The following is a 91,301-nucleotide window of genomic DNA, read 5'->3' as shown; positions in this document are numbered from 1 at the left end:
TACGACAATGGAAAAGAATTTGTTCAGCATGAAGAGGTTGACAAAGCGTTGAAGTGTGACAGTTACTTTGCTGCTCCGTATCACTCTTGGGAAAGAGGTCAGAATGAGAATGCTAATGGGCTACTCAGGCAGTATTTCCCCAAGTCGATGGAGCTTAATAACGTTACAGAAAAAGAAGTCATCATAGCGGTTGATAAGCTGAATAATAGACCTAGAAAATGCCTTGACTACAAAACACCTTATGAGGCTTTCAAAGAGTTAACTGGGATTGATGTAAGAAAAGTTATGGGTTATGTATTTATTACTTGAATTCAAGAAACTCTGAAAAGCTATGTTCGAGAGTTAATCAAACTTTAGTATTTTCTGACAACATAGAAGAATTCTGCGTCAGCCCTGATGGTGATTTTTATGCAGTTAAACTGCGGAATAATCAAGTACAAATAGTTAGATCACAGTCGCTGCAGCTTGAAATTAATCATACCCATGGCTGCTCAAATGTCGAATTTGGTTTTAGCCCCAATGGTGAATACTTTTTTAGTGCCGGAGGGAGGGCATTGAAGATACTCCAGCAAGTAAATAACAGGTGGACTCATCAAGCCGAGTTTACTATTAAAGTCGTTCCATCGAGCCATTGCGGTTTTAACTCAGAATCAACCCGGCTCGTTATATCACCTCAGTCTGGAGAATCAGGTTCGGCCATCTTTGGGGTTACTGATGGTCACTGGCGACAAGAATACTCGTCGGATAACAGCACTCATGCCCATCTCAACACTCATGGCAGACATCGTTGCCTCACAAAAACTGGTTTCGAGGCGCTTCTACACACGCAGACTCTCCCGCCAGATTCAGCCCCAATGGTCGCTATTTCACCACTGACCCGGATACCGACAAGCCAAATGCTGTCGATATATGGGAACCGTCAGGAGACTCCTGGAAGAAGAAAGGAACCGTCCAACACGAAGGAAAAATATTCCATATCGTCTACAACCCCGACAGCCAATATATTGTTACAACATCCTATGGCGAAAATCCTGATGAGCATGGCCGCTATGTATTAGCACCTTATGATGCCTCTTTGAGAATTAACCGTCTGACAGGTGATCACCTGCAAGAAACCACCTTTTTCGCACTTGAGCACCGGGGCCTGGTAACGCATATAGGGTTTAGCCCGGATAGTTCCTACTTATATCTGTCCTATCAATATAACGGAAGAACTGGAGAAATCGCACAGATATGGGAAATAGCCAATGGAAATATCACCAGAAAAGCTGGCTCTATTCCTGCGCAAACAAACTTCGACCGTCTCGAAACCGCTTCATTTCATCCTGCCGGCTGCCTCTTTCTAGCGCTAAGCAGGAATACAGTTATGCTTCATAAACTGATCAATAATGAACGGTGGCAAGAAGTGGAACGTATTGAATATGAGACCCAACCTGAAGAGGCACGCTTCAGCCCTGACGGTACTCAGCTCATGATAACAGCAGGGCGGAGGCATCGGATGCACTATAGTTTAATTTCTAATCCTACTCATGACATCCAAGCTTTTAGATAGAGTCTTATCAGGTTATTTAATCTGTATTTCTCCCGAGGTTGCCAAAATGAAACCAATATATGGAATTTTCACACACAAGCTGACGGCCTTATACAAAGCTTGGATCTTACAACGCTCCTACAGGTCAGTTTAAATCAAACGATTAGTCAGGACGCAACGTCTCCAGTACCAGCTCAGTTCGATAGTCCGCATCTAATCCTGCCAGCTCAATCCGGCTTGCCATACTTTCTTTCTCAAAGCGACAGCTTTTCTTGTGAGCATTGAAACACCAGCGCCTAACCGTCGCTATGTTTTTTGCCGCTGTTCTCTCATGGATTTTAGAAGCGTCTTCCCTAAAGCTGACATCCAACGACAAATGTTGCCCATTTTCAGTGCTCCAGTGGTTCCGTGCTGCACTCAGAACACTGGCTGCCGTCATCTCCCTGCTTTCAATATAAAAGTGCAACTCTGTTGTTTGCTTTTTGCCGATCAATCGGTCTCTCTGGATAACCGAGAATTGCTGAAGCCCAGGCCACTCTTGCTTTGGGTCAATATCCGCTACATTATTAAACACCCAGCAACGGCGGTGTTCTTGCCGCCCCTTGTTTTTTTCAATAGTTTCTGCAAAGGCGGGATTATTATCTTCAGGCTTTGGATCCTTCTGATGATTTTCCAGATATTGAGTGAAACAGGCTTCGATATTGCTACTCAGTGTGGGCTGATTTTCCTTCGCACAAAGTAAATAATCGGCCTTTTTTTCAATGATTTTTTTTGCAGATAGTCTTCTGGCAGCCCATAGCGTCACTGGTGATCAAAGCGCCTTCCACAAAGAGGGTATCGATAACATCGGGTATGGCAGTGATCTCGTTGGATTTCATATCAACGGGAGTAAAGCCTAATATCAACTTAAGCTCTGAACTGTAGGCGCTAACGATATGAACCAGCTTTTTGCCTTTGGAAGGGCGAGAGCCACGCAGGGCCTTACCGTCTATCGCTATGACGTTGTCGTTTTTTTCAGGATGAGGCCCCATTTTGAGAGCATTCATCTCAGCTACCGTGTCTCTTACCCATTCAACAAACAACTGTGAAAAAGCTTCTGGATCAATCAGTTTGAAGACTGTTGCAATCGTATCATGGGAAGGAAAACCGTATGTATAAGGGAAAAACTGACGAAACCAGGATTGGTTGTATTTAGCGAACCATTCCATGCTTTTCCATTTAGTATGGCCACTCAGGATACTGATGTAAGCGATAAATATGATTTCTGGAAGAGGGTAAGTAATGTGAATCTCGCTACGAGGTTCAATGAGTGACTGGATCCTAACGACCATTGGTGTGTAGTTTGCCATTATCATACTTCTGGTTACACCGGAGGTATATTAATAGTACATTTGTCCTTCTCATGCCGCCGCCCTGATGATAACAGTAGGCGATAAACTGATCATTCGAGACTTAACTGAAATCAGGTAACGCCTCAATGAACCGGTCGGGTCGGGTCGGGTCGGGTAGGCTGCGGGGAATATAAACTTCAAAAGCGGTTATGATGCTTTTCATGAGCTCCCTCATTTCAATGTTTGATAGAAATAGCATTATCGGTGTTCAAAGCAGCCGTTCGGAATAACTTGTCGCAAAGCAACAAACTGATTTCTTTATACCGTCACAGTTCATAAATTTTAGGCAAAAAAGAAACCGGGCTTAATAGCCCGGAAATAACGCACAGAGCAATTGTTACAGGAAGTGGAGAAAATAGGTTCCCATGTCGTTCATGGGAACTTTATTAAACAATTAAAAGACACTGATATTGTAAGTAGCCATCACTTTAATGTCGTTACGATCATCCTTCACATCGGTATCGGTGGTACGAAGGAAGCCCGGGAATACACCCAGCCACAATCCTTCCATTGGGCCAGATTGAACGGCATAGCTGAATTGGAAGTCCAGTGCGTGCATTTCACCATCACGGTTTTCAGTTGCCGTTCCACGATTGTTGTAGTTATCCCAACCGTAGTTGTAGCTGACACCCGTACTGAAACCTTTCAGGTCACCATCAAAGTTATAGGAAGTTGCAAACTTAACGACTTTTTGACCATCCCAAAGGAAGTCATCCAACTGCGCCCACGTCTGCAAGAAATTACGATGATCGCTGTTTGCCCAGGCCGTCAGACGCAGTTGATACTCACCGCTATCTTTTGCAGATGTCTGACCATATCCAGTGAGGAAGTTCCAGTTACCGCGAGAAAGAGCCGCACTGCTACTCCAAGTGTACTCACGCTCTGTTTTTTCAACAGACTGCATATCTACGCCACTGTCTGAAGGATCAGCATCATAAGTATATGCACCGCCTTCTTCATACTTACCAGACTGGTAGTAAGACGTTAAAGTCAACGTCCCAAGCTCTTCCAGATCGAAACTGTAAGAACCCGCTAAGTGATAATTTTTACGGTAGTCCTTGCCTTCACCATAAGCCGCATCAACCCAACCATTTCCATTCAGGTCATAACGGGCACCGATTGAATGAATAAAATCAATCTGCTCACCACCGGTGTTATTTTTGTTTTGATGCCATGAGTTAGTCAGGTCACGGAACCTATCATCCCAATCATTCTGGAACTGATCCGCCCGTCCATAAGCAAGCTGCAGGTTATCCATATTGAGTTTGGCATCAATACCACGATATGAATGGGCGTTAATCCCTGCAGAGGTTCCAATAACACCAGCATTGATATCGGTATAACCCGCTTTGATATCAGCGCCCAGTGCCTCATCACCAAATTTCATCTTGATACGCGCTTTTGTTACGCGTTCAGAGCTTCGCTCATCACCTGGATTTTTATTATCGTAATAAAGCACTTCAGACTGACCATGGCCGCTGCCACCCATCAAGTCAATATTGCTTGCTGCAGAAAAGTCAGCACCCAGCCAACCGTTGTAATAGCCTGACTTCAGGTTGGCATTCAAACCCAGAGCGTGCACTCGAATTTGATTGCCTGCGTTTTCATGATCTCGTTCACGACCATAGTACATAACCCCCAAATCCATGGAGGAGCCATCAATAAAACCTTCTCCACCATCGGCAACAACAGTACCGGAAGAGAGAACTGCCACAGTGGCAATTGCGCTGGCAATCAGTGATTTTTTAAACATTCTAATTAATCCCCATTAACTTCTGGTGTGTTTCTGTTTTTTATAGAAAGACAGAACTTTCTGTTTATGCTGACTGTAGGAACCTTAAAACCGTCCAGATTCCAACTCGCCTCTTGATTTCATTCTTACTGTAAGAAGCAGTCGCCGTATCAAACGATTGTCAGTTTATCTTTACGTCAGAAAAATGTAACCGGTTTCTGCAACCGGTTTCAAGTTTTTGTTTGTAACTTTGTTTTAAGTCAATTTTTCAAAAACAAACAACAATCCGCATAGCTGCTCATTGACCCACATCAAAGAAATACAAGAACAGCTTTTGATAACAGCAACCAGTCTACTTTTAAAATAAAAACATTTTATGTGACTAGGGAGAAGGCTCGATAAAAAAGAGTGTATTTTCAATAAGTTAACACCCAGCCAAATACCGAAATGGGAATGTAGAAACCATTATGAAACCGGTTACAGAAACCGATTGCACAGAACTTCCTTCTGTGATTTCATATTCATCGTAAACCATTATTCAATCACCGTTTTCCCCGGCACTCCTGCTCACCCCCCCATTGAGGGACCGCCAGCACAGAAGCCCTGGAAACCGAACGTCGGAGTCGGAATCATGAAAAAGATTTTCCTATGCTGTAGCGCCGGAATGTCCACCAGCATGCTGGTTAAGAAAATGGAACAGGCAGCCGCTGATCGTGGTCTGGAAGTAGAAATCGCAGCAATAGCAATGTCCGGCTTTGACGAAGCCATTGAAGCTTACGACGTATGCCTTTTAGGCCCACAGGTGAAGTTCAAGCTGGCTGACTTCCAGGCTCAGGCTGCAGAGTTGAACAAAAAGGTTGAAGCCATTGATCCGATGTCCTACGGCATGATGAATGGGGAAAAAGTTCTGGATCAGGCCCTCAGCCTGCTGGAAGCATAAAAAGCAAAGCAGTAATCGCTTAATAACAAAAAACTCTTTTTAGCTGGGGATACGTAATGAAACTGTACGACCAACTCATAAAATTTGTAGAGCAGAAGCTGGGGCCGATCGCCGGTAAGCTCGGTGCTCAACGACACATTACCGCGCTGCGCGATGGCTTTCTGGTGGCGATGCCCTTCATTATTGTGGGCAGTTTCATTCTGATTTTTGCCAACCCTCCTTTTGCGGCGGACACAACAAACGCCTTTGGTCGTGCATGGCTGGACTTTGTTGCCGCTCACCGCCCAACCATCGTGATGCCGTGGACCATGAGTATGGGCATTATGTCCCTGTTCATCACCATGGGTGTCGCTTACTCCCTGGCTAAATCCTACAAGATGGATGGCATTGGTGCTGCGGCGCTGTCTGCAATGTCGTTTCTGCTGATCGCTGCGCCTGAAAAAGGCTGGGCGCTGCCACTGAACCACTTTGCCGGCACCGGTATTTTCACTGCAATTTTGGCGGCATACTTTTCCGTTGAACTAACTCGTATTCTGAAAAAGTACAACATTACGATTCGTATGCCTGAGCAAGTACCACCAGCTATCGCTGCATCTTTTGCCCTGCTGGTTCCAGTTCTGATGATCTTCCTGACGCTGTATCCGCTGAGTCTCTTCGTTCAGACCAACTTTGGCATGCAAATTCCTGAAGCAGTGATGGCCGTGTTTAAACCACTGGTGTCTGCTTCTAACAGCCTGCCTGCGATTCTGGGTGCGATTCTGTTGAGCCAGCTGCTGTGGTTTGCCGGTATTCACGGTGCCAACATTGTTGTTGGTATTTTGTCGCCTATCTTCCTGGCGAACATTGGCGCAAACGCGGCTGCTTACGCTGCCGGTGAAACCGTGCCTAACCTGTTCACTCAGCCTTTCTGGGATTTCTACATCTTTATCGGTGGTGCCGGTGCGACACTGGCTCTGGTATTCCTGATGAGTTTCAGTAAAGCCACTCATCTGCGCAGTGTTGGCCGCATGAGCTTCCTGCCAGGCGTATTCCAGATCAACGAACCGGTTATGTTTGGTGCTCCTGTTGTCATGAACCCAACCCTGTTCGTACCTTTTGTACTGGCTCCGGTCATGAACGCCATCATTGCTTACTTCGCAGTAAACACCGGGATCGTTGATAAGGCCATTGCCGTAACACCATGGACTGCGCCCGCACTGATTGGTGCCGCATGGGGTGCTGGCTGGGCATTTAAAGCCTCTATCCTGACAGCCTTCCTGCTGGTTCTGGACGTTCTGGTTTACCTGCCATTCTTCAAGGCTTACGAAAAACAGCTTCTGGCTCAGGAAAACACCAGTCTGTCGGGCACAACCCAAGCTGAAAAAACTGGCCAACCGGTTACCGCATAATATCTGACCTTTTCTTTCCCGCTTATCTTATGTAAGCGGGAAACCACCACTTGATTATGGAGACGACCATGAACGTAGATAACGTCATCATGGAACTGATTGTTAAATCCGGCGAAGCCAGAAGTCTGGCGATGGAAGCCTTGTCACAGGCGCGTTGCAGCGAATTCGACAAAGCGGAAAAATCCCTTGCTGATTCTCGCGAAGCTGGCAGACTGGCTCATAAAATGCAAACAGCACTGATTGCAGCGGATGGCAATGAAGGCAAAGTACCGGTTTCTCTATTGCTGGTTCATGCACAGGACCATCTGATGACCTCAATGCTGGCACAGGATATGGTTGAAGAGATGGTTCGTCTCTATCAACGACTGGATCAAAACAATTAATCAGACGACTGAACACGGTCATTTTCAGCAGCGCAGTAATACGCAGCACAAGAAAATGATCAGGAGAAAATAATGGCGAGCATAAAGGACGTAGCAGAACTGGCAGGGGTCTCAAGAGCCACGGTATCCCGTGTTCTCAATGAGACCGGCCAGATCAAAGCAGCAACACGTGAACGCGTCCACAATGCGATGAAGAAACTGAATTACCGGCCTAATCCGCTGGCGCGTTCTTTAGCCACCTCGTCATCCAACACGGTTGGTCTGGTTGTCACTTCCTATCGCGGCTCTTTTTTCTCCGAGCTGATGGCGGTTGTTCAGGAAGAGATGGATCAACAGGGCAAATTTCTTCTGATCAGCCGGGGCAAGCGCTCCCGGGAAAGCGAAGTGCACGCCATTCAACGGCTCACCGATATGCGCTGCGACGGTCTTATTCTTCATGCCCGCAACTTATACGACGAAGAGTTAATAGAGCTGGCGCAACAGGAAACCCCTTTTGTCATCCTGGACCGTACGGTTGAAGGGCTTGAGGATCGCTGCATCGACTTTCAACATGAAGCCGCAGGACAGCTGGCCGTCAATCACCTGATCGAGCACGGCCACCGGAAAATCGCCTGCCTTGCGGGCCCCAGAGAACGTTTAACCGCCCGCCTGCGTTTCAAAGGCTATGAGCAGGCGCTGCGGGAACATCACATTGAAGTGGATGAAACTCTGGTCGCCGAAGCAGACTACGACCGCGAAGGTGGCTATCGGGCGATGGCGGATATTCTGGAAAAACATCCGGATATCACTGCCGTCTATTCCTGTAGTGAAGAGATGGCAGTGGGCGCCTTTGATCTGTTTCGTGAACGAAATATGACAGTGCCCGGTGATATCTCTCTGGTGAGTTTTGACAGTGTTAGCGTCTGTACCATTTTGACCCCTTCAGTGACAACAGTGCATTTCCCGATCAAGGAGATGGCCGAGCAGGCATCCGCCGCTTTATCCGGTCTGATGAAAGGCCAGCCATTACCTGTACTGCCCACTTTCAAACCTGAATTAAGAACAAGAGAGTCCGTTCGCCGCCTTAACCAGGGGAAATGAACTCTCGGGAATACAACATGAAAGATCTAAAGCTGACGATTATTGGCGGTGGCAGTAGCTACACACCCGAGCTGGTTGATGGCATTATCCGCCGAATCCGTGAGCTGCCTGTGACAGAAATCTGTCTTGTGGATGTAGAAGACGGTGCTCATAAAGTGAGCATCATTGAAGACTTTACCAAACGGATGCTGGACAAGGCCGGAGTCAATATTAAAGTCTGGTCAACGCTGAACCGCCGTGAAGGCATTCAAGGCGCCCAGTTTGTTATGTCTCAATTCCGTGTTGGTGGTTTAGCGGCCCGTGCCCGGGATGAACGCATTCCTCTGAAATATAACGTGATTGGCCAGGAAACCACCGGCCCCGGCGGTTTCGCCAAAGCCCTGCGTACTATTCCGGTGATTCTCGACATCTGTCGTGATATTGAAGAAGTGGCGCCCGATGCCTGGTTGATTAACTTCACCAATCCAGCGGGTATGGTGACTGAAGCGGTCATTAAACACACCAATGTCAAAGTGATGGGGCTGTGCAACGTGCCCATCAATATGCACTATTCCACCGCCCGTATGCTGGGCGTCACACCAGAAGAAGTGTCTATGGACTTTGCCGGCCTGAATCACATGGTCTGGGTTCATAAAGTGTCTGTAGCCGGTGAAGACAAAACTCAGGAAGTACTGCGCCTATTAGGCGACGGTGCGAGTCTGAATATGAACAACATCAAAGAGGAACCGTGGGACAAAGCGTTCCTGAAAGCCCTCGGTGTGGTGCCCTGCCCTTACCACCGCTACTTCTATCTGAAAGAAGCCATGCTGGCAGATGAACTGGAAGCGGCAAAATCCGGCGGCACCCGTGCTGAGCAGGTAATGAAAACCGAAGAGGAGCTGTTTGCGCTGTATGCAGATCCGAATCTGGATCACAAACCGACACAGTTGGAAAAACGTGGTGGCGCTTATTACTCCGAAGTGTCATTGGATCTGGTCGATGCCATCTGGAATGACAAAAAAACGATTAATGTCGTTAATACCAGAAATAATGGCGCCATTAATGGTTTGCCCGATGACGCTGTCGTTGAGATCAATGCCATGGTTGGTGCTGATGGCGCCCATGCCATCTCTTTTGGCACCATGCCCACACACCTGAACGGTCTTCTGCAGCAAGTGAAAGCTTACGAAACACTGGCGATTGACGCTGCTGTTTACGGGGATTATGACAAGGCTATGATGGCCATGGCTCTTAATCCACTGGTGCCGGATCTGGCAACCGGTAAGAAGATTCTTGACGATATTATCGCGGAGAATCGGGATTACCTGCCACAATTTGCCAATCAGTAAGCATTTTTCATTGCCTATCCACTCGCCTTGCTCCCGAATTATTCGGGAGCAAGGCAGGAAGTCCAAACCATGAAGCTAATCGTCAATGCCGATGATTTCGGCCTCACCCGCGGTGTTAACCTGGGTATTATCGAAGCCTTCCAGCAAGGGATCGTTCGCTCCACAACCTTGATGGCCGGTATGCCTGCTGAACAACACGCAGCCGAACTGTCTCGCCAAAACCCAAATCTTAAAGTCGGTATTCACTTACGCCTGACCGCCGGTTCTGCAATGGCGAACAATGTTGACTCCCTTCTAGACGTCTCTGGTCAGTTGCAAAACCAGAGCTTATTCTGGGATAACCAATCCATGAACCCAGAAGAGATTGAGAAAGAACTCCGCGCACAAATCGAGCACTTCCTGAGCCTTGGCATTGAGTTAAGCCATATGGATGGACATCATCATTGTCACCGCCACCCTCTGGTTGCGCCGATTACCCGTAAACTGTCGGATGAATACCAGGTGCCACTGCGCCCGGATAATGAAATGACTCAATATAAAGGTAAGAGCCTTGGCTTTTCTGACAAGTTTTATGGCGAGAACCTGAGCAGTGAACACCTTCTCGATATCGTTAAACACCACCTGGGCAGAGTGCAGGTTTTGGAACTGATGGCACACCCTGCGCTGATTGATGAACCATTATTGGAAGCCAGCCGCTACGCAACCGCAAGAACCCGTGAGTTGGCCATTCTAACCAGTTCAGAGCTGCCGCAAGCGCTGGAAAGTATCGGTGTAACCCTCTCGGATTACAGCTGTCTGAAGGACTGAGACATCATGACAACTATGGACAACACAAACAATAATGAAGCCCTGCTATTGGGTATAGACGGCGGTGGAACATCCTGTCGGGCACGTATTGCCGATGTTCACGGCACTGTTCTCGGTGAGGGTTTTGCCGGGAGTGCCAACCCAAGAACAGGATTAGATTCCGCCTGCAACGCCATCATGCAGGCGACCCGCGAAGCCATGGATAAAGCCGGCCTGAAAGAAAGCGACTTTAGCCGTATGTATGCAGGGCTTGGGCTGGCGGGTGTTAACCAAAAGAAAGAACACGATATGGTCATGTGCTGGCCATTTCCTTTTGCGGGCATTTTTCTGGAAACCGATGCTTATGCCGCCTGCATGGGCGCCTTTAACGGCGAAGATGGTTCCATATTAATTCTGGGCACCGGCTCATGTGGTGCCAGCTTTCTCAAGGGCGAAATGAAAACTCTGGGTGGCTGGGGCTTTCCAATTTCCGATCATGGCAGTGGTGCAAGTCTTGGCTTGGCAGCCATTCGCTACTCTCTGCTAGCCCATGAAGGTATGAAAGACACCACACCTTTAAGCAAAGCCATTATGGCAACCTTCGATAACAACCCTGAAAATGCCGTTGCCTGGCAGGATAGTGCATTGCCAAGAGACTATGGCTCCTATGGGCCAACGGTGATAGAGCACTTGAGCAAAGGCGATAAGCTGGCAGCGCAGCTTATTCGGGAAGTTGCCAACGATGCAGCCATGATGATTCGAGTATTACATCAGCGTGGAGCCAGCCAATGTGCACTGGTTGGCGGCCTGAGTGAATTTATCCTGCCCTCGCTGCCAAAAGACGTTGTATCCATCGCTACCCTGCCAAAAGGCGATGCAATGCACGGTGCACTGCTAATGGCCAAAAGCGTACTGTAAGTGCAATACCCTGCACTGTAAAACAAGTATCTTTCTCACTTTCTCTAATCCCCCTGTCTCACTGGCAGGGCAATCCTTCCGACGTCCGAACCGTTTTAGTTTAAGTTATGACTGCAATATTTTGAGTGTGTACTACATTGTTATCTCGGAGCACGGAACTATACGTACACACTCTCAGCAGCTTGATTTTTTTAGCCAAGGAAAAACACTGACTAACTCAGGATATTGTAAGAGCCGGTACAACAGAGACAGGAAAGTCGAAGTTCTGAAACTCATACTCCATATATTTTTCAATAAATTTAAAAATGTAAGCGAGGAAATGTAATTATGGCTATGCCCGCCTCAGCAATTTCGAATCCAACTACACCTATTACAGCTTTGCATCAATATGCACAAAAAACGCCACTTGAAGGGCAAGCTTATTTTGGCGTTACCGTTAGAGAAGCGTTGGATTCAGAGCTTATACCGCTGCCAAGTCACACTAAAACAGATATTCCTTCAATATATGGTGACAAAAGCGATGATAAAACAGGTATTCAAGTACGGTTAATCAAATCTGTAGGGGCAGAAGGTGTCTTCAATCTGAAAGACAATAAAACTGAACTCCTGATTAACAACAATCCAGGTCGCTGTATTAAATATGGGGATAATTTGACTCCGGCAACATTTTACCCAATGACGGTTCAAACATTTGAAATGTCAGCCCCTGGTACTTTAAATCAAGAGTCTAAACAAATCACTCTGCTGACAGCATCTGGAGACGGAAATTACGCTGACTTTGGTCATGCAATCAACAAAGAGAAGAGAGATGCCGCAAGAGAGCTATTGCTTGAAAGAGCTGGAAGTGGCGATACTCCACTGCAATATAATGAGCGGAATCGGGCATTTTTTAATAGTGATAAGAAAATAACAGGTCCCTCTTTTAATGAGCTGGCACAAGCGCCTTTATTTACAGACAGCGGTGAGGCCAGCGAAACCAATAAAAAGTTAATGGAAATTCTGAAAAGTTATCAGAATGAAGTTTGTGGTTTCCCAAACTCCTTTGCCCAAAAAAGCGAATTTCTTGTAGGTGATGCCAGGGATGCCCACCAAATAACGGCTAATATGCAACTCGGCTTTATGGACTACATGAAACAAGAGCAGGATACAAAAGTTGACGCCATGATTGTGAGCAGAACGTCTCAAAAGGGATTGCAAGTATTAATCGACACCGCGGAAAAAGAGACTAACCTTGGTGCATTGCAATTTCGGCGCGCTGTTCAAAATGGTAAGCGTTATGAAACTCTAGACGACCTGGATGATAAAAAATTCTTTACCCATACTGCGTTCGTTGATGTTACTGAACATATGAAAGAGCATGGCATCAGTAAACCATCCGATGACATTGAGAATACAATTAAAAGAGTTATTGATAACTGCCTGGAACAGGATGGATTTGAAAACAGAGAGTCCAAAGAAACTCCCAAAGTAAAACCATGCTTAGTAGGTTACTCATTGGGAGGCGTTAATTTTGTCTCTCAGTCTTACCTGTCTCCGCCTCAAAATAACTATGAGGTAAAGCAGCAAATACTCAGCAAGAACAGTGAGGATATTACTCAAGAATTTCAGGATACTGTGGTTGTTACCGGCCCCGTAACTCAGAAAGATAATAAAGACTCACCAACAGTAATAGAGACAGATAAGAAATACCACCATCAGCCGGTCTCTGGTGATGTTCAGGCGTATCCGACTTATTATGTGACCTCTCAGGATAGAGACCCTTTCGCAACTAACGTAGAGAGTGACGTAGAAGCACTGAAACAATTGGTAAAGGATGGGCAGAATAAAAAACCGGGTGAAACTCCACAACCCGGATCCGAAGAATAACCGCAACAGCCAATTATGAATATAGTAAGGAGAGTCATTCAAATGAGTTTTCCTTACTATATCATATGCTCTGCCGCTCTCAGTTACCCTTAATACGGTACTCTGCTGACCGCGCATGAGCCGTCAGTGACTCACCTCTTGCCAGAACAGAAGCCACCTTACCCATCTTGGATGCACCATCAGCAGAAAACTGAATCACTGATGAACGTTTCTGAAAATCATACACACCCAACGGTGAAGAAAATCTTGCTGTACCTGATGTGGGCAAAACGTGGTTAGGGCCTGCACAGTAATCCCCGAGAACTTCAGCGGTATAACGCCCCATAAAGATGGCGCCGGCGTGGCGAATCTTTGGCAGGTAGTTTTCAGGGTTATCTACAGAAAGTTCCAGATGCTCTGGTGCAACCCGGTTCACTAATTCACAGGCAGCTTCCATGTCTGGCACTGAAATCAAAGCTCCACGTTCTCTCAACGAGGTGGCGATGATGTCTTTGCGCTCCATGGTGGGCAGTAATCGATTGATACTTTCCTGAACGGCGTCGAGAAACGCTGTGTCTGGTGAAATCAAAATGGCCTGGGCATCTTCATCGTGTTCGGCCTGAGAAAATAAATCCATGGCAATCCAGTCGGGATTGGTTTTACCGTCGCACACCACCAGAATTTCTGATGGACCCGCAATCATATCGATACCCACTTGGCCAAACACTTCTCGCTTGGCGGTGGCCACGTAGATATTGCCCGGCCCAACGATTTTATCCACACGGGGAATGGTGTCTGTACCATAAGCCAGCGCTGCAATTGCTTGCGCGCCACCAATGGTAAAGACTTTATCCACTCCGGCTACGGCAGCCGCAGCAAGAACCAGTTCGTTCAACTCACCTTCTGGAGCAGGCACGACCATGACCACTTCTGGCACTCCCGCCACCGCGGCCGGAATGGCATTCATTAGAACCGATGAAGGATACGCCGCCCGCCCGCCAGGCACATAGAGTCCAACACGATCCATCGGCGTCACTTGCTGACCCAGCAATGTGCCGTCCGCTTCCTGATAGTTCCAGGATTTTTGTTGCTGGTGCTCGTGGTAATCTCTGATTCGAGCTGCAGCAGTTTCAAGAGCAGACCGTTCTTCAGCCGAAATCGCATCAAGGGCTTTTTTCAGGCGATCAGCGTTCAGAATGAGTTCATCCATAGCACCGACATGACGCCGGTCAAAACGACAGGTGTAGTCAATAACCGCCTGATCGCCGGTTTGTCGAACCTGCTCGATAATGGCTTTTACGCGAACCTGAACATCGTCGTTTGATACCGATTCCCATGCCAGCAGCTGATCAAGCTGAGACGAGAAACCCGGGCTATTGAAGTTCAATCGAACAGGGTTTGCTACATCAGATGTCATTCCTGCCTTTCCTCCACAGCCTTGGTCAGTTGTTCCAGAATTTTCCCGATTAGCTTGTGCTTCACTTTCATGGAAGCACGGTTCACCACCAGCCGGGAACTTATATCAGCAATCAGATCCCGAGGCTCAAGACCGTTGGCACGGAGCGTATTACCAGTGTCCACAACGTCGATAATAATATCCGCCAGCCCCACCAGCGGCGCCAACTCCATGGAACCGTAGAGCTTGATGATATCCGCCTGAGTTCCCTGGGAGGCGTAATATTGTTTGGCAACGTTGACAAACTTGGTGGCAACTTTTAAACGGCCAGTAGACTCGGGAACCCCCACCTTTCCTGCGGTCATCAGTTTGCACTGGGCAATTTTCAGATCGAGAGGTTCGTAGAGTTCAGAAGAGCCGTGTTCCATCAGCACATCTTTACCGGCTACACCCATATCAGCGGCGCCATATTCCACATAGGTAGGCACATCACTGGCACGGACAATCAGCAGGCTCACATCCGGATGGGTTGTGCCTATGATCAGCTTGCGGCTTTTATTTGGATCTTCCGCAGGCTCAATGCCAGCCGCCTGCAACAGAGGCAACGTTTCTTTCAAGATGCGCCCCTTGGAGAGCGCGATGGTGATCTGGTTAGACATACTTCTCTCGGATTCTTTTACGTTTTAATTGAAAAATACGGTTCTGTGCCTCATCTCGCTCTCACGAATTGAGACTGTCGCTAAACCCTGTGTTCTGGTTCCCATGCTCTGCGTGGGAACCAGATGTTTAGAGTTTTGCGACACTCTTACAACATGGGAACAAGATCGGGAGAAAATTCAGTCGCCCAAAAATGCCTTGTAAGCCTCGTTATCGTTTTCGCACCAATACTGGTAGCCAATGGCATCAAGGTATTCCGGAATCTGATGACGTTCGTCCTCAGGCACATCAAGACCAACAGCCACCCGGCCATAGGCTGCGCCATGATTTCGGTAATGAAACAGGGTGATATTCCAGCGTTTGCCAAGTTTGCTCAGGAAGTTCATCAATGCACCCGGGCGCTCCGGAAACTCAAAGCGGTAGAGCTGCTCATTTTCAACGACTTTACTGTGACCACCCACCATATGACGCACATGAAGCTTGGCCATTTCATTATCGGTTAAATCGGTCACCGGGTAGCCATGCTGTCTCAGCTCTTCGATCAACTGGTTGGCCGGCATTTGATCCGGATCCACCTGAACGCCCACAAAAATTTTGGCGTTGGTATGATCGTGGTAACGATAATTGAACTCGGTGATGCTGCGACGGCCTAATAGTTCGCAGAATTTCCGAAAGCTGCCCGGTTCCTCAGGAATGGTCACCGCAATAATCGCTTCCCGCTTTTCACCCAGCTCTGTTCGTTCGGATACATAGCGCAATCGGTCGAAATTGATGTTAGCACCGCTGGCGATCGCCAACAGTGTCTGGTCTTCTGCTTTTTCCCGGGCAACGTACTTTTTCATGCCGGCAATGCCTAGCGCACCAGCCGGTTCGCAGACAGAACGGGTATCATCAAAAATATCCTTGATGGCCGCACAGATTTCGTCCGCATTCACCGTGATCACTTCATCAACACAGCTCTGACAAATACGAAATGTTTCTTCGCCGATCTGTGCAACGGCAACACCATCAGCAAAGATGCCCACGTGTTCCAGAATGACACGTTCTCCTGCTTCCATAGCGGCCTTTAAGCAGGCGGACTCTTCAAACTCGACACCAATGATTTTGATGTCAGGACGCAGGTATTTGATATAAGCACTGACACCTGCCGCCAAACCGCCGCCGCCCACGGGGATAAAAATAGCATCCAGAGGACCGGTGTGCTGACGCAGAATTTCCATCCCGATCGTGCCCTGACCGGCGATGGTATCGATATCATCATAGGGGTGAATAAAGGTGTAGCCGAACTGATCCACCAGCTCAAAGGAGTGCTTTAACGCCTGATCGAAGGCATCGCCAAACAAAATAACATCCGCACCGTAAGCGCGAACGGATTTTACTTTAATTTCCGGTGTTGTTACGGGCATCACGATGGTGGATTTAATACCCATCTCTCTGGCGGCCAGTGCAACGCCCTGGGCATGATTGCCTGCAGACGCGGCAATGATGCCTTTTTGTTTTTCAGCATCCGTCAGTTGAGCCAGCTTGTTATAGGCTCCACGTATTTTAAAAGAGAATACAGGCTGGAGGTCTTCCCGCTTAAGAAGAACCTTATTATTCAAGCGCTGACTCAGGAAGCGAGCCTCATGGACCGGTGTCTCGATGGCAACATCGTACACCCTGGCTTCCAGTATTTTACGAATATAACTGTTTGGCATGCTGTCCTGCTGATGATGTCGGTTAGCTTTATTGGTTTCAGGCAGTCACAGTAGTTTACAGGAAAGCGGCTGAGGATGGCACATCCCATACGCTCTGAAATGATGTAATATAACGCGGTATTTTTACCGCCTGACCAACAGCCCCAGTCAACAGGAATCATCATGAATCAGGATCAGTTGAAAAAAGCCACCGCTGACGCTGCGCTCCAATATATTCTGCCCCATCTTGAGAAGGACATGGTGATCGGCATTGGTACCGGCTCAACCGCCCGCTTTTTTATCGATGCCCTTGCTGAATATAAAGATGAGTTTGATGGTTGCGTATCCAGCTCCGAAGCTTCCACTGAACAGCTGAAATCCCACGGTATTCCGGTTTACGACCTCAACTCCATCGCCGACCTGCGTTTTTATATCGATGGTGCCGACGAAGCCAATGAGCATCTTCACCTGATCAAAGGCGGTGGCGCGGCTCTGACTCGAGAGAAGATTATCGCCGCTGTTGCCCAGGAGTTCATTTGTATCGCGGATGAAAGCAAGGCGGTAGGTGTACTGGGTGAATTTCCGCTGCCTGTGGAGGTGATTCCGATGGCTCGTAGTCACGTTGGTCGTGAAATCGTTAAACTGGGTGGCGATCCGGCCTATCGTGAAGGTGTTATCACCGATAATGGCAACGTGATTCTGGATGTGTGGAATATGAAGATTCTTAACCCGGTAGAGCTGGAACGTCAGTTGAATAGCATTGTCGGTGTCGTCACGAATGGTCTTTTTGCTGGCAGACCTGCTGATGTGCTGCTGATTGGTACTTCTGAGGGAGTTAAAACGATCAGAACAAAATGACAAGATGAGGTCACCTGAGTTAGAACATGGTTTGCTCTGACTCAGGAACCACTGAATATAAAGCTCAGAGCGACCACATCAAGAGTGATGGCTAACGCGAGACAAGCGGCTTTTTGAAATGGTGAATTTTTCTTATCCGTCGGCATATCCATTCCCCTAATTTTGTTAAACGTACTAATAACTATAGAGAACCGAAGACACTTAAACCCAACTCTTTAGCACTTATTTCACGCATTCCAAACAACCTATTGATTTTAATATAACTTTTCATCCTGCTTTTGTTACTTGGCCTTTGCTCGAGCTTGCTCAACTGAACACTGAACAACCAGTCAACATCAATAACCTTATGTTTTCTCTATTTTTCTTCAAAAAACATTTCATATCACTGGAATGCCTGTAAAAAATCTTTAATATGACTAGGGCTTGGATTTGTTGATGTTTTGCTGAGTGACCAAGACTCTCAACGGCACATCAACAGACCCGAATAACAACAATAACGAGTGACTGACATGCTGAAACCATTCAATAAGACCTTTAATAAGAGCGTGGCGGTCTTGACTGCTGCTATTGCCCTGAGCAGTGCGTCAATGGCATCCGCTGCTGACACCATCAAAATTGCCCTGGCAGGCCCGGTTACCGGTCCGGTAGCTCAGTATGGCGATATGCAATTCGTCGGCGCTAAAATGGCTATTGAGCAAATCAACAAGGCCGGTGGTATCAATGGCAAGAGCCTTGAAGCGGTTGTCTATGATGACGCTTGTGACCCAAAGCAGGCCGTTGCCGTGGCCAACAAAATCGTCAATGACGATATCCGTTTTGTGGTAGGCCACCTGTGCTCATCTTCCACTCAGCCAGCGTCCGACATCTACGAAGATGAAGGCGTTCTGATGATCACTGCCGCCTCTACCAGCCCGGATATCACCACCCGCGGTTATCAACTGATATTCAGAACCATCGGTCTGGACAGCATGCAGGGACCAACCGCTGCTGGCTATATCACCAACGCCATCAAACCCACCAAGATGGCCATCATCCATGACAAGCAACAGTATGGTGAAGGTCTGGCTTCCAGTGTTCGTGACGGCGTGACCGCTGCCGGTATCGACGTAGCTCTGTACGAAGGCGTAACCGCTGGCGATAAAGACTTCTCTGCCCTGATTGCCAAGCTGAAAAAAGAAGGTGTGGACTTTGTTTACTACGGGGGTTATCACCCAGAGCTCGGCCTGATTCTGCGTCAAAGTGCTGAAAAAGGTCTTGATGTGAAATTTATGGGACCAGAAGGTGTGGGCAACAAAGACATTTCCGCCATCGCCGGAAAAGCCTCCGAAGGCCTGCTGGTCACTCTGCCAAAGAGTTTCGATCAGGATCCTGCCAACGCTCGTTTGGTTGAAGCATTCAAAGCCAAAGAAGAAGACCCAACCGGTCCTTTCGTATTCCCGGCTTATTCTGCAGTACAGGTTATGGCTGATGGCATGACTCTGGCTTCCAGCGAAGACCCGGAAAAAGTAGCCGCTACCCTGCGCGCCAACAACTTCAAGACACCTACTGGTGAACTTGGCTTTGATGGCAAAGGCGACCTGAAAGACTTCAGTTTTGTGGTTTATGAGTGGCATGCAGATGGCACCAAGACTGCGCTGACTAACTAATAATATCTATCCTCCACCGATGGTGGAGGATTTCACTTAGACTCATCTCTCTTAATACTGCCTTCTCGCCTCTAAGATCTCATTTCTCTTTTTACCAGTTCTTATCGTAACCAATACAGGGTTTGATATAATCCGCGCCAGCGAAGACCTATACCCATTGGATTTCAAGATGCTACTAGCCGGCAAGAGAGCGAAGCCTTTAGGCCCTCGGGTCCCGTGAGCTTACAGATAGTATGTGATCGGGGTGAGCGAACGCTGACAACAACGTAGCAACTTGAAAGGCGATGGGTATATATTCAAATGACTTAGCTTCAGGCAAATACAATGATCGTTCTTGAGCCAGACCTACTGAATTCTTATTACTCCAGGCATCTTGACTGGTATCCAGCGATCAAAAAACCTGCAACACCAGCAAAATTCATTGCCGGTCTGGCAGATATCACAAACTTGTTCGACCTGGTTCTTTTAGACTCTTACGGCGTACTTTGCCGTGGAAATACACCGATTGAAGACGCACCTGAAGCCATTCAATTACTGCGTGCACGTAATATCCCGTTCTGTGTTGTTTCAAACGACACCATGACCAATAAAAGCACTGCTGCAGAAAAATACAAAAGTCGTGGCTTTGACTTTACCAGCCATGAGGTGCTGACCAGTCTGGATATTACTGAAGCGTTTCTGCAAAAGAACCCTGTCTCCAGTAACGTGGGCGTTATAGCGCCGATGGAGCACCCATCTAATGCACTACTAAAAGACAGCGCTCGCTTAAACCATCTGATGGGTCATATCCCAGACAATGTTGATACATTGCTGTTTATAACGGGTACCGGCTGGACCAGTGAGATGCAGGAAGGTCTGGTGAACTCTGCAAAAGGTCGTCAGTTCGAATTACTGGTGGGCAACCCCGATATTGGCGCTCCCTACGGAGACAAAGTTCTGGCCACGCCGGGCTACTTTTTAATGGATTTTGTTGAGCGGACCCATCAAGTTGCCAAGCCAGTACTCTTTGGAAAACCTGATCAGGCTATTTTCTCAGATGTATTCAAAAGCCATGGTATCTCTGCCCCATCAAGAGTATTGATGGTTGGCGATACGCTGTACACAGACATTTTGGGTGGAAATGCAATGGGCTTTAAGACTTTACTGCTTCAATGTGGAGTGTACTCAGGTCAAAATATCGAGCAGTTAATTACTGAAACCGGGATACAACCAGACTTTATTGCGCCGCACTTATAATACCAGTTCCTTCTGAAATCAGGCTCTCAGTTGAGCCTGTTGGGGTAACCCATTTTCAGTACATTATCTGCCGAGAATAAGGACGATGCACCATCAGCAGAAAAGAAGTCACTGGATGGACTTTCAGCCCCTTCATGATCTTTATAAACTTCGTTCAATGCCTGAGGCGGTACACTAACATCTCGCTCATTCATTTTTGTAAACATGACGCCTGTATTATTCTCTGGGGCCAGTAAACGACACCGACTTTCTATATGACCAGCAGACGTCATGTGATAAAGGTTTTGTCTCGTTACACCTTTCACGCCAATGTCGTCAGGCATATTCGAAAAGGCCTGTGTTGGAAACACAGCTTCCGGTGCATAAACCTATTTTGGAGCTGTATGGTCAGCGACTTCAGGCTCTGGAGTAACTCCATGATTGACAGGCATAGCCTTTAAATCACCTTCTTCATCTGATACGCCAGACTCTGATGAGTAACCTCCTTCACTATCATCATCGGAATCTCCTCCGAGATCAGAGAGATTGCCAACATCTGAAACATCGCTTGCAATCGATCCCTCTCCAGAAGCATAGCCATCATCAGCTGAAAGCTGCCTTACAGGAACAGCAACAGAAGATAAAAACTTATCCTTAAATTCAAACGCGGGGTCCATTAGAGCAATCAGATCCGGAGGAAGAACTTCATTAATTAAACCACCATGTTCCTGAAGCTGTTTAGCTGCAATATTGCCGACCTGACTGACGAACTTCTTCTTGATAGCAACCTGCTCAATGCCTTTATAAATACAACCATCAGGACTGTTCTGGCTATTTTCATAGTACTGCAATAACCTCTCTAACTTCTCCTGCTCTTCCGATAAAGGCAGAATCATAGCCTGTTTATAAGGCTCATCCTTCTCAGGCTCCGCGATTCTTGCCTTTATAAAGTCAATAATGCCATTAAAATCCCCGGTATCACGACCAATCTTCTGAAGCACTGACACCGCTTTTTCAGGTTCAGCAGTCGCTAATAAGGCCAATATTTTCAGGGCACTCACTCTTTGAGAGGATATTCCTTCAATACGGGCATTTTGCAGCATGGTATAAATGACTTGCTCAGAGACAAGGCGTAGTGACCGGTTAGCCGATGGTACATGCCCATGCCTCATATCCATAAACACGGTTTGCTTCCAGCTCTCAATACGCTTCAGTCTCTCAGCTTCACTGACATCCTGTTTATCATCAGTCTTACTGATTCCCTGTAACGCGCCCTCGTTACTTTGTTTATGAATCGATACCGGCCATGGGAAAATACTGTCAACGAATGTCAGGAAGTTGAATTTACCCAGCAGTCCCTCTTCCCCAGGCTCCAATCTTGAGAAACCCGTAAACGGTATTTTGATTTTGATGGTAGGAATGAAAAACGAGAAGAAGAAGTTTGCTGCTTTCGCAAAAAAATTTAGCACTTTGTTGCCGCGCTTTTCATTAAACAATTTTGCCTTCAGCTTAAGAACATGCCCTTCTCTTAGTTTGAAAACTCCGGGGATACAGGCCTTAATCGTATTTTTTATCATAGCGTGGCAAAGCGGCTGGAAGAATGGCCGGTCACAGTCAATCTTCAGAGCACCCGTATTATCGAGATATCCCACACCATTCTTCACGGTAAAACCTGCTTCTACCCGGACATCACCCACCAGCCAGTGGATTAATTTACTTTGCCTGGTCGGGTCAAAAATAAAGCAGATGTCTGCATGACCATTTCTTTCATTATCCAGCTTAAGCGTCCCCTGAATCAACTTGACAATACCATCACTGGATACGTCCAGATTTACTTCCCTGGGAGCGTGGATATTCATATCCATATACCCGGTTGGGTAATGCTTTTGAACATTAAAATCTGCTTCAATATCAGAAATGTCAAAATTAATGGCAGCTGTTGATTGATCGTAAGCCCAATAATCCTTAAAGCCTCCTTTAATCTTTCCAGCTGTCATATGAACCTTGTTTGGAAAGAACTCTTTAAACAACGTAGAAGCCAGGTTTTCTGTGGTTAAAGAACCAGCAGCAGCCAGTATAGCGGCCTTTCTGAGTTTACTGTTTTCCGGTAATTGGTAATCCAGTGATACATCACTGGCACTGATCTCCAGACTATCATCCGGAGTAGGCTGGTTTGGCATTTCAAAGCTCAGCTTATCCACCCGGATAGAGCCATCAGCCATAACCTTCAGCTTTGCTTTGATGTCTTTAAAGCAGTCTCCATCAATTATCAGGCGATCAACATACATGCCTTCTTCAACCTTTCCACCCAGTGCCTTATACAGTTCGACTTTCTGAATTAAAAAACACAGAACTTTTGGCAGCTCTTTCGGGATACAGGTCTTTTTACCAATAGAGACGACACCTTCTGTCATCTTTTCAAAATCAAACGTCTCAGGAATGGCTTGAGCAACCTTTTCCGCAAGCTTGCTTACATCCATCTGATCGACTTTTCGAGCAGCATTCGACAGTGCCACTTTTCTGATTTCCTCATGAATGACCGGTGCTGCAGCATCAATCATTTGATCCGCATGAGAAGATAGCTCGGCTACCATTGCTTCACGATTCTGTTTACTCCAGTCAGAGAGCGATTGGACAACCTGATGGCTGACTTCCTTCATCAACGGTTTAACCAGAGGCTTAATCATCAGTTTAATACCAAGACGAACAGACTCAACATCGCCACCAATCTTTTCAGCAATCTCTGCAGCAGCCGCACTGGTCACCAACTTAGTCACCGTTTTCTCAAGGCTGCTCACCAGAGGGTTGATCAGCTGCTTCACATTTTCATCGTTCTTTTGCCAATCCAGTGCAATATCGAGAGCTTCTGTCTGAGCCTGCCTCAGCGTATTTTTCATTTGCTCTTTAATGCCGGGAACCACTTCTTCCCAGATTTCATCCTGATGTTTACCAATCCAACTTCCGCCCTTGGCACACACATGAGCCATGGCATTTTTTGCAAACTGCTGCAACAGAGGGATAGGCAAACTCGGGCTGTCTCCAGCAAGCTCACCAACCTTACTGTCCACGCTGGCGAAGCTTTTCTTTATCGCATTATCAATCGCCGCTGATAGCTTTCTTCCTGATTTTTTAACATTGAAGCCTTTATCTTTTTTGCCATCTTCATTTTCATCGGGGGTGAGGCCATTGACGATGGCTCCTCGAATTTCTGACAGAGCTTCTTTGCTCGATAGGTAGGCAACCAGACTATCCGTATTCTCATTTATTAACGTATCCAGATGCTGGGACACATTATTTTCAACATGTAATCTAATGGCTTCCGTTACTTTTTTACGGTTAGCATCCTCAGGGCCTGCTGTTTTCTCAACACCTTTGAATACAGCAACATTCACCAACCTGTTCGCAATAGTCTGCGCATGCCGTTTAACAGCAGGAACGACTGCAGGCTTATTTTTCGCAATAAGTCTGGCGACCTTACGAGTCAGCTTTGTCACACCGTTGGCAAATTGCTGAATCAGCTCATTCTTATACTTGCTGAAGATCTCATTATTTACGTTCTGAGCTGCTGGCGCTTTTTCTGAAGCCTGTTTCGCCTTCTCGGATTCTGCTTTTGCAAATGCTTCCGAGTGGTTCTTTCTGGCATCAGCTACCAGACGATCTGCTAATCCCTGAACACCCGCCTTCTCTTGAGGGGCTATTCCCGAATCTTTCTGAAAGGCTTTAAATTCTCTCTTTCCGTTTAAATACAATTGCTCTGATAAATCAGCAAGCTGTTTGAGCTCCTGTAACCTTTTGCTTGCCTCAACATCATGCCGGTCACCAGCAACGCTGCAAATAGGGCGAGGCTTTTGTTTTGCTTCCAGATAATTTTTCTTGTGCAGGTCAGCCACACTTTGAAGCTGTCTTAATTCTTCCTGCTTGTGAACATGCCTTTTCTGCAGCTCCGCAGACGATTGCAATGTCTTCAGGCGATCTCTGGTCACAGTCAATAACTCATGCTCAGATGCTACGACCAACCTTTCAATGTATTCCTGTGCCTCACTACTTCTGGAATCAACATCATCTGCCCACTGAACCAGGCTATTCAATTGAATGTCTACAGCCTCACCAAACACCTTATGAACATTATCACTGATGAATGGAGAAATTCTTGCAATATCTACGGCTCGAGGGGTTTGACCGGTCGCATCCGACAACAGTTTATGGGCAATAAAATCAGTCACCATTGGTCGCAGAGCAGGTTCCATTCTGGCAACCAAACGAGCTCTGTTCTCCTGCTGATTAAGCCATTTCACCGATTCTTTTAGTGCCTTTTTGTGAAGTACCATCAATTCCTGAACCACAGCTTTACGCACAGGAACCTGGAAGTCTTTAAACCATTTATCATCAATATCGGGGGCTATTCGATTTAATAATCTTGTCCCCTTCTCACACTCTTTACTCAAGACATCCAAAATGACCGTTTCAATAGCATTGGCTACCAGAGGGTGAGATAAAAATTGATTATCGAGTTTGAGCTTACTTAATTCATTGGCTTTATCTGCAGCAAAGCCCGCTAAGCCTATATCGACGTTCTCATTAAGCACCGGCTTTAATTGCTTTTGAAGATATGCCTCCAGTGTCAAGGGTGGCTGCTGATCTTCCTCTATTGCATCCTTTTTATCACCCAGCCCCTCTATGGTTTTTCTGACAAGACCTTCAGGACTCAGTTGCTCTTCTACAAACCCAGCAGTTTGATCCAGAAGGCTGCCTGCAAATTGATGTACCAGTAGAGGTGAAAGATGACGCTCAAAACTTTTTTCAATACACTTTACATCCTTACCATTCTTGCTCTCCACCTGACTATCAACCCATTGAGCAACCGTGGTCATCGCTTCTGACGTAACCACTTTCAAGGATGATTCCAGTACGTTCTGAATTGTTGCTCTGCTGGCTTTAAAAGCATCCAGTACATCATTTACCGACGCAGCAGCACTTTTGCCTAAAGCAACAAGTTCTGCTTGTCTGTATTGGTAAGACTCATCATGAGTTGCTGTAGCTTCTGTAGCGGCTGTCTCTTGTACCGCTTGCTCAGCTTGCTGACTATTTTCAGCAATTTCTGCTGTCGCATTTTTTATCTGTAATTTGTCTTCTGACTTAGCTGTTTGTGATTGCAACCTGCCTGCAAAGCGATTAAACCCTTGCCCATTTTGTTCACAGTCTGCGGCAGTGGCTTTTAATATTTCCAGACGTTGCTCAACGGCTTCCAACAACGGCTGTTTTGAATGATCAACTAACTTTCCAAGTTCTCCTTTTATCAAGCGCTCGGTGTTATAAGCTTTCTTTTCCTCGACATCAGTCTCATCTTGATCACGAGGGAAGTCTCCCATCCATTGGATCGCACTATTGAGCCCCATTTGCAGCAGTGAGTCCATGCCACTATCCAGAACACCCTCCAGATAGTCATCAACCTTGGACCACTCAGCATCCCCAGGGTTGTACCCATCTATATACTCAGTCAGCATCGAACTAATCTGTGCTTTTGCCAGAGGCCGGAAAGCCTGCCTCAGGTTGCTGATCAGCTGACGTGCATTATTTTCTTGCTGTGCCCACTGAGTAAAACTATTTGCTCCCTTCTGATAGACACTCCACAACTCTGCTTTAATGACATCAGCAAGCGGGTTGATGACTTTCTCTTTCTTGATTCGGTCAAGCTGATCTTCAGCCTTCGATAGCGATGGGCTCACCATTCCCTGAATAATCTGATCAATACCATTGGTGATGGTTTTGTTCGACAACAGGTCACTCGCTTGAAGAGCACTACTCAAACGATCAGCAGCATCTTTTGCGGAATCAGTCGTTATCTCTTTAAGCTTTGCGTAAGCAGCCGGTTTGAGATAATCAGCGGGCACTGTTGAAACACCAAGTCCTTTCTGACTGTCATCAGGGCTTAGTATTCTCTCGTTGTCATCCTTACCAGCTTCTCCTGTTAAGGCCGATCTTATTTTCTCTTTCAGCTCACCGGTTTTAAATCCTTTATCCAGCCACTGAAAACCAGACTCTATTGCCTCGTGAACTTTATGCAGCAATACCTTCTTCCAAATAGGTGCCATAACTCCAGAGAACTGTTTGGCTTCTTTACTTAATTGATTACTTTTTGATAATTTTCCTGTTTGATCAACATATTGAATACCAGTCTTAATCGATTCATCAATAACTGTCTCGACATTCGATGCTACGGTTTGCTCAACTTGCTTTTTATTCTTATGCATCGATTGAAAAACGGGGAAAGCTGCTGAAGTAATACCATCAGCGACAGTACTCTTCATTTCAGCAGTTAGTGCATTTGAATGCTCATGTTTGCCAGGTTGTCTGGAAAATCGCTCTGCATCCCGTTTGAAATTCTCTTTTTTGATTTGCGATGGTTTTTGGTGCTTATGAATATCCGCACTGACAGTCAAGGCTGCAGAGAGTCTTGAAAGGCCATGCTGGTGATTACGGTGCCGTTCGATATTATCACTGATGGCGTCAAGCTTTCTTTTTGCTATCTCTATAACTTTTGGTTGTGCTTTTTCAATCGTTGGACTAATTATTTCCTTATCAACATATAAACCCAGTTCATTTTCGTGCGCAGTCAACCTATCCAATAAGGACTTCGTCAAATACCCGGTCAATAGAGGCATTTTTTCAGTGAGGAGCCCTCTGACATATAACTCAACTGCAGTTTTTTGCTGGCCTTCTGCCCGAACAGCTGCAGGCAATATCTCGTTTTCACAAATCGTTCGTGTCAAAACAGGCGTCAGTGCATCACTGAGCTTTTTTGAAAAGTCAGACAGGTTCTGCTCATGAGAAAACCATTGCCTGATCAAGCCCAATACACCTTTATGGGCATGGCTCATCTCTTCTACCAACGTCTCAAGAACAGGGTGAAGGACTTCCTCAACGATCAGCTCACTCTGATCACTCAGCTTACCTGTCATCTGCTCAAACTGATTTAGTGCCAGTCCATCGATGAGCTCATCTTTAAAGCTGTCTTGATGAAGTTGAGCGCCATTCTTATCTGAGATCCTGATGGCTCCCATAGAAGAGTGTTGCTCTGAACGTTTTGGTACAAGCCTGCTTATTGAAGAGTCAAGTGTCTCACCCTTGTCTCCATGCTTAAGCTCTGGCGCACTTCTTTTATGGAGATCAATATCGTCACTCGTTGATTTAGAACATGCTTTAACACGCCTCAGCTCTTCAGGAACCGTGGGTACTTTTTTTCTTCCCGTGACGGAAGACATTTCAGAACCAGCACTTGCCATCGCTGACAATACGGCTTTCCCTGTCGCCTCTTCTATAAATTCAACCAAGGGCTCTGAGAGATCAGAAATACCCTGGTTAGGGGGTTCAAGAAGCTTCTTGCTTATAGCCTGCCGGGCTCCATCCTCGTGGTCATCAATCCAGCCTTTTATGGATTTAACAGAGCTCAGCAACCATTTAGAAAGCAGTGCTGATATGCGGGTTCGGGATTCGGCTCCCAGTGCGCCTTTTGTAGCAACGAGTATTTGTTGATTTTTATCAACAAATCCACCCGCCTCATCACGCTCAACATTTGTATGCTCAAGAAAAACCGTTTCAAGCGTGTTATCAACCAGCTCTTGAATAACAGCATCAGCTGGCTGGTCAATGCCGCTAAGAATCTTCTGCTGATTTTGTTCCACACCTGTAAATAACAAACCAACTAACTCTTGCAGGGCTTTACTTAATTGAGGTACTTCTTCTGGCAAAATCGCTGGTGAATTTGTTGCTGAAGCGCTATTTGCCGTATCTGAACTAGCTGAGGATGAAGAGGCTTGAAAATCTGCTAACTGTTCTCTAACAGTGGGCAATGCACTGGTTGCAGGCATTTCATTTGAATGAGCTTCATTTGAAGGAGCTTCAGCTTCGCGCCGTAGATGCGCATTTTGTATTTCCTGAGCACCCGTGGTAATGGCACGTTTTGCTACTGCCACTAATGCATCAAGACCTTTAGAAACATTCTCTTGCACCCATTCCTCTTTCTCAGGTAATGAAATAATAGCGGATGCAAGTTTCTGCTTGATGAGGCTAAAGGAAGAAAAATAATCAACAAGACCCGAAACACCCCTTTGAGAGCGAGAGTCACGTTCTTCACTTCTATAATCACTTCTGACATTTTCTAACAATAAATCAATATAATTTCTAACCGCTGCCTCCATTCTCCCACCAGCCAATTCAAAACTAAAAAGAGCATGACGATTTTGATATTTTTTTAGAACCGACGCTTGGAGTTCTTGTCGAAATAAACTGACCAGAGAATCAATAACCAGTTTATCTACAGGTATAAATTTCGCACTATCAATACCAGCTTGGATGCCTGTGTTTTGGTCATTTGTAATACCAGTCACTGCATCTTTAACTGTTTTTTCCAGAATATCCATAATCGCAGTGCTGAAAACTGGCTTATCCAGATACAAAGGTAAACTGTGATAAAGCAACTGCCCAAGGTCTGATATCTTTTCGCTAACGGTATCACTAATCCCTGCTGTTTTTTTCTGTATTAGTTCACTTGCAGCATATTCTAATGGATCGACAGATGAGCCTTCTTTTTTCTGCCATGCAATACCCAGAAATTCCGCAAGACTGGATTCAATAACCTCCTTAAGGGTCTCTTTATTTTCAACATTCTTCAGGCCCGACTCTGCAGCATCCAGAATAACGGGAGTTAATTCCTGATATGCGATGGCAATAGCGGTATCAACAACAATTTGCCTTTGATCTTCCGTCAAATCATGACGACTATTCAGTCGGTCGACAATATAACGAACTGGCTTTTGCAATGACTCGATTAGAATATCATTGAAAACATCTCGAGTTTTTTTGCGTAATAAATTTAATTCATAGTCATCGCCATTCTGATTTTTCGGGTCATTTACAGTAACCTCGGTTAACTTCCGAAGATTCGTAAACTCTTCAAGGATTTGCCCTACAATTTTTTCAGCGACTGATCCTAATAAGCGTTTTGTTTCAGCAGGAGCTAAGTAATCAAATGATTTTGCAACCACCTTTTCTGCTGAAGGTAAATATTTAAGAGGTGTTTTTAGCCAGTTTATAGCCCTTTCTTGAAGGCTCTGGCTTTGATTCGAAGTTTGCTGTTCGGAGGGCTGAGGTTGACTGACCAGGGCAACCTGAGTATCTAGTGCAGGAGAGACAACTTGAACATTGCGTGATAGATGATCAGCGCTTGATGATGTGCCACTAATCTGAGAAGTGTTATTTCCTGCAGGTACAGAGTTATCTGGCTGGTTACTTGAACGCCCATTCCACCAAGATTTTATAGTATTGAATGGCACTTACTCACCTCTGCAAACATCCGATTTTTAAAAGGAAAGTGCCTATGAACTCAGTAACCAGCAGGTTAGAATGGCTAACTTCCAAGCAATAATTAACTCCGCTTCATCCATTGAACCTGAGAGAGGTATTCACCCCAAAACGAGACTGCCGTTTTATTAGAATGGTATTCATCAGAAAAGTTCCCCTATCTGACCAAAAGAACAGACAGGGGCGGTAATGCAGGATAATCAGGCAGGAACGCGACGGATTTTGGCACCCAGCTGTTGCAGCTTTTCTTCGATGCACTCATAACCACGGTCAATATGATAGATTCGCTCTATCACCGTATCGCCCTCAGCAACGAGGCCAGCAATCACGAGGCTTGCAGAGGCACGAAGATCCGTAGCCATGACCGGTGCAGCATTGAGCTTCTCAACACCTTTTACGATCACTGTGTTACCTTCCACGTCCACATCCGCGCCCATACGCGTTAGTTCCTGTACGTGCATAAAGCGATTTTCGAATACGGTTTCGGTAATTCGGCCAGTACCTTCAGCGATGATGTTCAGCGCGGTAAACTGAGCCTGAATATCCGTCGGCATAGCAGGATAAGGTGCTGTTGTCAGGTTAACCGCTTTGGGGCGCTTTCCTTTCATATCCAGCTCAATCCAATCATCACCCCACTCAACGGAAGCACCAGCTTCGCGGAGCTTCAGCAAAATAGCATCCAGAATATCCGGCTGAGCATCTCTCAAACGAACACGACCGCCAGTAGCAGCAGCAGCAATCAGATAAGTACCTGCTTCGATACGATCTGGTACCACAGAGTAAGTACAGCCATTCAGTCGCTCAACGCCCTGTACACGGATAACATCCGTACCATGACCTTCGATCTTGGCACCCATGGTGATCAGGCATTCTGCCAAATCCACCACTTCAGGCTCACGGGCAGCATTTTCGATGATGGTTTCACCATCTGCCAGGGTTGCTGCCATCAGGATGTTTTCTGTCCCTGTCACAGTGACAGTATCCATAAAGATGTGAGCACCTTTCAGACGATTTTTAACTTTTGCCTTGATATAACCATCTTCGACAATAATGTCCGCACCCATGGCTTCCAGACCACGAATGTGCAGATCAACCGGACGACTGCCAATGGCACAACCGCCTGGCAGAGAAACTTCCGCCGCACCAAATTTAGCCAGCAGCGGTCCAAGCACCAGAATAGACGCACGCATGGTTTTCACCAGCTCATAGGGTGCTTTCAGTTGTTTAATGGTGCTGGCATGCACCTCAACGTTCATTTTCTCGTTGACCAGCAGTTCAACACCCATGGTGCCAAACAGCTCACACATGGTGGTGATGTCATGGAGGTGAGGCAGGTTACAAACCGTTACCGGCTCATCAGCCAACAATGTTGCTGCAAGAATAGGGAGTGCAGAGTTTTTAGCACCGGACACGCGAATTTCGCCATCAAGACGCTCGCCTCCGGTGATGATCAGTTTATCCATGGTTTCTCACTTAGTGCTGGCTATCCAGTTGTCTGGCACGCTCTGCAGTGGTTAGAGCTACCATTGACACTGCATGAATGGCACCACTGGTAATGAAAGGATTCAGATGAGAGTAGATCAGCTGCTGCCGCTTTACTGGTCTCATGGCTTCAAACTGGTCGCTGATTACGGTCAGACGAAAATCACAGCCTTCGCCCTCAACCAATACTTCTGCACCCGCAATCTCTTTTTCCAGCAGCGCCTTGACCTCTTCGGCTTGCATCGTCCAACCTCTCAGGGAATTTCATTCAGGTAAAAAAGTTACTATGCAAATGTCATATTCATTTGCATAGTAACTTAGATATAAAGTGGTTTAAGTATCCGATCATATGAAATCGAAGATTTCTGGCTTAGTGGGTAGTTACTATGCAAGGCACATCGCAGTGAGCATAGCCTTAGCTATGTGATCGAAGATGTAACGCGGCAGAGTGGCTAACCAATGAGTCAGAAAATATGATTTCGTATGATTGGGTACTTAATCAAACCGTAGAATGATACTTGACTGAGAGCGTCATGAATAGACTGAGCGCCTATTTTGCAGCGCATGTCACGCTATTAATCACATCGTGGAGACCACACACTATAGAAAGTGCATCGAGCTTGTCGGGAATATTAGCAAAACAAAGGTCTTTCTTATGTTTTTTGGCCAGCCGAGCCCAGGCCAGCATGACTGACAGCGCGGAGCTGTCAGCTTTCACGACACCGGCCAGATCAATTTCCCACCGATTCAGATCGTCTTTTAATAAAACCTTCTCACCGGCCAGAGCGATGTTGGGTGAATTATCAAAGGTGATTGAACCTGACAGTTGGAATTTGCCCGGTTCAACTCGGGTCAGCGTCATGATTTCTTTTCCGAAGCCGCGTTGCCTTCCATGATTTTAGTCCAGTTATCAATCACATACTGAACATCACCATGTTTGTTCATAGCGTCAGCAAACTGGTTACGGAACTGAATACCAATATTGATGCCATCGACAATGATGTTTCTCAGCTTCCAACGGTCATCCATGTAAACCATGGAGTAGGAAAGAGCAACAGAGGTAGTCGACGTTCTTACCGACATATCCACCGGAATCAGACGTGCCTTGCCGGCTTCATAATCTTTAAGCACTGACTCCGGAACCGCTTTTACACTTTCGATGGTTAACTGCGTATCATCGAGTTTTAACAGCGCTTTGCCATAGAAATTAATCAGGCTGGATTTAAAAACTCTGGTGAATTGGTCAAGCTGCTCAGCAGACACTCGTCGTGAATACTTCCCCATAACCCCTTTGGCAATGGAGTTAAAAGCAACCACAGGAGAGAGCTGACGATCAACTTCCGCAATAAACAGATCTACACCAACATCACCCTGCTTTTTGTAATTGCCGATATTTTTCTCAAAGGTTGCCAGCAAATCTGTGGTAATCCGCTCCACTTCCTGCTGAGGAGATTCCAATGATGCTACAGCGCTGGATGACCACAGCACTAACGCGGCATTCATTGCCATAAAGAGCGCCATAAAAGGCTTCATGTTCACCTTCATCCATTTCATACCAGGGAACTCCACTTAGTTATCCTTACCTACTGAGCCTAATAGAAACTTGCCTATCAACTCTTCCAGAATCAGCGCTGACTGAGTATCTTCAAAACGCTCACCATTCTGCAGATAAATATCATCACCGCCGATGCTGATGCTGATAAACTGCTCTCCCAGCAAGCCTGCGGTCACAATGGCTGCAGTACTGTCGATTGGTATATTATCAACTTTACTGTCAATCCCCATTACGACTTTAGCCATATAAGAGTCCTTATCCAGCTCTACTCGCTTGATCTTACCAATGGTGACACCAGCCATGGAGATTTTAGCCCGGGGCTTCAGAGAGCCGGTGTTATCAAAATAAGCAGTGAGCTCATAAGTTTCACCTGAGCCACTTGTCGTCAGACCACTGACTTTTACAGCCATAGCCACTAACGCCAACATCCCTGCCAACATAAAAGCGCCTACACTGATTTCTACTGTGCGCATCCGCATTTCCAGCTCTCCTTAAAGCTCTCCGAACATCACTGCGGTGAGAATAAAATCCAAACCCAGCACCGCAAGGGAGGAATAAACTACCGTCCTTGTTGTTGCACGACTGATACCTTCTGAAGTGGGTGTTGCATCATAACCCTGAAATACAGCGATCCAGGTCACAACAATACCAAACACCAGACTTTTCACCATGCCGTTGCCAACATCATCTATAAAGTCAACGGACTGTTGCATGCCGGTCCAAAAAGAACCTTCATATATACCCAGCCAATCAACACCCACCATGGAGCCACCAAGAATACCCACCAGATTAAAAATGGCAGCCAGCAATGGCATGGAAATAACACCAGCCCAAAATCTCGGTGCGATCACCCGCTTCAGCGGATCAACTCCGATCATCTCCATGCTGGATAACTGCTCAGTGGCTTTCATCAAACCAATTTCAGCGGTCAACGCTGAACCGGCACGGCCGGCAAACAACAGCGCCGTCACTACAGGGCCGAGCTCTCGTACAAGGCTCAGGGCTACCAGCTGCCCCACCGCACCTTCTGATCCGTAACTGACCAGAATGCTATATCCCTGAAGTGCCAGAACCATACCAATAAAAAGCCCGGATACTGTCACGATAATTAACGACAGAACCCCGACATTGTAGAGCTGACGAATCAGCAGCTCACCTTTGTTTTTGAAACTCGCTCTGGAGAAAATAGCAAGAAACAGAAAAATACCGGATCGCCCAATGGACTGAATATGGCCCAGCCCAAACTGACCCAGCTGCGCCAGCCGGTCCAGTACGTCAAACTTCATCAAACACCTCCGGTGTTAACAATTCCTTTTGGTAATCATTGGCCGGGTAATGGAAAGGCACCGGCCCATCCGGCATTCCCTGCATAAATTGGCTTACTCTTGGATCAGTGGAGTTAAGCATCTCTTCCGGGGTTCCGCGACCAATGACTTCACCATCGGCAATCAAATATAAAAGGTCAGCGATGCTGGCCGTTTCATGAAGATCGTGAGACACAATGATACTGGTTATACCCAGCGCCTGATTCAATTTACGAATCAGGCCAACCAGCACACCCATGGCGATAGGATCCTGCCCTACAAAGGGCTCATCATACATCACCATTTCAGGGTCAAGCGCAATAGCCCGCGCCAGTGCGACACGACGATTCATGCCACCGGACAGTTCACTGGGCATCAGCGACCAGGCACCACGTAAGCCAACCGCCTGAAGCTTCATGAATACAATATCGCGAATCATACTTTCAGACAGCTCAGTATGGATACGTAAAGGGAATGCCACGTTTTCGAAAACAGTGAGATCAGTAAACAGCGCACCGCTCTGGAACAACATACCCATCTTACGACGAAGGACGAATAATCGTTCTCGAGACAAACTGGCAATATCATGGCCATCCACCATGATCGAGCCTTGATCAGGCACCAGCTGTCGGCCAATCAACCTCAGCAACGTGGTTTTACCTGTACCCGACGGCCCCATAATACCGACCACTTTCCCACGGGGAATATCCAGATCGATATTATTAAATATCACTCTTGAGCCACGGTAAAAACTCAGCCCGCGGACTTCAATAAAATTATCCGTGGTCAGCGCATCGCTACTGTTATCAGTTGATTGATTAGTTGAGATGGTGTTCATCGGGTAAGCAGATCCCTGCATAAGATAAGTACAAAATCATCCAAGCCGTATATTATGACCTGTTTCACAATTTTATTGCACCCTCACTGGCGATTTGTGCAACAAAAAACGAAGATAGTACATCGACAGTTAAAGTTGCATTAAAGCCCCTGTTTTCCATAAACTCCTCTCTTTACTGTCGACACCTTGAGAAACTCCCCGGAATGAATCCTGCGATCCTCGCCATTATAGCCATCATTATTGGCTTCATACTGCTTACTCTGAGCGCTGACCGCTTTGTAGGCGGTGCCGCTGCTACGGCAAAAAACTGGGGTATTTCCCCAATGCTGATTGGCCTTACCGTGGTCTCCATCGGCACATCGGCTCCCGAAATTCTGGTATCCCTAATGGCCGCCCAGCAGGGGCTTGTGGATATTGCTGTGGGTAATGCCATTGGCTCAAACATTGCCAATATCGGTCTGGTACTAGGGTTAACGGCACTGATAGCGCCACTTCCAGTAAAAACAGCACTGGCCAGACGGGAGATCCCATGGCTGGTGTTCGTGACCCTGATTGCCGGCGCCTGCCTGTGGAACAGCTACCTGGGCTTACTGGAAAGCCTGGTACTGCTTTCGGGGCTTTTTGTGACCCTATACCTGATGGTGTACTGGCAAAAGTCACACCCGGAAGAACCTCTGGTTGAAACGGAAGAACTGGAAGAGATGCCAAAAGGTCGCGCCTACCTTGAACTGATTGGCGGGCTCGTCATGCTTTTGATTAGCGCTCAAATACTGGTTTGGGGCGCAAAAGAAATTGCGACGATTCTGGGCATCAGTGAATTGGTGATTGGCCTGACCATTGTTGCCATCGGTACAAGCCTGCCAGAACTTGCCGCGTCGGTAGCCAGTGCGATTCGCGGGCATCACGACATCGCCATTGGTAATGTTGTAGGATCAAACATATTCAACCTGCTGGCAGTACTGTCCATGCCGGGGATTGTAAGACCCGGTGCATTGAACCCATCAGTAATGGACAGGGATTATCCAGTCATGCTGGCCTTTACTCTGGTTCTGGCAGCGTTAGCCATGATTGGCAAACAACCAAAAACCCTTGGACGCTTTACCGGTGTCGCCCTGATTACTGGCTATTTGGCCTATGCAATCTGGCTTTACCTGCAAACTAATTGAGACTAGTAAGTAATGAGCTCTGACCAAACTTTTATCACTTTCATCAACAGTGGCCGTCGCACCATCGAAATAGAAAAAGACGCCATTGAAGCTATCCTGCCAAGAATTGGTGAAGACTTCAGCCGTGCCTGCAGAATCATGCTGGAATGCAGTGGTCGTGTGGTCGTGGTTGGCATGGGTAAATCCGGCCACATCGGCAACAAAATCTGTGCGACTCTGGCCAGTACCGGCACACCGGCATTTTTTGTGCATCCTGGTGAAGCCAGCCATGGTGATATGGGCATGATCACCGCAAAAGATGTTGTATTGGCCATCTCCAACTCCGGCGAAACCTCTGAAGTCGTTACACTGCTACCGTTGTTTAAACGCATGGGCGCCCCAGTCATTAGCATGACGGGAAAACCAACATCCACTCTGGCGCAAGCCGCTGAGATCAACCTCAATACAGGTGTTGATAAAGAAGCCTGCCCTCTGGATCTTGCTCCGACGTCAAGCACCACCGCCCAACTGGTAATGGGTGACGCTCTGGCCATCGCTTTGCTGGAAGCCCGCGGTTTTACCGCGGAAGACTTTGCTTTTTCCCATCCCGGTGGTGCGTTGGGTCGCAGGCTGCTACTGAAAGTTCAGGACATCATGCACTCCGGAGACCGGATTCCTGCGGTTAACAAAGGCACTGCCCTTGGCGAGGCGCTACTGGAAATGACGAGAAAAGGCCTTGGCATGACCACGGTTGTGGACGACAATCGTCAACTGGTGGGCATTTTTACCGATGGTGACCTTCGTCGTGCATTTGATCAGGGCGTTGATCCTCACAAGACTCTGATTGATGATGTGATGACGGTGCAATGCACCACCATTACTCCAGACATCCTGGCAGCCGAAGCGTTGAAAATCATGGATGACCGAAAAATCAATGCTCTGATCTGTGTTAACGAGAATCGTCAGCCGGTTGGCGCCATCAACATGCACGACATGCTGAAAGCCGGTGTCGTTTAAATAGCTATTTACGGAATCTGAATGACCTATCGTACCACCCTGATTCTCAGTGCTATCCTGCTGGCGATTCTGGCGCTGGTCTATTGGCTCGCCGATAGTCCCGCCTCTATCGTCACAAATAGCCCGACAGAAGTCATTGATCAGGACGCCGACTACTTCCTGACGGATGCCCTGATCAAAGAACATGACATTACTGGCTCATTGAAGTACCAACTGAAATCAGACAGCATTACCCATTATCCCTATAATGATCACACGCTGCTGCAGATGCCAGTGCTGAAAAATCAGGGCAACAACGGTCAGATCACGACTTCCCGCGCGGATAATGGCAAACTATTGCCCGGTGGCGATGATATTGAGCTCTGGGATAATGTGGTCGTTATTCAGGACAATACCGCCGGTCGATTCGCCACCGGAATTGCCAGTGAAAACAACCAGAGCACCGGCAGAGTTCGTATGGATACAGATTTCGTTACCATTTCTCTGAAAGAAGAAGTGGCAGATACCCATCGCCCGGTGCTGATCATTACCGATAATGGTGAAACCCGGGCAACCGGCATGACCGCTTATTTTCAGCAGGGACAAATTCACTTGAAATCGAGAGTGCGGGGGACTTATGAGCCTGAATAAAAGCCTGATCGCTGGATTGCTGTTTATTCCCGCACTGGCACTTGCTTTACCTGAAGATCGTCAACAACCCATCAATATTCGTTCGGATACTGCGGATATTGATAACAAAAAAGGCATCTCCATTTACCGGGGTGATGTGATTGTCACTCAGGGTACCACCCGCATTGTAGGCGACACAGTTACTGTATTAACCAGCGGGCAGGAAGTCACTAAAGTGACGGCTCAGGGTAAAAAGAAACGTGCCTACTACGAAGAGCTTCAAGCCAACGCTCAGGGAACGGTGCAAGCCTGGGGCTACACGATTCATTACAGCATCAAAAAAGATGAAATTGAACTGATACGCGATGCACAGCTGACCCAGCAAGGTGACACCTTTAAGGGTGATAAGATCAACTACGACTTGGCAAAACAAACGGTAAACGCCAAAGGTTCCCAGTCACAGAGTGATGGTGGCCGGGTACAGATGGTTATTCAGCCGAAACAAGCGACAACAACTAAATAATGGTTGCTGTAACCCCCTGGTTCCCATGCTTTGCGTGGGAACCCATACTTCTATACCGTTGAAAATTTAGGGGGATGCATTCCCACGCAAAGCATGGGAACGAGATGCTTGTTTTTTTTTGCGACAACCTCCAATAGTTGTTGCACCCTAATTTAATTACTTGATTTGCAGATGAGCGGATGGCAACCCTAAAGGCAGAACATCTCAGTAAGAGCTACAAGGGCAGAAGCGTTGTCAAAGACGTTTCTCTGGAAGTGAATAACGGGCAAATTGTTGGTCTGCTAGGCCCTAATGGTGCCGGAAAAACCACCTGCTTCTATATGATTGTTGGTCTGGTCAAAGCTGACGGCGGTATCGTAAGCATCGATACTCAAGACCTGACCTTTCAGGCCATGCATCATCGCGCCCGCGCAGGCATTGGTTACCTGCCTCAGGAAGCCTCAATATTTCGGCGTTTAAGCGTCAAAGATAATATTCTTGCGATACTGGAAACCCGGAAAGATCTCAACAAAAAGCAGCGCATTGCCAAAATGGAATCCCTGCTGGAAGAGTTCAATATCGGTCATATAAAAGACAGTGCTGGTATGGCTCTGTCTGGTGGCGAGAGAAGACGAGCAGAGATTGCCCGGGCACTGGCAACCGACCCTACATTCATCCTGCTGGATGAACCCTTTGCCGGTGTTGACCCCATTTCTGTCGGTGATATCAAATCGATTATTCGTCACTTGCAGAACCGGGGAATCGGCGTGCTGATCACTGATCACAACGTCCGGGAAACTCTGGATATCTGCGAAAAGGCTTATATCGTCAGCGAAGGTCACATCATTGCTGAGGGTGATAGTCATACCGTACTGGCCAATCAAAAGGTTCGTGACGTCTATCTTGGGCATCAATTCAGCTTGTAACGGCTTAATAGAAAGGCTGGTTAAACCAGCCTTTCTATTAATGTCACACAAACAAAATCAAGTGCAGAACCATACCAACCACAAATGCACCAACCATCGGCACCGCTGTTCTTTTCACCACTTCAAAGGGTGAGATCTTCGCAATACCCGCACAGGCAATCACGACAGCAGCAATCGGCGACATTGAACGCCCCATGGATGCAGCAAAGTTCATTGGCAGCAACATGGCAACCGCTGGAACCCCAAAGGTCTTCGCCACATCTGGAGCCAGCGTGGCAAACGACAGAAATGCGGCATTACCAGAGCCCATCATAATGGCGGCAACTGCAATCAGCATTGCCATAAAGACGGTCATACCACCAGCACCAATGCCAAGACCCTGAGCAGAGCCCAACAGGGAATCAATAGCGCCAATGTGCTTTAAGCCAGTGGCAAACACTTCAGCACCGATAATCAATCCGACAACAGGACCAAACACTGCACCCATTCCGTTCAGGAAGCTATCAAAACCATCCAAAGATTCTTTGATCTTGCGGGAACGAATCAGCTCACACAGCATGCCGGCAAACACACTGATCAACATGGCCACCACCAAGTTCATTTTAATGGATGTCACCATCATCTTGGAGAACGTAAGCAACAGGAAAAATGGAATCATTGGCAGCAATGCATAAAAAGCAGGCGCTTTTGGCTTGTCGTCATCGGATTTTTCGATGCCTTCACCAACATGCTCTGCTGCAACATAACCGTCTTTCAGATCGCAGCGACGTTGCCATACAAAATGCAGCCCTGCCGCTACCAACGCCATAGGGACGGTAACCCAAGCCTGATAGTTCAGAAAATACTCAGTAATCTCAATGCCAGACTGGCTGGCCGCAAAGTTTGCGTTAACCTGAGTCACACCAATCTCAAATGCTGCTGGAGATGCGATAACAGCAACCGCAGATGCAGGGCTCAAACCAATGTTTCTTAACACCGGATAGAGCGTCACCATCAATAGAAGACCAAGGCCTGTAGCGGAAGTAACAAACATCTGAAGTACGACACTGAGCAGATAACAAAGTGCCAGAACGGTATACGGTGACTTGAATTTACTGATGGGTTTTACAGCAAGACGAACCAGTGATTCAGAAGCGCCAATATGCGACATATAACTGGCAAAGCCACCACAAGCCATAATGGTTAAACCCAGACCCGCCATACGGTTTTTAAACACCGCATTCATCAGTTCAAACAGATCAAACGGCATAAAGCCGGTGGCCTTGGCTTCGGGCAGAATGCTCTGCTCCCCCATCAACGCAGCAGCACTCAGCAATACCAGGCCGGCAATGGCCAGTGATGCTGAAGCACTGTAATTTTTAACAATGCCATAAATAACCAGCGCAACGACTGGGATAACAATTAGAAAATCCACAAAATAACCCAATGCTTTTTACAGCCGCGTAGGATATTTTTTGTACAGCGATTTGTAATTGACCAATGTCAAACAAACCTCAGTTCATTTTTTAATCAGTGCAAATAATCAAACATAAGGTTAATGCCGTTTGTTATGACTGCTGTCAGACAATCTTTCGACCCCATGCTTTTTTCAATAGCTACTCTATGGTTATAATCAGGCTCACATGGAGAGTGCTCGCAATAGCATCCGTGCAAATACCTATTTTGAAATGACGAGCCCCTGTCTGAAACTTCATGGCCGTAGACAGGTAAACTCACCGGCACGGACAACGAAGTAAAGGTATACGGTTACCGATGAAGCCTTCTTTACAGCTCAAGATGGGGCAGCAGCTGGCCATGACGCCACAGCTGCAACAGGCGATACGTCTGCTTCAGCTTTCTACACTTGACCTTCAACAGGAAATTCAGGAAGCCCTTGAGTCAAACCCAATGCTGGAGCCCGATGAAGCTCAGTCCGATGAGCCTGCTACCAGCAATGACGGCGAAAATGATGGCAAAGAAAATCTGGTAGACCTAAGCGAAGACAACGCCGAGGCAGAGCCTCAGGAAATGACTGAATGGTCAGACAGCATTCCCAATGACCTTCCCGTTGATTCAGCCTGGGATGATGTTTACTCCAGCCTACCAGCCAGTAACCGAGATGATGATTATGATCCGCTGGCAAAATCCAGCTCCACCGAATCCCTTCAGGATCATCTCGAATGGCAGCTTGATCTGACGCCCATGGGCGACAGAGACCGTTTAATCGGCCTGGCCATTATTGAAGGCATCAACCCCGACGGTTATTTGACCTGTTCACTGGATGAAATCTATCTTTCCCTGCAAAGCCAACTGGAAGAATTAGAGATTGAAGAGATCAAAGTTCTTCAGCACCGAATTCAACAGTTTGATCCGGTAGGTTGTGGCAGCCTCGATCTACAGGAATGCCTGCTAGTACAACTGCTACAACTGCCGCCCTCAACGCCACACTTTGATAACGCTCGTAAATTATTGTCCGATCATCTTGATGCGCTTGGTACGCGGGACTACGCAAAAATTATGCGTCGATCCAAAATGAAAGAAGATCAACTGCGCAACGCCCTGGCACTGATACAAAGTTTCAACCCAAAGCCCGGTAGCAGTATTGACCAATCGGAAGCGGAATACGTTGTGCCGGATATCTCTGTCCGCAAGATTAAAGATCGTTGGACGATTGAGTTGAATTCCGATGCACTACCCAGAATACGCATCAACAACAGTTATGCGTCCATGGTGCAACGAGCCAACAACAGTCGCGACAATGTTTTTATGAAAAGTCACCTGCAGGAGGCTCGCTGGTTTCTGAAAAACCTGCAGAGCCGTAATGAGACTTTAATGAAAGTCGCCAGCCAGATTGTCGCTTATCAGCAGGCGTTTCTGGAGCAGGGTGATGAAGCCATGAAACCATTGGTACTGGCCGACGTCGCAGAAGCAGTCGGCATGCACGAATCCACCATCTCCCGGGTGACCACTCAGAAATACATGCATACGCCCCGGGGTGTCTATGAGCTGAAGTATTTCTTTTCCAGCCATGTCAGCACAGCTGAAGGCGGCGAGTGTTCTTCAACGGCAATTCGCGCTCATATTCGAAAGCTGATCGCCGAAGAGAACCCCAGAAAACCCCTTAGCGATAATAAGATTGCAGCCATTCTGGGAGCACAAGGCATTAAGGTAGCCCGGCGCACAATCGCCAAATACAGGGAATCCATGAATTTCCCACCATCCAATGAGCGCAAACAGTTGGTATAAGTCAACAAACATTTTTTTGCTCTGAAGCATTCCAAGGTGGGATGACAGTGGTAGAATCGAAGTTAGCCAGTACGAAGCATCCCGCGCACTGGTCAACATGGTTAACATGTTAGCTTTTTTATAACAGGGATCAGGAGAGCGTCACACGGCTACTCCTTCATCCTAACCCCTTGTTTTATAAGTCAATTGATATGCCGAAAGTCATAGATTGAGGCGTAAAAACACAATTCACCACAAGCCTGTGTCATGTGGCGCAAGTGTCATTTCAACTATCCAATACATCAATCGCAGACCTCAAGTTGCTTGGTGCCAGGTGTGCATATCTTAGTGTCGTCTTTAAGTCTCTGTGTCCTGCTAACTTAGCGACAACCTGAAGTTGTATCCCACGTTGTACCAGTCGTGAACAGAAGGTGTGTCTCAAGGCATGGAATACAAATTGTGGATCATCCATCATGCCCATGTGCTTACGTCCTTTGTTCCAATACTTCTGAATGGTACTGTCAGGCCACCCCTTGAACACCACACCTTTTTCCTGCGTGTATCGTTTCAGGATCTCAGTGACTCGCTTGGTCATGGGAACGTCCCTTGGCTTTCGAGTCTTAGTGATATTACCTGGTAGCTGGATCAGGTTTTCCTCAAAGTTGCAGTCCTTATCAGTGATCTTTTTCAGTTCACCTTTTCTCAGACCTGTATCAACTGCAACCGTGACCATATCCGCCAGATCGTGACAACCAATGAACCGGAAGTAAGCAATTAGTTCTTCTTCCTCATCTTGACTGAAGTATCTGACCCGATGTTCACCTTCTGGCTTACGTTCGATCTTGGGTTTTCGGTGAATGAATCCACGATCAAGGGCAAAGCCAAGCATCTTGGAGATCACACTTAAACGTCGATTGATTGTGTTGTCTGATAACCCTTGATCTTCAAAGACCTGGATCATTGCATCTATGGTTGTCTCATCTACGTCTTTAGGTGCTACGGTTTCGCCAATAGTTCTAAGGACAATGCGAGCATGAGATTTCAGTTCTTTTTCACCACCACTGTTTTTCCAGTAGCGGTCATAGGTGAGATTGTAGAGTTGTTCTAAAGTGTATGGAGTCCCTTGCTTCCCTGCTCCTGGCTTTGCACTTGGAATGGTTTCATTGTTTTCCAGTGCTGCTCTCACTTTAAGTTCGTATGCTTTTGCTTCTGCTTCCGTCTTAAAGCTGACTCTCAGTCGTCTGTCTGGTAGTCGCTTATCGTTGACGGTCATTAAGTAACTGTTCCCTCTCTTAGCGATTGGCATAAACTTCTCCCTGTGTTTTGTTATTTAGATTTAACTTAGCGCAACTCCTACAAACAAAATGATTAAGCACAAAATGAATATACTGTAAGGATCGAACATATAGGTTTCCTCCTATCGTTACTGACTGATTATTCGTCGAGTATCTTTTTTGTTTTCTCAAAGAATCGCTTACCTTTAGCGGAGAGGTAGACTAACAACCGTCTACGCTCCATAGGATCTCTTTCAGTTTTCAATAAACCTAAACCTGCTTCATGGTTCCGGTCTATTTCTCCCAGTTTCCCAACATTTCTACTGATCGCAGCCTGACTTATCCCTGACAACTTCTCTAATTCGGTCATGGAGATCCCTTCGTTTTCAGCAACAAGGAAATAAATCATCATTGCCTGGGAAGGAATCCCATCGTAAACCGTCCAGAATAAATCTATTACTTCGATGTATTTATTCTTCTTGGAAAAGTTCATCTCTATGTTTCTCCCTTATTGCGTCCCGTTTTCGTTTCGCTAGTTTTTCATTGCTAACGTACATCTGAATTGAGCCAATACGCACATGCGACGTTATATCGCTGTCTCGATATGCTTCAAAGAACTTTTCTTCAGGCAGCACATCATTACGCTTAACTACGGAAACCTGGTAGCCGCAAAAGTTATCAATATGGCAGAGTTCTGTATCCATGTAAGTCTCACTCTTTATTGTTGTTAATCGCCAAGGCTTTGTATGCCTAATTGAGTGCTTATGACTTATCGGATAGTTAAAATCATAAGCTAAATTTCTTGGATCTACAAGGTCAACCTCCTTATGGGTTAGTTTTGCAATGCTCCCTTGCATATATGTCATTCCGTTGTCCTTACATAGTGTAAGCTCATTTACTGTATAAATAAACAGTACTTTCTTGAGGGTATAGCTACCGCAATGGCTTCCATTTTTCCGGCTCCCCTCTCGGCTCTCAGCCTGTTCATTTTTTAAACAGTTCGTGTGGATAAAGGTTTTTACTTTACTTCCCACGCTGCTTTCCTTAAAGCCTACTACAGTACTTACCCACGGAGCCAGCAGACAAAGCTGGGGAGATACTGTGGATAAATTGTGGGTAATACCTATTGTTGGTAGTCGCTTACCTCCTGTTATTCGTATTGTTCGCTATGCGAGATTTTCAAGTAAATGAGTGACGATCAAAAATAAAAATGTTTTTTTTTAGCGCAACCTTAATTGCACCAAATCTGAGCGAATTTCAGTCAGATCCTGGTTCATTTCTGTCAGTTCTCTCTCAGTGTCGTCTTCAGCTATCACCAGAAGTTGCTGCAATCGACTACTCAGGTCGTCTATCTTATCCAATAATGATTCAGTAGCTTCCTGATTACCCTTTGAGACTTCTTCAATTTTCTGAAGTGCCTGGTAGAGAGCATCTTGTGGTTTTCCTTCCAGACAATACTTAGCAGTTTCTTCTGGTGAGAGATTGTTTCTCAAGGCTTCGTTAAGCATTGTCATAGTCCTCTGGATCTTCGTTGATAATGACTTCCTGTAGCTCACTTGCCAGTTCATACAGACCACTGTCAGTCAGTTCTGTGAGTAGTGAGTAATGGTTCATCTTCTGGTTCCTTCCGTTGGTTGGCTTTTGGTTACTTCACTCATGGACACTCAAACGAATGCCCATTGGTGAAATAACTTCAAACTCTCATACCCATAACGATGAACTTCGCACCGTCGCTATATTCACCGTAAACACCAGTACCGTCGTTTTTCACAGTGAATGTAAAAGGAGTCTTTCGAGATAGTGCCGAGTCCATGTAATTCTTTTGGAGACAGGAGCCAGTACCGTTAGTTAAGAAGTCATACCGCCATATTGATTTTTTACTGCCAGTGTCTTCAGTTGGTTGAACATTAATTTCTTCATGCTCAACACCTTCAGATCCCCAGTTATTGTTGATAATCCGTTCAACCTCTGGAAATTTCGCATCGAGATCCACTGGTTCTAATGTCTTTGGACAGTAAAAGCCATTTTCTTTATCTGTTTTGATCCAGCGCAGTCTATGACCGTCTGAAGCATACATAGCGCCTTCTTTCACATGGACATAATTCAGATAAAATCGAACATCATTTTTAGCGACTGCTTTAGCTACCCACTGTTCACCAGTCATATTAGTTCTAGTCGCAGTTGGAGCGAAAAACAGATAAAGCCGATCCAGTTCTAACTCGGTAGGAGTCTCACCGATTCGCATTGATTTAATTACTTCAAATGCTTCAGTCTTTTTAAATGGAGTTGTAGCGTGCATAGTGCATCCTCTCTTTTGGTTTTCTTCCTGTTGGTTTACTCGTAGGCACTCAAAGGAATACCTACTGATAAACCTTTATTTATTCTTCACAGGCTTCTGCTAGTTCTCTCTCGGTAGCTATTGGACTGCTCCAGGTGAAGCAATCAATATCCTGTAATTCTTCAATGTCCACACCTTCAGTTAATTCGGTGGTCGTACAATTAACTACCCGCCCACCATCTACGCAGTACCAGTAATTCCCAGAATCATCTTCAGCTACAAAAACCTCGCAAGGTGTTTTGCCGCTTCCATAAGTCGCTTCTACTGTGTAAGTGCCGATGATTTCCATTTATTGCTCTCCCTGTTTAGTTAATGGTTAAACTTTCTTTACCCTTGCATCAGTGCAAAAAATCTCTACTGATTCAGTTTTAAAACTCCACCCGCTAGGATGAGTTGAAGTAAGGTGTTTAGTGGTTTCAGTTTTTAAACCTACGTACTTGTAGCGAGTGCCTGAAAGAGAAATAAATTCATCGCCTATTTCTAATTCAGTGATAACCGTGTCCAGGTCATCAGGTGTTAAAGGGTTTGGCTTTCTCATTTTCTTATATCCTCTCTTTTGGTTTATCTTGCTGGTTTACTCGGAGCCACTACGGTTAGTAATGACTCCTGATAAAACAACATCGGTATAGATTGCCTTTTGGCATAGCTGAAGATCTAAAAGATTACTTCAGGGTTTTATAGTCATCTCCCCAGTGGTCCACCAGTGCAATATATTCCTTTTCCGTGGTGGCTCTCCCTGCTACCTTGAAACCACGTTCTATAAGGTAATTGATAGCTTGCTGGAAAACGTCACCTACTGCGTAGTCATAGGAGAGATAAACCGATTGCTTTTTTTCTGTCACATAGTCATCGGTGAGTTTTACTCTGGCGCCTCTATGATTAGTGCAAGATACAAATTTAATCTTGATTGCTCTAAAGTTGGGTAATGTATATAAGTCCATTTTGTGTTCCTCTTAGTTATTATTCACTTTGTAATACTATGACTTATCGTATAGTTAAAGTCAAACTTTAATATGAACTAATAGCCAGCCCATTGTAAAAGATCATTAACAGTAGAAAACCTTTCGACTTTATCCACGGTAATAACTACCAGTGTCTCCCCGTCGAAGTAGCTATAGTTTCCCCAGTCGTGAGACTTGCAAAAAATCAGAACAAGTTTTTTATTAGCGTTCATTAGGTTTAGCTCCCTGTTTAGTTTAAACGTCTTGGTTATCTTCAGTGTTATAGGAAAATATCTGATAGTAATCTTTACAGGCGGACATTTTTATCAGTACACCAGATAGTGCAGAGGCAGGAACATAAAAATCATAGTCTGATAACCATGGTTTATTTAGATAAGCTATTTCTGAAACATTAGCCAACAAATAAACCTTACCATTACGTTTCATAAAGGAGCCTAGCTCGATATCAACGGGATCAATTCCATCTAATTGCTGGAGATCTTCTATAGATAAATCGAGACAAGAAAGAAACTCTTCCCATTCTTTGTTGCCTTTAATGTTTAGACTTCTGCTCGGTTTGTTCTTCATGTGTCTGCGTCCCTGTCTTGTTATTCTTAACTATACCATAAGTCATACTATTACTTACCGAATACCATAAGTCAAACATTAGAAGAAAAAAAATAGCGGTGTTTAATCTTTGGGAGAATCTAGCGGTTTAGGTTGTGGTGGATCTTCAGGTTTATTTCCATGTTTATCGAAATGAATAAAAAATTTAAACACTACAACAAGAACCAAGACAGGAAACTTTAAGCCCATCTATAAGCACAACCACCAGCCAAACCATAACCCAATCAATGCAAACGGATACCACAAGCCATTCACACCATTACAAATCAATCACTTAGAGATAACTTGTGGCGTATCTTGTGGTGAATAGCCAAACCATACCCACGGCACCATCGAAATTCACCAGCAGATAGACCGACCCACCTGGGGGAAAAGCGGAAGGCACTACGCTAGTAGACCTCTCACAATTTTCTGTAATTTTATTTCCGACTCAAATCTTCAAGACAAACCTTAAGACCATCTTCGAGACTATCCAAAACATAACCACAAGATTCACTGCCCATGATTATTATCAACCAAGTTAGAAACACTGTCGGTAATACTTTAAGACTAGCTACCAGATAAACCTAAAGATTCATCCACAAGTTTGACTGGTAGTTACTCTTAAAGTTTATCTATAAGTTTTTATTCTTTTAAGGATAATTATTAATAATCATCAACAGAAGATAAAACCAAAAGAAACTCTTATAGAGATAAACCAATACAGGTTTACCTAGTAGTTTCACTTTAGGTTGGCTTCGCCATTCCGCTTAACACCAGGAGAATCCCCTGTCGCCTGATCCGATAGAGTGCCATCACCTCTCCACCGATCACTGTCAGGTTCCTCAGCAGGGATAATCCCTACCTACCGGCCTGAAGCATAAAGTTAAGCAGCCTGACGATAAAAGCGTTCAGATAGTTTTACCTGAGCAGATCACTTTTAGGAGGCTTCAGAAAGTGTTTCTCTTTCCAATAATGTGTCGTAATTGCAGAGCCACTGATAGCAAGGCTTAAAGAGCATCCAGAAGTACCGGCATCCAATACACCGACCATAGTGCTACAGGAATCAGATAGGCTTCTTTATCACGTGAAGGTTTAAACCGCCACCGCTGACTGTCCTTATCCACAAACGTCAGCACCGTCAGAAGGAGAGCGATCAACACATAAGCTGCCTCTCCCATAACCTTCAACAGCCACATACTCTCAGACCTCCATAGATCATCCCTGAGAGTCTAACCATCCCCAATGACATACTACGCCATATCGAATAGAAAACCCTTCAGAACGATTCTACGGAAGTCTCAGCATCATTACCAATTACACCACCCCCTACTCCTTCTAACACTCCCACCAGCCGCCTTAACAAACTTATCCAACTCCATCTTCATCAACTTCTCCCGATGGTCACTGGCAGCCTTCTCCGTATCCCTGCCCATCTGCTCCACCCAATAAGCCACGGCTCCCGCAAGAGCATCCAGCCTATCATCGTGAGTCAACGCACCTTTATCCTTAGTGATACGAGTCAGTTGATAAAACAGAGAATACTTAGGATCACTGGCAGACTCATGATCTTTACGGATCAACTGCTTATCCACCACCAACCGATGTTGATTCATCACAGGTTCCAGGGTATCAATAATCCGTCGTTCCTTCTGAATATTCACCCGCACTTCTTCAATCCGGCAAGGGTGAATCCTAAACATCACAGGCTTCAGTAACTCAGTAAACATACCGTCACCGAAGTTACTCTCAACGATGCAGTCATTCACCTTATGGGTCGCCGCAATAGAAGCCAATGCTTTCAGATTGGTATCGTTATACCCGCCGTGTAAGCCACCAACGTCCACTAAAAACAGAAACCCGTTAAGCATCTTCACCACAGCAAAGGCTGTCTCATCCTTACCCCGACCGGCAGGGTCAATAAACATCACCGAACCGGTATACTCCGCCATATCCGAAGCAACCCACATGGGCTTATAGAACTTGTCGGTATTCATCCCCACACACGGCACATCATTCACCACATGCTCAAAGCCAGAAGACCACACCAACTTAACGGGAGCCATACGGGTATCCAATGGCATCACCATCAGATCCTCAAGTTTCAACGGATACTTCTCCGCATCACTCAAAGACGTATCCAGCATGAACTGAAGGGCAAACCCTGAGCGTCCGTAAGAGGCTTCCCGTTCCAGTAAGTCTTCATCGGTGAAACGCTGAGGGTCTGTCACCGTCCGAACCGCTGTACCCTTCTCCATCAGGTTCACAATAAACGGAGCAAGCATTCCTTTATAACGATCAACGTCTTTCGGAATACGGGAAGGCCAGATCCTCACCTCATACCCACGGTCGGGCATCTGGTTATAGATGGACATTTCTGTTTGCGGAGTCCCAAGAAAAGTAATCTTACCCCCAGGCTTAATGATCGCATCAAACTCCTTGATCCGTTCCGCCAGTTGATCCCGCATGGTTTGAGTCAGAGAGTTATTCAGAGACTCCACATCATCCGCAATAATCTCATCCGCCCTGCTTCCGGTAAGTTGTCCGGTAATTCCCACCGACTTCACCGAAGGCGAATGAGAGATCCCCGCCGGAGCCACATCAAAAGCAATGTTCGAGTTCCGCTGCCCTTCCTTTGGCCTCAAATGCTGGAACAACGGAATATCATGGATCAGTCGTTTGGTAAAAATAGTGAACTGGTCAGAACGATCCTTCGAGGCAGACACCACCAGAAAGTTCAGGTTCGGGTTAAGCAGCAGCCGCCAGCACACATAGGCGGCAGTAATCCACGACTTACCAATCCCCCGAAAGGCTTCAATAACCTTACGTCTGTCGCCGTGTTGCAGGTAATGGGCAATGTCGTATTGAATCTCAGTAGGGTCAGGCTTGGGAGCCGAGATCGCTCCTGATTTCCAGAGGTAGTCCCAAATGATATAAAGGACATTCCTGAAGTCCCGCAACGGGGACTCCTGTGGTAATGCCTTCACGATTCGTCGCAGTCAGTTCCAGTAAACGGAAGCACTTCCGCCAGCTGGCCACTAAGTTCTCCTAAAGCAGAACCGTCAGTAGCCTCAGCGTCAATCCCGTTATTCTTCAGAAAGTTAATGGCCTGACCAAAATCCGCAGCCTTGGCACCGCCAGACTGGATACGTTTAAGCAACTGCTTCGCCACTTCGCCGTGTAGCTGCTCAAGAATATCTATGGTTTTACTCATGGTTCTTTATTATTTTTTAATTCCAAGGTAATGTTGTAATAAGCGTTCAAGCGCACTGGTTCCCAACGAGGCAATCAAAGCCGATAAGCCGATCAAGGGGATTAACCCAAGGTTCGGTAATTGAATCAGCATCAATCCAGCCACCAGCGATAAACCGGTAGAGGACATTGCCCGTCCAATAATCAAGCGGGGAGTGATCTTCTCGTTGGAGCCTAAGATTTGACCGAGACCGATTAATAAACCGGTTGTGGTCATTCCCACCAGTGCTTCTAAAGGTGAGAGTTTTTCTTGCATGGTATTTTTCTAGTCCACTAAAAACATTTCCAAATTGATCGTTGTATTTACGTTCGCTTTAATAATGTTTGCTAGTTGAACTGATTTCACATTATTAATGTTATGGAGGATAGATTCATAACCAAATTGAATCCTATCTGTATAGAAAGGTTCTTTACCGTTTTCTTTAATTAATAGTCTTTTATTATTAACGCTTGGACTATTTCTTGCTGTATAGAAGCTAATAGCACCAGAAGTGTTATCCAAATTTGTTGTAATAACGTCCACCAATATCCCATTTAAATAACTCGGGTTCATTTGTGAACCATTTATGATATTACCTAATCTGTCATGCCCCACATTATTTTTAAAATATTGACCTGTCCCTCTGGTGAATAAGAATGTATGTGTTGGAGAGAAGGCACTCTTCCCATAAAAATCACTAATCCTCAAAACACCACTCTCTGCCACACCACCTTTCCCGTAATACTCAGACAGTTTATGAGGAGCCTCCCCGCCAAACTCCCCCACAATATCCGAAAACGCTAAACGTCCATTCTCTTGTAAAGCCATATCAATTCCCGATACTCAAATCCGCCGCCTGAATTTCACCAGAGAACAACGTAGTTGAACCCGATATCGATATATTGGCAGTCTTACTTTCAAGGTCAGTCAATCGCTGAACCAGAGAAGCCAGCGTCATACTACTGAATATCCAGTTAGTCCCGTCAGTAATTAACACCTTCCCATCATTCCCAGGAGCCAACGGTAAGTTAATACTGGCAGCATAAGCCTGAGCATTGGCTTCGTGATTCGCAGCAGTGTCCGCCAACTGCCCCGCATTAATCTCAGAAGTTTTCGCATTACTCTCAGAAACCGCCGCATTCGTTTCCGAAGTCTTAGCCCTACTCTCCGAAGTCGCCGCATTACTCTCAGAATCCGCAGCACTACTTTCAGACAGTCCTGCACTACCCGCAGCCTGTTCAGCCAACACCCGTTCTTCATGGGCATCATAGCCAGAGTTAAACTGTCCTTTCACCCACCCCGCAGTCGCCGCATCATCGTCCGAATCCGGTTCACCCAACACCGAGATCCGCCGATTAGAAGCCGAATAAGAACCATCATTCGCCACCGCCATAGTGGAGTTGGTCAGGTCAAACGCTTCCTGCGCCAGATACACCGCCTGACGGGTAGCCAAATCCAACTGAGTCTCGGTAATGGTCGAAGCATCCTGAAAGTCCACCAGCAGTTTTGTCCGTTCCGTTTCCCGCTGCACGTCAATAATCTGCCCCACATCAGGAGCCGCCGTTAGCTGTACCGTCTGAGGGTTCAACCAACTGTACGTCACCGGTTCACCAGCAACGGAAACCTTAATATCGTCTTTAGAAATGTAAGGCATGGTCACAGAAAAGTTTTTATTCCCTGTCACAAGCTGTTCGTATTGGACTCTGGACAGAGCCATAGCAAATCACCTTTATTAGAATTGTTTTAAAAAGAGAAATGAAAAAGAAGGGAGGGAACCCGAACAGATTCCCTGAACATCACTGATCCCAAAAGCCTGATTTAACTTCAGCTTCCCGAATCTTCCCGTCAATAAAGCCTTGCATCACCTGAGCTTCTTCCGCCAGTAACCGGCTAAACGCTGCATCTCTGGATTTACTGAGAATCTGATTCACCAACGTCACCGTCGAAGCATTAATACTTTTGGTTCCCACCGGCATCCCTGCACCAATCACCGCATCCAACTGTTCCGTCACAGGGAACTCACGGTAATACCGCACCCACCGATCATAAAGAGTCTCATCCCCATCACCGGTCATCCGTTCCCGTAAGTCAGCACCAGGCAACAGCCGATGTTTATTCGGCATGGCAAAGGTCATCCCCGTCTGTTTCGATAACCGATCCAGCCCACGGAGAACCCTCAGTTGTGCTTCAGAGCGTCCCTTCCCCCGTTCTTCGGGTGTGGAGTCCGAGAAGATATTCCACAACGCACCGGTATCATTCAACTGCCGTACATTGCCCAACACATCGTAAGACTTGGAGCCTTGCTTCTGAACAGTCCCACCGCTGCCACCAAACAACACCTGGCTCTCCACCATCTGCCAGAAAGTAGCAGGGTCATCCAGCGTCGGGTCATTGGTCTTGGCAATCTTATGGAGGGTATTAGGCACCAGCATCCGTAACTTACTGGCAACAAACTTCAGGCCACCCCGTTCGTTATCTTCAGGGTTCGCCACGTACTCCATCAGCTTCAACCCTTCCGCCACACCCGCCATTAAGTTCGCATCCCGAATAGAGGTAGCAATCGCCATAGTCCCTACGGTCACAGCCGCCAGAGCCTTATCCTTTTCTTTCTTGGCAATAAACTCACCCTGCTTCTCACGGGTCGCTAAATCATCAAACCGTTCAAGGGCATTGACGATAATCTTTGCCGGAGTCGCAAAGGGGTCAAAGTTTCGGTAACTCCAGGTATTCCCGTCCTCATCCTTCAGGGTATAGGGTTCCGGCAGGTCACTATCGGTTCTGGCTCGCTGTTGCTTCCAGTGGTCATAAGCACCATCGCCGGTAATATTTCCCTTGGCGTACTCCTGCATAATCATTCCACTAATGGCAAACGAAGTCAGTGCTTCACCTCTGGCTTTCACCTGCGCCCGTTTACCATTCTTACCCGCAAGATCCGCCATAAAGTTAGGAGCCAGAATCTGTACACCAGGGGTCAAGCGGATACCTTCTTCAAACACCCGCACCGGAGTCCTGAAGAACAACTGTCCGACCACACGCATCCACGGCTGTTCCGCCACGAACTGCTCATAGCGTTTCGCCATAGAAGATGCAGCCCCCTTACCACTGAAGGCTCGCTTATACAGCAAGTCCCGCACATGGTTTAACGCTACTTCATCCTTACCGTGTCGCAGAGCTTCACCGCTTTTACCCACTTCCGTCTTCACGTACTGCGCCAGTCGTTCCCCTTTATAGCCAAGGTTCCGGCCTTTATTAATCACCGTTCGCAGAGCTTCTTCACTGTCCAGTCCGCCGTAGGCATTCTTCAGTTCCGCCTCAATATGCTGGCGAATAAAACTGTCCAGTCGTCTACCTGTCAGGCCCTTCCGTGTCCCTTCCTTAAAGGCATAGGCCGCACTTTCACTGGCAATAAAACCCTGATAACTGATCTGCCCCAAAAACTCATCCGAAGCATTCAGGATACGAGGCAGAAAGCGAATCGAACCGGCAATCTTGCCAGACACTTTGTTGCCCCCAATAGCCAATTCACCTTCCATCAAACGGCCTGATTCACGGGTCAACACCGACTGTTCATACTTAAACGCCGCCACCGCCGCTTTAGCTGCACTGCGAACAGAAGATCCCATGGCAGAATAGGTTGCCACCATCTGTCGTCTTGTGGCTTCCTCTAACGGGTCAGACAAAAACGCATCCATAGCAGGACGCACCACCGTCTTAATCCCCGAAGGCACCAGGTTGATTAATACGGTAGTCGCCGAGAACACATTGGAGATGGCCATTTCATTGAACTTCATCAAGCCCCGTTTGATCTTGCTCTCCGGCAATCCCTTGTTCGGGTCAGTGAGAATCTTGGTCAGTTCATCTTCAGTCTCCAACCCCCGCATCACTTTCAGTCGTGCCGCTTCTGCCCAGTCACCGTCATCTTCTGCGGTTTGAATCTTCTCAGCGTACTCCCGCCGAACGGCATCCACTTCCACCTTCTGTTCCGTCTGCTCCATCAAGCGGATAAAACTCTCAGGGTCATCCAAGTCCACCGATTTCAAATCCAGCCGACCTTTCCGTCTACCTAATACCTGACCAGAGTCTGACGATAACGCTTCGTCCATCTTCATCAGGCTACCCATACGGGCATACACAGTTTCAAACTCGCCAAACAGTTCTGCCTGTTGGTCACGGTTCGGTGCAGCTTTAATCCGTTCCGCCAGTTCATAGGCTTCCCTTGCCACTTCATCCCTTGCCTGTAATGTTGCAGTCTTGAACCGGTTGGCTTCCTTCACGGTAAACTTATGGTTAATCAGGTCATCCATTACCGATTCCACCTGCACCGTATCCAACTCTTTCAGTTCATCAGCAATGTTACGGGCAATAGCGGTTTGATCTTCCAGCGATACCGATTCAAACGGAATGGGAGTCTGTAACTCCGGCACATTCAAATCATCCAGCGAGACATTGCTTAACACTTCGCCGCTTACTTCACTGCCAGCTTCATCCGCCTGAGCAGCACTGGTGCGAGCAGCTACATCACTGCCGGTTTCTGGCTGTGACTCTTTCATCCGTTCCGCAATGGCAGTCAGGGTTTCGCCACCGGCTTCATCTACCGCTTCACTGGCAGCGTTGCTCTTACCACGGAACAGGCTCTGCACTTTATTAGAAGCTGCATCCAATACCGTTCCACCGGCAAAACCTGCAAGCCCACCTACGGTTGTCACTGCTGCCAGTTCAAGGTTATCCACTTCGTCTTTACGACCAGCGTCCACTTCAATGTTCTGGCGGATCAGATTATCCGTACCGGCATAAATCGAACCTTCCACACCGGCAATAATTCCGGTTCTCATGCCCTGCTTTAACAGAGCCTTCAGTCCTTGCTTGGTCGCAGTCTTGGTTCCCTGCGCCGCTGCTGTGCCAATCCCTAACGAAGCCAGTCCCACATAAGTTGTTGGATCACTGGCAACGCCTTTAAAGAATCGTCCAACACCACCCCACGACATATCAAGGTTGTCGTAGGAATCCATCAAATAGAGAAAGGCTTCCTTCTGTTCCTGTGGTGCAGCCCGTAGCTGATTCGCTTCATAAGCCATTTTGGGTAGGTTGTAATTAAACCACCCCATATAATCCAGACCGTACTCCGCCAGCTCCGCATCCGAACCTTGCCAGTCCTGTCCTTCATTCATCTTATGAACAGTACGGGTAGCCATCAGCCAGTCGGTATCAAGGGCAAGGGTGTCAGGATCAATGCTCGCTTTCGGGGAGGGGAATGTTTGAGGGTTTTGTGGAGTTACTGTTTGAGTTGCTGTTTGAGTAGTCTGAGGCTGATCGTCAGTGTTATCTCTCAGATACAACTGCTGTAAAGCGTATCCGGTATCTTCCTGACTCAGCCCATCGGGGAGTTCGTATTCTCTCTCCCCTACCTGATAAACGGGCATCGTTGTTTTATTTCTCCATTACCTTAATCGTCTGACCATTGGGCAGAATCAAATTCCCACTGGCATCAAAAGGTGTTTGAGGTTGCTTGGGTTGTGGTTGATTGGCTTGAGATTGATTAGGCGTAATCTTCCCGAACTCATCCTTAGCCAGTTCCACCGCTGTCTTCTGAATCGTGGTCAGCCGTTGCTTCGCCGCATCCAGAGCTTTATCCATAATCTCAAGACGGTTCCGTGGGATCTCACCCTTATCTTCAATGTACTGCATCACCGATTGACGGATAGACGTGTTATACGCCTTGCGGGTTTCACCCATCACGTTATAACCGGCCTGACTCAGTAAGCCACCCATCGCCGATCCTGCATACACCTTGGCATCACCACCCACATTGTCTTCAAAGTAGGTATTGAAATCAGGATCACGAACAAAGTTCACCCCTTCCATCAACACAGGGATCTCTTTAATCAACTGCACCTTATCCGCCGGATTAATCCCTTCTGCCGAACTCACCAGTTCAATCAATGTGCCTTCCGACATTTCATCGTTAAAAAGCTGAAGGGCAAACTCACCACCCATGGCACCGGCAAAATCCCCGTTAGTCGCTCCCATCATCAAACCGGAACGTAACCGCCGAGCCTTCCCCTGGCTCGCTACCGGATTCACCGTGGGTTGATTCGCCAGTTGCGTAGCGAACTGATACACCTCCGGTTGCCCACGGAAATCCAGAGGATTAACAGGCTGACCCTGAGCCGCCAGATCCAGCACAGACACTTTACCTTCACGCACAGAAGCCTTGTAGCTGTCCGTCTTGAGTCGTTCCTGCTGCACATACTGGGTATAAAGGCCATTGTTAATATCCATCTTAGCCTTGGCGATTTCTGTTTTACTGGTGGCATTCAAAAAGCGGTCAGGAATTTTATCCAGTAAGGTATGATCCAGCGTACTGATCGCTTCACCTACGACTGCATTGATAATAACTTCGTTACGTTCAGCGTGGTTCAGGGATGATGAGTCCTGCCATTCCTGATCCTTCTGTACTAAATCACCATCGTTCCTTAGAGTGTCCAGTACATGACTGGCTAATGATTCTTTCTGCAAATCTTCCTGATACGCCGCAGTCTCCCGCATCCAGGTAGACGAAAACTCATTCAGGGAACGATCCATCTGGTTCAGAAACCCTGCACCGTAAAACTCATTCTCACCAATCTGTTCCAGAGCTTCAGAACGGATTGCCTGAATCTCTGAGTCCCTTGCCTGAGAATCTAAACGTAACTCGTCGTTTTCCAGAATGGCTTGAATACGACCACTGAGCCACGTCTTCGATTCTTTCTCACCAGTAGCCTGAGCCACCCTCGCAGCCACCGCCGGTACTAACTCAGGCAGAAGCTCTTTCACCTGTGCCTGATTCACCGCACCCGACTCCTTATCTTTCATAAAGAGTTCGGTGTAGTACCTCAGCTTCTGCATCTGCTCTTTTTCAAGACTTGCCTGAGCGTCCTGCTGTTCTGCTTTCTGCGCCAGTGCGTACTTGCCCAACATCGGATTCACCGATTTCAGGGCTTCCGAAAGTTGCAACAGGTTAGACGACACATCAGGAGCCTTACCCGATGCAATAAAAGTATCCACCGGCGAAGCAGAAGGCCGCAGCCGTTCATTACTTCCACGGTTCTGTACCACTTTCCGACCTCGCTTTCGGGTCAGCGTATTATCAGGAGAACCCACAGGCCGCAGCCCCGTCACGTTGTCCATGCTCGTTTAACTCTCCAGTTGATTCTTCAGGCCGTAACTGTTCACCGCTGCACCGCCGAGCTGAAACGCTGTCGCCCACGGGCTTGGTTTCACACCTTGCGATACACCGTTAATCCGGCTTTGGGTTTGTGTGGCAATGCCTTTGGCTTCTTCCGTAAGCTGGCTCATCGTCCAGTCACGATTCTGTTCAATGGTGGAAATATCACGGCTGGCACTGGCTCCCATATCTTGCAGCACTCGCTCCACCGAGAAACCGGAAACCCCCGCTTCTCCTGCCGCTACATTGGCAGTGGCCTGATCTTCCATGGCTTGCAGGGTACGCTGTTGCACCTGCTGAGATGCCGCTTCCATTTCCTGAGATTGCCGGTTCTGAATCCCAAGGTACTGATTACGCATAGAGGCATAACTGTTCACCTTGTTCTGTTCATACAAAGCATCCTGCACCTTGGCCTGATTGCTCTGCGCCTGGTGACTGGCAATCGCCGATCCCCCTGCCATTGCCATAGAAGCCACGGCAATACTTACCGGATCACACATTCTTGATTCCTTTTAATCTGTGCATGAGTCATCAGTCGTGCAAATTCATAGAACCGATGCCCGTTAAAATAAACCTCCCTGAGAATCACAAACCCCGCCCACTGAATCCACCGGATATGCACCTTGTTATCGCTGTGAACCATATTGGTCAGCACCGGATACTTTGAGCCGATCTTGTGGAGCAGCCCATGAGTCTCTTTAAAAAGCTGAGTCCGGTACTTCACCAGAGCCTCCGACCCCATCATCCAGATATAACCCACCATCGGATCACCGGAAGGGTAAGTCCCCAGGATAATCTGTGGCACATCGTCTTCATCCACCGCCACATAACACCCACCAGGGGAGTTCACCCCCACCAGCAGAGCTTCCACGGTACAGGCGTCACGGCCTCTCACCGCATAAATCTCCGTCAGATCAGCGTACCGTAACCGTGGCGCAAGGCTGACCGCATCATCTTCTGTTGCTTCTCTTACGGTCAGCACACGCTTCTCCTTAATCACTAGATTCTCTGAGATCGAATGGAATAAAAGGCTTCCCACTCCGCACTCAGAAAGAAGCAGGGCAAGTAGGTATCGTTGACAATCTCCATCGTCACCGTGTCGTTCTTGGAAGCCACCGGAAAGGTAAAGTCCCCTTCTTCAATGGGAACCCGTCCCACCTGATTATGACCGGAACCCACCACCCGACCACTGTAGGTATAGGTGTAGGTATCCCGCCCGAAGGGAGTTACCTCAATCCGAAAGTAACCTGTACGGTTATAAAGCAGAGAGATATTCCGCAGTTGAATCCGCCCTTTACCCACGGTCATTTCACCACCACCCACGGCTTCTTCTTTAATCACCAGTGTGGAAAACCGATAGCGGAACTCATAGGGAATCCCAAGGTAAAGTGGCTGGTTACGCCAATCACCACTCAGGGTAATCTCCGTGGTATCACCGACAATACGGGCAGTGCTATTAAAGGTGTCTTCAATCACACCTTCTGTCCTGTCCCCGCCAGGAGCCGTGATTAACTGCAACGGTTGGCTACTTGTGTCGTGTTTATAAGGCAGGGTAATGGTGGTGGTGTTATCCCCTTCCAGTGTCGGATCACCTTCATTGAACTGAGTCGTCACCTGAGCTTCACTGACCACACCATCCAAGTGAACATGAAGTGACCAGTCTTCTTCAATCGCCCCAGGTTCCAGATTGATCTTCTCAATATGCACCTGACCTTCACGGGCAGTAAGTAACACCAGTTGCGACTCAATAAACTCACAGTCCAGAATCCGGTCACAGGCAGGAAATACCCACTTAGACCACGCCGACTGTAACTTCTCCGCACCACTGTAGTAATACTTGTAGAGATACACGGCATTGGGTTCCCGTTCCGTCAACACTACAATGGCATCTTCATTACTACTGGCAGCGATCTTATGCGCACCCCCAGGAATATACCGTGGCACATGCCCAGTAATCTCCTGAGCATCGGTAGACTCCGTATCACCATCCACGTAATACTCACGGATACCGGTATAAGCCCCACGGTTCACAGCAAAATACACAAACCGCCCTGCACCTACCGGCTTGGCTTTCAGGGAGCATTCATACTCCGTAGTCTGGTTAATACTAATGGTTTCCGGCGTGAGAATATCCGTCACCCCCAGTTGGAACTGTGTCTTATCCGAGAACAGCAACAGGGTTTCATTAAACGGAATGGCATGGCGGAGAATAGATACCTTGGTATGGCTCACCCCCACATCAATAGGATCATCATCGAGCAAGGCAGTAGCAGTTGAGATAAAGAAATTAAAAAACTCACTCGCTTTACTGAACACCACATTTTCATCAGAGATAAAACCCAATCGGTTCCTGTGGAAAAACACATCGTTAATCTTCCGGTCAACAAAAGAAGGTAAAGGGTTCGAGTCCAGATCCCCTACTTTACGGTCAGCCCACTCAGCTACCTTAAAGGTAAAAGTTCCATCTGCATTTCGGATCAACACATGAGGCATAGTGGTGGCATCAAGCCCTACCACTTCGCCACCTTTCAGAGACTCCTTCCAGACTCCTGCACCGTCCGCCGTTCCCTCGGTGTTATAAGTCACATAATAATTATCAAACGAGGAGGATTGATCGCCGGAGATCTCCAGGGTAAAGCCATTGACTGATCGTGCCGGTAAGTCCGAGAAACGCTGAGTCTTCTGCACCAGCACATCAAGCCCGTTATCCCCAACGGAATCATCCGTAGAGATGCTGAACGAAGCCCCGCTGTTCCGTTTGATATGCAGGGTTGAGCCTTGCCTTGAAACGTACCAGCTACCGCCTAACTGACCTTTAATACCGGCACGAAGTTTCTCCGCAATAAAATCCGTGGTCACATCATCCGCATGAGCCGCATCAGAACCATTAGGCACAACGTAGGTGGTACTCTTACCGTCCACCCTGAGAATATACTTGGCTCCATAAGAACCCTGCTTCACCCACACCAACGCTTCATAAGGCCGCACCGGAGACTGACTGGCAGACTCTCTTACGATCACGGTCTTATTCAACACAAAGGTATAGTCAGCCACCGTCATACATTGCAGATCACTCATGGGCGATGCAGCGTTCAGGTAAGCCTTACCGTCAGGGAAGGTCACGGTTTTCTCGTTCCCTTCCAGATCGAATACCTTGAGATCACCGTTCACAATGGCAACCACATACTTCTCCGTGGAGTCACGGTTAATCACATGGAGAAACGGATCACTGGCTAAGTCAGGGAGTGTCCCAAGGTAACGGCTACCCTGTCGTTTCCGTAGTCCTTCCACCACCGAAGGGTAAGCATTCACCAGTTCTTCACATTGGGAAGCCAGGCGTAAAGCGTAAGGCTGCTGGCTGACACCGTTCACCATATTAGGGATCGTGGTTGAAATCAGTCCCATCAGATCCTCCGGTCAAGGGCATTTGCCGTGGTGAAATTATCAGAAAGAATGTTGTAATCGGCGTTCTTCAGATCACTGTTTTGCAGAGTCAGCAAGGCTCGCATTTCATCCTTGGCATTAAACGACGATTGTTCTTCTGCCCCGACAATCCGTTCCTGAAAAGTTCGTGCAGCTTTAATGGTGATATACCCTCTGGCAGACTCCGGCATATCATCAAAGGGCAACAGAATAACCAGCGTCGCCTTAAAGCCATGGTCAAATTGATAGGTATGGTTCCGCCGGTCATAAAGGCGGTTGCCCCGTTGCACCACATCAATACTGCGATGTTCACCTACCGAATCCACCCGCAGTAAATTAGGCGGTAGTTGAATCTCTTTCTCAGGAAACGTAGGTGTTAATGGGTAGCCCAATTCGGTATTGAAATGCCAACCCCGTGTCTGCACTGCAATACTGGTGGAGGTTAAAATCTGCCTTGCCAACACAGCGTCTACCACACCGTTATCTTCCACGGTATTCACAGGAGACTCACCAATGTTGGATAACATGGTATTGATCGCATCCAGTTCTGTAGTCACTGTCAGCATGGTTTTTCCTTTAGATAAAAAGGGAGATAAAAAAGGGAGATAAAAAAGGGAGCCTAGAGATAATCTCTAAGCCCCCTGATTGGAGTGTTGTATCACCGCTGGATTAAGGAGCCGAAGCTGTAGAAAGTTCTACCGCCGCTTCACCACGGAGAATCCCGTGACCCATAGCGTACTTGGCAACCATCAGGGTACCCTGCCGGGACACCTGATACTCATCTTCCAGAGCCAGATCCAACAGCTTCACCGTACCCACAGCCGAAGGGTGCATGATAAGACCACAGGTATTACTGAAGTCACCGGCATACTTGTCACCGGTTCCTGCTTCTTTGGTTCCTGCACCAACCGCACCTTTAGGCAGGTTGTTGGTCTTCACGATAGTGATACCCGCTACACGGATCACATTACCGCCAGCGTAAGAACCTTCACCACCCCAGTCACGATTCAGCACTTTGGTGGAACGAGCCATAGCGTAGAACTGCTCAGGACGAACGAACAGAGTACGCTGATCTTCAGGTACGTCTTTCTCATCCATGACCTGTGCTGCCTTAAACATCGCTTCCGCCAGAGAATCACCATCCGTCGGATCGACGTTATAGATAGTGGTTCCGCCGAACTGGTCAGCGTCATCAATCAGCTTGGCAGAGCGAGCAGCCAGAACACCGGTCTGAAGCACATGCTGGTCAGCCGAGTTCGCCAGTTCATTCCCCTGTTCACTGGTGTAAGTAGAACGGTAATCGTAATGGTTCTTGGCTTCTTCGATGTTAGCGATGAACGTAGGAGAGATCAGCAGATCATCAATGGTCAGAATACGTTCGTTATGCTTGATCTTACCGCCAAGAATTTCTTCACCTGGCGTATGGTAATACGCACTGGCACGACCCATTACAGGGAAGGAAGCACTCTTGCCGTGGGTAATAGTACGGACAAGGTGTTTATCCATAGTGACCTGCTTCTTCTCAAACGAAGTCAGTACTTCACCGGCATACACTTTGAGAAACAGGTTGTCTAAAGCACCCGAAGCATTAGCTTGTCCTGGGTGCGAAACGATAGCGTTAGCCATTGTTGTTATTATTTCCTTGTGAACGAATGTCAGAGATGCCCTAGGCGATAGCCTTGAGCGTTGTGCAACTGACAGCCTTCACGCTTCCCTCTGGTTGTCCTTCAGATTTACCCGCAGGTAACACCGGAAAGGCCGTTGTTCAGACGTTATGACTTTTGTTGCAGAGTCACCGGCGTTGCTGCCTGTGCGACTTGTGACGTGTTCAAAGGAATGATTGAAAGGCCGGTTTAAAGAGTGACCCTCCAGGGTGCGCTTAACCGAAGTCAGAGGCGTGGAGGGTCTTTTGACAGGCTTGAATATTTACCCTTCCCAAGCTAGGAAGCACCCACGATTTAAACGTCGGTGGGTACTGACAATTATCCGAGAAAAAACCTTCCAGCCTTCCCGATGAAAAGAGGGAGAAAACCATCGGAAAGGAGGAAGGGCGTGTTATGGAAAACACACAGGGAGAGATTGAAAAGAAGGTCTTATCGTTTTTCTTGTAGAGATTCTTAAAGAGTCTCTTAAAGAGTCTTCTTTCCAATAATGTGTTGTAATTAAAAACTGCGAAGTTTATTGAGCCAACTTCTTAATAGACAACAAGCGGTTAGCCATAAAACGAAGGCCAAAAGTGGCAATCACCATGCCAATATAAATTACCCACCACCAGTCCGGCGCACTCGCTAACTTCTCCCATACTTTATCCAGAGGCGTTTCCAGTGACGGAAAGGCGTACCCCCAAATCGGAAAGGTATGGAAGACAATCAGATACTCATCTTTCAGAGTATGTCTCATGTTCTGCTGTGCCGTGGTGTCGTAATCCGTAGAGGCATCCAGACTTTTAATATCTCTGTTTACCTTGGCTTCGTTTAAACGTGCTTTGTTATCAAACCACTTACTGAATAAAGAAGTGGCTCCGGTAATCAGAGCCGCCCACATGGTTACAGAATGGAGGAGCGAGCCAACTTCGCTTCCACATTGGCACGATACGCAGAATCACTCTGATACCGTGGATCTTTCATGGCTTCGGTCAACTGCGCCACAGACTCAAAGCCCTGACCTTCAGCACTCTTACCCTGTCCACCAATCAACTGCGGATCTTTGCCATTGGCTCGTTCAAACCGAAAAGCCAGCGACATAACCGCCGAACGAACAGCGTCCAGATCACCAGTTTCCATGGTCTGATTATACGCTGCCAGTTCCGACTCAGAGAGATTCACTGTTGCCCAGGAACTCATAGCCGTAAAGGATTCTTCACCGCCAATTTCCTCAAACAACGCTTCCCGCATCTGCTCCCCTTCTGCCTGGACACCAGAAATATACTGATCTACATAGGCTTTGGGGATACCGGCTTTTTCCAGTTCTTCATAGTGACTATCAGCAAGACCACCATTAGCGTAGAAATGGTCAGCAATTGCATCAACGTCCACGTTAGCTTTGATGATAAGGTCGGAAGCCTTGTCTTCATCCATCTCACCATCTGCTTTATCGTCAGTTTTACCATCGTCGTCTGACTCCTGACGGGAACCCAGTTTCTTCTCAAGTTCCTGATAGGCTTTCTCAAGATCCGCCTGAGACTCAAACTTACCGAGAATCTTTTCCTGCTCTTGAGTCTCTGCCGGAGCGGATTGCTCCTGACCAATCTGAGCCAGTTCCTGCTCCTTCTTATCCACTGCATCCATCATGGCCTGATCGTGGCCTTCAGGAGCCGGAGTGGTATCCGTGGTTTGACTACCTGTATTCAGTGTTTCCATAACGCTCTCTTATTAATGATGATGAACAATCAGTTCAGCTTTTGGTGTAGCTTCTGTCTTGGCTTTTGGTTTCGCCTTTGGCTTGGCTTTTGGTTTGGTTTTTGGTGTGGCGGTGGGAGCCACAGTTTTCTCTACAGTCCCTTCCTGAGTAGGTTCACTCATCGCTATTTGCTCCTGCTTTCACAATTTCCTTGGTCATATCCATACCGCCCTGTGCGGATACCTGTTGCATCATTTGTTGCATCTGATCCTGCTGCGCCTGTTGCTGCTCCTGAGCAATCTGCTCCTCAGACTTAATCAGTCCCGTCATATCAATACCCAGTGCTGTCCCTCTGCGCTTCATGTAATCCCCGATATTCAAACGGGAAGCTACTGCTTCAGCCCCAAGGGTTTGCAGCATCCCACTAAGGAACACATCAAGCCGTTGCAGATCGTGTCCACGACCTAACGCTTCAAGCCCTGTGGTAATGGTCGGAGTCACGCCTTCCGGTAATGCCGGAACCCGATTGGTACGAGTCAACTGATGCATCACACGGTTCACCAGAGGCAACTGAAGTTCTTTGGAGAGAATGGAATAGATACCACCAAGCCCATCTTCAAGCTCACTGGCAACGGTACGAATTTCTTCTGCCGTTACCCGTTCACCTCCACGCTGCACCACCGAGTTCAACAGGAAGGCATAAGACAATCGTGTGGTAATTTCCTGCCAGGTTTCTTTCGCAGTACGGAAATCGGCGTATTTATCCAGTTGCAGTAAGGACACATCACTGGCATTCCCCGTTACCACTGCACCGTTCTCCGCCTTGGCTACATCCTCAGCCTGTGTGTGTCCATTCGGACTGACAAACACCAGCAACCGAGCCGCTGCCAGGGAACCCTGCACAATGGCTTTTTGCAGACAATCAACGGAATGAAGATCCCCGTAGTATTCTTCAATGTAACCCCGCCCATAATCTTCACCATCAATCTTGGTAAAGCGCAGGGCAATCCACGGGGATTTCCCTTTCGGGTATGTCCCTTCACTGCCAGGAACCCTTTCCCCTTTCACTTCCTGATACACCGTCCACTGTCCATCGGCTCCCCTTTTCACATGGGTATACACGTCAACGGACTTGGATTTAAGGTGATCCGGTTTCTCAGCCTGTGACTGAGTATGTTTCTCACGGATAGATTCTGGCAGTAACAACGGGGAGATAGATTCATGGACAATGATTTCCAGCACATTGCCCATCGGATCACGTCGGACAACATAACGATCCAGCCGGTAAGACTTAATGCCCCCTTCTGGTGGCAAGTAGAGCAGAACATTACCGGCAACAATCAGTTGCTTCAGTCCTTCTCCTACCGTTACGTCCATGGCGTGTGCCGTGATTTCACCGTACACCGCCCGTTCAATACTGCCCAACGCTTCTTCAACTTCGGCTCTCATACCCTCCTGCTGCGTCATTTCCTTCAGGGTGTAATCATCCACCTGAAATTGAAAGAACGGACTATTAGGCGGCATCAAGGCAAGGCTGAGTTTGGCGGCAAGGTTATTTAAACCTCTGGCACCGATGCTCTGATTAGGGACTGGCAGGTTGGAGGAACCACTGTGTGCTTCTGGTGGTAACAGGCTTGGGATGGTTAGCTCTGCGGCTTTCCTTGCCCGATCCAGAAAAGGTTTTCTCTCCGTCGCTGCCCTTGCATAAATTTTAGCGGCAGTCCCTTGATTGGTATTCAGTTCCAATCAGTTAGCCGTTGGGTACATTCAGGCCGGTACTGCCCGAACCACCTGTATTCAAATCAATACGCAAGCCACCACGTCCACGTTTTTTCTTACGACTAATGTCTTCATTCTGCACCCCGCCCTGTACTTGTTCTTCTGGCGTTGGAGCTTCTGGTGCAGTGGGTGTGGGTTCAGGAATTTTCACTTCGTCTTTCTTCCCGATACCAAACACCGAACCCACCACGGTTTTCTTTACGGCTTTACCGATTTTCTTAAACGCTTTCTTAACGCTTTTTACAATTCCACCCACGATTAAAACCTCATAATGGTCAGTAATTCTTTACCACCATAACGACTGTAAAGCCGCCTGATAGCTGCTTGATTGTGCGCTGCCCGTGTCCCTACATAACAGTGGTCAACCTTGTGAAGATGCTTCAGTAACGAGAAGATCCACAGTACATCACACAGCGAGGCATCCCCTGGTGCTACCCGAATCAGAAACTCCTCCTGAATCACATGGGCTTTCGAGAAGAACTCACTGCCAATGGAATAACCCAACAGGTACTGACCATTAATCAACACAATATGATGATCCCGAAGGGTAACCTCCGTGGCTTCTTCAGGACTCAACAGGGCATCCCCGTATTCAGACTTCAGTCGTCGCTCATATTCCTCCATCCCCTTAAGGATATAAGGCTCCATCTGCTCGCCTGTCACATAGGTCAACTCCGATTCATCGAACCGGATAAACCGACTCATCAGCGAGCCTTGTTGGAATAAATGGAAAACTTACTACGGTTGGAAGTAACAGAATCTTTCAGATCAATCCGTAATTTACTCTTGGCTGACTTCTTCCGAGGCTTGGTGGCCTCATTCAAAGCTGCACCCTGTTCATTCGCTGCGGATTCTTCAGGAGGCGGCGGAGGCGGAGCCGGAGGCTTTGTCTCTGGCATCTTGGGGGAACTAGCGAAGCACATGGCTATCCTTCATTACATTGTCCTGTTGCTTTTGGAGGTGAAACTCAAGGAACTCAAGTAGATCCTGCTTGCCCACTTCCATCCACAACTCCCGTTCAGAGACAGTCACCTGTGGATTTCGCAAAGGGAACCGTGTACGTAAAGCAGTCAGTAACGCTTTGGGAATGGGCGGGAGGTGTTCAGGCATCGGTATGTCCTTTCATAAATAACCGGTAGATAGACTTAAAGTTCTCTTTCAGTTTCCAATAATGTGTCGTAATTGAAAAACCAGTGGGTATGCCTCAATCTTGTATACACCCCTGTTATTCAGGATAATCCTGGAATCAGTCTTCAATCTCTATACTGGAACTGACGCTATAACAAACATAAGCCTGAATATTATGAGGAAATAATGTTTACGAGATTTGATTACGCCCCATTCAACAACTGTTATCACTTCACTGCTGCAACTAAATATCGAAAATCAGTATTTGAGAAGGATATACGGGAAAGAGCAGAGGAAATTCTGACGGAAAAATCAAAAGAAATTGGTGCTACTGTACTAGCAGTGACCGCTGCTGTTAATCATATACACTTACTCATACAGTCAGACCACTCTCCATCTGACATAGGTCAAAAGATATTCGGAACCACCTCAAGGTTGTTGAGAAAAGAATTTCCTGAGTTGAAAAACCTTCACTCAAAACAGTTATGGGGAGGTAAGGCATGTACTCCTATTAAAGATCAAGCCCATTTGGATAATACTCAAGCATACGTAGACAGGCATGATCCCTTTGACGCTAGCGTAGATTATTAGACACCCTTTGCCGAGGATAAAACCAAACTACATAACAGCCAGCAAGGTAAACCTATCGAGATATAAATCTCTACAGGAGTGGATACTGGTCTGTTAAGTAGTGTGGCTAAAAAAACCACAGGATAGGATAAGAACCAAAGGCTCAATAGCTGATTAGTGAAACTTTCTTTCTTAAAGCCCCTTGCAACCTTATACAAAGATACAGGACTCACCAAGAGACATATCACTAAAAACAGGCCAATCATTATTGGAAACTCCTTTTCACCTCATAAATGGTAGACCCATAAACAGAGATATAGTTCCAATAAATATGGAGATTAAGTTCCAATAACCGAAGATAGCTGACAGTAATCACTCACAGCCTTTTCCAAATCAATCTGCCAATTCAAATACACCTTGGCTTTCTTCAGATCTTCCAGCCCATTCTTATTGCGATACCGCCACTGATATTTAAAAGCATTTCCACGGAGATACCCACGAATTTCATCAACTGAATCCATTTGATTCACCATGGCCTGAATACATTCGATATTCACTGAGTCGCAGTCGGTAACGAATATTCCACGGACTTTGATTAATAGTGGGTCTGCTTGTCCGGCGTAATGATTAGGGTGAGTGACGTTATCCATTAGTCACCGTTCCAATCAGAGATAATGGTATCAAGAAACTTCTTCGCCATTTTGATTTCAACAAGAGCGTAAGCCGTTTCATCTCCCTCTTGCTTCATCACTTCCCCCACTGACATTTCCTTAATGACTTTTAATTGTTCCTGAATTCCTTCCAGATTATTAACAGTCTCAGTCAGAATTTCTTTTGCTGATTTCTTACTCATCACTCTTTCCCTGTTTCGATATGGTGTAAATGATTAAGCTGTGTTTTGATTTTATGGGAAGTAACTTCCAGATCCTCCGCCAGTTTTGAATAACCGGCATCCTTCAGAGAAACACTCGCCTGTTCTAAAGAAAACAAAGCAGACTGAAGTTTCTCTTTAAGGAATCTTTCACGTTGGCTCATCAGACGACTCTGAGTGTTTTTCAATACAAGCCGAACAGACAGGACGTTTAATACGAATCACCATAGAATCACTCGATACCGCTATAATGGCTTCCTGACACTCTCGCTGTTTGTCACAGATAAAGCATTCAACTTCGATCAGTTCATCCATAACTTCACTTCCCCTGTCTTAAAGTCATACTCATCTGCCCGAAGTATCCGAGCCACATTCGCCTGAGCCTTGGCTTCTTCTTCACCAAGTCCCTGCTTCTTATAGCAAGACACAATCACTTCCCAATGACTCTCCATTGGAATCTTGCGCCACCTTGTCTCTGTCTCACCTTTCCGCTTGCCGGACTTAAAAGTATGTTCATAACACTCAAACCCCGTCAGAGAACCCAACAGATCACTGGCAGTATCCATCCCAATCCCAGGACAACCGGCGTAACCATCGGTAATATCTCCCGCCAATGCCTGAGTTAAATGAAAGAGATCCGCTTCTGCTTCGCTAACTTCCATCACGCCCAGTTCCGGCTTATGACTCAGGAAGATCTTCCCAGGAATGGTCTTGAGATCCTTGTCTTTGGTGACAATCACCTTCTCACCTTTGAGTCCATCCCAGGTAGACAGAATCCCCAACACATCGTCAGCTTCAAGATTCTTCTTCACGAAGGTCTTGTAGTGTTTCGCAAGGTGTTCTTTCAGAGTACGCAGGAGCATCGGTTTACGTTGCCCCACACGATTAGACTTATAGGTAGGCAATACGTCATACCGCCAGTTATCCGTACCGGTGAGGGTAACGATTAACTCATCAGCGTTAGTGAGTGATTGAAGTTCCGCCATACGTGCATCCAGTTTGGCAATGGCAGGTTCTTCAAAAGAGTGAAGTGTCCAGAGTCCATCACCCCAATGGATCGGTTCTTCTGCGGAGGCTGCTATTTCATAGGCGAAAATATCACCGTCGATCAGTGCTGTAGTTTTCATTTTAATTAAACACTCAATTCCAATAACGCTTTACCAGCCGCATTAACCCGCCACACCTTTCCATATTCCTCAGTGGAAACCTGTGTGGTAATTAATCCACGGCTGGATAACTCGGCAACTTCCCGACTATTGTCTCTGGCATATTGCGATTGCAATGTGAACGGTTTTAAATAACAGCGTTGCAGGACAATCACCGTCTGTTTAGACAGCATTGCGAATATACAGCGTGGAATCGGTGAAGTTGTGCATCACCCGTAATTGCAGCCAATCCAGTAAACGCTTTAATCCAGACTGTTTCCATCGCTTACGCTTTTCATATTGAGCATTATGAAACTGTGCAGCGATTCTTTTCTTCTGGTGATTTCCCATTGGTATTGTCCTTTTGATTATCCAATAGTGTGTTGTAATTAATTCAATTCAGATTTCCATTGCCTGATCCAATAAGAACCACAACTATGAGTGACTCCAAATAAGCGACCTAATTCAACACCAGTCGGTTTATTATCCTGCCAATATTGTTTAGCCTTCTGAAATCTCTCAAGGTAACGAGTCTGATTGGTAATTACTTTGTGATAGGATCTTTCAAGAACTCTTAAATGCTTAACATTACAACAAGCCCTGTTTTTACAAAGATGATCTATTTCCATCCCTTCTGGTATTTCGCCGTGATGATGTTTCCACATAACTCTATGAAACATTTTTGAAACACCGTTGAAGTTCTTTCTGAAGTAACCATCTGGATTAGTTTTATGGGAGGTACAAACAAAACACCCTTCCTCTGTGGTTTCAAACCTCAGAGCTTTTCTTGGCATTCCTTATGAGTCCTTTAATGTGTTTCACTCCAATTCATTCCAATCTTTGCCTCACCATCCAACGGACAACGCCACTCGAACTGTCTACCTGCTTCCTGAAAAGCCCATACAGATACTTCAGCAACTTCCTGTTCCAGACCTTCCCGAACTTGCAGACCCCATTCATCGTGACAATGAACCATCATTCCCCAGTCAGTACCCCACTCAAACCCACGTCGAGTCAGTTCCTGATAGAGATTAACGGTCGCCTGTTTCACCAGCAGCGCACCGGCAGATTGCAGCAAGACATTCAAAGCAGAGTGTTCAGAACGAACATGGAGGGTTCTCCCGTCGATACCTCTTAGGGATTTCTTCTGTTTCACCGCAGCCAATACGTCTTCACGAAGTCGTTTAAGGGCAGGAGTCTTATTCAGAAAGGAGGCTTTCAGTTTCTTACCGGTGGCTGCACCTTTCCCAACAATGGAACCAATCTTTTCATCACCCGCCCCGTAGAGAAATGCATAGATAAACGTCTTGGCCTGATTCCTTTCAGCGAGTCCCGCCGCTTCCATGTTGACGGTATGAATATCACCCTCAAGAATGATCCTGGCGTAAGCCCCTCCGTCATACCTCGCCATATAATGTGCAAGACAACGGAGTTCCAGACCCGAAGCATCAGCCCCGACTTGTTTGAATCCGTCCGGTACATGGAATAACTCACGGCTTTCTTTTCCATAAGGTGAATAAACACCAGGCACCTGAGCCACATTCGGCTTACTGTGCGTACACCGTCCGGTCACAGCCCCCAGGGTATTCACCCGCCCATGAATACGACCATTCTTTTCCAGCTTCAGCCACGCATTCTGACCTTCCGCCAGTTGTCCGATACGCTTCTCCACCAGAAACCGTTCCGCCAGTAACTTACAGTTCGGGTAAGGGAGTCTGCTGAGAATGGTTTCATCAATCTGTGGCTGACCACCATTGGTCATCACCTTGGGTTTCCAGCCGAACTCCTTAATCAACCTGTCCCCGATCTGTTGGCGACTGCTTGGATTGAACTCTTGCAGCTTCACCTTGCAGAAGGAAACTCCCTCTGTATAACCGTAACGACTGCTGTCCTTCTTGGGCGTGAACAACCCGCCATTCACATAGCGAGGCTTGAACACCTTCACCAGTTCCTTGTCGATTTCTTCCCGACGAAGGTAGAGCGTCTGATACAAGGCCACCGCCTTCTTTCGATGGAAGGCATATCCGAAGCGTTCCTGTCGGGTAATGATATAGGCGAACCAGGTTTCCAACTCCAAGGCTCTTGGTGGAATCTTCAGGCTTTGAAACTTCTTCCAGAGAAGGTCATTCACCTCCACATCATTCTCACAGTAAGACTGCATCTGAGGGTTCCACTGCGCCCACGGATCAATCCCCTGAGCTTCCATCTCTTTCTTGTAGTCACCCTTATGGAGATTGAGGCGATAACCCCACGCCTCCAACCCATGAGATCCCCGAAGTTTGGGTGGGAGTTTTCCAGCCTTGATTAAACCGGAATCCCGATCCGCAAGGTTTGGGTACATCAGTCGGGAGACAACTAATGTGTCAATGATATAGTCAGGGTTAATGGAGAACTGCGGGTAGACTTTCTGAATAGCCGGTACATCAAAGTTGATAATGTTATGCCCAATCAGAACAATCTGTTTTTCCTTTGAACCGTCCAGTATTTGCACACCATCATCAATGGTGCGGTACGCTTCACGGTGACAACTGAACACATCACCTTCATGGTTCTTCATCACCAGACTGTGAACGGTATCCAACTGATCCAACAGACCGTTGGTTTCTATATCAAAGACAAGGTATTGCATTTTTGTTTTCCCTAACGAATAACGATGCAGTGGTTTACTTCAGCCGAGGGAACCCCACTGATCCGCCATAGCGTCAGCGATGCCCTGAAAGGTGATACTGCGGATCTTCCAGCGATCCGGTGAAGGTGGCAGGTAGTGGATCCTCTCTCTCTCTCTCTTGGGCAATGTCATCATGTATTCATAGACGTTATCCGTGGGTTCAAGGGGAGGTAGGTTATGGAGAAACAGTCCGGTCTTTTTCTGTTCAGGATGACCAAACTGATAAGGCTGAACGTAGGAAGGTTTAGGCATGGAGGTTAGTCTTGGAAGTACACCCACCGGATTCTCAAAGCAGACTCTCGGTGATACTTCTTTGCACTTATTCCAGAATTGCTCTGTCCATTCACAAGCTTCCAGCCGTTGCGGGTACTTCGCCTTACCCTCTCCGTAGGTACGATTACCGGCAACGGTTAAAGCAGTGCAGGGAGGGTGGGCAATAATCAGATCCCAGGGTTCGTTCAGTAGATCAAATACGTCACCTGTGTAATGTTTCCCAGGTGAGTCCGTGTCCAGTAAGTCACAGCTAAGAGCGTCATGGCCTCTTTTGGTAAAGGCATCACGTACTCTCCCGCTGTACTCACAGGCTACGAGTACTTTCATTATTGTTGTTGGTGTTTTCCCTAACGGTTAGCTATGCCGAAGTGGATAGTTAAAGACGTGCTAAAAATCCGTATTGGTTTCTTCTTCAGTCCCACCGTTAGCAAACCCAAAGTCCTCCGGCTGATCTTCAGAGATCAAACCTGTCGCTTCGTCATAATGGAGACTGATCGTGTTACCCGTCGCCTGTCCGGTATAACGATCCTTGAGAACCCTGAAGGTCGTGGTGTGTCGGTCACTGGTATCTTCCGCCTGAGTGTTACGCTCAATGCCGAACATATAGTAAGACCAGAAGCCAATACTTCTTGAACCCTTGAAGTGCTTAATCATTACCCGCCCACCTTCCTCATGGCTCTTGCCTTCGGGCGTGGATAAGTGACTGACAAAATGAATGATGATGCCTAGCTCATTAGCCAGCCCCGCCATTTCCTTCATCATCTGTTCAATGGATTCTTTTTCGTTGGAGGTATCTGCCATTGCGGTTAAGTGATCGAGGTAGATCAACTTGATCCCTCTGGATACCGCCATAAAGCGGATCTTCTTTTTCACTACGTCCCACTCGGTATCACCCCAGTTGTCGTAGAACACCACCTTACCCTTCAGGCTTTGCAAGGTAGCTTTAAGCTGCGTCTTATCCCATTGTGCGTCTGGCACGTGGTAGCGTTTACCATCCACTTTACCGGCGATACGCTTCCCGACTTCAACAGGTTTGGACTCAAGGAAGATCACCCCCACCTGCTCACCTAATGTCTTTACGTCATAGGCAATTTGCTGAGTGATAATGTCCGTCTTACCACAGCCCGTCCCTGCACCGAAGGCATAGAGTTCACCGTAGCGTCTACCGTAAGTCAGGTTATGGAGAGTCGGCAGGAACCACTTCAGCCCCCACTCAATTGGCTTTTCGATCTCATCAAGAATCTCATCAATCTCAACGATTCCATCAGGTCGGTACGACTTGGCATCCCATATCGCCGAGATCACTTCCTTACCCCGCCCTGCTGCCAGCATTTCATTCGCATCTTTCAGAGGCAGGGAAGCGATCTTGCATTTACCAGGAGGGAATAACTCAGCAACTTTCTGTGCCGCTTCAATACCAGGATCGTCCATGTCAAACATCAGGATCACTTCTTCAAACCCTAAGACCCACTCAAGGTTCTGTTTGATAGACTGGCTCGCACCTGGAGCTCCACTGGGGATAGACACCACAGGCCACTTGTTACCCTGAATCTGTGACACTGACATGGCATCAATCTCACCTTCAGTAATCACCAGCATCTTCCCTGAGTCTTTCCACAAGTGCTGCCCGAATAACTGAAGCTGCTTGAACTCACCGGCAGTGCAGAACTTCTTATTGGCAGAACGGATCTTCTGAGCGCATACCTGTCCATCGTGATTCCGATAGGGAGCCACCTGAACCATCTGGTTCTTGAAACGCCCAACGAAGTACCCGAACTTACGGCAGGTTTCTTCTGAGAGTTTCCGCTTGGTCAGTCCTGAGTATTCACCGAAAGGAACCAGCCCTTTTGCTTTACTGTCTGTCATCTTCTGCTGACTCCCTTCAGGCTGCTCATAGCCCTCCGCCGGTTGGCTCTTACCACAGGAGAAACACTTCAACCATCCCCTGTCGTTGATCGAAGCGGCATCCGAAGAACCGCACATAGGACAAGCAACATGGGTTTCAACCCACTCGCTCATCAGGCTTCCCCGATCAGATCACGAAGTTTGTCGGAGACACTTCTGGCTTGGTGTGATTGCACAATTAACCGGCTGTTCTCAGACTGACGATCACGGATAACCGCAGAGTTCACATCCACTTTTTCTGAGTTGCGGGTAATCAAGGTATCCAGCTCCGTAATGGTTTTCTCAAAGCTGGAAAGGATTTGCTTCAGGCTTTTGTTAAACATGGTTTATTCTCGCTGTGGTTGTTTGATTAACTAAAAGATCAGGCCACCGTGATATAGGTAGCCCGTCCTTCCGTATTGTTTTTCACTGACCACACCTCACCGGTATGATCCTTCACCCGTCCATCGTCATAGGTTGCTACCACCCGACGAACTTCCGGCTTGGCCGTGGTGAGAAACGTCTGGCCTTTCTTATTGGTCTTGGTCTTATGAACCACGACGACTGTTGTGTGTTTAGCCATGGGACTCCCTGTTACTTGGTCAATGAATAACGTGCGTAACGCTGTCCGGTCAGAGTGTTCTTCTCCATCACGGAATGAACGGTATAACCCGCTTCTTTCAGATCCGAGATACGACGTGGCAATGCCATCACACCGAAGTCCATCAGTGCCGAGCGTTGGGTTAATGTCCGGCCTTTCTTTAGGTGATTCAGAATGACGTAACATTGTGGTGTCAGGTTTTTCATGTATGGTTTCATAACTCTTTATCTCCGCTATCGAGTTCTATTAAAAAGAAACCCATCCATTCAAAACGAAAAGACGGGTTAGAGTTGTGTGCGTGGAATGGCTAACTGCTGCGTTAATTGATTTGCCAGATCAAAAGTAATTACTCGCCTGTCACTGCTGATTGGATTACTCCAATAGTGTGTTGTAATTAATTACAGACCCACTTCTTCCAGCCACTCTTTCACATCAAAGGCAGGACAATCTTTCTTATTAGCTGCATCCGTTAATTCAATCAGATCCCGATGCCCCATAATCAAACAGTTCGGGAAGCAATCGTTAAGATGCTCCAACAGAGACTTCAGGCTTTCCATTTGTTCCGGCGTGAAGTTTCTCTCGGTCTTGCCTTCTGCATCCGTACCGCCCACCAGACAGATCCCGATGGATCGTTTATTCCAGCCTCTGCCGCAATCCCCCACATGTGCGCCAGGCCTGTCCAGTGGTCGGCACTTCTGCCCCGTGGCTTCAGACTCCACCTGTCCGTTGCGTTTGATAACATAGTGGTAGCCGTTACCAAGCCACTTGCGTTCACGATGCCAGCGATCAATGGTCACTGAATCTACGTCCATCGTCGCCGGAGTTGCCGAACAGTGGACAATAATATGGTCAATGTTTCTCATGGTTATTTGTTCTTGTTATCAGGACTCGCTGCTTTCAACGCATCAAAGCGAGTTGGTTGTGGTGCCTCCTTGAGCCATGCTTCAGGAATCCATTTGTCGCTGTATTGGAATCCATGTTTCTCACACCATAAGGCGTAAGTCGTCTTGGAGTTCTTTGAGATTCGTCCTCTGGAATTACTAAAGACAAACCGAATGTCGAGGTCAGGGTGCTGCTGTTTGATAAGGATATGCTTTTGCCGGTCAGCCGTTAGAAAGCGGCCTTTGGTTTCAATCACAATGCCATTGGGAAGCATGAAGTCCGGCGTATACTTTGAGAGTCGGGCAGGTTTTAAATAACCCACCTTCTCCGTTTCATATCCTGCATCAATACCCGCATCCTTGAGTTGCTTCGCTACCTGTTCTTCAAGTCCTGAACGGTAGCCATGAAGCAACCCTGGATTAAACTTAGGCATTACTGGTTAGAAGTCGCCGTTCTCATCAGTGGTTTCAAAAGGCTCGTCTGAGCTTTCACCTTCCTCAGAACCAAAACCTTCTTCCTCTGCCGAAGCACCTGAAGATTCATAACCTTCTTCTTCACCGAAACCGAACGAGTCCGCCTGTTGATTACCGCCCTGATTCAGTTCAAGTACCTGAACAGCCTTCATACGGAGACTGACAGAGGCATCGCCGGACGACATAATGTGGTAAGGGATTACTTCAAAAGAGATACGGAGTTTGGAACCACCCCACAGCTTGTCTCCATCAAACGGCTTACCCTTTGAATCAAAAATTGCAGGAGACTGAGTGAAAGGTTTACCATTTTCCGGCTCAACGTGTGCTGCCAGTTTGAAGGAACAAATCATTGCTCCTGTGTCATCGAAGTAATAAGGATCAGCCCGTTCAACTTTAATCGGTTTCCCTTTCGAGTTGAGCTTTCCCTTAAACTTTTCTTTGAATTTCTCGTAAGAAGCATCCGCCGCCTTATCCAGAAACTCTGCCATTGAACCTAATGACTCACCTTTGGCATTCTTGACCTGAGCATCAGTGTCCAGCTTCAGTTTGGTCTTGTAGTCCAGCTTGCCTTTGTATTCATCTGGTTCAAGCAGATATGGGTAGACAGCAATACCAATATCACTGACATAACGTGGGTTACGCTTTTTCTTCTGTGCCATGTAAGAGTTCTCTCCGTGATTGGCGTTTCATTCAAATAAAAACAAGCCGCCAGTTACGGCCTGTATTTTTCTTCCAGCTTCTCTACGTCATATCCATGAGCTAAAAGTCGGGAAGCAATATCCACTGGCAACGGTTGATCGTTCTGCCAATAGACAATCGCCAGTTCAAGATCATAAGGATCTTCCTGAATAGTCCTGTCGTGAGTATCCATGTGTGTTTTTCTTTTTCTGAATTGCGATTAATGGGAAGGGAGAAAGGAATGGTTATTCCAATAGTGTGTTGTAATCGTTTTATTCACCGACACATCAGGAGAGAAACTAGAAGACTATCCACAAGATCATCCACAAGATCTCTTAAAGAGTTACCTATAGTTATTTCTTTATTAATGATTATTAATAGATAATAAAGATAGAGATAAAACTTAAAGAAACTCTTATAGAAAGACTTATAGAAACTCTTATAGTTTGTCTTTTGGATTGTCTTAGAGTTCTTCCAATAGTGTGTCGTAATTAAACTGACGTGTACCTGTACCAATAATGTGTTGTAATCTCTTTCAATGGAGTCAATAACTAAATCAGGGAAAGCGGGATGAATAACAATAAGTGTGTCCGTGGGTTGATACTGGTTCTTTTTACCCTATGTATTCCGACGCTCACACGTGCTAACGGTAATAACGATGGAAACGAGTTACTGAAGATGTGTACTGAGGCTCAATACGCAATAGAAACCAGAGATTTCAGGAGTCCTGAGCAGGTATTCATGTGTTTAGGTTTTATCCAGGGAGTACAGTCTTCTTTAGAATTAGTGGTCGCCGCTCAAGAAATGGGAGGTGAGATTAAAGACTCCATGTTTAAGCTCTGTTGGCCTGACGGTATTACACTTGGTCAGAATGTACGGGTTGTTACCAAGTATCTGAAAGACAATCCGAAAGACCTTCACAGGTATAAAACATATCTAGCTTTACAGGCGTTTATTGAAGCGTATCAATGCACTGGCTGATAGTAGAAAGGGAGCCACAATGGACTCCCCCTTAAACGTCATTCAATGCCTTTTGGTATAGAATCAGGCAAAAAAATACTCACTCTCCCTAACCTGAGTCAGTTCCAGATTCCCTTTAGCGGGGACTGCCGGTAGCTCTTTCCCTTCTGGCAACTGCCACTCAATCTCCCGCTTGAACTTATCCAGCACATCAACGTCATAGATCTTAATAAACTCCTCCCGCAGCGACTCCGCCATGATCCAGGCATTCCCCGCATGAGTACCATAACTGTCGTGTACCAGAGAGAACGAGCGTAGCCCATGCTGCCAACAGGCCAGTACCGTCAGCCGCATATGAGATGCATCCATGGAGTGAACCCAGTTCGGTGCAATCCCTGAAGCCTGTTTGGATTTATTCAAGTGCGAACTCTTAGGCTTACCCGCCGACAACACCACACGCCGACCACCAAAGGTCAGGTTGAATCGTTTGGTGTCCATCTGTGGGTAACTCTGCACCACGGGTAAACCGTCAGGAGTCTCCCACCGTACCGGCAGTTCCTCTTTCGATGCAGAACGGGCAGCCCCCTGAAGCCACTCCATCGCACCACGGGCAGCAATCACCACCTTACCTGTGCACTCCCATATCAAGGCACCCATATACGCTGAAGCCTTCCAGCCAGAACCGTCCCACGGAAAATCTTCCCGCTTCACCTTGGCCTTATAAGGTTTCACCGTGTCATCAAAGATCTGTTGCTTAAAGCCAAACTCCGTGGCTCCATAAGAGAGTGTCATTACCGGACGCTTGGCAACCTTGCGGGTAATCCCATGCTGTAACCAGCCCTTTGCATAACCGGCAATCTCCTGGTCATCAGACAGTGCGTCCTGCCGTACCCGTTCCAATACCTTCTCAGCGACAATGCCGTACACATCAGAAGGTTTCTCGCCAGGTAACAGGTTCACTGCCTGTCCACCAATCTCATCCCTGAGCATTGCTGAGAAGTGCTGCAAGCCATTACAGGAACCGTCCATCTGCACAGGCAAAGAAGATTCATAACCGAATCCTTGAAACATAAAGGCAGCGTAATCAAAACAGAAAGCCAGAAACTGCCATGGCTTGTCCGCATCACACCAGAAGCGATGGTTAAATGGATCTTCAGCCACCGCAAGGATTGTCATCTCGTTACCCTTCACCCACTGCACACGCTCCGCCAGTGAACACTTATCCTCACCATACACATTGGCTCCATGGATACGCAGCCAGTCAGCATCCTCCTCATCCTTAATGGCAACTTTATCCGCAAAGGTCAGTAACCCTTTGGAGAAATCAGAACCCTGTGGATTCAGAAACAACGGCACTGCATACACCCGACCACGGAAATCCATCTGGTGCGGGAAGAAAATCTCCGACTCCTGCTCAAACAGTTCTGCTGTGTGGAGTACCTTCACAAACTGCAACCGCAACGACTTGTTCTTCAGATTCATGGAGTGCATATCCGAAGCATCCCGCTTCCATTCCTTAAACTCCTTCATCTCTGCGTCCGTCCAGAGTTCTTTCGGATAATCATCCTGATCCAGAAAGGAAGGCTTGGTCGGTGCTGGTCGATCATCCGCTTCAGGAATCCCACTGAGGGTACTGCCGGATTGCCATAACTCTCTCGCTACGTTCAACACCCGACCATTGATTGCCCACGGTGTGCTCTGCATTGCATTCAGGGCGTCATAGATCGGATCAATATCATGCTCCGCCAGTTCCTCCAGGTACTCTTTAGTCACCGAGAAACCTTTCATCAACTTCAACCGGCGTACCCTTGCAGTCCAGTAACCTCCATCATAAGGAGTCGTCCAGGGTTTCGGTGGGATCACACAAGGCAAAAAGGTAGGAGACATTAACGAACAACGGGCATCCTCCTGCTTCAGCCACTCCATCACTTCCGCGGTGGGCAGTAACACCTTCTCCCGTTTCTTCTCCCCGTACTGCACCGTTCCTAATCGAATAGTCCCGCTGCTTTGAATCAACAGATCAATCAGCTTGGAACCCACCTTCAGTTCATCGCCCACCGACCAATGCTCAATCTCAATCTGCCGCCCCTTCATGTTGTGCTTCATAATGGAGCGTTGCTTATGCTTGGTATCTCCCTTGATCCGCTTCACCAAATGACTGTGGTTCACCTGGTCAACCTCAGCAAACGTCCGATAGGAAATCTCATCCTGAATCAACAGGGCAATCTCACGGGCAACCGCCACCAGTTTCTTCTGGCTACTCAACCCATCCAACACCGTCCGAACCGTCAGCAATGCCAGAGCCTCAGCATCCAGCTTCTCCATAAACCGGACAGCCGTATGTTTCTTACCGGCCTTCCCGCTACGAGCCTCCGCCATAAAAGCATCAATCGCCTCCACCATCGGAAGCAAATGAGCATTCAACAGTCGCTTCACCGAACGAGTCCCCGACTCCTGCTGAAACGTCCTGTTCTTCTCATGGATCATCCAGAACCGATCCACCCCGTCAGTCCTCATCTTCTCCTCAAGCTGAACCTGCCGCTGATACCTCTCCTGCCAATCCTCAGAGTTCTCAATCGCCTCTACCAGTTGCTCAGTAATAGCCATGCTTCCGTATCCCTCGCTCGTTATTATTCTTTACGCCATAGAATGACTTTTGGTATAGCTACAGGCGCAGCAGTCCCGTGAGATTAGGTATACAACGCATCCCAATTCCTCTAAAATCAAACTGTATACGCCACAAATCAATTCCAAATACACAATAGATGACTTTTGGTATAGTTGCAAGTAGTTATTTTGTATGGGATTTCCAAGAGTGCTATACACTTCCGAATTGTTATAATTTAGGGATCAGGAGAGCGTCACATGCAAGTCAACATCAGTGGACATCATGTCGAGGTAACAGAAGCTCTGCACGATTACGTGATCAAAAAACTGGAACGCCTTGCGTCGCATTTTGATCAGATCACCAATGTACAGGTGACTCTCAGCGTCGAAAAGCTGGTACAGAAGGCAGAAGCTACCCTCCATGTCCCGGGTGCTGAAGTCAATGCCACCGCAGACCACGAAGACATGTACGCAGCCATTGACCTACTCTCGGACAAGCTGGATCGACAGCTGGTTAAACACAAAGAAAAATCCTTAGGTCGATAGCCCGGCGTCAGTCAATTCAGTCCAGTCAGAATGGTGTCAGATATGTTGTATACAGCCCGTACTGGCACCATCCACATTTTTGACGACTCCGTTTACCGGTTATCGGATTTACCTATAAAATAGCAGCATGATTATTCATCGCATCCTCACACCCGCGCGAACCTTTGATGGCGTGCATGGGGTCAGTAAAAAGAAGATTCTGGAATTTATCGCCGAGCACATCAGCAGTGAGGTGTCCGAGATTAATGGCAAGGATTTATTTGAAGCTCTGATTTCCAGAGAGCGTCTTGGCACCACAGGCCTGGGCAATGGCATTGCCATTCCGCATTGTCGTTGTAAAGCATGCCCGGAGCCCGTTGGCCTGTTTATTCGTCTGGCAGAACCTGTGGATTTCGATTCCGTCGACCAGAAACCTGTGGACTTGGTGTTTGCCTTGATTGTGCCAGAAGGTGAAAATCAGGAGCACTTGGAAATCCTGAAAGCACTGGCAGAACAATTTCACTCCGATCGGTTAATGGCATCCGTGCGGCAAGCAGAAAACGCTCAAAGTCTGTACGACTGTATTACTCATCATTAGGGTTAACACGGAAGTCTTTGGGTTTTGTTCAGACAAAAAAAGCCACTACAAAGAGTGGCTTTTTTTATACCTACGATTAACTAGCCTCTTCCAGTCAAAAATCTGTAGGCAGTTCCAATCAGCGGAATGCTTTGAATCACACCTTCATCCTTTTTCAGTAAGCCTGTGGCTGGAGCCGGAGCAACAACTGGCTGCTGCGGTGCAACTAGCTGTTCATCTTCCTGTACAACTGGCTGCTGCGGTGCAACTAGTGCAGGGAAGCGTTAATACCCATACCGTTCGCACTGAGCGGAGTCGAAGTGTGGTGCTTTGCTCCGCTCATGATAAACGGGGATGTATGTCTTATAACGCTTGGCTGCACTAGCTGTTCATCTTCCTGTACAACTGGCTGCTGCGGTTCAACTACAGGGCTGTCGCATCAGATGCACTATGGTTCATATAACATCGAAAATAGGAAAGAATCCCCAGCTTTTAATTCCCTTTCTATGAGGCTGTCGCAAAACTCCAGAAACCTCGTTCCCATGCTCCGCGTGGGAATGCATACGCTTTAATTTTCAATGGGTTAGAAGTATGGATTCCCACGCAAAGCATGGGAACCAGGGCTTTTGCGACGCCCTCCTATATCAGAAAAGAATATTTCTGCTGTTGGACGTTATGATAAATCAATCAAATTGATCGATGATGCATCTGATGCAACCGACCTGGATTCACCAACTAGCTGTTCAACTTCCTCTGCAAGCTGCTGCAGTTCAACTATTAGCTGCTGCAGTTCAACTAGCTGTTTATCTTCCTGTACAACTGGCTGAGCTACTGAAACAGAAGGTGCTGATTGATTTGAAGTTTCTCCACGCTTTACAATTTCGCTTAGAACTCTATTCATTAGCTTTTCAGTTTCAACATCTTTCTTTATCTCATCGACACAGTCCGCCCCGGGCGCCCCGGGCAAGTTTACAAAGTATTTAAGATTCTCAGCCGCGTGTCTAGCTGCCCTTCTTTCATCATCAGCCGCGTGTCTAGCTGCCCTTATTTCATCAAGAGCTGCTCTAGCTGCGAGCATTTTAGCTGAAGCTGGATTTTCAATTATTTCATAGGCTAATCCACCCGCTTGATGCTTCACTGCAGCAGCCTTAGCAATATCTATGGCTGCGTACACATTATCCCGGGCGTGTTTTTCTTCCAGAGCAATACCTTTTTCAATATAAGCAATGGCACTTTTTGCATCTTCTGTTTCACCAAGCTCACTTTTTATTTTTGCAATAAGCGCATTATCAGAGTTGTGCTCATAGAAGACCTTTCTCTTATCTTCTTCAATCTTGGCACGTTTTTCTTCAATGTCAGCAATTGCTGCCAGCGCTTTAGGATCTCTCTTTTCAGCCTTTTCAAGCAATTTGATGTTGGCTTCAGAGACATCATAAGCATTTTTACCAGCACAAGGATAACTTGAAAGTTTTGCCATAATAGGCGCGGCTAAGCCTCGCGCTTCCAGCTTAGCTTTCAATGGTTCAAGAAGCTTCGCTTCTCTCTCAGAGTTAGCAGCAGCTCTACGCGCAAGATATAAATCTACCTTCGGAGCGACTAAATCCCTAACTTTGTTAACACAAAACTCTAAACCTATTTTTTTGTAAACAACCTTAAGAACGGCAACTAGCCTGTCAGTAAGTTTCTTAGCTACCTCTTTCACTGTTTGGAAAAAAGTCTTTGTTTCCAATGCTTTTTTAGCAGCTTCTGCCTTTCTTTTAATATATTTTTCTTCACTCTCAATTACGCGATCTTTGGCCACAACAACTTCTGGCAGCTTTGATGTTAATTTACGCTTAACCTCCTCATTGCGAGCGCTATTCGCAGTCAATCTAACTTCGCGACTATTATGTTTAGCAACCTTTACATAAGTCTCCTGACTTTCAAGGCTTTTATCGTTAAGTGGGAGCGAATCTAAATTTGTTGGCACTACTGGGGATTTTACTGGAGTCATTTTATATTCCTTCAACTATGGGTTATGAGACAAACAATTAATAAAACACCTTAAATACGGTTCTTGTATGATGTGTTGAAGTGAAAGATATACGAAGGTCTTAAATAAATACCTAACCAAACGGTTAGTATTCCTAACAAAGTACGAAGAAAAGATTAAAGAGGTTATTACATTCAGTTTCCGAAGCGTCGTTTTTAAAAAAATAACTTCTCTATCCCAGTATTAAACGTAGAATATTAGGTATTTGCCAAATCCTATAAAGGACAAATCATGAAACTGATCATCATCAGCGGGCGATCAGGCTCCGGAAAAAGCTCTGTGCTGAACACCCTTGAAGATGAGGGATTTTACTGTGTTGATAATCTGCCCGTCAGCCTGCTTAGCCAGCTGCCAGGCACTTTGAAGAGCCACAGCCAAGAACCACCCAAAATGGCGGTCAGCATTGATATTCGCAATCTGCCAGGGGCGCTAAACACGTTCCCAGAACTCATTAAAACACTTAAAAATCAAGGAATTGACTGCCAGGTTCTCTACCTGGACACCGACAGCGAAAAGCTGGTCAGCCGCTACAGTTCCACTCGGAGAAAGCATCCTCTGAGCAATGATCAGACTTCATTAAGGGAAGCGATCGAGCAGGAGCAATCGCTGCTGAAACCGGTGCTGGTCAGCGCCGATCTGAAAATTGATACCACACCACTCTCTGTTCATCAAATTCGCGATTTGATTAAACAGACGTTCTGTACGGACAGTAAAAACGCCATGACAGTACTGTTCCAATCCTTTGGTTTCAAAAACGGCATTCCTTCTGATGCGGATTATATTTTCGATGTTCGCTGTCTCCCTAACCCATTCTGGGATGAAACGCTACGTGAATTTAATGGGCTGGATGAGCCGGTCGGCAATTTTCTGAAAGATGATCCGATGGTCATCGAGATGGTTGACGATATTGCCACCTTTGTGGATAAGTGGCTCCCTCGCTTTGAGTCCGCCCAACGCAGTTATATGACCATTGCGATTGGTTGCACTGGAGGACAGCACCGCTCGGTCTATATTTGTAAAACGCTGGGTGAGCATTTCACCGGAAGACTAGAGCGGATTCAGGTCAGACACAGAGAACTTCATAAATAATGATTACCTATCGAAAAAAGATCATCAATAAACTGGGATTACATGCAAGGGCTGCCTCTAAATTCGTCACGACTTCAGCGGCCTTTGCCTGCCAGGTGGATGTTGTTTTTAATGGCCGGAAGGTGGATGGCAAAAGCATTATGGCTATCATGATGCTGGCTGCCGGTCAGGGTTCAGAGCTGGAGCTCCATTGTGATGGTCATGATGAAGAAGCCGCGGTTGAAGCATTGTCCAACCTGATCGATGAACGTTTCGGAGAAGATGAATGAGCCAAGTTTGCTCACTCACATACACTTCCTATATCTTGTAAATTCAACCATTTTTTATCCGGGCAGACGTCCATGGCACAACAGCTGCAATTGAGCATCGGTGAAGCCGAGCTGATCAAACTCAATGATGCCCTTGAGCATGGTGTGTCTTCCGAATTGCGCCATATGCTCAATATGTTGCCGCCTGCCGATACTGCTCACCTGCTGGAATCCTCGCCTCCCAAGTTGCGCAGCCTGCTCTGGCGCCTGATTGACCGGGAGCAGGAAGGCGATGTACTGCAAGAGTTGAGCGAAGAAGTTCGTCAGTTCTTTTTGGACCGCATGAACATTGCGGAGCTGAAAGCCATCACCGAAGGTCAGGACGTAGATGACATTGCCGACCTTCTGCAACAACTGCCCGACACCATTACCCGGCAAGTGCTGGACTCCATGAACACCATGGATCGCCAACGGGTTGAAGTGGTTCTGGCCTATCCGGAAGACACCGCCGGTGGCTTGATGAATACCGATACCATTACGGTACGGCCCAGTAATACGGTGGATGTTGTTCTTCGTTACTTGCGCCGCCATGAAGGCATTCCTGAAACCACAGACAACCTGTTAGTGGTCAACCGCCGTGGTGAATACATTGGTCGCCTGCCGCTTACGGTGCTACTGACCACCGACCCGGGCGCTACGGTTCGGGAAGTGATGTTAACCGATCTCGAGCCCATTCCCGCCGATATGGACGACACTCAGGTTGCCCAGTTATTTGAGCGACAGGATTTGATCTCTGCTCCCGTGGTTAATGAAAATGGCAAGCTGCTGGGGCGTATCACCATCGATGATGTGGTGGATGTTATCCGGGAAGAAGCAGAACATTCCATGATGAGCATGGCCGGTCTGGATGATGACGAAGACACCTTTGCTCCCGCACTGAAAACAGCACGCCGCCGCGCCGTTTGGCTGGGGGTTAACCTGATTACGGCATTTATTGCCGCTTCCGTTATTGGCCTGTTTCAGGAAACCATCGACAAGGTGGTTGCTCTTGCTGTTCTTATGCCGATTGTTGCCGGTATGGGTGGCAATGCTGGAAGTCAGGCACTAACGCTGGTGATCAGGGGCATGGCGCTTGGACAAATCAGCACCACTAACTTGAAATGGTTATTGAGCAGGGAGTTAGTAGCAGGCTTTCTGAATGGCCTGTTATGGGCAACGCTGGTCGCAACCATCGCCTGGTTCTGGTTTGATGATCCGATCATTTCTCTGGTGATTGCCTGCGCCATGGTCATCAATCTGAGTGTGGCGGTGATTACTGGCGCCACTCTGCCCGTCCTGCTCAAGTCTTTGAATATTGACCCGGCTTTAGCGGGAACCATCATCCTCACCACTATTTCGGATGTGGTTGGCTTCTTTTCTTTTCTTGGATTGGCGACGTTGTTCTATGGATAAAAAATGGGCTCATTAAGAGCCCTGCATAAGAAGCTGTTCATGATCTTTTGCGAATAGCGAAAACGAGGAGAAAGATTGTGAACAGCTTCTAAGGCCGTTATTGCGCCCTGGCACTTCGCTCACTTAGTTTCTGGCCTTTTATCTTCACGCCAAAGATAAGTTCATTGATGATCACTGGCACCATTGGGTTTTCTAGGAGGCTGTCGGACTTGAAAGTAAAAACCGGAGATGGGCCGCAATAAAGTCAAAAATCACAGAATCCAGTCTGGAAGTGCTGTTTATGTCGTCAGTCTCTTTTGCCCAAATATCCAAATGCATGCGACAAATAACCTGTAAGCTGCAATAAACTGCATAAAAATGATACTTTCCTGAAGATCTTTCAGCATCAGCGTAAACATCCGCTTCAGGTTAAAACCCATGCACAGAAGATCCCATTCAGCAGACACTGCTTCAAGACCACGGACCAGAAATTGACGGTATCCCATCACTTCCTTCTGTATCCCAAACGTTGGCTCAATGGTGCTTTTTCTCAATGCATACACCGCCCGTCCTTCCCTGGTTTGCAATCGCCAACGCATCAACTCCAGTGCGGTAACATCATCGCCTGCGGGCATCGGCTCATCGGGCTTAAAGCGCTCCAGTAAAGGTTTGTTATGGGCATCCTTCTTTTCTGCAATGTAAGGGATAGCTCCAAACTTATCCACAGCAGACACATTGCCCTGACTGAAGTAGCCCGTGTCGGCAAGAATCGCGCTGGGCTTGCCAATCTGCTCTGCACGAGAGGCCAGTTCTTCGAGGGCAGGCGCTACCTGTTGTTTGTTATTGGTCGCCTGAGTAATATGATTTTCAATAATAAGACCACTGTCGTTATCTACTGCAGCCTGCGTATTATATGCCTGAACAAAACCGTTAGCAGACGTTGGCATTATGCGAGACTCCGGATCTGTCAGGTTGACTTGATCTTTGTCCCTGGGACCCGGCGTTGGGGCTTTCGGTTCTTTGCCCCGTGGCTTTTTTCCCGTATCTCTGATCGCATCACGACGGGCAACTTTGTCCTGGAATTCTGCCAGCTCTTGCTGATAACGTTCTTCAGCTCGTCGCTCAATTTCAGCTTTGGCATCGGCAATCACCTTGAGGCGATCTTCCCTGCGTTTCAGCTCATCAGGAATGGATAATTCGTCTGGCAATTTTTCAGTATCTGCTTTTTCAGCCATCCTGAGGAGCTCTTCAACTTCTGCCTTGAGCTGCTTTTCGAGCTTGCATGCGTGCTTGTAACTGAGCGCCTTGTGTTTGCTGGCATTGGCCTTCATCTTGGTTCCATCGAGGCTGATGGTTCCCAGCTTCAACCATTCTGCCTGTTGCGCAATCAACAATATCTGAACAAAAAGTTCACTGATTTCTTTACGGAAGCGCTGGCGAAAGGTTTTGATACTGTCGTGATCCGGATGCTCGTTGGCGCAGATATATCGAAAGGCGATGGAGTCATAAGTTGCTTTCTCCAGTTTGCGACTGGAGAAGACACCTGTTGCATATCCATAGAACAATAACGACAGCATGAGGGATGGATGCCAGGCTTTAGAACCCCTTCCTTTATAGGCGCTGATCAAAGGTGTGAGGTCTAGCTGCTCAACCACCTCTACAACAAAGCGAGCAAGATGCACCTCTGGCAGATAATCCTGAACAGTGGCAGGAAAAAAGTCAGGGATGTCTCGGTCAATGGGTCTGAAAGTCCATTTGTTCATTGGCTGGCTGTCTTTTACGATCTTGCGGGTATTATACTCAAAAGTTGTTCTAAGTCCGACAGGCTCCTAGCCTTATTCATTTCCAAGGCATAATCCAACCACTCAAGCGGTGTCAGGTCTTTTTCCTTCCAATACTCATCATCTGTGAAATGAGGATTTGAAATAGCTTTACCATCCTGTTCCAAACGATCGCCAATAAGAATACCATGGTCCATCGCTCGGCCTGACACACTGTAACCACTTTCAGCTAATAGTTTGTTCGCCTTTTCAGGGGATAGCTTCAGACGGTTTTTAATCAAATCTTTCACCGAACTTAGTGACTTCGCCATGGCCACTGCAGCGTCATTCATATCCTTTTTTTCAGCCGTTGTTCGTTGACGGGATTCAGCCCTTGTATGCTCCATTAATGCAAGAAAATATGCACATTTGATCATTTGTCCAATCAGCTTGGATCTCTTCTCAGGGTTAGATTCCTTACACACTTTACCCTCAAGCACTTTAATAGCGGGGTAACCAGAGAACCTGCCAAAATCGTTGCTGGCTGTAGTGAATGTCGCTGCAACCGGCTTACCTGTTGCCGTACTGATAAGGTGTGAGCTGACATCCCTGAAAGTCATCAGTTTTTTGAATGGCTCCATGTGCTTATCACCACCTTTTTCAGCAAAGCTATTTAAGTCACCATTGATAATAAACTGAGCGTCCGGGCACTCCTTTTTTAACCTTTGAATATCTTTTGTGACAATTTTGCTTGATTCCTCTTTCGATTTACCAAATACCGGAGAGTGAAGATTATAGACAAATAAGAGACTGCCATTTTGAGTGCTAAACCCGGTTCGAAGACAGCCTCGGCTAAATGCATCACCATAATTAAATATTTTCTTTTCATCGACGGTCATTTCAGAGCCATCTTCTTTTTTATAATTATCAAAAGCGTCCTTATAAGGCGACTGAGTGAAATACACCATTTGCTCATCAAACTTGTTCAGAGATTCTGATTTGTAAGCCGTGATGTAAAACATCCGCATATCTTCTTTTTGTGTTTTGGGGTTATAACCCGTTTCATTGTATGGTTTAAGAACAATTTCATAACCTTTATTCTTAAACACCTCCACCAGCGGGTGTAATTAAAAGTGTTCCCGATGTGGTGAAAATTCAAATTTCATCAGCTGTTACCCCGCATGAATACTCGGTATCAAAAATAGAAAATTCACAAAATTACAGACTGTTGAACACTTTTAATTACACCCTCCACCAGCTCACTGGTCAAATTATGCGTCTGCCCATTGCTATCTTTATACAGCCTGCTCTCCTGAATACTGTAAACATCAACTCCCTGATCAATCGATGCCTCCAACGCTTTAACTAACTCAGCCTTCCGCTCTGTCAGTAACAGGTGCGGTAACAAAATGTCCGTTACATCACCTTTCTTTAACTGAGCAAAGTGCAGCCTTCCAACCGCACCATCGACATTATATGTTCCAAATTTCAGGTGGTTATCTTTCTGCTCTCGACTTTAGATTTCCCATAAAACGGAAGTTTGGTCAGATTGCATAATTTCAAAAAAACCAACATCGACGAACTATTTTTTCAGGCTCGCTTATATTCGGTTTTTTTGTCTAAAAGCCTTTGGTTATGCGGCTTTACCCTTATCGCAAATTAACTGGTCGATCAGTTTATCGAAATCGAACTCATATTTTTGCCCATATCTGTTCCAGCCCTCGCGAATCGAGAACCTTGGAATAATTTTTGAGAGCGCAATTCTCATCATGCCAGCGGTCGTAGTGTCCTGATCTCGCCAGGCTATGTACGGGACAAAACATGTAAGAGCATTTGAAAGTTGACTTGGTCGCTTTTTGCACAGCTATTTTTCAGAACCCTGCGAAGTATATCCAGTCCCAGTCTGAAAAGGGCTTTGGCATGTCGCCCATGTTTATTTAGAGGAAGCTGTTTTTCATCTCCATAACTCCAGTGGCCAACAAGCAAGCACCATGTAAATGCCAGAGCAAGGATACCCATCAACTTATCGAATAAGGATAGATTGCGCTTAG

Annotated in this window: 93 protein-coding genes and 2 pseudogenes; 26 read left to right on the top strand and 69 right to left on the bottom strand. The window is 46.9% G+C overall.

Going from position 1 to position 91,301, the window contains the following annotated elements; translation table 11 throughout:
- Both AKL11_RS10185 and AKL11_RS10180 read left to right on the top strand, forming a co-directional pair.
- Nucleotides 1-309, top strand: a 309-nt coding sequence (locus AKL11_RS10185) for an IS30 family transposase (protein WP_067517001.1), incomplete at its 5' end; no start/stop codon positions are given.
- 478 nt (nt 310-787) lie between these two features.
- Nucleotides 788-1,552: a WD40 repeat domain-containing protein gene (locus AKL11_RS10180; protein WP_067516999.1), complete on the top strand. Its 765-nt coding sequence runs from the start codon at nt 788-790 to the stop codon at nt 1,550-1,552.
- A 142-nt stretch (nt 1,553-1,694) separates the two neighbouring features.
- Here AKL11_RS10180 and AKL11_RS10175 read toward each other — a convergent pair whose 3' ends face one another.
- The 3 genes from AKL11_RS10175 to AKL11_RS10165 form a co-directional block, all read right to left on the bottom strand.
- The gene (locus AKL11_RS10175) at nt 1,695-2,336 is read right to left on the bottom strand and encodes an ISAs1 family transposase (RefSeq protein WP_067516997.1); all 642 of its coding nucleotides are present in this window, start codon (nt 2,334-2,336) and stop codon (nt 1,695-1,697) included.
- On the bottom strand, nt 2,290-2,862 hold the full coding sequence (locus AKL11_RS10170) for an ISAs1 family transposase (protein ID WP_253705191.1): 573 nt from the start codon (nt 2,860-2,862) through the stop codon (nt 2,290-2,292). The genes AKL11_RS10175 and AKL11_RS10170 overlap by 47 nt, the downstream gene beginning before the upstream one ends.
- Before the next feature lie 454 nt (nt 2,863-3,316).
- Entirely contained in the window at nt 3,317-4,675 is a 1,359-nt protein-coding gene (locus AKL11_RS10165) for an OprD family outer membrane porin (protein WP_067516993.1), read from the bottom strand.
- 610 nt (nt 4,676-5,285) lie between these two features.
- On the opposite strand from AKL11_RS10165, the gene AKL11_RS10160 reads away from it, so the two are divergent.
- The 8 genes from AKL11_RS10160 (at nt 5,286) to AKL11_RS10125 (ending at nt 13,343) form a co-directional block, all read left to right on the top strand.
- The gene (locus tag AKL11_RS10160; protein ID WP_067516991.1) at nt 5,286-5,594 is read left to right on the top strand and encodes a PTS sugar transporter subunit IIB; all 309 of its coding nucleotides are present in this window, start codon (nt 5,286-5,288) and stop codon (nt 5,592-5,594) included.
- A 56-nt stretch (nt 5,595-5,650) separates the two neighbouring features.
- The gene (locus AKL11_RS10155; protein WP_067516989.1) at nt 5,651-6,982 is read left to right on the top strand and encodes a PTS sugar transporter subunit IIC; all 1,332 of its coding nucleotides are present in this window, start codon (nt 5,651-5,653) and stop codon (nt 6,980-6,982) included.
- A 68-nt stretch (nt 6,983-7,050) separates the two neighbouring features.
- A complete protein-coding gene (locus AKL11_RS10150) occupies nt 7,051-7,365 on the top strand; it encodes a PTS lactose/cellobiose transporter subunit IIA (RefSeq protein ID WP_095210295.1) in 315 nt (104 codons plus the stop codon).
- Nucleotides 7,366-7,437: 72 nt separating this feature from the next.
- Nucleotides 7,438-8,445 (top strand): LacI family DNA-binding transcriptional regulator, encoded by a 1,008-nt coding sequence (locus tag AKL11_RS10145; protein ID WP_067516985.1) that lies wholly within the window; start codon nt 7,438-7,440, stop codon nt 8,443-8,445.
- Between the two features lie 17 nt (nt 8,446-8,462).
- Nucleotides 8,463-9,773 (top strand): 6-phospho-beta-glucosidase, encoded by a 1,311-nt coding sequence (locus tag AKL11_RS10140; RefSeq protein WP_067517323.1) that lies wholly within the window; start codon nt 8,463-8,465, stop codon nt 9,771-9,773.
- A gap of 69 nt (nt 9,774-9,842) precedes the next feature.
- Entirely contained in the window at nt 9,843-10,580 is a 738-nt protein-coding gene (chbG, locus tag AKL11_RS10135) for a chitin disaccharide deacetylase (protein WP_067516983.1), read from the top strand.
- Nucleotides 10,581-10,586: 6 nt separating this feature from the next.
- The gene (locus AKL11_RS10130) at nt 10,587-11,477 is read left to right on the top strand and encodes a glucosamine kinase nucleotide-binding domain-containing protein (protein WP_095210294.1); all 891 of its coding nucleotides are present in this window, start codon (nt 10,587-10,589) and stop codon (nt 11,475-11,477) included.
- Between the two features lie 327 nt (nt 11,478-11,804).
- Complete coding sequence (locus AKL11_RS10125) at nt 11,805-13,343, top strand: hypothetical protein (RefSeq protein ID WP_067516981.1); 1,539 nt, start codon at nt 11,805-11,807, stop codon at nt 13,341-13,343.
- Between the two features lie 79 nt (nt 13,344-13,422).
- Here the strand turns inward: AKL11_RS10125 and hisD are convergent, their stop codons facing one another.
- From hisD to ilvA, 3 genes are all read right to left on the bottom strand, one after another.
- The gene (gene hisD / locus AKL11_RS10120) at nt 13,423-14,739 is read right to left on the bottom strand and encodes a histidinol dehydrogenase (RefSeq protein ID WP_067516979.1); all 1,317 of its coding nucleotides are present in this window, start codon (nt 14,737-14,739) and stop codon (nt 13,423-13,425) included.
- A complete protein-coding gene (gene hisG, locus AKL11_RS10115; RefSeq protein WP_067516977.1) occupies nt 14,736-15,377 on the bottom strand; it encodes an ATP phosphoribosyltransferase in 642 nt (213 codons plus the stop codon). Before hisG ends, hisD begins: the two co-directional genes overlap by 4 nt.
- A 177-nt stretch (nt 15,378-15,554) precedes the next feature.
- Nucleotides 15,555-17,117, bottom strand: a complete 1,563-nt coding sequence (gene ilvA / locus AKL11_RS10110; RefSeq protein WP_301335653.1) for a threonine ammonia-lyase, biosynthetic — start codon at nt 17,115-17,117, stop codon at nt 15,555-15,557.
- Nucleotides 17,118-17,234: 117 nt separating this feature from the next.
- On the opposite strand from ilvA, the gene rpiA reads away from it, so the two are divergent.
- The 3 genes from rpiA to AKL11_RS10095 all read left to right on the top strand — a co-directional run bounded on the left by rpiA (nt 17,235) and on the right by AKL11_RS10095 (nt 20,791).
- Nucleotides 17,235-17,909: a ribose-5-phosphate isomerase RpiA gene (rpiA, locus tag AKL11_RS10105; RefSeq protein ID WP_067516973.1), complete on the top strand. Its 675-nt coding sequence runs from the start codon at nt 17,235-17,237 to the stop codon at nt 17,907-17,909.
- A gap of 509 nt (nt 17,910-18,418) precedes the next feature.
- Nucleotides 18,419-19,555, top strand: a complete 1,137-nt coding sequence (locus AKL11_RS10100) for a branched-chain amino acid ABC transporter substrate-binding protein (RefSeq protein ID WP_067516971.1) — start codon at nt 18,419-18,421, stop codon at nt 19,553-19,555.
- 324 nt (nt 19,556-19,879) lie between these two features.
- Nucleotides 19,880-20,791: an HAD-IIA family hydrolase gene (locus tag AKL11_RS10095; RefSeq protein ID WP_067516969.1), complete on the top strand. Its 912-nt coding sequence runs from the start codon at nt 19,880-19,882 to the stop codon at nt 20,789-20,791.
- Nucleotides 20,792-20,817: 26 nt separating this feature from the next.
- On the opposite strand, the gene AKL11_RS10090 is transcribed toward AKL11_RS10095, so the two are convergent.
- The 9 genes from AKL11_RS10090 to AKL11_RS10050 form a co-directional block, all read right to left on the bottom strand.
- Nucleotides 20,818-21,114, bottom strand: a complete 297-nt coding sequence (locus AKL11_RS10090) for a hypothetical protein (RefSeq protein ID WP_067516967.1) — start codon at nt 21,112-21,114, stop codon at nt 20,818-20,820.
- A 45-nt stretch (nt 21,115-21,159) separates the two neighbouring features.
- On the bottom strand, nt 21,160-29,814 hold the full coding sequence (locus AKL11_RS10085; protein WP_157673499.1) for a hypothetical protein: 8,655 nt from the start codon (nt 29,812-29,814) through the stop codon (nt 21,160-21,162).
- Nucleotides 29,815-30,330: 516 nt separating this feature from the next.
- Nucleotides 30,331-31,593, bottom strand: coding sequence for a UDP-N-acetylglucosamine 1-carboxyvinyltransferase (gene murA, locus AKL11_RS10080; protein WP_067516964.1), 1,263 nt, complete (start codon nt 31,591-31,593; stop codon nt 30,331-30,333).
- Between the two features lie 10 nt (nt 31,594-31,603).
- On the bottom strand, nt 31,604-31,855 hold the full coding sequence (locus AKL11_RS10075; RefSeq protein WP_067516962.1) for a BolA family protein: 252 nt from the start codon (nt 31,853-31,855) through the stop codon (nt 31,604-31,606).
- A gap of 307 nt (nt 31,856-32,162) precedes the next feature.
- Nucleotides 32,163-32,474, bottom strand: coding sequence for an STAS domain-containing protein (locus AKL11_RS10070; protein WP_067516960.1), 312 nt, complete (start codon nt 32,472-32,474; stop codon nt 32,163-32,165).
- Nucleotides 32,471-33,166 carry an MlaC/ttg2D family ABC transporter substrate-binding protein gene (locus AKL11_RS10065; RefSeq protein ID WP_157673498.1) on the bottom strand — a complete coding sequence of 232 codons (696 nt, stop codon included), beginning with the start codon at nt 33,164-33,166 and terminating at the stop codon, nt 32,471-32,473. Before AKL11_RS10065 ends, AKL11_RS10070 begins: the two co-directional genes overlap by 4 nt.
- 15 nt (nt 33,167-33,181) lie before the next feature.
- On the bottom strand, nt 33,182-33,640 hold the full coding sequence (gene mlaD, locus AKL11_RS10060; protein ID WP_425387567.1) for an outer membrane lipid asymmetry maintenance protein MlaD: 459 nt from the start codon (nt 33,638-33,640) through the stop codon (nt 33,182-33,184).
- An 18-nt stretch (nt 33,641-33,658) separates the two neighbouring features.
- Nucleotides 33,659-34,453, bottom strand: coding sequence for a lipid asymmetry maintenance ABC transporter permease subunit MlaE (mlaE, locus tag AKL11_RS10055; RefSeq protein WP_067516954.1), 795 nt, complete (start codon nt 34,451-34,453; stop codon nt 33,659-33,661).
- Nucleotides 34,443-35,309, bottom strand: a complete 867-nt coding sequence (locus AKL11_RS10050; RefSeq protein ID WP_216636473.1) for an ATP-binding cassette domain-containing protein — start codon at nt 35,307-35,309, stop codon at nt 34,443-34,445. The genes mlaE and AKL11_RS10050 overlap by 11 nt, the downstream gene beginning before the upstream one ends.
- 203 nt (nt 35,310-35,512) lie before the next feature.
- Here AKL11_RS10050 and AKL11_RS10045 point away from each other — a divergent pair, with 203 nt between their 5' ends.
- From AKL11_RS10045 to lptB, 5 genes are all read left to right on the top strand, one after another.
- Nucleotides 35,513-36,475 carry a calcium/sodium antiporter gene (locus AKL11_RS10045; protein ID WP_067516952.1) on the top strand — a complete coding sequence of 321 codons (963 nt, stop codon included), beginning with the start codon at nt 35,513-35,515 and terminating at the stop codon, nt 36,473-36,475.
- A gap of 12 nt (nt 36,476-36,487) precedes the next feature.
- The gene (locus tag AKL11_RS10040; RefSeq protein WP_067516949.1) at nt 36,488-37,471 is read left to right on the top strand and encodes a KpsF/GutQ family sugar-phosphate isomerase; all 984 of its coding nucleotides are present in this window, start codon (nt 36,488-36,490) and stop codon (nt 37,469-37,471) included.
- A gap of 21 nt (nt 37,472-37,492) precedes the next feature.
- Nucleotides 37,493-38,101: an LPS export ABC transporter periplasmic protein LptC gene (lptC, locus tag AKL11_RS10035; RefSeq protein WP_067516948.1), complete on the top strand. Its 609-nt coding sequence runs from the start codon at nt 37,493-37,495 to the stop codon at nt 38,099-38,101.
- On the top strand, nt 38,088-38,603 hold the full coding sequence (gene lptA / locus AKL11_RS10030) for a lipopolysaccharide transport periplasmic protein LptA (RefSeq protein WP_067516946.1): 516 nt from the start codon (nt 38,088-38,090) through the stop codon (nt 38,601-38,603). Before lptC ends, lptA begins: the two co-directional genes overlap by 14 nt.
- A 179-nt stretch (nt 38,604-38,782) precedes the next feature.
- The gene (gene lptB, locus AKL11_RS10025; RefSeq protein WP_067516944.1) at nt 38,783-39,508 is read left to right on the top strand and encodes an LPS export ABC transporter ATP-binding protein; all 726 of its coding nucleotides are present in this window, start codon (nt 38,783-38,785) and stop codon (nt 39,506-39,508) included.
- A 43-nt stretch (nt 39,509-39,551) separates the two neighbouring features.
- Here the strand turns inward: lptB and dcuC are convergent, their stop codons facing one another.
- Entirely contained in the window at nt 39,552-40,922 is a 1,371-nt protein-coding gene (gene dcuC, locus AKL11_RS10020; protein ID WP_067517317.1) for a C4-dicarboxylate transporter DcuC, read from the bottom strand.
- A 338-nt stretch (nt 40,923-41,260) separates the two neighbouring features.
- On the opposite strand from dcuC, the gene AKL11_RS10015 reads away from it, so the two are divergent.
- On the top strand, nt 41,261-42,733 hold the full coding sequence (locus AKL11_RS10015; protein WP_067516942.1) for an RNA polymerase factor sigma-54: 1,473 nt from the start codon (nt 41,261-41,263) through the stop codon (nt 42,731-42,733).
- A 265-nt stretch (nt 42,734-42,998) separates the two neighbouring features.
- On the opposite strand, the gene AKL11_RS10010 is transcribed toward AKL11_RS10015, so the two are convergent.
- The 30 genes from AKL11_RS10010 to AKL11_RS09875 all read right to left on the bottom strand — a co-directional run bounded on the left by AKL11_RS10010 (nt 42,999) and on the right by AKL11_RS09875 (nt 67,958).
- Nucleotides 42,999-44,018 (bottom strand): tyrosine-type recombinase/integrase, encoded by a 1,020-nt coding sequence (locus AKL11_RS10010; RefSeq protein WP_067516940.1) that lies wholly within the window; start codon nt 44,016-44,018, stop codon nt 42,999-43,001.
- Nucleotides 44,019-44,146: 128 nt separating this feature from the next.
- Nucleotides 44,147-44,479, bottom strand: coding sequence for a MarR family winged helix-turn-helix transcriptional regulator (locus AKL11_RS10005; RefSeq protein WP_067516938.1), 333 nt, complete (start codon nt 44,477-44,479; stop codon nt 44,147-44,149).
- Nucleotides 44,457-45,020, bottom strand: coding sequence for a hypothetical protein (locus tag AKL11_RS10000; protein WP_067516936.1), 564 nt, complete (start codon nt 45,018-45,020; stop codon nt 44,457-44,459). Before AKL11_RS10000 ends, AKL11_RS10005 begins: the two co-directional genes overlap by 23 nt.
- A gap of 186 nt (nt 45,021-45,206) precedes the next feature.
- A complete protein-coding gene (locus AKL11_RS09995; RefSeq protein ID WP_067516934.1) occupies nt 45,207-45,494 on the bottom strand; it encodes a hypothetical protein in 288 nt (95 codons plus the stop codon).
- Nucleotides 45,495-45,679: 185 nt separating this feature from the next.
- Complete coding sequence (locus AKL11_RS09990; RefSeq protein ID WP_067516933.1) at nt 45,680-46,285, bottom strand: hypothetical protein; 606 nt, start codon at nt 46,283-46,285, stop codon at nt 45,680-45,682.
- Nucleotides 46,286-46,364: 79 nt separating this feature from the next.
- Nucleotides 46,365-46,613, bottom strand: a complete 249-nt coding sequence (locus tag AKL11_RS09985) for a hypothetical protein (RefSeq protein WP_067516931.1) — start codon at nt 46,611-46,613, stop codon at nt 46,365-46,367.
- A gap of 27 nt (nt 46,614-46,640) precedes the next feature.
- A complete protein-coding gene (locus AKL11_RS25125) occupies nt 46,641-46,862 on the bottom strand; it encodes a hypothetical protein (RefSeq protein WP_157673497.1) in 222 nt (73 codons plus the stop codon).
- Nucleotides 46,863-46,986: 124 nt separating this feature from the next.
- On the bottom strand, nt 46,987-47,265 hold the full coding sequence (locus AKL11_RS09980; RefSeq protein ID WP_067516929.1) for a hypothetical protein: 279 nt from the start codon (nt 47,263-47,265) through the stop codon (nt 46,987-46,989).
- 255 nt (nt 47,266-47,520) lie between these two features.
- Nucleotides 47,521-47,853, bottom strand: a complete 333-nt coding sequence (locus tag AKL11_RS09975; RefSeq protein ID WP_067516927.1) for a hypothetical protein — start codon at nt 47,851-47,853, stop codon at nt 47,521-47,523.
- Between the two features lie 1,028 nt (nt 47,854-48,881).
- On the bottom strand, nt 48,882-49,070 hold the full coding sequence (locus tag AKL11_RS09970) for a hypothetical protein (protein WP_067516925.1): 189 nt from the start codon (nt 49,068-49,070) through the stop codon (nt 48,882-48,884).
- A 111-nt stretch (nt 49,071-49,181) separates the two neighbouring features.
- Nucleotides 49,182-50,831 (bottom strand): phage terminase large subunit, encoded by a 1,650-nt coding sequence (terL, locus tag AKL11_RS09965; protein WP_216636784.1) that lies wholly within the window; start codon nt 50,829-50,831, stop codon nt 49,182-49,184.
- A gap of 23 nt (nt 50,832-50,854) precedes the next feature.
- Complete coding sequence (locus tag AKL11_RS09960; RefSeq protein WP_067516921.1) at nt 50,855-51,085, bottom strand: DNA packaging protein; 231 nt, start codon at nt 51,083-51,085, stop codon at nt 50,855-50,857.
- A gap of 9 nt (nt 51,086-51,094) precedes the next feature.
- A complete protein-coding gene (locus tag AKL11_RS09955; protein ID WP_067516919.1) occupies nt 51,095-51,379 on the bottom strand; it encodes a phage holin family protein in 285 nt (94 codons plus the stop codon).
- A 9-nt stretch (nt 51,380-51,388) separates the two neighbouring features.
- Nucleotides 51,389-51,931: a hypothetical protein gene (locus AKL11_RS09950; RefSeq protein WP_067516917.1), complete on the bottom strand. Its 543-nt coding sequence runs from the start codon at nt 51,929-51,931 to the stop codon at nt 51,389-51,391.
- A 1-nt stretch (nt 51,932) separates the two neighbouring features.
- A complete protein-coding gene (locus tag AKL11_RS09945) occupies nt 51,933-52,820 on the bottom strand; it encodes a phage tail fiber domain-containing protein (protein ID WP_067516915.1) in 888 nt (295 codons plus the stop codon).
- Between the two features lie 79 nt (nt 52,821-52,899).
- Nucleotides 52,900-56,523, bottom strand: coding sequence for a hypothetical protein (locus AKL11_RS09940; protein ID WP_067516913.1), 3,624 nt, complete (start codon nt 56,521-56,523; stop codon nt 52,900-52,902).
- A 7-nt stretch (nt 56,524-56,530) separates the two neighbouring features.
- Nucleotides 56,531-58,270, bottom strand: coding sequence for a hypothetical protein (locus AKL11_RS09935; RefSeq protein WP_067516911.1), 1,740 nt, complete (start codon nt 58,268-58,270; stop codon nt 56,531-56,533).
- 6 nt (nt 58,271-58,276) lie between these two features.
- Nucleotides 58,277-58,807 carry a virion core protein, T7 gp14 family gene (locus AKL11_RS09930; RefSeq protein ID WP_067516908.1) on the bottom strand — a complete coding sequence of 177 codons (531 nt, stop codon included), beginning with the start codon at nt 58,805-58,807 and terminating at the stop codon, nt 58,277-58,279.
- Nucleotides 58,792-59,289, bottom strand: a complete 498-nt coding sequence (locus AKL11_RS09925; RefSeq protein WP_157673496.1) for a hypothetical protein — start codon at nt 59,287-59,289, stop codon at nt 58,792-58,794. Before AKL11_RS09925 ends, AKL11_RS09930 begins: the two co-directional genes overlap by 16 nt.
- A gap of 17 nt (nt 59,290-59,306) precedes the next feature.
- Nucleotides 59,307-61,712 (bottom strand): phage nozzle protein, encoded by a 2,406-nt coding sequence (locus AKL11_RS09920; protein ID WP_067516906.1) that lies wholly within the window; start codon nt 61,710-61,712, stop codon nt 59,307-59,309.
- Nucleotides 61,712-62,296 carry a phage tail tubular protein A gene (locus AKL11_RS09915; RefSeq protein WP_067516904.1) on the bottom strand — a complete coding sequence of 195 codons (585 nt, stop codon included), beginning with the start codon at nt 62,294-62,296 and terminating at the stop codon, nt 61,712-61,714. The genes AKL11_RS09920 and AKL11_RS09915 overlap by 1 nt, the downstream gene beginning before the upstream one ends.
- A gap of 103 nt (nt 62,297-62,399) precedes the next feature.
- On the bottom strand, nt 62,400-63,356 hold the full coding sequence (locus AKL11_RS09910) for a major capsid protein (protein ID WP_067516902.1): 957 nt from the start codon (nt 63,354-63,356) through the stop codon (nt 62,400-62,402).
- 552 nt (nt 63,357-63,908) lie between these two features.
- Entirely contained in the window at nt 63,909-64,274 is a 366-nt protein-coding gene (locus AKL11_RS09905; protein WP_067516899.1) for a hypothetical protein, read from the bottom strand.
- A 2-nt stretch (nt 64,275-64,276) separates the two neighbouring features.
- A complete protein-coding gene (locus AKL11_RS09900; RefSeq protein ID WP_067516897.1) occupies nt 64,277-65,089 on the bottom strand; it encodes a capsid assembly protein in 813 nt (270 codons plus the stop codon).
- Nucleotides 65,090-65,101: 12 nt separating this feature from the next.
- Entirely contained in the window at nt 65,102-65,251 is a 150-nt protein-coding gene (locus AKL11_RS25120; protein WP_157673495.1) for a hypothetical protein, read from the bottom strand.
- Nucleotides 65,244-66,815 carry a portal protein gene (locus AKL11_RS09895; protein ID WP_216636783.1) on the bottom strand — a complete coding sequence of 524 codons (1,572 nt, stop codon included), beginning with the start codon at nt 66,813-66,815 and terminating at the stop codon, nt 65,244-65,246. The genes AKL11_RS25120 and AKL11_RS09895 overlap by 8 nt, the downstream gene beginning before the upstream one ends.
- A gap of 4 nt (nt 66,816-66,819) precedes the next feature.
- Complete coding sequence (locus AKL11_RS09890) at nt 66,820-67,104, bottom strand: hypothetical protein (RefSeq protein WP_067516895.1); 285 nt, start codon at nt 67,102-67,104, stop codon at nt 66,820-66,822.
- 2 nt (nt 67,105-67,106) lie between these two features.
- Nucleotides 67,107-67,553, bottom strand: a complete 447-nt coding sequence (locus AKL11_RS09885; RefSeq protein ID WP_067516893.1) for a hypothetical protein — start codon at nt 67,551-67,553, stop codon at nt 67,107-67,109.
- Complete coding sequence (locus AKL11_RS09880; protein ID WP_172807264.1) at nt 67,553-67,771, bottom strand: hypothetical protein; 219 nt, start codon at nt 67,769-67,771, stop codon at nt 67,553-67,555. The genes AKL11_RS09885 and AKL11_RS09880 overlap by 1 nt, the downstream gene beginning before the upstream one ends.
- Nucleotides 67,758-67,958: a hypothetical protein gene (locus tag AKL11_RS09875; protein WP_067516889.1), complete on the bottom strand. Its 201-nt coding sequence runs from the start codon at nt 67,956-67,958 to the stop codon at nt 67,758-67,760. The genes AKL11_RS09880 and AKL11_RS09875 overlap by 14 nt, the downstream gene beginning before the upstream one ends.
- 204 nt (nt 67,959-68,162) lie before the next feature.
- On the opposite strand from AKL11_RS09875, the gene tnpA reads away from it, so the two are divergent.
- Entirely contained in the window at nt 68,163-68,567 is a 405-nt protein-coding gene (gene tnpA / locus AKL11_RS09870) for an IS200/IS605 family transposase (RefSeq protein WP_067516887.1), read from the top strand.
- A gap of 317 nt (nt 68,568-68,884) precedes the next feature.
- Here the strand turns inward: tnpA and AKL11_RS09865 are convergent, their stop codons facing one another.
- The 18 genes from AKL11_RS09865 to AKL11_RS25630 form a co-directional block, all read right to left on the bottom strand.
- Entirely contained in the window at nt 68,885-69,196 is a 312-nt protein-coding gene (locus AKL11_RS09865; RefSeq protein ID WP_095210292.1) for a DUF3310 domain-containing protein, read from the bottom strand.
- Nucleotides 69,196-69,399 carry a hypothetical protein gene (locus tag AKL11_RS09860; RefSeq protein WP_067516884.1) on the bottom strand — a complete coding sequence of 68 codons (204 nt, stop codon included), beginning with the start codon at nt 69,397-69,399 and terminating at the stop codon, nt 69,196-69,198. The genes AKL11_RS09865 and AKL11_RS09860 overlap by 1 nt, the downstream gene beginning before the upstream one ends.
- Nucleotides 69,399-69,581, bottom strand: a complete 183-nt coding sequence (locus tag AKL11_RS09855; protein ID WP_067516883.1) for a hypothetical protein — start codon at nt 69,579-69,581, stop codon at nt 69,399-69,401. The genes AKL11_RS09860 and AKL11_RS09855 overlap by 1 nt, the downstream gene beginning before the upstream one ends.
- On the bottom strand, nt 69,568-69,732 hold the full coding sequence (locus AKL11_RS25115) for a hypothetical protein (RefSeq protein ID WP_157673494.1): 165 nt from the start codon (nt 69,730-69,732) through the stop codon (nt 69,568-69,570). Before AKL11_RS25115 ends, AKL11_RS09855 begins: the two co-directional genes overlap by 14 nt.
- A complete protein-coding gene (locus AKL11_RS09850) occupies nt 69,720-70,544 on the bottom strand; it encodes an exonuclease (RefSeq protein ID WP_067516881.1) in 825 nt (274 codons plus the stop codon). Before AKL11_RS09850 ends, AKL11_RS25115 begins: the two co-directional genes overlap by 13 nt.
- 5 nt (nt 70,545-70,549) lie before the next feature.
- The gene (locus AKL11_RS09845) at nt 70,550-70,756 is read right to left on the bottom strand and encodes a hypothetical protein (protein WP_067516879.1); all 207 of its coding nucleotides are present in this window, start codon (nt 70,754-70,756) and stop codon (nt 70,550-70,552) included.
- A complete protein-coding gene (locus tag AKL11_RS25110; protein WP_157673493.1) occupies nt 70,746-70,913 on the bottom strand; it encodes a hypothetical protein in 168 nt (55 codons plus the stop codon). Before AKL11_RS25110 ends, AKL11_RS09845 begins: the two co-directional genes overlap by 11 nt.
- Before the next feature lie 38 nt (nt 70,914-70,951).
- Nucleotides 70,952-71,356 (bottom strand): HNH endonuclease signature motif containing protein, encoded by a 405-nt coding sequence (locus AKL11_RS09840; RefSeq protein WP_067516876.1) that lies wholly within the window; start codon nt 71,354-71,356, stop codon nt 70,952-70,954.
- 14 nt (nt 71,357-71,370) lie between these two features.
- A complete protein-coding gene (locus tag AKL11_RS09835; RefSeq protein WP_067516874.1) occupies nt 71,371-73,191 on the bottom strand; it encodes a DNA polymerase in 1,821 nt (606 codons plus the stop codon).
- 39 nt (nt 73,192-73,230) lie between these two features.
- Nucleotides 73,231-73,830: a hypothetical protein gene (locus AKL11_RS09830; RefSeq protein WP_067516872.1), complete on the bottom strand. Its 600-nt coding sequence runs from the start codon at nt 73,828-73,830 to the stop codon at nt 73,231-73,233.
- 60 nt (nt 73,831-73,890) lie between these two features.
- Nucleotides 73,891-75,522, bottom strand: coding sequence for a DnaB-like helicase C-terminal domain-containing protein (locus AKL11_RS09825; protein WP_067516870.1), 1,632 nt, complete (start codon nt 75,520-75,522; stop codon nt 73,891-73,893).
- Nucleotides 75,522-75,731, bottom strand: a complete 210-nt coding sequence (locus AKL11_RS09820) for a hypothetical protein (protein WP_067516868.1) — start codon at nt 75,729-75,731, stop codon at nt 75,522-75,524. Before AKL11_RS09820 ends, AKL11_RS09825 begins: the two co-directional genes overlap by 1 nt.
- A gap of 38 nt (nt 75,732-75,769) precedes the next feature.
- Nucleotides 75,770-75,970 (bottom strand): hypothetical protein, encoded by a 201-nt coding sequence (locus AKL11_RS09815; RefSeq protein WP_067516866.1) that lies wholly within the window; start codon nt 75,968-75,970, stop codon nt 75,770-75,772.
- A gap of 11 nt (nt 75,971-75,981) precedes the next feature.
- On the bottom strand, nt 75,982-76,206 hold the full coding sequence (locus AKL11_RS09810; RefSeq protein ID WP_095210291.1) for a helix-turn-helix domain-containing protein: 225 nt from the start codon (nt 76,204-76,206) through the stop codon (nt 75,982-75,984).
- Nucleotides 76,207-76,386: 180 nt separating this feature from the next.
- Nucleotides 76,387-76,851 (bottom strand): N-acetylmuramoyl-L-alanine amidase, encoded by a 465-nt coding sequence (locus AKL11_RS09805; protein WP_067516862.1) that lies wholly within the window; start codon nt 76,849-76,851, stop codon nt 76,387-76,389.
- A gap of 2 nt (nt 76,852-76,853) precedes the next feature.
- On the bottom strand, nt 76,854-77,303 hold the full coding sequence (locus AKL11_RS09800; protein ID WP_067516860.1) for an endodeoxyribonuclease: 450 nt from the start codon (nt 77,301-77,303) through the stop codon (nt 76,854-76,856).
- A gap of 6 nt (nt 77,304-77,309) precedes the next feature.
- Nucleotides 77,310-78,002, bottom strand: a complete 693-nt coding sequence (locus AKL11_RS09795; protein WP_067516858.1) for a hypothetical protein — start codon at nt 78,000-78,002, stop codon at nt 77,310-77,312.
- A 53-nt stretch (nt 78,003-78,055) separates the two neighbouring features.
- Nucleotides 78,056-78,214, bottom strand: a complete 159-nt coding sequence (locus AKL11_RS25630) for a hypothetical protein (RefSeq protein WP_172807263.1) — start codon at nt 78,212-78,214, stop codon at nt 78,056-78,058.
- Nucleotides 78,215-78,591: 377 nt separating this feature from the next.
- Between AKL11_RS25630 and AKL11_RS09790 the strand changes: the two genes are divergently transcribed.
- The gene (locus AKL11_RS09790) at nt 78,592-79,002 is read left to right on the top strand and encodes a Rap1a/Tai family immunity protein (RefSeq protein WP_067516856.1); all 411 of its coding nucleotides are present in this window, start codon (nt 78,592-78,594) and stop codon (nt 79,000-79,002) included.
- Nucleotides 79,003-79,065: 63 nt separating this feature from the next.
- Here AKL11_RS09790 and AKL11_RS09785 read toward each other — a convergent pair whose 3' ends face one another.
- Complete coding sequence (locus tag AKL11_RS09785) at nt 79,066-81,588, bottom strand: DNA-directed RNA polymerase (protein ID WP_067516854.1); 2,523 nt, start codon at nt 81,586-81,588, stop codon at nt 79,066-79,068.
- 258 nt (nt 81,589-81,846) lie between these two features.
- Here AKL11_RS09785 and hpf point away from each other — a divergent pair, with 258 nt between their 5' ends.
- Both hpf and AKL11_RS09775 read left to right on the top strand, forming a co-directional pair.
- A complete protein-coding gene (gene hpf / locus AKL11_RS09780) occupies nt 81,847-82,134 on the top strand; it encodes a ribosome hibernation-promoting factor, HPF/YfiA family (protein ID WP_067516852.1) in 288 nt (95 codons plus the stop codon).
- A 127-nt stretch (nt 82,135-82,261) separates the two neighbouring features.
- Nucleotides 82,262-82,711, top strand: coding sequence for a PTS sugar transporter subunit IIA (locus AKL11_RS09775; RefSeq protein ID WP_067516850.1), 450 nt, complete (start codon nt 82,262-82,264; stop codon nt 82,709-82,711).
- 652 nt (nt 82,712-83,363) lie between these two features.
- Here the strand turns inward: AKL11_RS09775 and AKL11_RS09770 are convergent.
- Nucleotides 83,364-84,683: a hypothetical protein gene (locus AKL11_RS09770; protein ID WP_067516848.1), complete on the bottom strand. Its 1,320-nt coding sequence runs from the start codon at nt 84,681-84,683 to the stop codon at nt 83,364-83,366.
- A gap of 270 nt (nt 84,684-84,953) precedes the next feature.
- Between AKL11_RS09770 and rapZ the strand changes: the two genes are divergently transcribed.
- The 3 genes from rapZ to mgtE all read left to right on the top strand — a co-directional run bounded on the left by rapZ (nt 84,954) and on the right by mgtE (nt 87,511).
- A complete protein-coding gene (rapZ, locus tag AKL11_RS09765) occupies nt 84,954-85,811 on the top strand; it encodes an RNase adapter RapZ (protein ID WP_067516846.1) in 858 nt (285 codons plus the stop codon).
- Nucleotides 85,811-86,080: an HPr family phosphocarrier protein gene (locus tag AKL11_RS09760; RefSeq protein WP_067516844.1), complete on the top strand. Its 270-nt coding sequence runs from the start codon at nt 85,811-85,813 to the stop codon at nt 86,078-86,080. The genes rapZ and AKL11_RS09760 overlap by 1 nt, the downstream gene beginning before the upstream one ends.
- Nucleotides 86,081-86,152: 72 nt before the next feature.
- On the top strand, nt 86,153-87,511 hold the full coding sequence (gene mgtE, locus AKL11_RS09755) for a magnesium transporter (protein WP_067516842.1): 1,359 nt from the start codon (nt 86,153-86,155) through the stop codon (nt 87,509-87,511).
- A gap of 386 nt (nt 87,512-87,897) precedes the next feature.
- On the opposite strand, the pseudogene AKL11_RS09750 reads toward mgtE, so the two are convergent.
- From AKL11_RS09750 to AKL11_RS25905, 3 genes and pseudogenes are all read right to left on the bottom strand, one after another.
- Nucleotides 87,898-89,253 (bottom strand): annotated as a pseudogene (locus tag AKL11_RS09750) (IS1182 family transposase); the annotation flags it as partial.
- 14 nt (nt 89,254-89,267) lie between these two features.
- Nucleotides 89,268-90,149 (bottom strand): hypothetical protein, encoded by an 882-nt coding sequence (locus AKL11_RS09745; RefSeq protein ID WP_216636782.1) that lies wholly within the window; start codon nt 90,147-90,149, stop codon nt 89,268-89,270.
- A gap of 904 nt (nt 90,150-91,053) precedes the next feature.
- Nucleotides 91,054-91,301 (bottom strand): annotated as a pseudogene (locus tag AKL11_RS25905) (IS4 family transposase); the annotation flags it as partial.

Origin of the sequence: Endozoicomonas ascidiicola, from assembly GCF_001646945.1 — a bacterium.
GTDB lineage: Bacteria > Pseudomonadota > Gammaproteobacteria > Pseudomonadales > Endozoicomonadaceae > Endozoicomonas > Endozoicomonas ascidiicola.
The sequence above is the reverse complement of the archived record's forward strand: the minus strand, read 5'-3'. Positions and strand labels throughout refer to the sequence as shown.

Bases quoted from the DNA above. Each gene is read 5' to 3' on its own strand.
- AKL11_RS09820 (WP_067516868.1), bottom strand. From the start codon at position 75,731: ATGTTTAACAAAAGCCTGAAGCAAATCCTTTCCAGCTTTGAGAAAACC.
- AKL11_RS10050 (WP_216636473.1), bottom strand. From the start codon at position 35,309: ATGAACACCATCTCAACTAATCAATCAACTGATAACAGTAGCGATGCG.
- AKL11_RS09825 (WP_067516870.1), bottom strand. From the start codon at position 75,522: ATGAGCGAGTGGGTTGAAACCCATGTTGCTTGTCCTATGTGCGGTTCT.
- AKL11_RS10070 (WP_067516960.1), bottom strand. From the start codon at position 32,474: ATGACGCTGACCCGAGTTGAACCGGGCAAATTCCAACTGTCAGGTTCA.
- AKL11_RS10130 (WP_095210294.1), top strand. From the start codon at position 10,587: ATGACAACTATGGACAACACAAACAATAATGAAGCCCTGCTATTGGGT.
- AKL11_RS09875 (WP_067516889.1), bottom strand. From the start codon at position 67,958: ATGCCTGAACACCTCCCGCCCATTCCCAAAGCGTTACTGACTGCTTTA.
- AKL11_RS09880 (WP_172807264.1), bottom strand. From the start codon at position 67,771: ATGTGCTTCGCTAGTTCCCCCAAGATGCCAGAGACAAAGCCTCCGGCT.
- AKL11_RS25120 (WP_157673495.1), bottom strand. From the start codon at position 65,251: ATGAGTGAACCTACTCAGGAAGGGACTGTAGAGAAAACTGTGGCTCCC.
- AKL11_RS09915 (WP_067516904.1), bottom strand. From the start codon at position 62,296: ATGCTGACAGTGACTACAGAACTGGATGCGATCAATACCATGTTATCC.
- AKL11_RS10100 (WP_067516971.1), top strand. From the start codon at position 18,419: ATGCTGAAACCATTCAATAAGACCTTTAATAAGAGCGTGGCGGTCTTG.
- tnpA (WP_067516887.1), top strand. From the start codon at position 68,163: ATGTTTACGAGATTTGATTACGCCCCATTCAACAACTGTTATCACTTC.
- AKL11_RS09860 (WP_067516884.1), bottom strand. From the start codon at position 69,399: ATGAGTAAGAAATCAGCAAAAGAAATTCTGACTGAGACTGTTAATAAT.
- AKL11_RS09785 (WP_067516854.1), bottom strand. From the start codon at position 81,588: ATGGCTATTACTGAGCAACTGGTAGAGGCGATTGAGAACTCTGAGGAT.
- AKL11_RS09905 (WP_067516899.1), bottom strand. From the start codon at position 64,274: ATGTGGGCGGCTCTGATTACCGGAGCCACTTCTTTATTCAGTAAGTGG.
- AKL11_RS09800 (WP_067516860.1), bottom strand. From the start codon at position 77,303: ATGCCTAAGTTTAATCCAGGGTTGCTTCATGGCTACCGTTCAGGACTT.
- AKL11_RS09815 (WP_067516866.1), bottom strand. From the start codon at position 75,970: ATGGCTAAACACACAACAGTCGTCGTGGTTCATAAGACCAAGACCAAT.
- AKL11_RS09945 (WP_067516915.1), bottom strand. From the start codon at position 52,820: ATGGCTCTGTCCAGAGTCCAATACGAACAGCTTGTGACAGGGAATAAA.
- AKL11_RS09990 (WP_067516933.1), bottom strand. From the start codon at position 46,285: ATGCACGCTACAACTCCATTTAAAAAGACTGAAGCATTTGAAGTAATT.
- AKL11_RS09745 (WP_216636782.1), bottom strand. From the start codon at position 90,149: ATGACCGTCGATGAAAAGAAAATATTTAATTATGGTGATGCATTTAGC.
- AKL11_RS10095 (WP_067516969.1), top strand. From the start codon at position 19,880: ATGATCGTTCTTGAGCCAGACCTACTGAATTCTTATTACTCCAGGCAT.
- AKL11_RS09845 (WP_067516879.1), bottom strand. From the start codon at position 70,756: ATGCTGTCTAAACAGACGGTGATTGTCCTGCAACGCTGTTATTTAAAA.
- AKL11_RS09960 (WP_067516921.1), bottom strand. From the start codon at position 51,085: ATGAGTAAAACCATAGATATTCTTGAGCAGCTACACGGCGAAGTGGCG.
- lptC (WP_067516948.1), top strand. From the start codon at position 37,493: ATGACCTATCGTACCACCCTGATTCTCAGTGCTATCCTGCTGGCGATT.
- lptA (WP_067516946.1), top strand. From the start codon at position 38,088: ATGAGCCTGAATAAAAGCCTGATCGCTGGATTGCTGTTTATTCCCGCA.
- AKL11_RS09885 (WP_067516893.1), bottom strand. From the start codon at position 67,553: ATGAGTCGGTTTATCCGGTTCGATGAATCGGAGTTGACCTATGTGACA.
- mlaE (WP_067516954.1), bottom strand. From the start codon at position 34,453: ATGAAGTTTGACGTACTGGACCGGCTGGCGCAGCTGGGTCAGTTTGGG.
- AKL11_RS09980 (WP_067516929.1), bottom strand. From the start codon at position 47,265: ATGGACTTATATACATTACCCAACTTTAGAGCAATCAAGATTAAATTT.
- AKL11_RS25125 (WP_157673497.1), bottom strand. From the start codon at position 46,862: ATGAGAAAGCCAAACCCTTTAACACCTGATGACCTGGACACGGTTATC.
- hisD (WP_067516979.1), bottom strand. From the start codon at position 14,739: ATGACATCTGATGTAGCAAACCCTGTTCGATTGAACTTCAATAGCCCG.
- AKL11_RS10165 (WP_067516993.1), bottom strand. From the start codon at position 4,675: ATGTTTAAAAAATCACTGATTGCCAGCGCAATTGCCACTGTGGCAGTT.
- AKL11_RS09795 (WP_067516858.1), bottom strand. From the start codon at position 78,002: ATGGCACAGAAGAAAAAGCGTAACCCACGTTATGTCAGTGATATTGGT.
- AKL11_RS09985 (WP_067516931.1), bottom strand. From the start codon at position 46,613: ATGGAAATCATCGGCACTTACACAGTAGAAGCGACTTATGGAAGCGGC.
- AKL11_RS09950 (WP_067516917.1), bottom strand. From the start codon at position 51,931: ATGGCTTTACAAGAGAATGGACGTTTAGCGTTTTCGGATATTGTGGGG.
- AKL11_RS09790 (WP_067516856.1), top strand. From the start codon at position 78,592: ATGAATAACAATAAGTGTGTCCGTGGGTTGATACTGGTTCTTTTTACC.
- murA (WP_067516964.1), bottom strand. From the start codon at position 31,593: ATGGATAAACTGATCATCACCGGAGGCGAGCGTCTTGATGGCGAAATT.
- AKL11_RS09975 (WP_067516927.1), bottom strand. From the start codon at position 47,853: ATGAAGAACAAACCGAGCAGAAGTCTAAACATTAAAGGCAACAAAGAA.
- AKL11_RS25110 (WP_157673493.1), bottom strand. From the start codon at position 70,913: ATGGGAAATCACCAGAAGAAAAGAATCGCTGCACAGTTTCATAATGCT.
- AKL11_RS09920 (WP_067516906.1), bottom strand. From the start codon at position 61,712: ATGGGACTGATTTCAACCACGATCCCTAATATGGTGAACGGTGTCAGC.
- AKL11_RS10045 (WP_067516952.1), top strand. From the start codon at position 35,513: ATGAATCCTGCGATCCTCGCCATTATAGCCATCATTATTGGCTTCATA.
- mlaD (WP_425387567.1), bottom strand. From the start codon at position 33,640: ATGCGCACAGTAGAAATCAGTGTAGGCGCTTTTATGTTGGCAGGGATG.
- AKL11_RS10005 (WP_067516938.1), bottom strand. From the start codon at position 44,479: ATGAACTTTTCCAAGAAGAATAAATACATCGAAGTAATAGATTTATTC.
- AKL11_RS09910 (WP_067516902.1), bottom strand. From the start codon at position 63,356: ATGGCTAACGCTATCGTTTCGCACCCAGGACAAGCTAATGCTTCGGGT.
- AKL11_RS09855 (WP_067516883.1), bottom strand. From the start codon at position 69,581: ATGAGCCAACGTGAAAGATTCCTTAAAGAGAAACTTCAGTCTGCTTTG.
- AKL11_RS09840 (WP_067516876.1), bottom strand. From the start codon at position 71,356: ATGCCAAGAAAAGCTCTGAGGTTTGAAACCACAGAGGAAGGGTGTTTT.
- AKL11_RS10090 (WP_067516967.1), bottom strand. From the start codon at position 21,114: ATGCCTGACGACATTGGCGTGAAAGGTGTAACGAGACAAAACCTTTAT.
- hpf (WP_067516852.1), top strand. From the start codon at position 81,847: ATGCAAGTCAACATCAGTGGACATCATGTCGAGGTAACAGAAGCTCTG.
- AKL11_RS09900 (WP_067516897.1), bottom strand. From the start codon at position 65,089: ATGGAAACACTGAATACAGGTAGTCAAACCACGGATACCACTCCGGCT.
- rapZ (WP_067516846.1), top strand. From the start codon at position 84,954: ATGAAACTGATCATCATCAGCGGGCGATCAGGCTCCGGAAAAAGCTCT.
- AKL11_RS09760 (WP_067516844.1), top strand. From the start codon at position 85,811: ATGATTACCTATCGAAAAAAGATCATCAATAAACTGGGATTACATGCA.
- AKL11_RS10065 (WP_157673498.1), bottom strand. From the start codon at position 33,166: ATGAAATGGATGAAGGTGAACATGAAGCCTTTTATGGCGCTCTTTATG.
- AKL11_RS10125 (WP_067516981.1), top strand. From the start codon at position 11,805: ATGGCTATGCCCGCCTCAGCAATTTCGAATCCAACTACACCTATTACA.
- mgtE (WP_067516842.1), top strand. From the start codon at position 86,153: ATGGCACAACAGCTGCAATTGAGCATCGGTGAAGCCGAGCTGATCAAA.
- AKL11_RS09830 (WP_067516872.1), bottom strand. From the start codon at position 73,830: ATGAAAGTACTCGTAGCCTGTGAGTACAGCGGGAGAGTACGTGATGCC.
- rpiA (WP_067516973.1), top strand. From the start codon at position 17,235: ATGAATCAGGATCAGTTGAAAAAAGCCACCGCTGACGCTGCGCTCCAA.
- AKL11_RS09810 (WP_095210291.1), bottom strand. From the start codon at position 76,206: ATGAAACCATACATGAAAAACCTGACACCACAATGTTACGTCATTCTG.
- AKL11_RS09865 (WP_095210292.1), bottom strand. From the start codon at position 69,196: ATGGATAACGTCACTCACCCTAATCATTACGCCGGACAAGCAGACCCA.
- AKL11_RS10150 (WP_095210295.1), top strand. From the start codon at position 7,051: ATGAACGTAGATAACGTCATCATGGAACTGATTGTTAAATCCGGCGAA.
- AKL11_RS09930 (WP_067516908.1), bottom strand. From the start codon at position 58,807: ATGTGTGATCCGGTAAGTATTGCCGTGGCTTCTATGGCAATGGCAGGG.
- AKL11_RS09850 (WP_067516881.1), bottom strand. From the start codon at position 70,544: ATGAAAACTACAGCACTGATCGACGGTGATATTTTCGCCTATGAAATA.
- AKL11_RS09970 (WP_067516925.1), bottom strand. From the start codon at position 49,070: ATGTGGCTGTTGAAGGTTATGGGAGAGGCAGCTTATGTGTTGATCGCT.
- AKL11_RS09805 (WP_067516862.1), bottom strand. From the start codon at position 76,851: ATGAGAAACATTGACCATATTATTGTCCACTGTTCGGCAACTCCGGCG.
- lptB (WP_067516944.1), top strand. From the start codon at position 38,783: ATGGCAACCCTAAAGGCAGAACATCTCAGTAAGAGCTACAAGGGCAGA.
- AKL11_RS10170 (WP_253705191.1), bottom strand. From the start codon at position 2,862: ATGGTCGTTAGGATCCAGTCACTCATTGAACCTCGTAGCGAGATTCAC.
- AKL11_RS09955 (WP_067516919.1), bottom strand. From the start codon at position 51,379: ATGCAAGAAAAACTCTCACCTTTAGAAGCACTGGTGGGAATGACCACA.
- hisG (WP_067516977.1), bottom strand. From the start codon at position 15,377: ATGTCTAACCAGATCACCATCGCGCTCTCCAAGGGGCGCATCTTGAAA.
- AKL11_RS09835 (WP_067516874.1), bottom strand. From the start codon at position 73,191: ATGCAATACCTTGTCTTTGATATAGAAACCAACGGTCTGTTGGATCAG.
- AKL11_RS25115 (WP_157673494.1), bottom strand. From the start codon at position 69,732: ATGGATGAACTGATCGAAGTTGAATGCTTTATCTGTGACAAACAGCGA.
- AKL11_RS09770 (WP_067516848.1), bottom strand. From the start codon at position 84,683: ATGACTCCAGTAAAATCCCCAGTAGTGCCAACAAATTTAGATTCGCTC.
- AKL11_RS10155 (WP_067516989.1), top strand. From the start codon at position 5,651: ATGAAACTGTACGACCAACTCATAAAATTTGTAGAGCAGAAGCTGGGG.
- chbG (WP_067516983.1), top strand. From the start codon at position 9,843: ATGAAGCTAATCGTCAATGCCGATGATTTCGGCCTCACCCGCGGTGTT.
- AKL11_RS10010 (WP_067516940.1), bottom strand. From the start codon at position 44,018: ATGCCAATCGCTAAGAGAGGGAACAGTTACTTAATGACCGTCAACGAT.
- AKL11_RS09775 (WP_067516850.1), top strand. From the start codon at position 82,262: ATGATTATTCATCGCATCCTCACACCCGCGCGAACCTTTGATGGCGTG.
- AKL11_RS09940 (WP_067516913.1), bottom strand. From the start codon at position 56,523: ATGCCCGTTTATCAGGTAGGGGAGAGAGAATACGAACTCCCCGATGGG.
- AKL11_RS25630 (WP_172807263.1), bottom strand. From the start codon at position 78,214: ATGGATACTCACGACAGGACTATTCAGGAAGATCCTTATGATCTTGAA.
- AKL11_RS09995 (WP_067516934.1), bottom strand. From the start codon at position 45,494: ATGCTTAACGAAGCCTTGAGAAACAATCTCTCACCAGAAGAAACTGCT.
- AKL11_RS09935 (WP_067516911.1), bottom strand. From the start codon at position 58,270: ATGGACAACGTGACGGGGCTGCGGCCTGTGGGTTCTCCTGATAATACG.
- AKL11_RS10015 (WP_067516942.1), top strand. From the start codon at position 41,261: ATGAAGCCTTCTTTACAGCTCAAGATGGGGCAGCAGCTGGCCATGACG.
- AKL11_RS10140 (WP_067517323.1), top strand. From the start codon at position 8,463: ATGAAAGATCTAAAGCTGACGATTATTGGCGGTGGCAGTAGCTACACA.
- AKL11_RS10160 (WP_067516991.1), top strand. From the start codon at position 5,286: ATGAAAAAGATTTTCCTATGCTGTAGCGCCGGAATGTCCACCAGCATG.
- AKL11_RS10075 (WP_067516962.1), bottom strand. From the start codon at position 31,855: ATGCAAGCCGAAGAGGTCAAGGCGCTGCTGGAAAAAGAGATTGCGGGT.
- AKL11_RS10145 (WP_067516985.1), top strand. From the start codon at position 7,438: ATGGCGAGCATAAAGGACGTAGCAGAACTGGCAGGGGTCTCAAGAGCC.
- AKL11_RS10040 (WP_067516949.1), top strand. From the start codon at position 36,488: ATGAGCTCTGACCAAACTTTTATCACTTTCATCAACAGTGGCCGTCGC.